This is a genomic window from Vibrio phycocola (genome assembly GCF_053850235.1).
On sequence record NZ_JBSQDJ010000001.1, the window covers coordinates 173,015 to 288,357 of the forward strand.

106 protein-coding genes (2 of these 106 running past the window's edge) are annotated in these 115,343 nt (G+C 41.3%); 43 read left to right on the forward strand and 63 right to left on the reverse strand.

Annotation, left to right across the window (positions count from 1 at the left end; genetic code table 11):
• Both ACWU4D_RS00805 and ACWU4D_RS00810 read right to left on the reverse strand, forming a co-directional pair.
• Positions 1-83 carry the 5' portion of a cupin domain-containing protein gene (locus ACWU4D_RS00805; protein ID WP_456049468.1) on the reverse strand. The gene continues 250 nt to the left of window position 1, outside the view, so only the first 83 of its 333 coding nucleotides appear in the window; it begins with the start codon at positions 81-83; its stop codon lies off the left edge, out of view.
• 218 nt (positions 84-301) lie between these two features.
• Positions 302-1,288, reverse strand: a complete 987-nt coding sequence (locus ACWU4D_RS00810) for a porin (protein ID WP_456049469.1) — start codon at positions 1,286-1,288, stop codon at positions 302-304.
• Between the two features lie 1,538 nt (positions 1,289-2,826).
• On the opposite strand from ACWU4D_RS00810, the gene ACWU4D_RS00815 reads away from it, so the two are divergent.
• Both ACWU4D_RS00815 and ACWU4D_RS00820 read left to right on the forward strand, forming a co-directional pair.
• Positions 2,827-3,546, forward strand: a complete 720-nt coding sequence (locus ACWU4D_RS00815) for a FadR/GntR family transcriptional regulator (protein ID WP_456049470.1) — start codon at positions 2,827-2,829, stop codon at positions 3,544-3,546.
• Between the two features lie 114 nt (positions 3,547-3,660).
• Positions 3,661-4,380, forward strand: a complete 720-nt coding sequence (locus ACWU4D_RS00820; protein ID WP_456049471.1) for a 3'-5' exonuclease — start codon at positions 3,661-3,663, stop codon at positions 4,378-4,380.
• A 30-nt stretch (positions 4,381-4,410) separates the two neighbouring features.
• Here the strand turns inward: ACWU4D_RS00820 and ACWU4D_RS00825 are convergent, their stop codons facing one another.
• On the reverse strand, positions 4,411-5,340 hold the full coding sequence (locus ACWU4D_RS00825; RefSeq protein ID WP_456049472.1) for a 1-aminocyclopropane-1-carboxylate deaminase/D-cysteine desulfhydrase: 930 nt from the start codon (positions 5,338-5,340) through the stop codon (positions 4,411-4,413).
• 382 nt (positions 5,341-5,722) lie between these two features.
• Here ACWU4D_RS00825 and fabV point away from each other — a divergent pair, with 382 nt between their 5' ends.
• On the forward strand, positions 5,723-6,925 hold the full coding sequence (gene fabV / locus ACWU4D_RS00830) for an enoyl-ACP reductase FabV (RefSeq protein ID WP_456049473.1): 1,203 nt from the start codon (positions 5,723-5,725) through the stop codon (positions 6,923-6,925).
• 68 nt (positions 6,926-6,993) lie between these two features.
• Here fabV and ACWU4D_RS00835 read toward each other — a convergent pair whose 3' ends face one another.
• The 6 genes from ACWU4D_RS00835 to ACWU4D_RS00860 all read right to left on the reverse strand — a co-directional run bounded on the left by ACWU4D_RS00835 (position 6,994) and on the right by ACWU4D_RS00860 (position 12,831).
• Positions 6,994-7,257, reverse strand: a complete 264-nt coding sequence (locus tag ACWU4D_RS00835) for a GrxA family glutaredoxin (protein WP_456049474.1) — start codon at positions 7,255-7,257, stop codon at positions 6,994-6,996.
• A gap of 228 nt (positions 7,258-7,485) precedes the next feature.
• Positions 7,486-8,343 carry a MurR/RpiR family transcriptional regulator gene (locus ACWU4D_RS00840; RefSeq protein WP_456049475.1) on the reverse strand — a complete coding sequence of 286 codons (858 nt, stop codon included), beginning with the start codon at positions 8,341-8,343 and terminating at the stop codon, positions 7,486-7,488.
• A 275-nt stretch (positions 8,344-8,618) separates the two neighbouring features.
• Positions 8,619-10,265 carry a pyridoxal-dependent aspartate 1-decarboxylase PanP gene (gene panP / locus ACWU4D_RS00845; RefSeq protein WP_456049476.1) on the reverse strand — a complete coding sequence of 549 codons (1,647 nt, stop codon included), beginning with the start codon at positions 10,263-10,265 and terminating at the stop codon, positions 8,619-8,621.
• 108 nt (positions 10,266-10,373) lie between these two features.
• Entirely contained in the window at positions 10,374-10,892 is a 519-nt protein-coding gene (locus ACWU4D_RS00850) for a hypothetical protein (protein ID WP_456049477.1), read from the reverse strand.
• A gap of 106 nt (positions 10,893-10,998) precedes the next feature.
• Entirely contained in the window at positions 10,999-11,904 is a 906-nt protein-coding gene (locus ACWU4D_RS00855; protein WP_456049478.1) for a lysine exporter LysO family protein, read from the reverse strand.
• Positions 11,905-11,910: 6 nt separating this feature from the next.
• Positions 11,911-12,831, reverse strand: a complete 921-nt coding sequence (locus tag ACWU4D_RS00860; RefSeq protein ID WP_456049479.1) for an HDOD domain-containing protein — start codon at positions 12,829-12,831, stop codon at positions 11,911-11,913.
• Between the two features lie 214 nt (positions 12,832-13,045).
• Between ACWU4D_RS00860 and ACWU4D_RS00865 the strand changes: the two genes are divergently transcribed.
• Positions 13,046-13,726 (forward strand): TfoX/Sxy family DNA transformation protein, encoded by a 681-nt coding sequence (locus tag ACWU4D_RS00865; protein WP_456049480.1) that lies wholly within the window; start codon positions 13,046-13,048, stop codon positions 13,724-13,726.
• 78 nt (positions 13,727-13,804) lie between these two features.
• Here ACWU4D_RS00865 and ACWU4D_RS00870 read toward each other — a convergent pair whose 3' ends face one another.
• The 3 genes from ACWU4D_RS00870 to ACWU4D_RS00880 form a co-directional block, all read right to left on the reverse strand.
• On the reverse strand, positions 13,805-14,368 hold the full coding sequence (locus tag ACWU4D_RS00870) for a hypothetical protein (protein ID WP_456049481.1): 564 nt from the start codon (positions 14,366-14,368) through the stop codon (positions 13,805-13,807).
• Between the two features lie 230 nt (positions 14,369-14,598).
• Positions 14,599-15,093 (reverse strand): response regulator, encoded by a 495-nt coding sequence (locus ACWU4D_RS00875; RefSeq protein WP_456049482.1) that lies wholly within the window; start codon positions 15,091-15,093, stop codon positions 14,599-14,601.
• A gap of 2 nt (positions 15,094-15,095) precedes the next feature.
• Positions 15,096-17,051, reverse strand: a complete 1,956-nt coding sequence (locus ACWU4D_RS00880) for an ATP-binding protein (protein ID WP_456049483.1) — start codon at positions 17,049-17,051, stop codon at positions 15,096-15,098.
• A gap of 169 nt (positions 17,052-17,220) precedes the next feature.
• Between ACWU4D_RS00880 and ACWU4D_RS00885 the strand changes: the two genes are divergently transcribed.
• Together ACWU4D_RS00885 and serC are read left to right on the forward strand one after the other, a co-directional pair.
• Entirely contained in the window at positions 17,221-18,504 is a 1,284-nt protein-coding gene (locus tag ACWU4D_RS00885; RefSeq protein ID WP_456049484.1) for a DUF945 family protein, read from the forward strand.
• Positions 18,505-18,602: 98 nt separating this feature from the next.
• Positions 18,603-19,697, forward strand: a complete 1,095-nt coding sequence (gene serC, locus ACWU4D_RS00890) for a 3-phosphoserine/phosphohydroxythreonine transaminase (protein ID WP_456049485.1) — start codon at positions 18,603-18,605, stop codon at positions 19,695-19,697.
• Between the two features lie 87 nt (positions 19,698-19,784).
• Here serC and ACWU4D_RS00895 read toward each other — a convergent pair whose 3' ends face one another.
• A complete protein-coding gene (locus tag ACWU4D_RS00895; protein ID WP_456049486.1) occupies positions 19,785-22,094 on the reverse strand; it encodes a YgiQ family radical SAM protein in 2,310 nt (769 codons plus the stop codon).
• Positions 22,095-22,484: 390 nt separating this feature from the next.
• Between ACWU4D_RS00895 and ACWU4D_RS00900 the strand changes: the two genes are divergently transcribed.
• Complete coding sequence (locus tag ACWU4D_RS00900; RefSeq protein WP_456049487.1) at positions 22,485-23,171, forward strand: hypothetical protein; 687 nt, start codon at positions 22,485-22,487, stop codon at positions 23,169-23,171.
• A gap of 69 nt (positions 23,172-23,240) precedes the next feature.
• Here the strand turns inward: ACWU4D_RS00900 and ACWU4D_RS00905 are convergent, their stop codons facing one another.
• Positions 23,241-23,825 (reverse strand): DUF938 domain-containing protein, encoded by a 585-nt coding sequence (locus tag ACWU4D_RS00905; protein ID WP_456049488.1) that lies wholly within the window; start codon positions 23,823-23,825, stop codon positions 23,241-23,243.
• Positions 23,826-23,865: 40 nt separating this feature from the next.
• The gene (locus ACWU4D_RS00910) at positions 23,866-24,282 is read right to left on the reverse strand and encodes a GFA family protein (protein WP_456049489.1); all 417 of its coding nucleotides are present in this window, start codon (positions 24,280-24,282) and stop codon (positions 23,866-23,868) included.
• 180 nt (positions 24,283-24,462) lie between these two features.
• Between ACWU4D_RS00910 and miaE the strand changes: the two genes are divergently transcribed.
• Entirely contained in the window at positions 24,463-25,224 is a 762-nt protein-coding gene (miaE, locus tag ACWU4D_RS00915) for a tRNA isopentenyl-2-thiomethyl-A-37 hydroxylase MiaE (RefSeq protein WP_456049490.1), read from the forward strand.
• Between the two features lie 10 nt (positions 25,225-25,234).
• Here miaE and ACWU4D_RS00920 read toward each other — a convergent pair whose 3' ends face one another.
• From ACWU4D_RS00920 to ACWU4D_RS00945, 6 genes are all read right to left on the reverse strand, one after another.
• Positions 25,235-26,146: a LysR substrate-binding domain-containing protein gene (locus tag ACWU4D_RS00920; protein WP_456049491.1), complete on the reverse strand. Its 912-nt coding sequence runs from the start codon at positions 26,144-26,146 to the stop codon at positions 25,235-25,237.
• 304 nt (positions 26,147-26,450) lie between these two features.
• On the reverse strand, positions 26,451-26,840 hold the full coding sequence (gene gspS2, locus ACWU4D_RS00925; protein WP_456049492.1) for a type II secretion system pilot lipoprotein GspS-beta: 390 nt from the start codon (positions 26,838-26,840) through the stop codon (positions 26,451-26,453).
• Between the two features lies 1 nt (position 26,841).
• Positions 26,842-27,138 (reverse strand): YciI family protein, encoded by a 297-nt coding sequence (locus ACWU4D_RS00930; RefSeq protein WP_456049493.1) that lies wholly within the window; start codon positions 27,136-27,138, stop codon positions 26,842-26,844.
• An 87-nt stretch (positions 27,139-27,225) separates the two neighbouring features.
• Complete coding sequence (gene yciA, locus ACWU4D_RS00935; RefSeq protein WP_456049494.1) at positions 27,226-27,627, reverse strand: acyl-CoA thioester hydrolase YciA; 402 nt, start codon at positions 27,625-27,627, stop codon at positions 27,226-27,228.
• Positions 27,624-28,166 (reverse strand): septation protein A, encoded by a 543-nt coding sequence (locus ACWU4D_RS00940; protein WP_456049495.1) that lies wholly within the window; start codon positions 28,164-28,166, stop codon positions 27,624-27,626. Before ACWU4D_RS00940 ends, yciA begins: the two co-directional genes overlap by 4 nt.
• A gap of 129 nt (positions 28,167-28,295) precedes the next feature.
• Positions 28,296-29,723: a sensor domain-containing diguanylate cyclase gene (locus ACWU4D_RS00945; protein ID WP_456049496.1), complete on the reverse strand. Its 1,428-nt coding sequence runs from the start codon at positions 29,721-29,723 to the stop codon at positions 28,296-28,298.
• 352 nt (positions 29,724-30,075) lie between these two features.
• Here ACWU4D_RS00945 and ACWU4D_RS00950 point away from each other — a divergent pair, with 352 nt between their 5' ends.
• From ACWU4D_RS00950 to ACWU4D_RS00960, 3 genes are all read left to right on the forward strand, one after another.
• On the forward strand, positions 30,076-31,986 hold the full coding sequence (locus ACWU4D_RS00950) for a RecQ family ATP-dependent DNA helicase (RefSeq protein ID WP_456049966.1): 1,911 nt from the start codon (positions 30,076-30,078) through the stop codon (positions 31,984-31,986).
• A 72-nt stretch (positions 31,987-32,058) separates the two neighbouring features.
• The gene (locus ACWU4D_RS00955; RefSeq protein WP_456049497.1) at positions 32,059-32,562 is read left to right on the forward strand and encodes an NlpC/P60 family protein; all 504 of its coding nucleotides are present in this window, start codon (positions 32,059-32,061) and stop codon (positions 32,560-32,562) included.
• A gap of 266 nt (positions 32,563-32,828) precedes the next feature.
• Positions 32,829-35,438, forward strand: coding sequence for an ABC transporter substrate binding protein (locus ACWU4D_RS00960; protein WP_456049498.1), 2,610 nt, complete (start codon positions 32,829-32,831; stop codon positions 35,436-35,438).
• Positions 35,439-35,591: 153 nt separating this feature from the next.
• On the opposite strand, the gene ACWU4D_RS00965 is transcribed toward ACWU4D_RS00960, so the two are convergent.
• From ACWU4D_RS00965 to ACWU4D_RS00995, 7 genes are all read right to left on the reverse strand, one after another.
• Positions 35,592-36,848, reverse strand: a complete 1,257-nt coding sequence (locus ACWU4D_RS00965) for a dicarboxylate/amino acid:cation symporter (protein WP_456049499.1) — start codon at positions 36,846-36,848, stop codon at positions 35,592-35,594.
• A 360-nt stretch (positions 36,849-37,208) separates the two neighbouring features.
• Positions 37,209-38,015: a tryptophan synthase subunit alpha gene (trpA, locus tag ACWU4D_RS00970; RefSeq protein ID WP_456049500.1), complete on the reverse strand. Its 807-nt coding sequence runs from the start codon at positions 38,013-38,015 to the stop codon at positions 37,209-37,211.
• A complete protein-coding gene (trpB, locus tag ACWU4D_RS00975) occupies positions 38,015-39,205 on the reverse strand; it encodes a tryptophan synthase subunit beta (protein WP_456049501.1) in 1,191 nt (396 codons plus the stop codon). Before trpB ends, trpA begins: the two co-directional genes overlap by 1 nt.
• 50 nt (positions 39,206-39,255) lie before the next feature.
• A complete protein-coding gene (trpCF, locus tag ACWU4D_RS00980; RefSeq protein WP_456049502.1) occupies positions 39,256-40,665 on the reverse strand; it encodes a bifunctional indole-3-glycerol-phosphate synthase TrpC/phosphoribosylanthranilate isomerase TrpF in 1,410 nt (469 codons plus the stop codon).
• Positions 40,666-40,670: 5 nt separating this feature from the next.
• Entirely contained in the window at positions 40,671-41,669 is a 999-nt protein-coding gene (gene trpD / locus ACWU4D_RS00985; protein WP_456049503.1) for an anthranilate phosphoribosyltransferase, read from the reverse strand.
• Between the two features lie 87 nt (positions 41,670-41,756).
• Positions 41,757-42,338, reverse strand: a complete 582-nt coding sequence (locus ACWU4D_RS00990; RefSeq protein ID WP_456049504.1) for an aminodeoxychorismate/anthranilate synthase component II — start codon at positions 42,336-42,338, stop codon at positions 41,757-41,759.
• Positions 42,339-42,350: 12 nt separating this feature from the next.
• Positions 42,351-43,925, reverse strand: a complete 1,575-nt coding sequence (locus ACWU4D_RS00995) for an anthranilate synthase component 1 (protein ID WP_456049505.1) — start codon at positions 43,923-43,925, stop codon at positions 42,351-42,353.
• Positions 43,926-44,226: 301 nt separating this feature from the next.
• Here ACWU4D_RS00995 and rnm point away from each other — a divergent pair, with 301 nt between their 5' ends.
• From rnm to ACWU4D_RS01010, 3 genes are all read left to right on the forward strand, one after another.
• The gene (rnm, locus tag ACWU4D_RS01000) at positions 44,227-45,084 is read left to right on the forward strand and encodes an RNase RNM (RefSeq protein ID WP_456049506.1); all 858 of its coding nucleotides are present in this window, start codon (positions 44,227-44,229) and stop codon (positions 45,082-45,084) included.
• Between the two features lie 20 nt (positions 45,085-45,104).
• On the forward strand, positions 45,105-45,725 hold the full coding sequence (locus tag ACWU4D_RS01005; RefSeq protein WP_456049507.1) for an L-threonylcarbamoyladenylate synthase: 621 nt from the start codon (positions 45,105-45,107) through the stop codon (positions 45,723-45,725).
• Positions 45,726-46,222: 497 nt separating this feature from the next.
• Positions 46,223-46,360 carry a hypothetical protein gene (locus ACWU4D_RS01010; protein WP_456049508.1) on the forward strand — a complete coding sequence of 46 codons (138 nt, stop codon included), beginning with the start codon at positions 46,223-46,225 and terminating at the stop codon, positions 46,358-46,360.
• A gap of 13 nt (positions 46,361-46,373) precedes the next feature.
• On the opposite strand, the gene ACWU4D_RS01015 is transcribed toward ACWU4D_RS01010, so the two are convergent.
• Together ACWU4D_RS01015 and ACWU4D_RS01020 are read right to left on the reverse strand one after the other, a co-directional pair.
• Positions 46,374-47,057: a DUF6796 family protein gene (locus ACWU4D_RS01015; RefSeq protein ID WP_456049509.1), complete on the reverse strand. Its 684-nt coding sequence runs from the start codon at positions 47,055-47,057 to the stop codon at positions 46,374-46,376.
• A gap of 29 nt (positions 47,058-47,086) precedes the next feature.
• Positions 47,087-48,685: a CRTAC1 family protein gene (locus tag ACWU4D_RS01020; protein ID WP_456049510.1), complete on the reverse strand. Its 1,599-nt coding sequence runs from the start codon at positions 48,683-48,685 to the stop codon at positions 47,087-47,089.
• 605 nt (positions 48,686-49,290) lie between these two features.
• Here ACWU4D_RS01020 and rluB point away from each other — a divergent pair.
• The gene (gene rluB, locus ACWU4D_RS01025) at positions 49,291-50,280 is read left to right on the forward strand and encodes a 23S rRNA pseudouridine(2605) synthase RluB (protein WP_456049511.1); all 990 of its coding nucleotides are present in this window, start codon (positions 49,291-49,293) and stop codon (positions 50,278-50,280) included.
• Between the two features lie 88 nt (positions 50,281-50,368).
• Here rluB and ACWU4D_RS01030 read toward each other — a convergent pair whose 3' ends face one another.
• From ACWU4D_RS01030 to ACWU4D_RS01060, 7 genes are all read right to left on the reverse strand, one after another.
• Entirely contained in the window at positions 50,369-50,854 is a 486-nt protein-coding gene (locus ACWU4D_RS01030) for a GNAT family N-acetyltransferase (protein ID WP_456049512.1), read from the reverse strand.
• 11 nt (positions 50,855-50,865) lie between these two features.
• Positions 50,866-52,587, reverse strand: coding sequence for a heme ABC transporter ATP-binding protein/permease CydC (gene cydC / locus ACWU4D_RS01035; RefSeq protein ID WP_456049513.1), 1,722 nt, complete (start codon positions 52,585-52,587; stop codon positions 50,866-50,868).
• Complete coding sequence (gene cydD, locus ACWU4D_RS01040; protein ID WP_456049514.1) at positions 52,580-54,367, reverse strand: heme ABC transporter permease/ATP-binding protein CydD; 1,788 nt, start codon at positions 54,365-54,367, stop codon at positions 52,580-52,582. The genes cydC and cydD overlap by 8 nt, the downstream gene beginning before the upstream one ends.
• A gap of 118 nt (positions 54,368-54,485) precedes the next feature.
• A complete protein-coding gene (trxB, locus tag ACWU4D_RS01045) occupies positions 54,486-55,442 on the reverse strand; it encodes a thioredoxin-disulfide reductase (protein WP_456049515.1) in 957 nt (318 codons plus the stop codon).
• A 135-nt stretch (positions 55,443-55,577) separates the two neighbouring features.
• A complete protein-coding gene (locus ACWU4D_RS01050; RefSeq protein WP_456049516.1) occupies positions 55,578-56,414 on the reverse strand; it encodes a DUF2797 domain-containing protein in 837 nt (278 codons plus the stop codon).
• Positions 56,415-56,552: 138 nt separating this feature from the next.
• The gene (locus tag ACWU4D_RS01055; protein WP_456049517.1) at positions 56,553-57,203 is read right to left on the reverse strand and encodes a SanA/YdcF family protein; all 651 of its coding nucleotides are present in this window, start codon (positions 57,201-57,203) and stop codon (positions 56,553-56,555) included.
• Between the two features lie 243 nt (positions 57,204-57,446).
• Positions 57,447-59,135 (reverse strand): NAD-dependent malic enzyme, encoded by a 1,689-nt coding sequence (locus ACWU4D_RS01060; protein ID WP_456049518.1) that lies wholly within the window; start codon positions 59,133-59,135, stop codon positions 57,447-57,449.
• A 356-nt stretch (positions 59,136-59,491) separates the two neighbouring features.
• Here ACWU4D_RS01060 and ACWU4D_RS01065 point away from each other — a divergent pair, with 356 nt between their 5' ends.
• The gene (locus tag ACWU4D_RS01065; RefSeq protein ID WP_456049519.1) at positions 59,492-59,866 is read left to right on the forward strand and encodes a hypothetical protein; all 375 of its coding nucleotides are present in this window, start codon (positions 59,492-59,494) and stop codon (positions 59,864-59,866) included.
• A 77-nt stretch (positions 59,867-59,943) separates the two neighbouring features.
• Here the strand turns inward: ACWU4D_RS01065 and ACWU4D_RS01070 are convergent, their stop codons facing one another.
• The 7 genes from ACWU4D_RS01070 to ACWU4D_RS01100 all read right to left on the reverse strand — a co-directional run bounded on the left by ACWU4D_RS01070 (position 59,944) and on the right by ACWU4D_RS01100 (position 65,905).
• The gene (locus ACWU4D_RS01070; RefSeq protein WP_456049520.1) at positions 59,944-61,047 is read right to left on the reverse strand and encodes a phosphoribosylaminoimidazolesuccinocarboxamide synthase; all 1,104 of its coding nucleotides are present in this window, start codon (positions 61,045-61,047) and stop codon (positions 59,944-59,946) included.
• Between the two features lie 236 nt (positions 61,048-61,283).
• On the reverse strand, positions 61,284-61,673 hold the full coding sequence (locus tag ACWU4D_RS01075; RefSeq protein WP_456049521.1) for a hypothetical protein: 390 nt from the start codon (positions 61,671-61,673) through the stop codon (positions 61,284-61,286).
• A 476-nt stretch (positions 61,674-62,149) separates the two neighbouring features.
• On the reverse strand, positions 62,150-62,350 hold the full coding sequence (locus ACWU4D_RS01080) for a hypothetical protein (protein WP_456049522.1): 201 nt from the start codon (positions 62,348-62,350) through the stop codon (positions 62,150-62,152).
• A 146-nt stretch (positions 62,351-62,496) separates the two neighbouring features.
• Positions 62,497-63,537: a hypothetical protein gene (locus tag ACWU4D_RS01085; RefSeq protein ID WP_456049523.1), complete on the reverse strand. Its 1,041-nt coding sequence runs from the start codon at positions 63,535-63,537 to the stop codon at positions 62,497-62,499.
• A 92-nt stretch (positions 63,538-63,629) separates the two neighbouring features.
• Positions 63,630-64,298 (reverse strand): OmpA family protein, encoded by a 669-nt coding sequence (locus ACWU4D_RS01090; protein ID WP_456049524.1) that lies wholly within the window; start codon positions 64,296-64,298, stop codon positions 63,630-63,632.
• A gap of 43 nt (positions 64,299-64,341) precedes the next feature.
• Positions 64,342-65,025 carry a DUF2786 domain-containing protein gene (locus ACWU4D_RS01095; RefSeq protein ID WP_456049525.1) on the reverse strand — a complete coding sequence of 228 codons (684 nt, stop codon included), beginning with the start codon at positions 65,023-65,025 and terminating at the stop codon, positions 64,342-64,344.
• 190 nt (positions 65,026-65,215) lie between these two features.
• Positions 65,216-65,905 (reverse strand): DUF3334 family protein, encoded by a 690-nt coding sequence (locus tag ACWU4D_RS01100; RefSeq protein ID WP_456049526.1) that lies wholly within the window; start codon positions 65,903-65,905, stop codon positions 65,216-65,218.
• A 199-nt stretch (positions 65,906-66,104) separates the two neighbouring features.
• Between ACWU4D_RS01100 and ydiJ the strand changes: the two genes are divergently transcribed.
• Positions 66,105-69,143 carry a D-2-hydroxyglutarate dehydrogenase YdiJ gene (ydiJ, locus tag ACWU4D_RS01105; protein ID WP_456049527.1) on the forward strand — a complete coding sequence of 1,013 codons (3,039 nt, stop codon included), beginning with the start codon at positions 66,105-66,107 and terminating at the stop codon, positions 69,141-69,143.
• Between the two features lie 84 nt (positions 69,144-69,227).
• Positions 69,228-69,689 (forward strand): methyltransferase family protein, encoded by a 462-nt coding sequence (locus ACWU4D_RS01110; RefSeq protein WP_456049528.1) that lies wholly within the window; start codon positions 69,228-69,230, stop codon positions 69,687-69,689.
• Positions 69,690-69,754: 65 nt separating this feature from the next.
• On the opposite strand, the gene ACWU4D_RS01115 is transcribed toward ACWU4D_RS01110, so the two are convergent.
• From ACWU4D_RS01115 to efpL, 3 genes are all read right to left on the reverse strand, one after another.
• On the reverse strand, positions 69,755-70,483 hold the full coding sequence (locus tag ACWU4D_RS01115; RefSeq protein WP_456049529.1) for a DUF3581 domain-containing protein: 729 nt from the start codon (positions 70,481-70,483) through the stop codon (positions 69,755-69,757).
• 112 nt (positions 70,484-70,595) lie between these two features.
• Positions 70,596-70,925, reverse strand: a complete 330-nt coding sequence (locus ACWU4D_RS01120) for an HI1450 family dsDNA-mimic protein (RefSeq protein ID WP_456049530.1) — start codon at positions 70,923-70,925, stop codon at positions 70,596-70,598.
• 4 nt (positions 70,926-70,929) lie between these two features.
• Positions 70,930-71,496 carry an elongation factor P-like protein EfpL gene (gene efpL / locus ACWU4D_RS01125; RefSeq protein WP_456049531.1) on the reverse strand — a complete coding sequence of 189 codons (567 nt, stop codon included), beginning with the start codon at positions 71,494-71,496 and terminating at the stop codon, positions 70,930-70,932.
• A 184-nt stretch (positions 71,497-71,680) separates the two neighbouring features.
• Between efpL and ACWU4D_RS01130 the strand changes: the two genes are divergently transcribed.
• Positions 71,681-72,448: a nucleotidyltransferase domain-containing protein gene (locus ACWU4D_RS01130; RefSeq protein ID WP_456049532.1), complete on the forward strand. Its 768-nt coding sequence runs from the start codon at positions 71,681-71,683 to the stop codon at positions 72,446-72,448.
• A gap of 16 nt (positions 72,449-72,464) precedes the next feature.
• Here the strand turns inward: ACWU4D_RS01130 and ACWU4D_RS01135 are convergent, their stop codons facing one another.
• Positions 72,465-74,837 carry a DNA polymerase II gene (locus ACWU4D_RS01135; protein WP_456049533.1) on the reverse strand — a complete coding sequence of 791 codons (2,373 nt, stop codon included), beginning with the start codon at positions 74,835-74,837 and terminating at the stop codon, positions 72,465-72,467.
• Between the two features lie 334 nt (positions 74,838-75,171).
• On the opposite strand from ACWU4D_RS01135, the gene uvrY reads away from it, so the two are divergent.
• The 4 genes from uvrY (at position 75,172) to ACWU4D_RS01155 (ending at position 80,200) form a co-directional block, all read left to right on the forward strand.
• Entirely contained in the window at positions 75,172-75,816 is a 645-nt protein-coding gene (uvrY, locus tag ACWU4D_RS01140; RefSeq protein ID WP_456049534.1) for a UvrY/SirA/GacA family response regulator transcription factor, read from the forward strand.
• Positions 75,816-77,645, forward strand: a complete 1,830-nt coding sequence (gene uvrC / locus ACWU4D_RS01145; RefSeq protein ID WP_456049535.1) for an excinuclease ABC subunit UvrC — start codon at positions 75,816-75,818, stop codon at positions 77,643-77,645. The genes uvrY and uvrC overlap by 1 nt, the downstream gene beginning before the upstream one ends.
• Positions 77,646-77,690: 45 nt before the next feature.
• Positions 77,691-78,248: a CDP-diacylglycerol--glycerol-3-phosphate 3-phosphatidyltransferase gene (gene pgsA, locus ACWU4D_RS01150; protein ID WP_456049536.1), complete on the forward strand. Its 558-nt coding sequence runs from the start codon at positions 77,691-77,693 to the stop codon at positions 78,246-78,248.
• A 290-nt stretch (positions 78,249-78,538) separates the two neighbouring features.
• Positions 78,539-80,200, forward strand: a complete 1,662-nt coding sequence (locus ACWU4D_RS01155) for a methyl-accepting chemotaxis protein (RefSeq protein ID WP_456049537.1) — start codon at positions 78,539-78,541, stop codon at positions 80,198-80,200.
• Positions 80,201-80,226: 26 nt separating this feature from the next.
• On the opposite strand, the gene ACWU4D_RS01160 is transcribed toward ACWU4D_RS01155, so the two are convergent.
• From ACWU4D_RS01160 to pspF, 8 genes are all read right to left on the reverse strand, one after another.
• The gene (locus ACWU4D_RS01160) at positions 80,227-81,321 is read right to left on the reverse strand and encodes a phosphatase PAP2 family protein (protein WP_456049538.1); all 1,095 of its coding nucleotides are present in this window, start codon (positions 81,319-81,321) and stop codon (positions 80,227-80,229) included.
• 13 nt (positions 81,322-81,334) lie between these two features.
• Positions 81,335-82,114, reverse strand: coding sequence for a DUF2927 domain-containing protein (locus tag ACWU4D_RS01165; protein ID WP_456049539.1), 780 nt, complete (start codon positions 82,112-82,114; stop codon positions 81,335-81,337).
• A gap of 10 nt (positions 82,115-82,124) precedes the next feature.
• Entirely contained in the window at positions 82,125-82,928 is an 804-nt protein-coding gene (locus ACWU4D_RS01170) for a peptide ABC transporter ATP-binding protein (protein ID WP_456049540.1), read from the reverse strand.
• Positions 82,925-83,926 carry a peptide ABC transporter ATP-binding protein gene (locus ACWU4D_RS01175; protein ID WP_456049541.1) on the reverse strand — a complete coding sequence of 334 codons (1,002 nt, stop codon included), beginning with the start codon at positions 83,924-83,926 and terminating at the stop codon, positions 82,925-82,927. Before ACWU4D_RS01175 ends, ACWU4D_RS01170 begins: the two co-directional genes overlap by 4 nt.
• A complete protein-coding gene (locus ACWU4D_RS01180; RefSeq protein WP_456049542.1) occupies positions 83,926-84,813 on the reverse strand; it encodes an ABC transporter permease subunit in 888 nt (295 codons plus the stop codon). Before ACWU4D_RS01180 ends, ACWU4D_RS01175 begins: the two co-directional genes overlap by 1 nt.
• A complete protein-coding gene (locus ACWU4D_RS01185; protein ID WP_456049543.1) occupies positions 84,800-85,762 on the reverse strand; it encodes an ABC transporter permease in 963 nt (320 codons plus the stop codon). The genes ACWU4D_RS01180 and ACWU4D_RS01185 overlap by 14 nt, the downstream gene beginning before the upstream one ends.
• Entirely contained in the window at positions 85,762-87,384 is a 1,623-nt protein-coding gene (locus ACWU4D_RS01190; RefSeq protein WP_456049544.1) for an ABC transporter substrate-binding protein, read from the reverse strand. The genes ACWU4D_RS01185 and ACWU4D_RS01190 overlap by 1 nt, the downstream gene beginning before the upstream one ends.
• 109 nt (positions 87,385-87,493) lie before the next feature.
• Entirely contained in the window at positions 87,494-88,531 is a 1,038-nt protein-coding gene (gene pspF / locus ACWU4D_RS01195; protein ID WP_456049545.1) for a phage shock protein operon transcriptional activator, read from the reverse strand.
• A gap of 231 nt (positions 88,532-88,762) precedes the next feature.
• On the opposite strand from pspF, the gene pspA reads away from it, so the two are divergent.
• The 4 genes from pspA to ACWU4D_RS01215 are packed head-to-tail and all read left to right on the forward strand — an operon-like array spanning position 88,763 to position 90,638.
• Positions 88,763-89,431 carry a phage shock protein PspA gene (gene pspA, locus ACWU4D_RS01200; RefSeq protein ID WP_456049546.1) on the forward strand — a complete coding sequence of 223 codons (669 nt, stop codon included), beginning with the start codon at positions 88,763-88,765 and terminating at the stop codon, positions 89,429-89,431.
• Positions 89,432-89,452: 21 nt separating this feature from the next.
• Positions 89,453-89,686, forward strand: coding sequence for an envelope stress response membrane protein PspB (gene pspB, locus ACWU4D_RS01205; protein WP_456049547.1), 234 nt, complete (start codon positions 89,453-89,455; stop codon positions 89,684-89,686).
• Positions 89,679-90,068: an envelope stress response membrane protein PspC gene (gene pspC, locus ACWU4D_RS01210; protein ID WP_456049548.1), complete on the forward strand. Its 390-nt coding sequence runs from the start codon at positions 89,679-89,681 to the stop codon at positions 90,066-90,068. The genes pspB and pspC overlap by 8 nt, the downstream gene beginning before the upstream one ends.
• 9 nt (positions 90,069-90,077) lie before the next feature.
• Positions 90,078-90,638 carry a DNA-3-methyladenine glycosylase I gene (locus ACWU4D_RS01215; RefSeq protein WP_456049549.1) on the forward strand — a complete coding sequence of 187 codons (561 nt, stop codon included), beginning with the start codon at positions 90,078-90,080 and terminating at the stop codon, positions 90,636-90,638.
• A 65-nt stretch (positions 90,639-90,703) separates the two neighbouring features.
• On the opposite strand, the gene ACWU4D_RS01220 is transcribed toward ACWU4D_RS01215, so the two are convergent.
• Positions 90,704-91,903 (reverse strand): cystathionine beta-lyase, encoded by a 1,200-nt coding sequence (locus ACWU4D_RS01220; protein ID WP_456049550.1) that lies wholly within the window; start codon positions 91,901-91,903, stop codon positions 90,704-90,706.
• A gap of 73 nt (positions 91,904-91,976) precedes the next feature.
• Positions 91,977-93,431: a cardiolipin synthase gene (cls, locus tag ACWU4D_RS01225; protein ID WP_456049551.1), complete on the reverse strand. Its 1,455-nt coding sequence runs from the start codon at positions 93,429-93,431 to the stop codon at positions 91,977-91,979.
• A 229-nt stretch (positions 93,432-93,660) separates the two neighbouring features.
• Here cls and ACWU4D_RS01230 point away from each other — a divergent pair, with 229 nt between their 5' ends.
• Both ACWU4D_RS01230 and ACWU4D_RS01235 read left to right on the forward strand, forming a co-directional pair.
• On the forward strand, positions 93,661-94,401 hold the full coding sequence (locus ACWU4D_RS01230; RefSeq protein WP_456049552.1) for a TIGR01621 family pseudouridine synthase: 741 nt from the start codon (positions 93,661-93,663) through the stop codon (positions 94,399-94,401).
• Entirely contained in the window at positions 94,398-95,339 is a 942-nt protein-coding gene (locus ACWU4D_RS01235; RefSeq protein ID WP_456049553.1) for a class I SAM-dependent methyltransferase, read from the forward strand. The genes ACWU4D_RS01230 and ACWU4D_RS01235 overlap by 4 nt, the downstream gene beginning before the upstream one ends.
• 74 nt (positions 95,340-95,413) lie before the next feature.
• Here ACWU4D_RS01235 and ACWU4D_RS01240 read toward each other — a convergent pair whose 3' ends face one another.
• Positions 95,414-95,839 (reverse strand): META domain-containing protein, encoded by a 426-nt coding sequence (locus ACWU4D_RS01240; protein WP_456049554.1) that lies wholly within the window; start codon positions 95,837-95,839, stop codon positions 95,414-95,416.
• Between the two features lie 200 nt (positions 95,840-96,039).
• On the opposite strand from ACWU4D_RS01240, the gene ACWU4D_RS01245 reads away from it, so the two are divergent.
• The 8 genes from ACWU4D_RS01245 (at position 96,040) to ACWU4D_RS01280 (ending at position 107,597) form a co-directional block, all read left to right on the forward strand.
• A complete protein-coding gene (locus ACWU4D_RS01245) occupies positions 96,040-96,288 on the forward strand; it encodes a DUF1289 domain-containing protein (protein WP_456049967.1) in 249 nt (82 codons plus the stop codon).
• Between the two features lie 201 nt (positions 96,289-96,489).
• On the forward strand, positions 96,490-97,584 hold the full coding sequence (locus ACWU4D_RS01250) for an ABC transporter substrate-binding protein (RefSeq protein WP_456049555.1): 1,095 nt from the start codon (positions 96,490-96,492) through the stop codon (positions 97,582-97,584).
• Position 97,585: 1 nt separating this feature from the next.
• Positions 97,586-100,780: an EAL domain-containing protein gene (locus ACWU4D_RS01255; RefSeq protein ID WP_456049556.1), complete on the forward strand. Its 3,195-nt coding sequence runs from the start codon at positions 97,586-97,588 to the stop codon at positions 100,778-100,780.
• 177 nt (positions 100,781-100,957) lie between these two features.
• The gene (locus ACWU4D_RS01260) at positions 100,958-102,835 is read left to right on the forward strand and encodes a hypothetical protein (RefSeq protein WP_456049557.1); all 1,878 of its coding nucleotides are present in this window, start codon (positions 100,958-100,960) and stop codon (positions 102,833-102,835) included.
• Between the two features lie 227 nt (positions 102,836-103,062).
• A complete protein-coding gene (locus tag ACWU4D_RS01265; protein ID WP_456049558.1) occupies positions 103,063-105,141 on the forward strand; it encodes a DUF4962 domain-containing protein in 2,079 nt (692 codons plus the stop codon).
• A 324-nt stretch (positions 105,142-105,465) separates the two neighbouring features.
• The gene (locus ACWU4D_RS01270) at positions 105,466-105,870 is read left to right on the forward strand and encodes a DUF1801 domain-containing protein (protein WP_456049559.1); all 405 of its coding nucleotides are present in this window, start codon (positions 105,466-105,468) and stop codon (positions 105,868-105,870) included.
• A gap of 103 nt (positions 105,871-105,973) precedes the next feature.
• Entirely contained in the window at positions 105,974-107,038 is a 1,065-nt protein-coding gene (locus tag ACWU4D_RS01275; RefSeq protein ID WP_456049560.1) for a hypothetical protein, read from the forward strand.
• 58 nt (positions 107,039-107,096) lie between these two features.
• Positions 107,097-107,597: a GNAT family N-acetyltransferase gene (locus tag ACWU4D_RS01280; RefSeq protein WP_456049561.1), complete on the forward strand. Its 501-nt coding sequence runs from the start codon at positions 107,097-107,099 to the stop codon at positions 107,595-107,597.
• A gap of 18 nt (positions 107,598-107,615) precedes the next feature.
• On the opposite strand, the gene ACWU4D_RS01285 is transcribed toward ACWU4D_RS01280, so the two are convergent.
• Positions 107,616-108,338: an NAD(P)-binding oxidoreductase gene (locus tag ACWU4D_RS01285; protein ID WP_456049562.1), complete on the reverse strand. Its 723-nt coding sequence runs from the start codon at positions 108,336-108,338 to the stop codon at positions 107,616-107,618.
• 96 nt (positions 108,339-108,434) lie between these two features.
• Here ACWU4D_RS01285 and ACWU4D_RS01290 point away from each other — a divergent pair, with 96 nt between their 5' ends.
• The 3 genes from ACWU4D_RS01290 to ACWU4D_RS01300 all read left to right on the forward strand — a co-directional run bounded on the left by ACWU4D_RS01290 (position 108,435) and on the right by ACWU4D_RS01300 (position 110,163).
• Complete coding sequence (locus ACWU4D_RS01290) at positions 108,435-109,349, forward strand: LysR family transcriptional regulator (RefSeq protein ID WP_456049563.1); 915 nt, start codon at positions 108,435-108,437, stop codon at positions 109,347-109,349.
• Positions 109,350-109,468: 119 nt separating this feature from the next.
• Complete coding sequence (locus ACWU4D_RS01295; RefSeq protein ID WP_456049564.1) at positions 109,469-109,843, forward strand: YidH family protein; 375 nt, start codon at positions 109,469-109,471, stop codon at positions 109,841-109,843.
• Positions 109,840-110,163, forward strand: coding sequence for a DUF202 domain-containing protein (locus tag ACWU4D_RS01300; protein ID WP_456049565.1), 324 nt, complete (start codon positions 109,840-109,842; stop codon positions 110,161-110,163). Before ACWU4D_RS01295 ends, ACWU4D_RS01300 begins: the two co-directional genes overlap by 4 nt.
• 13 nt (positions 110,164-110,176) lie before the next feature.
• Here the strand turns inward: ACWU4D_RS01300 and ACWU4D_RS01305 are convergent, their stop codons facing one another.
• A complete protein-coding gene (locus ACWU4D_RS01305) occupies positions 110,177-111,817 on the reverse strand; it encodes a sensor domain-containing diguanylate cyclase (protein WP_456049566.1) in 1,641 nt (546 codons plus the stop codon).
• A 243-nt stretch (positions 111,818-112,060) separates the two neighbouring features.
• Positions 112,061-112,921 carry a LysR substrate-binding domain-containing protein gene (locus ACWU4D_RS01310; protein WP_456049567.1) on the reverse strand — a complete coding sequence of 287 codons (861 nt, stop codon included), beginning with the start codon at positions 112,919-112,921 and terminating at the stop codon, positions 112,061-112,063.
• Positions 112,922-113,026: 105 nt separating this feature from the next.
• On the opposite strand from ACWU4D_RS01310, the gene ACWU4D_RS01315 reads away from it, so the two are divergent.
• A complete protein-coding gene (locus ACWU4D_RS01315; protein WP_456049568.1) occupies positions 113,027-113,230 on the forward strand; it encodes a hypothetical protein in 204 nt (67 codons plus the stop codon).
• Between the two features lie 3 nt (positions 113,231-113,233).
• Positions 113,234-113,479 (forward strand): DUF1127 domain-containing protein, encoded by a 246-nt coding sequence (locus ACWU4D_RS01320; protein ID WP_456049569.1) that lies wholly within the window; start codon positions 113,234-113,236, stop codon positions 113,477-113,479.
• Positions 113,480-113,550: 71 nt separating this feature from the next.
• Here ACWU4D_RS01320 and ACWU4D_RS01325 read toward each other — a convergent pair whose 3' ends face one another.
• On the reverse strand, positions 113,551-115,122 hold the full coding sequence (locus ACWU4D_RS01325; protein WP_456049570.1) for a phospholipase D family protein: 1,572 nt from the start codon (positions 115,120-115,122) through the stop codon (positions 113,551-113,553).
• A gap of 101 nt (positions 115,123-115,223) precedes the next feature.
• On the opposite strand from ACWU4D_RS01325, the gene gloA2 reads away from it, so the two are divergent.
• Positions 115,224-115,343, forward strand: partial view of an SMU1112c/YaeR family gloxylase I-like metalloprotein gene (gloA2, locus tag ACWU4D_RS01330; RefSeq protein ID WP_456049571.1) — the 5' portion only. The gene runs 264 nt beyond the window's last position; the window shows 120 of its 384 coding nt (coding positions 1-120); its start codon is at positions 115,224-115,226; its stop codon lies beyond the right edge, outside the window.

Genomic DNA, 115,343 nt, shown 5'->3' on the forward strand with positions numbered 1-115,343 from the left:
TTGGTATGGCCAATGATCTTACGTTTGATTCCGCCGCCAAGAACTTCCCATTCGTTTTCATCTATCATAAAAAAAGGGGACATAGCTATCTTCTCCAGTGTTCAGTTTATTAATTATATACAATGACGTCGATTATACGCATTAAGTTATATTATAATACAAAAGTAACACATGATTGTGATGCCGATCAAGAAGGGAATTATGATAGGAATAAAGGAAGAAAAAAAGCGTACCCAAAAGAGTTAGGTACGCCAAAATACTACGGAATTACTGTTCAAAAAAGAACAATGGGTCTAGCTAATTAGAAGTCGACAGACATACCAACAACGAAACCTAACTGGTCTTTGTCTTCGTCATAGACTTCTGCGTATGCATCTACGTTTTTAGTGAAGTTGTAGTTAGCGTTTACGTACGTCCAAGTAACGTCATCGTTAGCATCTTCGTCATAGTTAACTAAGCCAACACCAGCTGCTACTTTAATTTTTTTGCTTATCTTGTATTGTGCAGCAAGATCGATACCTGAAGCATCTTTATTATCATCATCTCTATCACCATAGACATATGATGCACCTAAATATAGGTCTTGAATACCAGTGTACTGGATCTGAGCACCGTACGAAGTTTGATCGTAAGCGTCATTACCGGTTCCACCATCATAATACTCTTGGAAAGAGTATACTGCGCCAATAGTTACATCGTCTGAAACATTAAATTTAGCGAAGATGTCATAGCTAGTTTCATCGCTAGCATCGTCTTTATCAAATCCAGGATCAAAAGAAGAAGCAACATAGAAACCATCACCTTTGTATTGCACTTCTAATACAGATTTTGAACCATCTGCGTCAGAATCATCAGGGTTACCAATGGAATCATTAGTTGTTTTTGCATCTAGATCTTTAGCGATACCAAATCGATCGACAGAATAATCGAAGTCACCATATTGAACAGTTAAGCTATCTTTTTTTACGATAATGTAGTGATCTTTCAATAAGTCTTTAGCGCTGCTTTGTTCTGCACTCCAACCTGCAAATTCAAATGCGTAGTAGCCTGCAACCTCAACGCCATTTTCTAGTTTATAGCCTGCTTTAACTTCTAAATCGACGTTGTCGGTTTTTGGTTCAGTTTTATCGCCGTCATCAACATCACGAATTAATTCAAATGCAACTTCACCAGTAAGGTTAAGGTACATTGCATCATCTTCATAAACTGTTTTTGCTTGAACGCCAGTTGCGAATACAGAAGCAATAGCAACTGACAGTGTTAGAGGAGAAAAAATTGTCTTTTTCATATTAATTAACCTTATTAAGTAACAACAAAAATATTGGATAAAAACTAATTTAAGAACATATTGTATTATTAAATTATCATATGCAGGCCAACCATAACACCATGGTATCGGGTGCGCAAATATCTTTTCTGCTAAATGTGATGTGAGTTAACTGATTGATATATAAGATTTAAATTATAATTTGCCCAATTTTATTGTGATCATAATCAAATAAAATGACGAAATTGAAGATATTGGGATATTAATGAATTGTTATCAGTGTGATATTTGTCACGCAATAGTATTAAATGATAATAATTAACAAATACGTAGATTAATGATATTTATTTCAATTTAGTTAAAAGTATTTTGCGGATATGTGAATTAATGAAAAGGTGATATTGTTAGTGATATAGCACCTTACTTCTTACAGTCGAAAAATTTATGACCCTAGCAGACAATTTGGAGTGTGGTGGGGAAAAAGTCTTAATGTTAGCTATTTCCATTGTTGATTCTCGAAGTGAATCAGTGATATTTAATACGAGCATTCTAATCGCTATTGTATGTTTTATGGTAACTTTTTGTTGCGGAAATAATAAGTGAGGTAATTAGGGGTTATGAATGTTTGACGAAAATTACAGTATTTAAAGTTATTCTCAGGACTAAATATTAGAAGACATTATTGTAAAAAATTAACCCCAAATTATTAAGATTAATAATCTTCTTAGTATCACCTTAATCTTTAGGGAAGGGCTAATGTAAAGGTAAGAGGTCGATTGGATTATACTAACGAGAGCTGAGTCATACTTAGAACGATGTATTTTAAGTCTCATCTCTGTGGTTTTTATATTATTTATATGAAACTAAGAGCGTCTTTTATCCATTATTATGATATTAAATAGCTAATAAGTTTAGGTCAATTACTCTATAAAATTGAAGATTTATCGTATTATTACTATCACATCGGAAACCTCATGTTTCTTACTATCTTATCAGGTTAATCAGAGTTTTCATTAGTGTATAAATTACTACTCTTATTGGTTCTACATAGGTCGAAAACTGTATAGTTGTTTGTTGTTTTTTATTTAACCATATGTTTTTAAAGTTATTTTATTTTTCACGCCGAGCTTTTTGGTGAGGTTTTGCCTTAATCTTGGTCTTAGTTGTGTGTTGGGGCTATATCAGTAGATACAATTAACTCAATTGATTGCGCTCGTTCTGTTGTGAAGTGTGACTAATAGAAGGTTATTCATTCTTCACTCGTTGCCTCTAAGTTTAGAGCCTTATATAGACGTTTAGTGGAATATAAGATTATAAAAAATTCTATTATCAACAACGTTAGATCTAATATTATTTTGATATTTAAGTGAATATCTATGAATGAATTAATTTTTAATTAGCTTTGACTCAGATCATAGAGTTGTTTAATTAATTATACTTATCCTATCCTATCCTAGATAGGAATAGATTTTTCATATATAAAGCTTGGTCGATATTTCCTCTGATGCTATATTGAATTTATTGCTTCATTTCAACTTCATTTATTATTAAGGCGTATCATGTCCAGTAAATTTTCCACGATTACAGAGTCGAAGCGTAGCTTACATGTTCAAGTCGCTCGTGAAATAGCACGCGGAATTCTATCTGGGCAGTTAGCTCAAGGAACTATTATTCCTGGAGAGATGGCTTTATGTGAGCAGTTTGGTGTGAGTAGAACGGCTCTGAGAGAAGCGGTAAAATTGCTTGCTTCGAAGGGATTGATAGAGTCGCGTCCTAAAATCGGTACTCGAGTGATGGAGCGTTCTAGCTGGAATTTCCTTGATTCACAGTTGATTGAATGGATGGATGGATTAATGGAGACCAAAGAATATTGTGAAAAGTTCTTAGGTCTTAGAAAAGCACTTGAGCCCGAAGCTTGCGCATTAGCAGCGATAAATGCGACGTCAGAACAACGGATCGAGTTATCTGAAACGTTTCAGAAGATGAGCGCATTGTCAGAATCTGAAGTGTTTAATCAACAGGAGTGGATTGACGTTGATATTCATTTCCACAGTCTTATTTTTAAATCAACGGGAAACCTCTTTTATTTACCGTTCGGAAATGTGTTTAGTACCATGTTTGTTAACTTTATTGCGCACTCTTCTGCAGGAGGAGAGTTGTGTTTTGGTGAGCATCGCCGTATTTATGAAGCAATCATGGCGGGAAATGCAGATAAAGCACGTGAAGCCTCTGCAAACCACCTTTCAACTGAAAATCATCGACTCCCTGTCATGCAATAAAGAGTAGAAAAACAGCTGGTTTTAATTGTCGTGCGTTGGGAAAGCTTGCTTAACAATATGGCTTTGATTGATAATAGTGCTAAGTAAATTTGGTTAGCTTAGGAATTAAAAGTCATGGCATGGACGACGTATTTTCATCCCTTACGCAAGCTACATAGAGCAAGACAAAAAGCGAGGAATAATGAAACGATTCCTGATTTTTTAAGCGCTAATATAAATTGGGATTGCCCTCATTTAGATGAAGATGCTAAAGATCTTGAATATATCTGTTTGGATCTGGAGACCACCGGGCTAGACCCTAATCATGACACGATAGTGAGTATTGGCTGGGTTGTGATTAAAAACTATCATATTGACCTCTCTAGCAGTGTGCAAATGTTGGTGAAAGACAGTGCTAAGGTATCGAAAGAATCGATCGTTATTCATCATTTAACACCAGAAATGTTATCTAATGGCTATACACTTGATGATGCAATGGAAGCCTTTTTTACTCAAGCGCAAGGAAGAGTGATTGTTGCTCACGCGTGCTTTGTTGAGCAAGGGTTTCTCGATCGATATATTAATCATAAATTTGGGTTACCTTCTTTGCCTATGGTTTGGCTTGATACGTTAGGGCTTGAAAAAAGGCTGTGTCAAAGTATTAATAAGGATTCAAATTTCGATCTTCGTTTATCTTCAATTCGAGAAAAATATGGACTTCCAGAATACAATGCTCATGGAGCTCTGATTGATTCCATATCCAGCGCTGAGCTATTGCTAGCTCAAATAAAACGAGTATTTGGTAATCGAAAACATTGCTTCGGTCGGTTATATAGAATCAGTCATGGCCACTAACGAGATATACATAGTAACTTGTCTCTAGGTTCAAGTTAAATTACCTAGGGCAGGGTATTTTCTTTGATAACGTTTTTCCATACTTTCGTTGCCCAATAAACCACCTTGATGAATGTAAATCAAGGTGTGACCTGAATGCTGCTCCAGCCATGGCGTTAGTGCTTGCCACATTAACGGGTCATAAAGTAAATCAAATTCCACTTCAGTTTCGTGTTTTAATTGCTCCCAAATTAGATAATCCTCAAGATACAGCTTACCAAAATGATGCTTCGGTTTGCCTGATAAAAGGGTCGGATAGTGTCCACCTTTTAATTCTCTAAATTGGTCTATTAGGTAATCGTTACCTCCGACACAGGCACAGGTGAGTACGTCGATATGATGAGGTTTTAAATACTGTTGCAAAAAGAGCGCTGTTGTACCTGTGCCTGAAGGTAGCGCAATCACAGGGTTTTTAATCGAGTTTTGAGTAATCCAATCTACAAGCTCTTTGCCCAACACCTCGACGCCCATTTTAGCCATGTGTGAACGACCACCTTCAGGGATACAAAGTTTGTTTTTGTCTTGAGAAAAATTATGTTCGATATATTCACTCGGGTGTTGCCGATTTGGGTTTAGGCTAGAATCGGAGAGATCAATAATCTTGGCGCCAAGTTTCAACGCAGCTGCATAGTTTCCAATCGGTGTTTGCTGCAACCACAATGGAATTCGGCTAACATAAAACTTTAGAGAAACGTGTTTGATATGGGCAAGCGCTGCCAATGAAAAGAAGGAATTCGCCTGGGGTGAACCGTAACCAATAATGCAATCTACTTGGCTAAAATCATAGGTAAGTAATTCACTGAACTTTCGGGCTTTATTTCCTGAAAATAGAGGATGAAGTAAATCATCTCGCTTGAGATAAAATTCTCTACCTTCAAATGAATGCTTAGTTACTGGGCTTTGGCTTAATTTAAGTGACATTCACAATGGATTACGTCATGGAGTGTATTTTAATGCTACTGGCAAATTAGCGAGATTTAAACAAAAAAATACCGAGGAAAATGTTCCTCGGCAGAATATAAGGTTAACAAGAAAAAGCAGCGTATACAGGGATTCAGTTATCAATCTTGCGAACATCTGACGACATCATTTCTGTTACAGAGATATAGACTGTGCTATTTACAAACAGTTCCAATCTTTTTGTATTTTTTCGCATATTTGCTCAAGTAATTTCGCGAAAACGAAAATGAATGGCATTCTAGAGATCCAACCACTCACAATTTTACGAAGATATTTAAGAAATAAGGTGAGATTTGCTAGGGAAACTTTTATTCTAGCTAAGATTTTTTAAAGGAAGTTGAATATGATAATCAAACCTAAAATTCGTGGTTTTATTTGTACAACGACTCATCCAGTTGGTTGTGACGCGAATGTAAAAGAACAAATTGAATATACTAAAGCTCAAGGCGAGATTAAAAACCCACCGAAACGTGTTTTAGTTGTCGGCTCTTCTAGCGGTTACGGTTTATCGTCACGAATCGCAGCAGCATTTGGTGGCGGCGCAGCCACTATTGGCGTTTTCTTTGAAAAAGCGGCAACGGAGAAAAAACCGGGCACTGCTGGGTTCTACAATACGGCAGCTTTTGATAAATACGCTAAAGCAGAAGGATTGTATTCTAAGAGCATCAATGGTGATGCATTTTCCAATGAAGCGAAACAGAAAGCTATTGAGTTGATTAAAGAAGATCTTGGTCAAATTGATATGGTTGTTTACTCGTTAGCTTCACCAGTGCGCAAAATGCCTGAAAGCGGAGAAGTCATCCGTTCGTCATTGAAGCCTATTGGAGAAACCTATACTGCAACTGCAGTGGATACTAATAAAGATGAAATCATCACGGCAAGTGTAGAACCAGCGACAGAGCAAGAAATCGCTGACACTATCACCGTTATGGGTGGCGAAGATTGGGAGCTTTGGATTAACGCTCTTGACGAAGCAGGTGTACTTGCTGACGGTTGTAAAACAGTCGCTTATAGCTATATTGGCACAGAGTTAACTTGGCCAATTTATTGGGATGGTGCTCTAGGGCGCGCTAAAATGGATCTCGATAGAGCCGCAGCCGAATTAAATGATAAATTATCTGACAAAGGTGGTTCAGCGAATGTTGCTGTATTGAAGTCAGTGGTGACTCAAGCAAGTTCTGCAATTCCGGTAATGCCGCTATATATTGCAATGGTATTTAAGAAAATGCGTGAAGAGAGCGTCCATGAAGGGTGTATGGAGCAAATTTACCGCATGTTTAGTCAGCGCTTGTATAAAGCGGATGGTACCAGTCCTGAGGTTGATGACAAAAATCGTTTACGCTTAGACGATTGGGAATTGCGCGATGATATTCAACAACATTGCCAAGATTTATGGCCTCAAGTGACGACTGAAAATCTTAAGTCGTTGACGGACTATGAAGCGTATAAAGAGGAATTTCTAAAATTATTCGGCTTTGGCGTTGAAGGTGTGGATTACGACGCAGATGTTGATATCGCGGCAAAATTTGACGTTATAGATTTATAGTCAGAAATTCTTGTAAGTTAAAAAATGCGCTCAATTTTGAGCGCATTTTTTTGGTTTTTATTCACTGATTAGTCGAATAGACCTAAATTTTCTTTAGCGTAGGCTTCAAACTCAGTACAGCCTCCAACATGGTCTTGATCAACAAAGATTTGTGGCACGGTATTCACAGGTTTGCCAACGGTTTTTTCTAGGTCAGCTTTACTAATACCTTCAGCCTGAATATCAACGTAGCGATAGTTAAAATCATCACGTTTTTCCTTTAGTGTTTCCGCGTGGTCTTTTGCACGAACACAGTATGGACAACCAGGGCGACCAAAAATCACTACAAACATATCTCTCTCCTTATTCTTTTGTTGCCGTAACTATGCCTTATCCCTCATAGAAATGAAAGTAAGTTTTATCTCTTGTTTTAATAGCTAAAAGCTATGAAAGAAAAAGTGTTGTTGTATATGGAAAAGTTAGAGTGAGGAGTGTTACTAATAAGATAGAGTTATGTATTTACGGCTGTGAAATGATAAGAGGAACGTAACAGGTCCCTCTTTCATCAAGAAGTTAGCTGATTATTCGTAATGGGATAATTTATCAAAACGAGATTCTTTCAACACATCTTTGACTCGTTTTAGGTTTTCTCTAAACCCAGAGCCACGACGTAATGTAAATCCTGTCGCTAATACATCAATCACAGTCATCTGAACCACACGACTTGCCATTGGCATGTATACATCAGTATCTTCTGGAACATCTAAGCATATTGAAAGTGAGCAAGCTTTATCAAGAGGTGAGTCTTTAGATGTTATGGCGATTACTGTAGCACCATTCTCTCGAGCAAGATCGGCTATTTCAACCAAGCTTTTGGTTCGTCCAGTGTGTGAAATCAAAACAATAACATCGTTGTCGCTGCAATTGATACAGCTCATACGTTGCATAACAATATCTTCAAAGCAAGAAATAGGGATGTTGAAACGGATAAATTTATTCTGGGCATCTCTAGCTACAGCTGAGGATGCTCCAAGGCCAAAGAATGATACTCGTTTAGCTTGCGTGAGTAGGTCAACAGCGCGGTTAACTTGAGCGTGATCCAAACTGTTTTTAGCGACATCTAAACATGCCATTGTCGACTCAAAAATCTTTTGAGTGTAGGCATCTGGGCCATCATCTTCTTCAACGTTACGGTTTACGTATGGTGTTCCATTAGCGAGGCTTTGGGCTAAATGCAATTTAAAGTCAGGAAAACCTTTTGTATCAAGACGACGACAAAAGCGGTTTACAGTAGGTTCACTAACATCCGCCATTTTAGCAAGTGTCGCAATACTCGAATGAATGGCTGTTTGCGGCGCACCCATAATTACTTCTGCAACTTTGCGTTCAGACTTACTGAAATTTTCTAAGTTTTTTTGAATTTTTTCTAAAGTATTCATCGTATTCACACAAGTAATTTGTCAATTTCGTAAGCAAAATGAGAGATAATTATCTCTTCTAACCGTTTCACTAATTTTGCCATGATCACTGAACAAGTATAAACCTAAGTCTCTTGGTTTCTGTAGTAATTAGAAATAGTAAATGATAAGAATATGACTATCATCAAACAAAATTTCACATAAATTTCAGTGATTAGTATAAAAGTCGCATCTTTGAGTAAAACCTTCAACCGTTTTGTTTATTTCATTACAAGAAAAAGAAAGTTACTTTCAAATTAACGTTGAATAATCGCATATGAAAGGTCAATTATCTTTCCTAATAATATAGGAGCGGCTTTGGCTATTTCTCTCTGCTCTTGCAAGATTGATGAAAGAACAGTGCGTGTCGTTAATGGGTTGGCCAATACGACGCGAAATACGACAGTATCGAGCTTTGTCCAGCGAATTGGGTTGAGTTGGGTACGCGAAACAAACGATTTACCTGACTCTCTCTGACGCTTTTGGATAAAGACACAAAGCTCATTGAGTAAATGGTTCAGGGTACGTTTGTCTTCAAGGAGAGCGATTGAGAGTGCCTGACAAGCGACCTCCGGCAGGTAGCGGTAAGTAAGGATGCATAACTCTGGTTTTGATACCAACTCGAAGTCTTGTTGTTGTTTGATTAACGATGAAAAATAGTGCGCTTTCTCGATGCTTTCGTCGATCAACAACTGATAACCTTGTCGACTAATGATGTGCATGCTGGCATAAACAAGCATCGCCATACCCGATCGAGAGCCTTCTAAAGTGCGGCTCCCTAAGTCTTTTGAACCTTCGCGCAAAATGTATTTTGCATGATGTTCGATAACATCCATCGCACTTGGGTCTTTAAATATGACCATTCCCGCACCCATTGGAATATACAGTTGCTTATGGGCATCAAGAGTTACAGAGTCGGCCAGTTCAATTCCATCTAATATCGCTCTGTGATGGTTCGACATTAATGTCGCTCCACCCCATGCCGCATCGACGTGGAAGTGGCACTGGTATTTTTGACAAAGCAATGCGATTTCTCGTAGAGGATCGACATTTCCTGTTTCGGTTGTACCGGCTACACCAATTACGGCAAAAGGCTTAATATTTTTTTCTTGTAGCTCGAGAATTTTTTCTTCCAGCGCACTAGGAATGATCTTGTTATTTTCATCGGTTTTAATCGCTATTATGCTTTCTTGACCCAAACCTAATAGGTCGACCGATTTTTTCAACGAGTAGTGACCACGCTCAGAGACTAAAATAGCGAGATCGTTATACCCATAATGCTTAATAGCTCGAAATAACCCTTCTTTTTCGACACCGGTAAACTCACCGTCTGGGCGTAGTGCGTTGTTACGTGCTACCCATAAAGCGGTAATGTTGGCAATCGTACCACCCGAGCAAAATGCTCCTAGTGAATGATTAGTGCTATGCATCGATGAAGAATAGAATGCATCATCCTGTTTATAAATCAGGCCATGAATCATTCCTAAAACTTGGCGTTCAAGTGGTGTGAATGCTTTTGATGTTTCGACTTTTACAAGGTTTTGATTTAGCGCAATCATAATTTTTGACAAGGGCATGAGGAAATAGGGCAATGCCGAGGTCATATGACCAATGAAGCTGGGTGACGAGGTATGAACGGAATGCGCAACTAGCTTTTCTAATAAATGTTGAGTGTGTTCAGAGACAAATTCAGGAATTTCAGGAATATGGGGGCTTGAAAAGTCTTGCTCTATTTCGGAAAGAGGCTTTTCTTCAGCTACAATATGTCCACGCAAGAAATCATTTAGATTTTGCGAAATCTCTTCTTCAATTTTTGTTAGGGTCGAATCGGGACCTTCAGGCACTGTAAAAATGCGCAGTAAACTCTGAAAGTTCGCTTCTGCTGTTTTATTATCTGAGACCATGGAATTTGTAACAGTATCTAATTCTTACTAGCGGGACAATCTAAACGAAAACGGGACGAATGTCCCGTATTAATTCTGTGTCTAAAAATCTACATATTTATAACATTTTTATTTGCATGGGCTCTGTTCAATGAGTTCCATTTTTTCATTGTATTGACTTAATGCAGTATCAATTTTTTTCGGGTGACTTAAGAGCTCAGCAAATGCAGAGCGTAAGTCATAATTTTTCTCGTGTGGTGTTGATTGACGATCATTAAACGTTTGTTTTGCCAAAGCTCCAATTTCATCATCACGCATTGAAAGTTCTTTGACGTCAGATTGTTCCAGCTGTAGCCACGATTCTATTGAACGAGAAGTCGAAATTGATTCAGGGTTATTATGTAATGCATCATGAACAACGGCGCGGCTTAATTCAAAGTGGTGTTTACGGCCTTCCAAAAACCATTCAGAAACGCCAGCAAGGTCTGGGTACTCACTAACAGTGATCGTGGTGAGATCTTGGTACCAACTCAGAGAAGCATCAATGTAAGTATCGTATTGTTGAATTTCACATTCTTCAATGCTTTGAGCACTAACGTTGGAAATCAGAATAAGAGGTAGCAGACTGATGAGGGAAAGACGTTTCATTATTCAACCTTTATGTAGCGAACGGTAATATTAGTATTTGTTAATTATCTTAAATGATCTAGCAGAATTACCAACAATTTCTTAACTAAAATGTTAATCGTGGGATCTAGGCTGCAAGGGAAAGAAACATTAGCATAAATAGCGGTACGCAGATACTGAGTAAAAAGCCGCTAACAATTGCGATAGGAACGCAGTTTATACCACCATTTAATTGAATGATAGGTAACGTAAAGTCCATAGCGGTCGCACCAGCATAGCCGACTCCAGTTAACGGACGACGACGGATGAGCACGGGCAAGAGTACTAGTGCGACCATTTCTCTACCTAGCTCTAACATGAAAGATGCAGCGCCCATTAGTGGGCCAAGCTCTTTGCCAATCAAAATACCAGAGAGGGAGTACCATCCAAATCCTGATGACATTGCAAGAGATTCATACAAAGGGATACCTAAGAAATAACCTGCAAAACTGCCCCCGATCCAAGACGAAAAAATGACAATAAGCGCAATTTTTAACCCATTAATATTGAGTAGAATCTCTCGTAGTGACAGGCCACTTGCTCTCAGCTGAATTCCGATTAGTACGAGCAATAGAAATAATGCCCACTCCATACCTGAGTTCACCCAATGCCAGTTAAACGGCAGGGTAAAGGCAATGATAGCACCAGAAACGACCGTCAAAATGAGAAAAATAGAATCCTTGAACATTGCCATTCTTGCGGATGTTTTACTTTTTCCATTGGTGACAATTTTTGTTGTTCGATCTAACCAAGGCAGAAACAACAGGTTGACGATAGAGATCGAAATAAAAAACGTAACACTAATGATCACGACTTGAGAAAACTGATGAGAAAAATCATCTAAAGTTGAAAAACTGACACCCAACAAGCCAAGCATTAGATAGATCAGAATCATAACTGCACGATTCACTATCTGATTAAAACTAGAAGAGCCTTTGGGAATTAAGTAGCCCCCTAATAAAGGCGCAAATATAAAGACGAGATCAAACAACATTTCGATTTAAAAACCAGTGCTATTTAGTATATCTCGAACTGCGATATCAAATTCAATGTCAGTTAAATTGCTTAACTCGTAGAGGACTTCCGCTCCTGCTGTATTGATTTCTACTTCATGTTGCTCATATTGCTCATCTTGATTACGAAACAACAAAAGGTGATAAGCAATTTTTGCAATGTCGAGATAAGAAACCGGTACATCGTTATTAGCAAGAGGCTTATTCCGAGCAACACTTAAAAAATCTTGATCAAATCCCCATGTATTTAACACCTGATAGCTTGCATTGGGGCAGGCTGTTTCGAAAATGCGAAGGGATAATTCGCTATCAATATAGTTCCCTTTTTCCAGGTAGAGATGATATTCACTAAGTATGCAAAATAAGCCGATATCTGCCAGAAGCCCGACAATTAAAGATTTATCATGTTCCAAATACGCGTATTTCTTAGGATCTATTTGTTGAAATTGGCGTGTCACTAAAACCATTACAGCACCAAGTTCTCGGGAATGAATCGCACTATCACGAAGTAGTTTGTCGCATTCAGCATCTAGCTGGATAGAGTACTTTATTTGTTCAATGGATTGAGCCGTGACAATGTCGCGTACTCGCATTATTCCAAGGCGTGAAACGGCAGTGTGGATATCTTTAAACTCAATTCCACGTCGATTAAAAATAACAGAATTCGCGATACGCAAGACAATTGCGGTAAGACTTGGGTCATCTATTAAACAGTCCGCAACGTCCTTAACCGTTGTTGTTTCAATTGTGCAGAGTCGCTGAATATCTAATACCACACTAGGAATAGGGGGCAGGATGAATTTCCCATTATTAATGGAGGTATTTAGAAAGTGAGAAAATTCATTCTCTACTGACTGATACACAGCTTGTTTATTTTCTGGAAGCCAAAAAAAAGATACGTGATTCATAGCATTATCGATTACAGATTCATAAATACAGTCTAGCAACGTCTGAAGCTATTCGGCAATGACTATTCAATAAATGTGACATTTTATCAATATATTCACTTGTGATGAGAAGATGTTCGCATTTGTTGTTTTTGGTTGCATAGATTTTAGGTGCGTATGCGCTTTATCTCATTTGGAAGACGAATGATTATAATTTTAAATGGTATAAGGATAAATGATAGCAGAGGCTGATGGTTTCGTTATTAATCCACTAAATCAACATGTTAATCTAACCGAGGTGTTTATGATAATAGACAGGTTCTTTCAATTACTCCTTGATGTTATTTCAGAATGTAGTACGAAGTCAGTATTTGGAAATATAGGTGTATTTTACCGTGGAGCAATGTTTGCTCAATTTGACAATGACAAAGTATATGTCCGTGGTGGTCCCACACTGGATCACAAATTCAAACGTATGGGGTGTTCGACTTACATTCACGTAAAGAAGCAATCGAAGTCGGCGATGAACTATTACGATATAAGCGATCATATCGAAAATGACACTTCTACCATTAAGGAGCTTGTGGTTGATTCATGTCATTGGGCGTATGAGGAACAAATTGAGCGTGATACTGGGAAAATGACTCAGTTGAGACATTTACCTAACTTAAACCATACTCTGGAGAAAAAATTAATAAGTTGTCAGATTAACACGGTAGAAGACTTACATAATTTGGGTGCGGTAAAATGTTATATACGGTTACAGGATCGTTACCCTTATGCTCGCGAAACCTATGATTGGCTTTGGAGGCTATATGGTGCGATACATCGTATGAATTGTGCACTTATTCCTGAAGAGGAAAAGAAGATTTTGGTTGAAGAGTGTAATAAAATCTTATGGGATAGAAATGATTAATGAATAAATAAATTCGGGAAATGCTATTGATGCATTTCCCGAATAGATATAACTAGAGAATATTTGCTCGTTTAACGCTTAGTATTTGAAACGAGCAGTGAATAAAATTGTGCTGTCGTCGATTCTATCGTAGCCGTTAAATTGAACACTTGCGCCAATCGAGAATAACTCTGTAGAGTGGAAGCGGCCATAGGCGCTTGCTACCCAGTCATCCTCATCATCAATAGTAATATAGCCAGCGTTACCACCCACTTCGAGTTGCGGACCTAACCATTGACGTACACCAAGGTTCAATTCCATACCGGTTTCTGAATCATTACTCGCAGAACCTTCGAAATCAAGAAAACGCAATTTCATTTCACCGGTAAAATCTGCCCAGTTATTGATTGGTGCGTGAAATGCGAGTCCAGCAGAAATATCGTAATCATCATCAAATTGAGAATCAATACTGGCAATAATATGAGCATTTGGGTGAACTGAACGACTGAGCCCCGCACCATATGTTGTTGGGCTTACACCAATACGAGCTTCGACATAATCGTAGCTAAAATTACTCATTACAGAGGGACTGCTGGGATCGATCGCAGCAAATGAAGAGCAAGAAAACAATGCTATTGAAGCCAGACTAAGAGTTTTGCGCATATTGAAACCTATTCACCTTAAATATTATTAAGTTGGAACTATTTAACGTTAACAACAAAAGATCACTATAATATATGTACTTAGCAGATCTATGCCAGAACAAAAGTGTCAGTATTTTGTCGAATACCTAGTATTTCACTGATATACGACATCATTCTTTTGCTTTTTCCTATAATTAAGCAATTTAGATGCCATGTTAATACGTAATTCAATTAGTCATTGTTCACTTTTTATTCTCCAAAGGAGGTGCGTTGGGAAGACATTGCATTTAACAGCGCCTGTTTGTCCAAAATTGGCAACCAAGGCATAAGGTCCGCTTCATGTTTAATTACATATTGTGTGAGTTGCTGTTTCACCACCTCTCTCAACTCATCTCCATTCCAAGGTTTACCAATATAAAAATCAATGCTTGCGTGATTGATGGCATCCACCGTGTCGTCGAGTCCAGCCTGCCCGGTTAATAGAAGTTTGCGACTATTTTCGTCGGCGACAGTTAATTCTATTAAAAATTGAATTCCATTTTTTTTGGGCATTATATGGTCACATAAAATCAGCGCCAATGGGACACCACGCTGCTGGTAGTCGTCAATAACGTGTTGTGCTTCAATAACCGATTCAGCAGATTCTAGATAGAAGAATGATTCGAAACACTCCAAGTCCTGGCTAACACTATCCAAGACTTCACGTTCATCATCGACACATAAAATAAGATGTTTGGTTTGCATAATCATTCCTCTTCCTGTTGTTTAGCAACCGAGTGATTAATCGGAAGGGTGACACTCACTTTTGTTCCGGTTCCCACACTTGAATCCACGTCAATCCAACCTTGATGCTGTCTAACAATTTGTTGGCATACAGAAAGCCCAATTCCGAGGCCGAAATTACCTTCTTTTTTGGTGGTAAAATTGAGATCGAAAATTTTCTCTTGTAACTCTTTTTCTATACCACATCCATTATCAGCGATAGAGATTTCAACGAAGTCGAGTTGATCATAATTAACCAATTGTGACGTTACGTGTATTTCCCCGTGAGTACCTCGAATTGCATCTAATGCGTTTGCGACCAAATTCGTCCAAACTTGCTGCAATGCATTTGGCTGTATTAAGAGGGTTGGAATGGGTTGATATTCCTTTGTCACGGCATGATGCTTTAACTGATTTTCAAAGATGGTTAAAGTATCTTCAACACCTTCAAGGATATCCGTTAGATAATATTTTTCGTCGTCTTCGCGCGCGTAGCCTTTTAAGCTCTTTACCATATTGGCAATACGTTGTGCGCAGACTAAAATTGAGCGTAACGAACTTCCTGTCATTGCAAAGCTTTCGAGCTGTTCCAACTGTTTTTTTGCCTGCTCAGGGCGTTTTTTCGCGAGTTCGATTATTGGTTTATTGTTCTCTAATCCAAGTCTCACCATTTTCTTGGCCGTTAACCGATCGTTGATTTGAGACTCTAGCAACTTTGTTTTTTCTCGAGCTACAGAAGTAGACACGGGCTGACTTTTTAAACAGTGATTTAACAGTTCTATGCCTTGTTGATGATGAGTTTCGTTGTAATCTGATTCTAAAATTGTATTCAGTTTCTCACTTAATGTATCTGCGCCACGTAAGATAGCTGAAACTGGGTTGTTAAGTTCATGAGCGACGCCGGCGACTAACTCACCGAGTATGGCCATTTTTTCATGATCGACCAGTTGTTGTTGAGCCTGTTCGAGCGACTCGAAGGTTTTTTGTAATTCGAGTTTGGTCGTTATGCTGCGTTGAAGACGGCGGTTAAAATGGCGTAAGAGTAAGTTGGTAAATAAAGGCAGTAGATGGGAGTTTGAATGCATGACTTTGCCAAAGACTTCCCGGTCGAGTTTAATCACATGAGTTTTTGTTAGCGTGACTCCGGTAGAGAAAGAGGCTTCGCCAGTGACAAACGACATGCCTCCCACGAGGTTTCCTTTTTGATGTCGGACGACTTCTCTTTGTTTTCCTGATTCATCTTTTTTGTATAACGCCACTTCACCGTTAGTTATAAACCAAAGAAACTGATTTTCCTCTCCTTCTTTGGTTAGAAGGTGGTTGGATGAATAAGTGCGACATGCGTGAGTATCGTCATCGACTCGAAAAAAATCGTACAGTGCGATAATGACATTTTCTGCGAGTTCATTATCACTCATCGTATGATAATCACTGATAAACCCTTGCCGGTAGTTATGCATCGACTTATCGATATGAGCTCTAAGTAAACGAGCTTGATCCAGGATATAGCTATAATCAAGAAGATCACTTGGTGCATGTTTAATAACAAAGGTTGTAAGTTCTTTTTGAACAGTGTTGTAGAGAGACTTTTCGGGAATCGGTGTGGTTAAACAGTGATCTAGGCGGCCTTCATTAACAATGTCGAGTATGGTTTGCAGATCTTGTCCACTGCTAATCAATAGTTTACGACTGCGTTGTGTATGAGAGTGTTTATCAAGTTGGATGAGGAAATCTGCACCATCCAATCCTTCATGGTGGCAAGCGATGACCAAAGCAACGGATTGTCCTTGGTCGTGAATGTAGCCTAGAGTTTGTGTAGCTTCGGATAATGAATCAACACAATATACGTCAAAACAGTTGGAGAAACGTGCCAAATCTTGTTGGTAGTTTTCTACATTTATTGGGTTATCATCAAGGCAGAGAATAGCGAACTTTCCCATCTGTTCCTCGCTTAACAAAAGTGATATCGAAAACTTTACCAACTATTAACACCCATGTATGAGAGCTAGGTTTTATAATAGTGTCTAAATTAGACATCTCACCTAAATATGCCTATTCTTCAACGCAATACAAAAGGTTAGGCTTGGCTAATACAAGGATTAAAAATTAATGAACGATGTAAAAAAATACACGGCGATAGCGGGTGGGGTTCTGCTGGTTGCTTGTTGGCCATTAGTTGTCGGTCAAATTGGCGAGAAATTGATACAAGATAATATTGCTCGTATCGATGACACGCGATTGAACGTTGAGTTAGTGTCCTATGATCGCGGTTATTTTTCGTCAAATGTGCTGACTAAAGTCGAACTGGTGGACCAAGATATCAAGAAGCAGTTTGAAATTGATAAATTGCCAACAGAATGGTATTTAGATTCGGCTATCGACCATAATTTGTTTACACTCGATGCGGTGACGAAATTTCGAGATTATCCAGATATTCCTTTCCAGATTACGACTCAATCTCAGTTGAGCGGAGATACACATATTGATGCCGAGTTAGATCAATTCGACTATGCCTTTAGTGATTCTAAAGATGCATGGACCCTCTCTGTTCAACCCGCCCATCTTTTGGCTGACGTAACACTCGATAAAGTGCTTTCAGCATCATTTAATATGTTAGAACTTAAAATGACCAATCAGTTTGGAGAGTTCTTTTCATTTTCTGATTTACAAAGCTCAGCTCAAGGTCAAATGCACGACAGTTTGTGGGTTGGTGATCAGTCAGCTTCGATTGCCAGCATTGAATTTGGCCGCCCAGATGAAGAAGCATTGTCAGTCACGGAAGGTATTCGTTATACATTGAATTCAAAACGTGTTGATGCGGTAGAGAACGAATCGACACCTACGCCAGCAATATATAGCAGTCATACAGTCGTTAATATCGATACCTTGATTAGCTCTGAGCAGCAATTTGATGACATTACCATCGATATTTCAGCAGGTAATATCGATGCAGAAAATCTAGGCGCTTTATTAGATATTGTCCAATCTGATAATCCTCAACAATCTGAGAAACAAGCGATCGTAGCGATTGATGCATTGGTTAATCATGGATTATTTATTAATGTAGATAAGCTGGGGTTGTCTTATCTCAATCAGCCAATCGATTCTTCAATTAAATTAAATATCGCGTCGGGTACAGAGCATATTTCACACGCACCAATGACATTACTTGGCATTTTAAATGGCGATATTTTTGTTCAAATACCCAAAGGCTTGGTCGAACAAGTACCTAATTTACAGTTGGGCATCGATCAACTGAAATCAAAAGAGTATATTGTGGAAACTGAAGCCAACTTCGAATTTACTGCCACTATCGAAGCGGGCAACATTGTATTTGCGAATGGGCAAAAGACGCCAATTCTTTCAGCCCTAATGCCTTTATTTTTGCGTTAAATATTCCCTTTATCTGAAATAGGCTGTCTTTGTCTATTTTGGGTGGTAAGTTGTATTTTAATACCCAGTTAATTTTGAATTTCAGGAGTAAGAAGTCAATGGAGCCAAAAGCTGACAACGTTTATAACTTTAGTGCCGGTCCCGCAGCATTACCGAAAGCGGTAATGGCAAAAGCTCAAGCCGAGTTTTTGAATTGGAATAATTTGGGCACGTCAGTAATGGAAATCAGCCACCGAAGTAAAGCGTTTATCAAGGTCGCTGATGATGCCGAACAAGATTTACGAGATTTACTTTCGATCCCTGATAACTACAAAGTATTGTTCTGTCAGGGTGGTGCTCGTGCGCAATTTGCGGCCGTACCACTGAATTTGTTGGGTAGCCAAACTAAGGCAACCTATATTGATGCTGGCTATTGGGCGCGTAGTGCGGTCGCTGAAGCGAAAAAATATTGTGAAATAGACTTAGTGGATGCGAAAACTGAGATTGATGGGAAAGCTGCGGTGGTTCCAGCGTCAGAATGGCCAATAGCAGCAGATTCTGCGTATGTTCACTTCTGCCCCAATGAAACCATTGATGGTGTAGAAATTACCGATATTCCTGTTACCGATAAGCCAATTGTTGCAGACATGTCATCCAATATTTTGTCACGTGAAATCGATGTGAGTAAGTTTGGCGTTATTTATGCCGGAGCACAGAAAAATATTGGTTCTGCTGGGATTGCAATTGCGATTGTACGCGATGATCTTCTAGGTTTAGCGAAAGATGTGCTACCTAGCATCTTGAACTACAAAGTCTTGTCAGAAACCGATTCTATGTTTAATACACCGCCAACTTATGCATGGTACCTTTCAGGTTTAGTGTTTAAATGGTTAAAAGAGCAGGGTGGCGTGAAAGCGATGGAAGCCATTAACAAAGAAAAAGCAGATACGCTTTATGGTGCCATTGATGGGTCCGATTTTTATCGAAATACGATCCACCCAGCAAACCGCTCACGAATGAATGTTCCCTTTCAACTGGCGAAACCAGAATTGGATGAAAAATTCCTTGAACTGGCGGAAGCTCGCGGTTTGGCCGCATTGAAAGGTCACCGAGCTGTTGGTGGGATGCGTGCGTCAATTTACAATGCAATGTCACTCGAAGGTGTTCAAGCATTAGTCAGCTTTATGAAAGAGTTTGAAGCGGAATACGCATAATTTTATTTTCAATTACATAACTTGAAATGATAAAGCGCAGTCAATTGACTGCGCTTTTTTATTGAGTATTTCCTATCAATAGACAGATTAACTCTGGCGAATGGAACGCTGGCGAACGGGCTTGCGTTTTTGGCCTCTATTTGAGTTGTCTCGACTGTCGTTACCTTGTCTGTTTCCGTTGGTATTGGCTTTACCATTGGATTTATTCTGGCTTTGACTGTTCGAAGTTGATTTGCCCTTTTTTCGTTTTGAATTGTGCGTGGACTCTCCACTTTTTTCTGCCAGTGGTTTAAATCCAGGTTGTGTCTTGGTGTGTTTCGTTGCAAAGCGATTGGCACCGTGACGACCCGATTGGCGACGTTGTGCTGGCGTGCGTTTGTTCAAATCTTCCGCAGGTACAAGGCAGTTGGGCTTATCACCAATCAAGTGGGCTTTCCCCATTGACGTCAGTGCTTCACGAATAATCGGCCAGTTTTGCGGATCATGATAACGTAATAAAGCCTTGTGCAACCGGCGCTGGCGCTCGCCTTTCGCGACCGTCACATCTTCACGCTTTTTGTATTTAACTCGTTTTAGAGGATTGGTTTCTGAATAATACATCGCGGTAGCATTACACATTGGCGATGGGTAGAAGTTTTGGACTTGGTCACATTCGAAGTTGTTACCTTTAAGCCACAAAGCGAGGTTGAGCATGTCTTCATCTTCTGTTCCAGGGTGAGCAGAGATAAAGTAAGGGATCAGATACTGCTTTTTACCTGCTTCAACACTGTACTTCTCAAACATCTCCTTGAAGCGATCATAAGTCCCCATTCCCGGTTTCATCATCAGATCAAGGGGTGATTTCTCAGTATGCTCTGGGGCTATTTTAAGGTATCCACCCACATGATGGGTTACCAGCTCTTTAACATACTCAGGTGATTCAATGGCAAGGTCATAACGCACACCTGATGCAATTAATACTTTCTTAACGCCTTTGACTTCTCGTGCTGCTCGGTACAGATCAATCGTATGTTTGTGATCGGTATTTAATTTGTGACAAATACCAGGGAACACACACGATGGACGACGACAGTTCATTTCGGCTTTTGGATCGGAACAACCTAGGCGGTACATATTGGCTGTTGGGCCACCAAGATCCGATATCGTGCCAGTAAATCCCGGAACTTTGTCGCGAATCTGTTCTAATTCATTAATGATCGATTCTTGAGATCGGTTTTGAATAATACGACCTTCATGTTCAGTGATCGAACAGAACGAACAACCGCCAAAGCAACCACGCATGATATTGACAGAGGTCTTAATCATTTCGTAAGCGGGAATCTTAGCTTTACCATAGCGAGGGTGAGGAACTCGGGCATATGGAAGATCGAAGACAAAGTCCATCTCTTCTGTGGAAAGAGGAATAGGCGCCTGATTGACCCAAAGCTCACGATCTCCGTGTTTTTGAACCAGTGCTCGTCCAGAATACGGGTTGGTTTCCAAATGAAGAATTCGACTGGCATGAGCATATAAGATTCTGTCATTTACCAGTTTTTCAAATGAAGGTATCCGTACCGCCGTATTCTCAGCATCATGTTTCGAAGGGCGAATGGTAATGGGTTGTGGTTTCGCTTCTTCCGCCTTTTTTGTTGTTTCGCACTGAGTTTCCACTTCATAAGGATTAACCGGAACATAAGCTTTGCCCGGCTTTTCAATACGAGATGAGTCGATAATACGCATCGTTTCAGGTGCTTGAGACAGCATCACTGCCGTACCCCGGATACGTGTCAGTGCTGAAATCTCTTCACCGTCAGCAAGGCGATGCGCAACTTCTACTAAGGCGCGTTCAGCGTTACCGAATAAGAGGATATCAGCTTTGGAATCTTGCAAGATAGAGCGACGTACTTTGTCTGACCAGTAATCATAGTGCGCGACTCGACGTAAACTGGCTTCAATGCCGCCGATCACAATTGGAACGCCTTTATAGGCTTCTCGACAGCGTTGAGAGTAGATTAATGTCGCACGATCTGGTCTTTTTCCACCTTCATTATGAGGGGTATAGGCGTCGTCATGGCGAAGCTTTTTGTCTGATGTGTAACGGTTGATCATTGAATCCATATTTCCGGCAGTGATACCGAAAAACAGATTGGGTTTTCCTAACGCCATAAAGCCATCTTTATTATTCCATTCTGGCTGGGGAATAATTCCGACACGAAAACCTTGGGACTCGAGCAAGCGACCAATTATGGCCATGCCAAAACTTGGATGATCGACATACGCATCACCTGTTACGATGATAATATCGCAACTGTCCCAACCGAGCTGTTCCATCTCCTTTTTGTTTGTTGGAAGAAATGGAGCGGTGCCGTAGCAACTAGCCCAGTACTGTCTGTATTCATTAATCTTCTTAATATTCATCAAAACGTCGTTTTTGCTCGCATGGCTAGAAAGTATTCAAAGCCTTATAGAATATAGGGTCTCATAAAGAGGTTCCCATCGACTGATTGTTATATAGTACAAAAATCAATCAATGAAAAAATAGCGATGGAGTTTATCACGAACTGAGTGGATTACACCAAATTCGTTTACCTTAAAGTGTGTTTTTCAGAAAATAAGTCAAGTATTCAGTAACAGTTTATGTCTAACCGCTTATGTTAAAAAAGAAGGGCGAAACAAGATAGGCAGGATATCAAACGTCGGATCGCAAAAAGGAAATATCGAATTTGAAGCCTCAGAATTGGCATCTTCGCTATTAAGGCTGCTATAGTTCGCTCCATTAATTTGGTTTGTGTTGGACGATTGATTTAGATGCTACAACTTGACGCTGTGTTTGCTCTTTTACCACCGATGCTATTTGGTACATTGATACTATTAACTCTGATTCTTGAAAAAGGCGATATTTGCCCCGGTCAGCGTGGGCGCATCCATAAGACGTTGCCGGTTATTGCAATTGGCTGGGGGATTTCAGGGATCACAATGCTTCCGTCGTTAGCGGTAGGAGCACTACTATTGGTTTATTTTAGCCAAGTGAAAACGGGAAAGACGCGCGGATCAGGGCCAATTAAATTGCTGTTCGGTGTCAACGTGCTAGCGGGTTTAATGTTTGTGATGCAGCTGGTTTCGTCAGGGCAGTGGTTGATGATGGTCTCCTTGGTGTTATTTGTAATCCTGCTAGGGGCATCTTTAGGGCACCTTCTATTGGTCATCGCGCGAACTCGCTTGCAAGCCTTTCATAAACTTCTTCCTTGTGCAGGCGTTGTCGCAGCAATGTGCCTCTCACTTTGCTTAATTCCGCTAGGTACAAGCCTATCTGAGCAAGAGCTTGAACAGGCGATTCCTACGATTTTATTTGCGTTCATCGTGATGATCATTTCAATCGTTGTGTGGATTTGGCCGATTATTCGTTCAACAACACCAACAAAATGGCCTCTCGTCGTCTCATTAGGGCTGCTTTTAACATCAACAAGCGCCATTATCACACTTATCTCCCATTAGAACGTGTTCTCGATGATTGCGCTTGAGAGAGAATAAAGTCCTAAGGGCATACCGGCTCGCCATGGTTCGTTATGCGGCTTTCCATACCAGTAAGAAGTTGTTCGCTGGCATTGATATGGTTTGGGTGAGGCTGAGGTTTGATGCCCACCCCGTTAATTCATCAATGTCCCGAATCCCACCATATCCATTTTTCTGTAAATGAATATCGAATTCGCGATTGCTGTCGCTGGTAAAGTCACCGTCTACTTTCATTGGCCCATACTGGCAAAATAGACCTCCAGCTTGTAGGTTTTCTCCAATCGTTTCCATCATTAGCTTGGCATCATGTCGCTGCATAATATGGGTTGTGTTTGCTGTAAAAATGCCATCAACCTGTAAGTCAGGCCAGTTGTTCTTTCCAAAATGGAAATCGAACGGAGGAGTCACATTCGGTAACTTTGAATCGGCGATCCACGCATTGATGCTGGCATGGTTTTCAAGCATATCACTTGTATTCCAGACGAGGTGGGGTAGGTGTTTGGCGAAAAATACCGCATGTTGGCCCGTTCCTGAACCGATCTCCAACACATGTTGAGTACGATTAAAATGGATCGCGATCTGTTCTAAAATAGGGTTTTGATTTCTCTCACATGAGTCGGAAAAACGTTTTGTCATTAAATGCTACCTAAAAGGTTTTGAATGAAATTTGGGGTTGCTAAGTTCGTGGACCATCTCTACCTTCCTTAAACTTAGGTAGGGTATCGTGTAGCTCACACCAATTTGCTTTGTATTGAGTATAAATATGCGCATCAGGCTGAGTCGGAATCGGTTCGTCGAAGGTGGCAATTGCGAGTTCTATGTGACTCAATGGTACGCCTTTAGTTCGGAAGCCGATACTTGAACCACATTCGCTGCAAAATGTTCTTATGGTGCCATTGGGAGCGACAAATTCTTTTAAATAGTCGCAACCAGAAAGCCAGGTTAAACCAGAGGCTCCCACTAGTGTTGCATAGGCGGCACCGTGAAATTTACGACACATTGAACAGTGACAATGCGCGACTCGTTCATCAAAACTCTCTACCGTAAATGTTACGACACCACACAAACAGCTCCCTTTGTATGTGTTACTCATATGCTCTCCCTAGCTTGCGTCTTGTGTATCATTAAACATACTGAGGCAATGTGGTGTTTCGGTCAATTGGAATGCAGAGGAGGAGTAGCTTGAAAACGATAAATGTGCGTATTCTTACCATCTAATGTCGTGCAGTCGTGATAATATATGCGCAATGTTATCTCCAAACTTCGACTCATTATGTACCAAGAATTATTACAACCGATTCATTCCTTCCTTAAATGCTCAACACCTGACTCTTGGATTGAAGAGGCTCGTAAACCCGAAAATCTATCGGTCATTTTGCGGGATCATTTACTCTGTGAATTGAAAGCGGCGCAGAGTGCAGTATTCCTTTTAAAACGTTACGTTCTAACGGACGAAGGCAAACAGCAAATCAATGAACTTGTTGAACCTTATGAGCTCTTCGCATACAAGCGCATTGGCAGTCTGGAGTCTCTTAAAGGCAAGAGTAATATATCTAAATCAATCAAACCAAAACAAAACTGTCCATACGGGCAAGAGATGATTGATAAAATGGTTTTGTTGATTCGTGAAGAGTTACATCACTTCTATCAAGTGTTGGAGATTATAGAAGCCCAAGGTTTAGAGTATCGCCCCATTCCGGCGAGCCGCTACGCTAAGGGAATGATTCAACACGTGCGCACTTTTGAGCCCGCAGCATTGATAGATAAACTGATCATTGGCGCTTTTATTGAAGCTCGCTCTTGTGAACGGTTTGCGAAACTGGCGCCGCATCTAGCTACTGATATTGGTAAATTCTATATTTCACTGCTGCGTTCCGAAGCAAGGCATTACCAAGATTATTTAGCACTTGCCGAGCAGATTGCTGGTGATGATATCTCTGAGCGAATTGAGCATTTTTCGAATGTCGAAGCAGAGTTAATGAGTTCCAATGATTCTGAGTTTCGCTTCCATTCAGGTGCCCCAGTTCTTACCTAGATGATTCGGCTTAGGCGATTTTAATGCCCTCGAGATGACTGCGACACTGCTGGCGCGCTGTAGTGAAAAAAGCTTGTAAGTAACGCTTTTCTTTTTCACTATTGCGCGTAGCAGCAAATAATCGACGCCACAATCCTGTTCCTAACGGTTTACTGCAGACCAACCCTTGGCGTGAAAACTCACTAATTGCCCAGTTAGGTAATGCCGCAACGCCAAGCCCTGCGGATACCATTTGCACAAGCATTAAGGTGTTGTCTGCCTGTTTCCAGTTCTTTGGCTCAATATTCGCGGGCATTAAGAAATGCTTCACCACATCCAATCTTTGTTTGGGGACGGGATAGCCAAGCATCGTTTGATCTTTAAGGTGATGAGGTTCGATTACGTCGACTTCAGCAAGCGGGTGTTGAGTTGATGTGATTAACCGCATTTCAAAATCAAATAGAGGTTCGTAATGAATTTCTGAACGCGGCTGAATGTCTGAGGTAATGAGTAGATCGAGTTCACCCGCTAGCAGAGCAGGTAGGGGATCGAAACCAAACCCAGATAAAAAATCGAGCTCTACACTTGGCCATGCAGTTTGGTACTCTTTTAATGCGGGCATTAACCACTGGAAGCAAGAATGGCAGTCGATGGCCATATGTAGGCGTCCATTCACATCTTCTTTTAGGCTGACAATATCATTCTCAGCCTTAGCGAGTTTGGGTAAAATATCTTCCGCTAACGTTAGTAATATCTCACCTTCCGAGGTAAACCGAACTGGTCTGGTTTTACGTAAAAATAGTTGCCCACCTAAGCGAGATTCTAAATCTTTTAACTGATGAGAGAGCGCTGATTGAGTGAGGTGAAGCGCATTTGCGGTCGCAGTGAGTGACCCGGTATCACGTAATGAAACCAATGTTCTTAAGTGTTTAATTTCAATCATTCGAATGGCTCTATTCAAAACAAGGCTTGTTTAACCTAACGGTTTGTCCTCAGCGTGTAAATATATAACTCTAATTAATTTTAATAAATTTAAAGATAAAAATTACAACATGAATTTTATTGATATACATGTTGAATGCTTGGACATTATACAGGTGATTAATATCTTTATATTTTAGCCATCCAGATTAAGGGCTAATCCCGATTGTGGACTCAAGATGTCAGGTTGGACGGAAACAGAAGTAGCGTTAGCTTAATGAGGAAGCCCAATCTCAAGTTAAGTCATTGAGGTTGGGCAAATCAGGTTATTGTGTGTCGATGCAATCGGCTTTGCTGATTATCTGGTCGGTCATCAATTGGCCGCGAGTATTTCGAACCTTGATGCGATAATTAATACCTGCATCGAGGTTTTCTAGTGTACTTGGGTCAGTACAATAGCTGTTGATACTGGTTGCGATGAGCTGATCGATAGTGGGAGCGCCAGGGGTATCCGTGTTATAAATCATCATTAATTCAATCACGTTTTTCTGTGCTAAAGCTCGTAGAATCGAGAGTGGGCCTCGTTCAATTGGAAGCTGAGAATTCAGTGTTTGAGCACGTTGAAGCGTTAGAATTTCCAACTTATCCGCATCGTTACTACTACACCCAGCCAACAATAATACTGCCATCAAAGGCAGGAAAATAAATTTTTTCATATTAAAATACTTGTTTAAATGGTTTTACAATCACGTTCGCATACACACCCGCATCAATATAAGGATCGGCGTCTGCCCATGCTTTTGCTTCTTCCAGTGAATCAAACTTTGCTATGACGGTTGAACCCGTGAAACCAGCTTCACCTGGATTTTCATTATCAATAGCAGGCATTGGACCGGCAGTGAGTAAGCGACCCTCATCGCGAAGGTTTTGTAAGCGCTCTAAATGAGCTGCACGAACACTCATTCGCTTTTCCAGCGAGTTTTCAATATCTTGAGAAAAAATGACGTACCACATTTCAAGTTCCTTAAAGAGTCGGTCAATTTGAATATCACTCACTATATCGTAAGTGAGTAAAGAGAGCGTAACAAAGAGAAAAAAGAGTTAGCACGATCGGGTTATTTTCCGAGGACGTCCTTCAGAATCGACCGCAACATAATTAAAGGTCGCTTCACAAACCATAAATCGAGCACCAATCCCATCTTCAAGAATCGGCTTCACCCATACTTCGAGTTCAATTGACATCGAAGAGTTCCCCACTTTTACACATTCACCATAGCAACAGACGACATCGCCCACAGTGACAGGTTTGCGGAAAGTAATACTCGAAACCGAAACCGTAACGATACGGCCACAGGATATCTCCTTGGCGAGAATCCCCCCAGCCAGATCGAGCTGTGACATGATCCACCCGCCAAAAATATCACCGTTCGCATTGGTGCTAGCGGGCATTGCAAGTGTGCGTGAAAGGAGTTGACCTTTAGGGTCTTGAGTATCATCAATCATTGATTTGGTTCTTCTTCTTTATCCATGTACTTGTAAATATAAACACCAGTAAGTACCGTAAAAATTAATGTCGCGATTAACAAACCGAAGACTTTAAAATTCACCCAAACTTCTAGCGGTAAATTAAATGCAACGTAGATATTCAATAATGAACAGGCGATAAAGAATATCACCCATGCCCAGCTAATTTTTCCCCACACTTGGTCTGGAAGAGTGAGCTCTTTTCCAAGCATGTTTTTGATTAGTGACTTACCCATCATATGGCTAACGCCGATCGCGAGAGCAAAGCAGAGGTAAACAATAGTGACTTTCCATTTTATAAAATTGTCATCATGCAAGAATATGGTTAAACCACCAAACACGGTGATAACTCCGAACATAATGACCTGCATTTTTTCGACTTTTTTAGTGATCGCATAAGTGATGACCAACTGGAGAAAGGTAGCGACGATCAGGGCACCAGTAGCGACATAAACATCGTAGAGTTTAAATAAAGCAAAAAAGACAAGTAGCGGTAGAAAGTCGAGTAGTTGTTTCATAACAATTCCATAAATACACGTAATGGTCGACAGTCTAACGGAGTTTTCATGTTTTCTGAATAGTTTGAATGGTTCACTTACATTTTACTTACCTTAGACTTTAATTACGATAAGTAAAATGCAAAGCCTCTATCGATCAGAGTACACCTGATTTCGCCCTTGCTCTTTAGCCAAGTACATTGCTTTGTCGGCACGACGTATAAGAGAAGGCACTGTTTCTTTTTCTTGTAGTTGCGAAACACCAATACTAACGGTGACCTTAGGGTCGAACGGCTGACGTTCAATTGACCGTGTTAATCGTTCCATGGCTCGAGTCGCGTCGTGAATATTTAAGCCAGGTAGAATGACAATAAATTCTTCGCCTCCCCAACGGCAGAAAGCATCTTCTTTACGCAATTCACTCTGACAGGTTTTTGCGACCTGTTGTAATACATTGTCACCGGTCAGGTGTCCGAACTTGTCATTTATCGATTTAAAGTGGTCAATGTCTAGCATCGCAATGGTCAAAGGTGAGTGTGTGTGTTTGGCGTTTTTCATCGATTTCGCGACTAAAGTATCAAACCCTTGGCGATTATATGCACCTGTTAACGTGTCGACGGTTGCCATCTGTTCCAATCTTGATTGATAACCTCTAAAGCTTAATTGAGCAACGAATATGACGAGCAAGGAAACCAGAACGCTGATACCAAAGTTATTAAAAAGAGAACGAAAGAAGGAGTTATTATCGAAGCGGTCGATTTGTTGAACAATAATGTGCCACTGGAATTCTTCTACCCATCGAGTGCTTATGTAGATTGTAGACCCATTTTCATCGATATAGCTTCCACTCATATTTGAGCTACTGAGAATTTCAGGAGCTAGCGTTTTTAAGCCTTCATTCTGTTGAATCGAGCTAAAACTGAGTGGTTTTGAACCTTGAAGCGTGACCATTCCAGTGTCGTCAATGAAGAAAATTTCACGTTCATAGCGCATTTTGTATTTTTCGATTAACTCAGCCACAGTGTTGGAGCTTAAGCCAACACCAATGACACCAATAAAATTATTTTCAAAGTCATAGACGCGATAATTAACGAAAACTACGACTTGGTCTGGGTTCGCGGTATCATGATCGATGTTGATTTCATACTCTTTATTAGCACCTAGGTTTTTCACTCGAAAATACCAAGAATCATGATCATTGTTTTCGTCGACTTTTTTCAAAATACTCGAATAGTGATAATAATTTTTGGTTAGGTCAGAGACGAAAAAAGCCGTAACGGTATTGTACTGTTTTTTTATTTCACCGAGGTATTGAATAATCTCGTTTGTGTCAGATTCACCCGATAGGGTCCAGTTACGTACAAATGTGTCTTGAGCCATCAAGGATGAAATGAAGATAGGACGGATTAAGTCCTGTTGAATCTCAGAGTAAATATTATCACTGGTGAGTGGCAATGAGTCGTTTTTGATTTGTACTTCGAGCGTGTCATGAGCGATTCGATAACTTACCAATCCAGTGATAAAAAAACCGATCATGATGAGGCTGACTAATAGCCAAGTAAATTTACTTTTTGTCATTATTAATGTATTCCATGCAATGCTCTGTGGCAAAGTCGATGATAAAGATGAAATCTAAACAAAAACTCACGCATATGCCAATATAAAATCGCGGTGACTCTATTGAGTTATAGCATACGAAACCTCCACGGTATCGCTTCAATGAGTATTTTATTTATTCTCACTAGCTTTTAGATAATTGAAGTGCGTATGTTGGCTTTGACAAAGTATGACTCTGGTAGCACTGCGAGCGACATCGTGATTTTTAAGACGTTCGTTTATTGGATTATTTTTATACTGTGTTTATCTGTAATCTTTATAATATTGAGTCATAAAACGACCCATTGGTGAGTTAATGAAGAATGGAACAATAATGATGGAACAAACGCTGCAACAATACTTTGGTTTCGACTATTTACGCCAGGGTCAATCTGAGGTTATTCAACATATTTTAGACGGACAATCAGCCGCGGCTATTTTTCCTACTGGTTCGGGGAAATCACTGTGTTATCAATTGCCAGCGGTAATGTTACCTCATTTAACGTTGGTGATTTCTCCACTGTTGGCCTTAATCAGTGATCAATTGGAGTTTCTACACAGTAAAGGAATCGCCGCAGCGAGCATCGATTCGACTCAAGACAGAGAAAGCACGCAAGCCATTATGCAGCAGGTAAAAAGTGGCGAGTTGAAAGTACTGATGATTTCTGTGGAGCGCTTGAAGAATGAGCGTTTTCGTCAATTTATTTCCCAAGTGCCCATCTCTTTGTTAGTGGTCGATGAAGCACACTGTATTTCGGAATGGGGCCATAATTTTCGGCCTGATTACCTAAAGCTTCCGTATTATCGTCAACAGCTCAATATTTCTCAGGTGTTATTGCTAACCGCTACAGCTACACCTCAAGTTATTACGGATATGAGCGAAAAGTTTGATATTGCGCCAGATGCCATCACAGTGACTGGGTTTTATCGGCCGAATTTGCATCTTTCGGTCATACCGTGTACCGAAGAAGAGAAATTTGACCAGTTAGCTAAGCTGTTAACTCAAAATTCTCATGCTCCAGCCATAGTGTATGTGACATTACAGAAAACAGCGGAAATCATTGCCAGTCGATTACAGCGTATCGGTGTAGACGCCACCCCGTATCACGCCGGATTAAAGCACGAAATACGGCAATCGATTCAACAAGAGTTTATGAATGGTTCTTCTAATTGCATCGTTGCTACGATTGCGTTTGGTATGGGCATCGACAAAGCGGATATTCGTCAGGTGATTCACTATGACTTACCTAAATCAATAGAGAATTATTCTCAGGAAATCGGTCGGGCAGGGCGAGATGGAAAGGTGTCGCAATGTACGATATTGGCCAATACCGATAGTCTAAATGTATTGGAAAACTTCATTTATGGTGATACTCCAGACAAAGCTTCGATTGAGTATGTCGTCGATGACATCATGGCATCAACAGGAAGCTGGGAAGTGATGATGACACGCCTGTCGAGCGAGAGTTATGTTCGCCAGTTGCCGCTGAAAACTCTGTTGGTTTATCTTGAACTTCGATCGATTATTCAATCCCAATTTAGTTACTTCGCGACGTATCGTTTTAAGTTAAATCAAAGCATCGACAGCATCACGAGCCACTTTGAAGGTGAGCGTCGTCAGTTTGTTGAATCACTTTTTGCGTGTTGTCCAAAAGCTAAAACTTGGTACAGCGTAGACTTCGATGCGTTATGGATAGGTTATCAAACGGAACGCAAGCGCGTTGTCGCGGCATTGGATTATTTTCATCAGCAAGGTTGGATCGATCTTGAGAGTAAGCAGATAACCGATGTGTATAAAGTTCTAGACCGTCAGCAGTCTAAGTCACAATTGGTGGATGATCTGTATCAGTTATTTGAGAAGAAAGAGCAGAGCGAAATTAATCGAATTCAGATGATGCTCGACTTCTTTCAAAGTAGAGCATGTTTGAGTTCAACGTTAGCGAGCTACTTTGCTGATACTCAAGCACCGCAACGTTGTGGCCACTGCTCGGTATGCCAAGGAGAGATTGCGACATTGAGCGGAAGAACGTTGCCCGATCTTGATGTTCAACAAATTGAAGGTTGGATCAAGCCGTATATTCAAGCCAGTACACAGCCATTAACAGAAAAAGCGTTAACGCGATTTTTATGTGGAATCACCACGCCACTGAGCACAAAATTGAAAGGCAGTAAGATGGAAGGCTTTGGAACCTTGGAGTTTTATCCCTTTGCGCAAGTCAGCGAAGTGGTGAAGACACTGCTATAACTTAGTGTATGCTTAACTCTAATATCATCACGGAGAGAGAATCATGCAACCCTATTTAAAGGTACAGAAATAATGGAAATTCGACAAAATGGCGTCATCCTTATTTTTTCCATGTTTCTATTGGTAGGTTGTAGCATGGGCCCTGAACGAGAAGGTTTCCATACTGCTACCTCTAGCCCTAAACGTGAAATTCTTGGTGATTCTGAGTCGGTCAAACAACGTTTGTTGGGCCATTATGGCGAATGGAAAGGAACGCCGTACGTCTATGGTGGACTGAGCAGCCGAGGTGTTGATTGTTCGGGTTTCGTTTATTTGACCTTTTTGGAGCGTTTGGGGCTGACACTACCGCGAACCACGTCATCTCAAGTAAAAGTCGGTATTAAAGTCTCACCACGGAAGATGAAAGTTGGGGATTTGGTGTTCTTTAAAACAGGGTTTAATACTCGCCATGTTGGAATTTACTTAGGTGATAATCAGTTTCTTCATGCGTCAGAATCGAAAGGTGTGATCATTTCATTTTTGACGAACCCATATTGGCAGAGCCATTTTTGGCAGGTTAGAAGAGTGATGGCTTAATTTATAATGCTGTCTTTGTTGTTCCAGTTTCCCAGAAGTATCACGTGGTAGTAATGCATTACTCTACGCAACCGGTACTAACATTACACCAATGTAGTGACCAACTATGAAAAACGCATAAATCTTTTGCGGGAGTGTTCTATAATAAAGAAAAAGCGATCCGTTTCTTCGACGTATTTCGGGTCTGATGTTAAACGGAATTAAACCACTGACTTCTAAGTTTACTGTCTTGTTTTCAGAAAAAGTGGCTCTTAACAGGACGAAATATGAAACGTCAATATGTCCAAACTATTCAAGTTAATTCAGTGAGACATTTAAGATTCTTAGCTATAACCTTTATTCTGTTGATCGGGGTAATGCTTTCAGTATCTCCGCTCTATGCTGCACTCAATGACAATAAAATAAACTTGGCGAATAAACATGTTCTGTATCTAAGCTCTTATTCGCCTTCCTTTGAGACCTTTTCCCCACAAGTCGATGGTATTAAATCGATTTTCTCTGAAAATCAGATCAAGCTTGATATCGAATTTATGGATAGTAAGCGCCTCAATAGAGAAGCAAATGTTACCCATTTCGACCAACTTTTTTCTTATAAACTTAGCCAGCTAGATGATTATGATGCGGTTATTGTTGCCGATGACAATGCCACAAACTACCTGATGGAGAAACGCTCGACATACTTTCCAGACACTCCCATTGTATTTCTGGGTGTCAACAACCTCGAGAACGCGAGGCAATACAGTAAAAACCCTATGGTTACGGGTGTCGTTGAGGAAATATCTATGGCTGATACATTAGCCATGGCTAAACAGCTCAACCCAAATGCTAAAAGAATTGTTGCCTTGGCTGATAAGACGACTTCAGGTGTTCAAGATTTAGCCATATTCTATGAACAAAGTGACTTGTTCTCTGATATGGAAATGACTCATATCGACCTTTCAGAAATGACATTTGCCAATTTTGCTGATGCTATTTCTAAACTTGGTCCAGAAGATATTATCATTCGCCTAACAGCCTATAGAGATATAACGGGCACAACGATATCCTTCAGTGAAGGACTTAAATTAGTTTTGGACAATGTCAATCAACCTGTATATCACACCTATTACTGGGGGATTCCTGATGGACTTATTGGTGGTAAAATTGTTAGCCACTTTGAACAGGGCGTAACCGCAGCGAAGTTAGTTACCGACATCCTTAAAGGTGCCGACATTAGTCAGATCCCTTTGGTGGAGAACAGTCCAAATAAATATATGGTTAATTACAATGTATTAAAGGCCTATGGTTACGATGAAAGCCTCCTTCCAAAAGGAACAGAGCTGCTAGGCAAGGAAATGGGATTCTTCCAACAATATCGGCAATACATATTAGCGACGATATTCATTCTTTTGATCCAAGGTGTGATTATTTTCTATTTGGTTCTTAATGTAAGAAAAAGAAAAAAAATTGAATTTACTCTACTAAAAAATAAACAACAACTTGTACAGGCCAATAATGAACTCTCGGCAAATAATAAGGATCTTACTACTGCCTTTGACAACATCAGAGAACAGGAAGAGCACATTTATCGACTGATCAATATCGACAATCTAACTGGTCTTAAAAATCGTTTTTCTATATCTGAAACCATAGACAACGCTATAAAGAAAGCCCATAGTCAAGAGAAGCTCGCGATTCTATTTCTCGATGTGGATAATTTCAAAAATATCAATGATACCCATGGCCATGATATGGGCGATCGAATTATTAAAGCCACAGGTGACCTGCTCAACAAATATGTGTCCGATAAAGTTCATATTGGACGATTTGGTGGCGATGAATTTATCTTCTGTGTTCACTATGATGATAGTGAAAAGGAGTTAGATCCATTAATCCAAGAGATCCAAAGCCTATTTTTAAATCCGATCACCATTGATCAAAATTCCTTCTATTTTACGGTCAGTATTGGAGTTGCACTCTTTCCTGAACATGCTCCAGAACAGAGGGAACTGATCCAACTCGCAGATCTTGCTCTCTATGAAGCTAAGGATCGAGGAAGAAATACAATTGTCTACTTTAATGATTCAATGAATAACACTTTGTCTGAAAAAATGGATTTCCAAAATGCTGTCAGAGACGGTTTCAGCAAAGGTGAATTTCGAATGAATTATCAGCCGTATATCGATTTAGGTACTGGCAAAGTAACGGGCCTTGAAGCGCTTATTCGTTGGAACAGTCCGATATTGGGCCAGGTTTCGCCATATCGCTTGATCAGCGCGGCTGAGGAAATGGGGTTTATTGTTGAACTGGGTCAGTGGATATTTCAAGAAGCCTGTAAATTTGCAAAAATGATCAACGAGAGTGCCGATGCCCCCATCATGGTTTCCATCAATGTATCTCCGCTTCAAGTTATGGATCAGTATTTCAGCGACACTATCTTTAACATCATTAGTGAAGTAGGAATTGCTCCTAAACATATTTGCTTGGAGGTGACGGAGACCGTACTACTGTCTTCGATGGAAAACAGCCGAAAAGTTTTTGAGCAACTCCAAGAGTATGGCATTAGGATTGCGTTGGATGATTTTGGTACGGGTTACTCTTCTTTAAGTTATTTTAAAGAGCTGTCATTCGATATCTTGAAAATTGACAAGTCTTTTGTCGATAACATTACATCTACCGACTACGAAGCCTATTTATCTAGGGTAATGATAACTTTGGCACATATGAAGTCTTTGAGAGTAGTTGCAGAAGGTGTTGAAGAACAAAGTCAACAAGAAGCATTGAGTTCGTTTAACTGCGATATGGTTCAGGGTTACTATTATTCAGTGCCTTTGGAATCGAAGGATGTTAAAAGCTTTATTGATAAATACCACACGGATAAGCTTCAGGCTATGTAAAAAGGTAACTTTTAGCCTTCGAGCTTAATAATCATTTTTGGTAAGTACACCACGTTGTTCCGTCGTTAAAATTATCGTTACTCAGAAACTGAAAAAACCACTGTATACTCCTTAACAGTGGCTTTTATCGTTTATTTTACCTATAAATACGGTTTAGGCCTGTTGATTGGTGTACTCGACGTTTTTTGCTTCTTCATCGTTAATTAATGAATCAACAATAACGGCACAAGCTGCATCACCAGTGATGTTCAATGCAGTACGGATCATGTCGAACACGCGATCTAGAGCAAACAGAAGAGGAAGCCCTTCGATTGGAATACCCGCAGACAGAAGTACCGCAACCACTAGGAATGAAGGTCCTGGAACACCCGCTTGACCCACCGCGCCCAACGTCGCCGTTAGAATAATCGCAATGTACGATCCCATGCTCAAATCAATGTGGAACAGTTGAGCGAAGAATATTGCAACAAGTCCGTAATAAATTGCGTTACCAGACATATTGATGGTCGCACCTAATGGCAATACAAACGAGGCTGTTGAATTACGCACACCTAAGTCATGCTCCACAGCGTCCATCGTTACTGGCAATGTCGCCATTGAAGAAGCAGTAGACAGTGCAACCGCTTGAGGTTTCTTCATTACAGATAGGAATTTACGCGCTGATGTTTTGGTGAAAATTTGAATCATCAGTGGATAAGCGATAAACCCGAAGATCAAGATAGCGGCAACGTAAACCGCGAATAGCTTGGCGACAACAGCAAGAGCACCGAAACCAAAGGTGCCAACGGCTTCTGCCATGAGACCGAATACACCAAGTGGTGCGATAAGCATGACTTTGTTAATCATCCATACCATTGCATCGACGATGGTGTTCACGCCATTAATGATAGGTGTGCGCTTTTCAACACTTTGCTTCGAGATAGCGATACCAAAGAAGAGACAAAAGACTAAGATCTGGAGAATGTTCGCTTCATTCAAGGATTGGAAAACATTGGTCGGGATCATCCCAACAATCGTGTCCCAAAATGTTGGTAATGCACCTTTAGACGCGTATTCAGCCGAGAACATGCTCTCAATACTCGATACATCAATACCTACACCCGGTTGGAAAATCATGCCCATCACTAACGCTAAAGCAACGGCAGCAGCTGATGTGAACGCAAAGTAACCCAATGTCACCGCACCAACTTTACCGGCTGAGTGGCTATTTCCTAGTCCTGCAGCGCCTGAGATAAGAGCTACAGCGACCAATGGGATGACTAACATTTTGATTAAATTAATAAAAATAGCACCAAGTGGCGCAAACATAGCTGCTTGGGGCCCCATTAGAGCGCCGACTGCGGTACCCACGATCATAGCAATAACGACTTGAACGCCGATATTGGTTAGTAAACTTTTTTGTTTTGACACAGTGTAACCTCTGATAAAGTTGATTGTTCTCGTTGAAGAATTAATAACCAAATATTGTTATTAAATTAAACTTTTTAACTACAAATTTTATTATGAGTTTTATCGCCGAATTGAGCATTGTTTGTATTAATATGCAAAATTATGGCGTTAATATTATGAATTGTTAGAGTATCGTCTGAGGATTTGGTTTGATTGACTAAAATCAAGAGAGTGGGAGAGAGATTAAGTGTTAATCGATAATTCTGATATTTATTTGATATAAAGATGAATATATAACGTAAATATAAAAAATCGATCGCTACCATAAGATAGACGATCGATTTAAGAATGGCTTAACGGTTAGCGAAAACGTTGTACAAATTACTTGTGTGTTGCCGCTTTCATTAAGCTGATGAAATCACTCATTTCACTAAGTAGTGCTTCTGGTTGAAATTGATGTTGCTCGATAATTTTAACCACAGCAGAGCCTGAAATTGCACCCGCTGCACCACTTACAATCGCTTGTTTTACTTGCGCTGGCTGAGAAATGCCGAATCCAAGTAATGCGGGTGGAGCATCGAAGCGCTTTAGAGCATCAAGCAGTTTATCGACGGGCATGTTTGCTTTGGTTTCTGCGCCAGTAACACCAGCACGAGAAAGCAAATAGGTATAGCCTTGGCCCAATTGTGCTACTTTCTTCAATGTCTCGTCATCCGCTGTCGGTGGGGCAATAAAGATAGGTTTGATATTGTGCGCATTGGCTTTCTCAATAAACATGGCACTTTCACCGGTTGGGACATCGGCAATCAATACTGAGTCAACTCCTGCGTTTTCACATTTCGCGTAAAACTCATCCACCCCATTTGAATACACCAAATTGGCGTACATTAGCAAACCAATCGGCAAATCGGGATAGAGTGCTCGGATTCGACTAATGATGTCAAAGCAGTGATCGGGTGTGGTTCCTGAATCCAAAGCTCGGATATTTGCGCCTTGAATGGTTGGGCCATCGGCAGAAGGATCAGAAAACGGGAAACCAAGTTCAAGAGCATCGGCACCAGATTCAACCAAGGTTTTTATGATTTCAAATGAAAGTTCTGGGCTCGGATCACCAATGGTAACGAATGGAACGAACGCGCCTTCGTTATTAGCTGCAAGCTTGGTAAAGAGTGATTGATAGCGATCCATTATAGAACTCCTTTGTCTTCAAGGATTTTATGTACGGTGAAGATATCTTTATCGCCACGCCCAGATAGGTTTACTACCAATGTTTGTTCTTTTTCTGGCTCAGAACGCGCCATTTTTAATGCGTGAGCTAAAGCGTGAGAAGATTCTAACGCAGGGATAATACCTTCATTTCGTGCTAACTCTTGGAATGCATCCAACGCTTCATCATCGGTAGCATCAACATATTCAGCACGACCAATTGCGTTCAAGTGGGCGTGTTGTGGACCAACAGATGGAAAATCCAAACCCGCAGAAATAGAGTAAGACTCTTCTACTTGACCATGTGGGTCTTGCATGAGAGGCGCTTTCATACCAAAGAAAATCCCGGTTTTGGCGTGCTTAAGTGGTGCGCCATGCTTTTCAGTATCAACACCAAGACCACCGGGTTCGACACCGATCAAACGCACGGACTCTTCTTCGATAAAATCAGCAAACATACCGATGGCATTTGAACCGCCACCGACACAAGCAATGACTGCATCAGGAAGTTTTCCTTCACGTGCAAGTATCTGGTTTTTGGTCTCTTCACCAATCATGCGTTGAAATTCGCGAACGATGGTTGGGAATGGATGTGGCCCTGCCGCAGTACCAAGTAGATAATGCGCTTTTTCATAGCTGGCAGACCAATCACGAAGTGCTTCGTTACATGCGTCTTTTAGTGTCGATGAACCAGAGTGAACAGGAATTACTTCAGCGCCCATTAGTCGCATGCGAAAAACGTTAGGGCTTTGACGTTCAACATCTTTCGCACCCATATACACTTTGCATTTTAAATCGAGTAGAGCACAAGCAAGTGCAGTTGCAACGCCATGTTGACCTGCGCCTGTTTCAGCGATGATCTCTTTTTTACCCATGCGTTTAGCCAATAATGCTTGACCTAATACTTGGTTGGTTTTATGCGCGCCGCCATGGAGCAAATCTTCACGTTTAAGGTAAAGTTTGGTTTTCGTTCCCTTGGTCAAGTTGCGCGTGAGTGTCAACGCTGTTGGACGTCCAGCGTACTCTTGTAAAAGCGTCATAAACTCGGCTTGAAATTCAGGGTCTTCTTGGGCGTCGATGAACGCTTGCTCTAATTGGTCGAGAGCTGGAACCAGAATTTGCGGTACAAATTGGCCACCGTATTCGCCAAAGTAGGCATCTAATTTAGACATGTATTCTTATCCTTAAAAATGGGTATTCGCACTTATCTGCAATCGTTCGCCTAGTAGGCTCTAATTTTTGCAAATGCTTGCTCTAATTTCTCGTTGTCTTTTTGCCCTGGTGAAGATTCCACACCTGAATTTAAATCCAAACCAAGACAACCAAGTGACGCGGCTTGTTGGGCATTGTTGGGGTTTATACCGCCAGCGAGCATAATATCGCTGGTATCGGTTAACGCTCGCCAATCGAACGTCGTGCCTGTTCCCCCAAGTTGTTCGCCGACTTTCGCATCAAACAAATGACGCTCTATATCCGCTCCAAGTTTCGCCGGCATCTCATCGCTTACACCATAGGCTTTCCAAATTGCGATTGATTCGGGTAGTTGTTTGCGTAAACGGCTCACATAGTCTTGGTCTTCAGTTCCATGAAGCTGAACGGCATTAAGGGAAAGTTGACTTGCTATTGTGACAATGTCACTCAAATCATGATTTTGGAAGACCCCAACATAGAGAAGTGGTGCACCTTCAATTACTTGAGATGCTTGCTCTGGAGTCACATAACGAGGTGACTTCTCAACAAAGATCAGCCCGCCATAAACGCTACCTGCCTGATGAACGGCTTGCGCATCTTCGGCGCGAGTCAAACCACATACTTTGTTGTCACCGAGAATCATTCGGCGAGCAGCACGATCGATATTGTCTTGTGCCATCAGTGAACTGCCAATTAAAAAGCCGTTGGCATGGGTCGCAAGATCTCGTACTTGCTGGTGAGTGTAGATGCCCGATTCAGAAATAATAATTCGGTCTTGTGGTAGCTTAGGTGCGAGTTCTTTGGTGCGGTTAAGGTCTGTAGTGAGGTCACGTAAATTGCGATTATTAATACCGATAACTTTCGCATCTAAATTGACTGCACGTACTAGCTCTTCATCGTTGCTTACTTCTGTTAGTACACCCATCTTGAAGCGATGCGCAAGTTCGGCTAACTCGCGATATTCGTTATCATCGAGAACCGAAAGCATAAGCAAAATAGCATCTGCTCCGTAATGACGAGCGAGATACACCTGATATGGGTCGATCATAAAGTCTTTACACAGTACTGGCTGATGAACTGAGTTTCTTACTTGAGGCAAGAAATCAAAGCTTCCTTGGAAGTACTTCTCATCGGTTAATACCGAGATCGCGTTGGCGTATGGCTTGTACGCGGTGGCTATCTCTTCTGGATTGAAAATAGGGCGAATCAACCCCTTTGATGGTGACGCTTTTTTACATTCCAGAATAAAAACAGCATGTTCAGACGTTAGCGCTTGGTAGAAACTACGATCTGATAGTGTAATTTCAGATTCAAAGTTTGCGAGAGGTTGCTGCTGTTTGCGTTCTTCAACCCAAATCGCCTTGTCTTTGACAATCTTGACCAGCACTTCCGCCATTTCAGTATGCAGAGTCGAAATATGTTCTGAGAGTTGTTGCGTCATTTCCCTTAGCCTCGTTGTGCCAATTGTTGAACTAATTCGTATGGTTTACCTGTTGCCATTGCGTCTAGTGCTTGTTGTGCATTGGCTTTAAGATCTTCTTGGCCAAATAAACGTAATAGCATTGCCACATTGATTGCCACCGCTGACATTTGTGCTTCGGTGCCTTTCCCCGTTAATATTTGGGTGATGATCTCACGGTTCTCTTCCGGTTCGCCACCTTTTATTGATTCAAGCGGGAAGGTTTTTAGGCCAAAATCATCTGGAGTAACGGTGTATTCTTCAATTTTCCCGTCACGAATTTCGGCAACGGTAGTTTCACCATGAATCGCCACTTCATCCAATCCTGAACCATGAATAACCGCCGCACGTTTCATTCCCATTTGCAGCATGGTTTCTGCGATTGGGCGAATGAGTTCTTTGCTGTAAACCCCCATCAATTCGATATTTGGGCGAGCAGGGTTAACCAAGGGGCCGAGAATGTTGAACATAGTCCGGGTTTTCATTACTTGGCGAACCGGTGCTGCGTGACGCATTCCAGCGTGATATTGCGGAGCAAACAGAAAGGCGACACCAAGATCATCAACGGCTTTACGAGCGACTTCTGGGCTCATTGCTAAGTCAATACCGAACGCGTTGAGTAGATCAGAAGAACCGGATTTGCTCGATACGCCACGGTTACCGTGTTTGGCGACTTTCACTCCACATGCAGCAGCAACAAAAGCAGAAGCGGTGGATATGTTAATTGTGTTGTGACCATCGCCACCAGTACCGACTATATCAGCGAAGTCGTAATCTGGGCTAGGGAAGGGCTTTGCATTGGCTAGAAGAGCTTTTGCTGCACCGGAAATCTCTTCAGGTGTTTCACCTTTGATTTTCAAGCAGGTCAATAGTGTTCCCAATAGCACTGGGTCCATTTCACCTTTTACGATCTGGTCAAACAGATGTTGGCTTTCTTCTTGAGTTAATGACTGCTGTGCGTACAGTTTGTCTATAATCGCTTGCATGGTTTCGTCCTTAAATTCTGTCGCTAATTCGGTTACTCATTTAATAGCTAAATGCGTTGTCTTTGTCGATTTGAATGTATCGTAAGTCTAGCCTGCAAGAGACCAATCAATCGCATTGGATAATAGTGTTGCGCCATAGGTGGTCATAATTGATTCAGGGTGAAACTGAAATCCACATACCTTGTCTTGTTCTTGGACAACAGACATCACTAAACCATTGACTTCTGCTGTCACCGTTAATGCATCCGGAATGTCGGTGGCCACTAACGAATGATAACGCGCAATGGCTAATGGTGAAGGTAAATTCTGGTATATCTCGTGATTTTGGTGTTCCATCATTGATATTTTGCCATGAATAATTTCACCCGCTCCAGCGACAACACCGCCGTATGCCTCGACGATGGCTTGGTGCCCCAGACAAATACCAATCATTGGCACTTTGCCTTTTAAGCTTTGAATAAGTTCTGGCATACAGCCCGCTTCAGAGGGAGCTCCAGGACCGGGAGATAAGACTACAACAGGGTTGTCGAGTTGTGCTAACTCTGCATTAATTTGCTCAACCGTTAGATTATTCCGATAAATAGTGACGTTGTGACCAAGTGAGCGGAACTGATCAACGAGGTTGTAGGTAAATGAGTCAAAGTTGTCGATAAATAATAAATTAGCCATGATGAGTTCTCCTTATGCTTCCTGCTTTTGATGAGCCATTTGGATCGCAGAGATCACGGCTTGAGCTTTGGTTCGAGTTTCGTCAGCTTCGGATTGTGGGTCGGAATCATACACCACACCTGCACCGGCTTGAACACGAGCGACGTCATTTTCAACATACGCAGAACGAATCACAATACAGGTGTCGAGATCGCCTTCACCAGTCAGGTAACCGACCGCACCGCCATAGCCACCGCGGCGCTCTTGTTCAACTTCTCGAATTAACTGCATTGCACGAATTTTAGGTGCGCCGGTTAAGGTTCCCATATTCATACAGGCTTGATAGGCATGAAGTGCATCCAGATCGCCTCTAAGTTGTCCGACAACACGAGAGACTAGATGCATTACATGACTGTATCTGTCGACAGCCAGTAGATTTGCCACGTGTCGAGTACCCGCTTCGGAGATACGAGCAACATCATTACGGGCTAAATCCACTAACATCATATGCTCGGCATTTTCTTTTCGATCGCCTCGCAATTCGAGTTCGATGCGACCATCAAGATCGAGGTTAATTGAACCATCAGGGTTTTTACCACGACGACGAGTGCCAGCAATAGGGTAGATTTCTATTTGATTGGTTTCTTGAGAATATTTCAGAGCACTTTCTGGTGATGCGCCGAACAGTGTAAACAGCTCGTCTTGCATATAGAACATATAAGGGCTTGGGTTACTCTCTTTGAGCTTTTTATAAGCGGCCAACGGTGAAGGGCACGGTAAATTGAAACTGCGAGATGGGACAACTTGGAAAATATCGCCTTGTACAATGTGATGTTTTAAGTCATCAACTATCTGACAAAAATCATTATCACTTACAGAAACGTCGACATTGACTTGGTCTAACTGCTGCGCTTCTGGTAGTTCCGCTGGCTCTTTACATTGTTCAATGATGCTATCGATACGCTGCGTTAGTTGAGCGACGTGCACTGGGTCAGGGTTAAACAAGCTTCCCTGAATATCACAACATCCACGCTGGTGGTCGATCACCAATAATGTTTCCGATACGTAAAACACATAATCGGGACATTGGTTGGTTTGCGCCGCATCACCAAGTGGTTCAAAGTTCGCCACCATATCGTACGCAAACAGTCCACCGAGGAAAATGGCAAAACGATCATGTCCCTCACGGTTAAAGCTATGCTGAACTAAGCGTAAAGGATCGAAAGAAGAAGATTGCTGGAGTCGAGAATCTTCATCTAATGTATCTGAAGGGTTTTCAAACTCGAGTTCTAAACGATCGTTGGTTAAGTGATGTTTGATACTTGGCTTGATATTTAGTGCTAGGTGCTCAATTAAATTTTGACCGTTTTCAGTTAGCGCTTGAAACTCAACTTTATGTCCGTTGCATACGATTCGCGCTGCGGCGTCAACCAACAATAAGCTTTTTAGGTCTTGCTTTGATTCAATTTCAGAAGACTCAAGCAATAAACTATCGGTCTTATGTTCACATAAGGTATGAAATAATTTTGTTGGGTCAGCGTGGTAAGCGACGGTTTTTTTTATGACCTCTAACTTACCCAGTTGATTGATACCTATTGTATTGTTCATGAGGTAATCCTATAAAAATAATGTAAAAAAGCCCGCATCAATTGCGGGCTCTTAAATTCGATTTGCTATCAGTCTAGACCCGCTGGAATAAATATGTCACGCGCCAGCAATTCCAACCATTGTTGGTTGTTACTAAATTCTTTTTCTGCATGGTAGTAAATTCTTGTAACATAGCGGGAAGACTCTCTTAAACTCTTCTAAGTAATTGCGTACTAGTTTGCTAGTGCGCACGGTGAAAGTCAAGCCTTTTTCCTTAGAAATTGCCCTATATTGCCTTATGAAGTAGGAACCAATAGAAACAATGCCAAGAATAGACTTACACAGTCACACCATCGCTTCTGATGGGCGTTTTACCCCGACTGATGTTATTAATCGAGCACTTGAATTTAATATAGATGTGCTCGCGATAACCGATCACGATACGACTGCGGGATTGGCTGAAGCATTTCATCATATCGAATCTAATCAATTACCGATTCGTTTAATTTCGGGTATTGAGATTTCAACATTGTGGCAGAATAAAGATATTCACATTGTTGGGTTGAATATTGACGTAGAAAATTTACAGTTGTGCGAATTAATTGCACAACAAAAACAGCTCCGGGTTGAACGCTCTGAACTCATGGCAAGCCGGTTAGAGAAAGTGACACGTGAAGGTGTACTTGAAGAAGTAAAAGCAATTGCGGGAGAGGCGTATATTACCCGTGCTCATTTTGCTAAGTGGTTGGTTGAAAACGGGTATGCAAAATCGATGCAGCACGTATTTAAGAAATTTTTGACTCGCAATAATCCCGGTTATGTCCCTCCAATGTGGTGCTCTATGACTGAAGCCGTGAGCGCAATTCATGCCGCTGGAGGCCAGGCCGTTCTTGCTCACCCTGGGCGTTATGACCTTACCGCAAAATGGTTAAAGCGCTTATTAACTGCATTTTGTGACGCTGGTGGTGACGCCATGGAAGTTGCCCAACCGCAACAAGGACCGAATGAACGACGCAACTTGGCAGATTATGCGTTACAATACAATTTATTAGCATCGCAAGGCAGCGACTTCCATTATCCTTCTCCGTGGATGGAGTTAGGAAGAAATTTGTGGTTGCCAGCTGGTGTAGAACCTGTTTGGAAAGACTGGGGAATTGAACCCCAGAAAGTTGAGTCTTAGGCTCGATGTGAGGAAGTAGAATGAGTCAATATTTTTATGTTCACCCCGACAACCCTCAAACACGTCTTATTAACCAAGCTGTCGCGATTATTCGTAACGGCGGAGTGGTGGTTTACCCAACCGATTCTGGTTATGCGTTAGGTTGTCAGTTAGAAAATAAGCAAGCACTAGAACGAATTTGTCAGATTAGACGTCTGGACGATAAACACAACTTTACCCTTTTATGTCGCGATCTTTCAGAGTTGTCGTTTTACGCCCGTGTTGATAATACCGCATTTCGTTTATTGAAAAACAATACCCCTGGCCCTTATACCTTTATTTTCAAGGGAACTAAGGAAGTGCCCCGTCGTTTGATGAACAGTAAACGTAAGACTATTGGTATCCGTGTTCCGGATAACAAAATAGCATTGGATTTACTTGAAGCATTGGGTGAGCCGATGATGTCGACGTCACTCATTTTACCTAACAAAGAAACGACCGAATCAGATCCTGAAGAAATTCGTGATTCGTTAGAGCATGCCGTTGATGTAATTCTCAACGGTGGTTATCTTGGTGAGCAGCCTACAACGGTCATTGATTTTAGTGATGATGAAGTGAAAGTGTTACGACAAGGTGCTGGTGATAGTACGCCTTTCGAATAGTAAGTGACTATCTTCATGTAATCACAGTAACAAAACCCCCATCGCCCTGCTAGTCGGGGCGATGATCGTTATCGAATGAAATCTTCTAATATTTACACTTAATACGACATTGAGGCTGTAGCGTTTCTCTATTTTTTGTGATTGTTTTCAGTTGTGCATAATGATTGCACATTGGGTTTGAATTGACCGTGAGTGTTGCCTACGGCTTCCTATATTCAATGCCTTGTACAGCAGGTTGGGAGCTGTATTAACCATTATTTATCTTTAACTTAGCTAAAAAAAGATAAGACATTGCAATAATGATCGTAAATATTAAAGAGACATAACATAGAGCTAAACCAGAACTACTTTTTGGGCAGGTCGAACCATTACTTATTTCAAATATACTACCTATAAACGCAAGTAAGAAAACAGGTACCCAACCGATTAAAAATAATTTGTTCAATGGCCGTCGGGATATCATAAGTATTGTAGCAATCAACATGAATAAATAACCTATGAAGACCACAAAGCAAGCTGGAATAAAACCGACAGTTGGGCATGGTGCTACGCCAGTAATGGTTGTATACGATACCGACGCTGCGCCATACAATCCAGTTGCAAGCAAAGCAAACAAAATAAATTTTACAAAATAAACCGCTATATTCCTCATGATTTGTTTACTTTATAAAGTGCATACAAAGATAAAGAAAAAACAATCAAATGAACGACATTCATTGCAGCAGGTAACAGCCACACTCCAACACTCATTCCGGTAAAATAGGTGGTAAAAATCAAACCGAGCAATAATGCAGGGCTAAATATCGCCATCCACTTAGGGTATAAGGTTTTTCCGATTGCAATACGCCAAACCCAAAATATGGACACAACAACAATGGCTAAGCGTAAAGCATTGACCAAAGGTTCATTATGAGCACCAAAATCCATTAATAAGCTATGTAATTGTGCAATTATTGTTGGGTCACTTGTATCAGCAATTTCATGAGCTGTCAGTGCTAAATAAATACGCCCACCTAACCAAGCATTTCCGACCATAAAAGCGTAACCACCGAGCAAGGTAATAATCCACCCATAAAGTTTGCTACCTCCACGGATAAACATTTGTCCAATATGCCAATAGCCTAATAGGTACAATGGAGCAGCCAATGTGCTAAAAAAGTGCCCGATTGTTAGTTTTTCTTTGGCGACATTTGCAAAGTAGATATAACCTTCTTTTTCGTAACCTCCAAGAGGAGAATATTGCAAAGTAAATTCGCCGATACCAACAAAAAGGGCAGCGAAGAAGCCAGCAAGTCCAGTCAAAAATAAAACCTTTTGGGTTTGTGTATCCATTATTTAAGTCTCATTATTATTGAAGAATTTTATTCATTAGATAAATCAATGATGGTATTCACTGCTGGCGAGTCCACGGTGATAGCTTTGCCATTTTGGAATTTCACAAGTACAGAAGCTATGTTTGTTTGATCTCCTAAACCAAAGAAAACATCGGTTGTTTGATCCGATCCTAAACCTTCACTGGTATAAAACTGGTTGTGGTATGTTGTGCCATTTTCCATGATGACGGTAACTAATGCACCAATCGATGCCGCTTCATCATTAAAGTTAACCTTTAACCAATGACGCTCACCACCGTTATTAATAAATGCGCGTAATGGACCATTAAGATTACCTATAACCGCATCTGGCCAACCATCATCGTTAAAATCAGAAACAACCGTTGTAACACCAAACATTGGATTAGAGATACCTGATACTTTTTCTACTGGCTTAAACACATTGCCATCGTACTGTTGCAATAAGTTGCCAGGATACAAATCTAGAAGTTCAACCGCAGGGAAACGAATGTAGTTTTGTGTGATCAAATAATCCGCCATGGTGTCGTTATTGAAGTCATATGAAACCAAGCCCCAACCAAAACCATATTTAGCAGCATTGTTTTTTAAAGCGGTATCTTCAAACGTAAAGTTGCCTTGGTTTTCGAGTAAAATATAATTTTTATTTAGTGTCTGATCTTCGGTTAAATCGCCTCGCACTAAAACGTCTGGCAAGGTCGTTCCTACATTACTGAAATATAAGTCCATAAAACCATCATTGTTATAGTCACTCACTGCAATCCCCATTGGGTAGCTATAAGTTACCGGTAATTCAACGCGATCAAAGGTCGTATCCCCGTTATTTTTAAAGACGCGAACAAACCCTGTATCTTGAGCAACAACGAGATCACTTAGTCCATTATTATTAAGGTCTACAAAGACAGCAGTAAAGGTATTATGTTGTTCATATACACCTGAAGATTGGGTAATATCAGTAAATGTATTGTCACCATTGTTTAATAATAAGTTGCTGATTCCACCGTATTCTTGATTGAAAATGGTTTCGCCTTCAACAAATTCGGGACGAATGTAATTAGAAACATAAAGATCTACCGCACCATCGTTATTAATATCACCAAAGGACACTGATAGTGGCATAGATGTCGGGTCTAATGGAAAGTCGACTTTGTTACCATTAAAACCATTCGTAGTATTTTCGTAGAAATATAGGCCACTATCTCGAACAACAAATAAGTCAACACGACCATCATTGTTAGCATCAATCGAAGAGGCACCGTAGGTTGGGTCATCAACATCTTTTGTAAACCAACCTGTTGATGAGAGGCTAATAAATTGGTTATTCTCATACTTCTGCAAGCTATCTTGCTGGCCAACCCCTCCGCCAACAAAAATCTCATCGGTACCATCCCCATCGACATCAATCGTTGCTAAGGCCATAAATGGTAATGCTGCGACAAAGTCTGATTTATGAGTGAATTGAGTTGTTACTTCAGTGAATTGTAGGTCTGTTTCACCTTGCTCCTGTTGGGGGCCTTGCACTACATATTCAATCACTTTAGGCGCTGATAATATAATGACAACGCTTATCGCAATAATAATTAAAAGTATTTTTAACCACTTATTCATTTTGATCCTCCATAACAATATTTTTATACCCAACAACGACATATTTACGATATCAATGTAAGACTACAAATTTTTCATAGAGTTGTATTATTGAATATATCAATTTGGAATAACTTAATTGATATATGGAATATATATTCTTGCTAAAACTGTATCTTTCAAAACAGCCATGACACATCGAAATTATCCACTTAACTTGAATCAATCGCTGCTACGTCACTATCATTAATACAACATGTAGATGGTGGTAATTTCATCGCTCGTGAATACGAGAGAGTTTCCTTATTTGTTTAACAGCTAAGACGTTGTATTAACATATGGAATTTAAAGTTCGATCTTTTCTAGAAGAGAGGCATAACATTAAACATTGAAGTTTCAGGATTAATCACATCACACAAGATCAGTTTGGATTTGCTTTGAGCCACGACATCGATTTCCTTACGTTGGGTAAACACAAAGCATAAACATGGTATTAACCAGATAGTGTCTCATGTATAATGCCCGTCCAGAATAGATATCCTTTGAGTTATATAGCTGTAACTTATTGATATTTTTTGAAAATACAAATGCCGACGTCTGTGAAGACGACACAACAAGGTAATGAAATGAACGAAAAGTTACAAAAAGTTTTAGCACGAGCAGGGCACGGTTCACGTCGTGAGTTAGAATCTCTGATTAAAGCCGGGCGTGTTAGTGTTAATGGTAAAGTAGCTATTCTTGGTGAGCGTCTTGATGATCCAAGTGCGATCATTCGTGTCGATGGGCACGTAGTATCAATTAAAGCGGAAGAAGAAGTTGTATGCCGCGTATTGGCGTATTACAAACCAGAAGGTGAGTTATGTACTCGTAGCGATCCAGAAGGTCGCCGCACGGTATTTGACCGTTTACCTAAAATTCGTGGTTCACGCTGGGTTTCTGTTGGCCGCTTAGATGCGAATACATCGGGATTGTTGCTGTTTACAACGGATGGTGAACTTGCTAACCGTTTAATGCACCCAAGCCGCCAAGTTGAACGTGAATATTTAGTTCGCGTCTTTGGTGAAGTGACAGAACAAAATATTCGCAATCTAGTTCGCGGTGTCGAACTTGAAGATGGCGAAGCGCGTTTCGAAGATATTGTTTATACCGGTGGAGAAGGGATGAACCATACCTTCTATGTCGTGATTAATGAAGGCCGAAACCGAGAAGTGCGCCGTTTGTGGGAATCACAAGATACAACGGTAAGCCGCCTAAAGCGTGTTCGTTACGGTGAGATTTATCTCGATAAAGCGTTGCCTCGTGGTGGTTGGGTTGAACTAGACCTCAAAGATGTTAACTATCTACGTACCATGGTAGAACTCCCACCAGAGAAAGAAACCATGCTGGATTTGTCGAAAGACAACACATCGCGTAAACGCGAGCGTGCTCGTGGTCATAAAATTCGTCGTGCGATTAAGCGCCATGAAGAACGCGTTACGACACCAGCAGGCAAACGTGGTAAACCGAGCGCCAAACCAGCGTCTAATTCTGGTAAAAAACCAACGAGTGGTAAACCGACGAATGGTAAGAAACCATCAACTCGTCGCACACCCGCGAAAAAGCGTACTCGTATTTAGTTAGTATGCTCAGTGAGTGAAAGTATAATGAAAAAATCCCCAAGCGAATAAAAATTCACTTGGGGATTTTTTAATCTAAGCGATTCGATTAAAAACTCAGCAGCATGTCATTCCAATTCGCGCCACCATGGCTCGATGCTGAAACTCCTTGGCAGACAAACCCATTGCTTTGGTAGAAATTGATTAACTTGTCTTTGCAGGTTAATACGATTCCAAGATGATTTCGTTGTCTACTGACTTCGATTAAATGTTCGGTTAAGCGAGAGGCGTAGCCATTTCGTTGAAAGTCTGGGTGGACAACCAAACCAAATACAGTTTGGTATTTTCCATCAGGACAGTGCATCGAAGGGTTGGCATACAGTTCGTCAGGTAGCTCAGGGCTGTGATAGACACATCCGTTGATGTGACCAACAATGACACCATCGACTTCTAATACGAAAAAACATTCAGGAAAAACGGCAAATCGATCAATGAACGATTGCAAAGAAGCCGCTTCACTTTCTGGAAAACAAAGCTGCTCGATCTCCGACATGCGATTGATATCGGCTTCGGTCGCAGGACGAATGTGATGCATACCTATATTCCTTATAATGTTTGGTTTAGTTGGAAATAACGGCCTTGTTTTTCCATGAGTTCGTTATGTGGGCCAAACTCAACGATCTGACCTTTTTCAACAAGACATATCGAATCCATCTTATCCATATCAACCAAACGGTGAGTGATGAATAATACAGTTTTATCGGTAAAGTGCCGTTGCAACAGTGCCATAATTTGTTGTTCGGTCTGCTTGTCGAGACCTTCTGTTGGCTCATCTAATAACAGAACCTCACCATTATGGAGAATCGCCCGTGCGATACCGATGCGACGGCGTTCACCACCAGAAAGTTGACGGCCGCCATCACCTAGCCATGTGTCTAGACCACCATCGTGAGTGAGTTTGTTCAATCCAACAGACGAAAGTGCCTTAAATAGATCTTCATCACTTGCTTCGGGGGCGGCAATTAATAGGTTGTCACGTAAAGAGCCATTCAGAATATCAACGCGTTGACTTACGATACTTAATGACTGGCGCAGCTGGGTTTCGTTCCACTCTCGTAAATCGACACCGGCAAGGGAGACTGAGCCCGATTGAGGATCCCAATAGCGCGATAACAGTTGCATAATCGTAGATTTTCCTGAACCCGTTTGACCGACAATCGCCACTTTATTGCCTGCTGGAATCGTAAAATCAACATCGTGCAGCACTTGCTGAGTATCGTCGCTATAGCGAAAATCGACATGGGAAAATACAATATCAAACTGTTGTGAATGTTCAGTAGATTGCGACGAGAAAGTGACTTCTGGCTGCGCTTGCAGTATTTCATTCAGACGTCTTGCTGAGGTGAGAGTTTGACCTAGATGTTGAAACGCACCAGCGATGGGGACTAAGAGCTCAAAGCTTGCCATTGTCGCAAAGACAACCATGGCGATCATTGGGTCTTGCCCTCGACCACCAACACCATCAGCAACAACCCAAAGCATAAGTACAAGCATCCACCCGTTAGCAAGCATTAGTAATGCTTGAGCTAGACCGGTAAAGCGTGCGTTCACTTTCTGGCGTGCTAGCAATTCAGATTGTTGTTGTTCGATTTGTTCGCGGTATCTCGACTCGGCTCCAAATAGACTTAACTCTCCAAAACCTTGAACCCAATCGAGTAGCGTAATACGAAAATCAGCACGGAAAAGGGTAAGCTCTCGACCATTATTTTTACCCAGTTTGTAAAATAGGATAGGCCAAGTCAAAAGAAGGAATAGCAACATACCACCGAGCAGCAGTGCAACATCGAGATCAAACCAAGCGATAAATCCGGTAAGGAAAATAATACCTAAAGTACCAATGGTCATAGGGCTGATAAGACGCAAATACACATGATCCATCGCGTCGATATCGGCAACTAAACGGTTGAGTAAATCAGCATCGCGTAAATTCGCCACTCGACCTGGAATCAAGGGGACAAGTTTATCAAAAAAGAAGATACGCAGATCAGCAAGTACTTTAAACGTGACACTGTGACTTACAGCGCGTTCACCCCATCGCCCAGCCGTACGACCCATTGCCATACCTCGAACAAAAGCACCGGGCAACATGTAGTTGAACGTTTCTCTTGCAATGGTAAGCCCCGCAACCGCTGCTGCTGTCAGGAACCAACCTGATAATGTAAGTAAGCCAATGGATGCGGCAAGGGTAATAAATGCCAGCAGCATGCCAATAAACAAGCCAAACCAATGTTTTTTATACAGGGCTAGAAAAGGCAGTAAATCACGCATCAAGGTTGCCCTCCATTTGAGATTGAAGAGTGTCATTGGCACTGAGCATTTGACTAAACATCCCGTTGGCGAGCGAGAGTTCATCGTAGTGTCCCGTTTGTGTGATTTTACCGTGTTCCATCACGATAATATGATCGACCTGTTTAAGCTGAGCAAGCTGATGGGTAACAAAAAGCGTGGTGTTATTGCGCGTCATTGATTCAATACTCTTCATCACCAATTGCTCACTGCGGGCATCTAAGCTCGCAGTGGGTTCGTCGAGGAGCCAGAAATTGCCATCTTGCAATATTGCACGAGCTAATGCTAAGCGCTGTGCTTGGCCAACCGATAAACCACCTGAACGATCGCTAACCGGATAGTCGAGTCCTAATTCTGAAACAAATTCATCGGCGAAGGCGTGTTGTAACGCGGATTCAACCTCGTTATTGCTAAGTTGAGGGCTTGATAGTGTGACATTGTCACGAATGGTTCCGTGTAACAATAATGGATTTTGTCCTATCCAACTAATTTGTTTACGCCATGCAGGATGCGAGAGTTCTCGAAGCTCGATACCATTTATGGTTAACGAGCCGCGGTAAGGCATAAATCCGAGTATTGCGTTGATTAATGTGGTCTTGCCTGCACCACTTGGGCCAACGATAGCGGTGGTTCTTTCACTTGCGATGGTAAAGGATATTGGGCCAACAAGTTGTGCGCCATCTGGACTGATAACTTCTAGGCCATCTGCTTTAATTTCAATTGGTTGATTTGCGTTAAGAGTTTGGTCACCACTTACGATTTCTTCAACATCGAGTTCGAGAAATTCGACAATGCTTTCAGCCGCTCCGACAGCTTGCTGTTTAGCGTGATAAAAAGTGCCTAAGTCTCTTAGAGGTTGATAAAACTCTGGCGCCAATATCAGGATAAATAAACCAGAGAAAAGAGTTACGCCAGCGCCGTAGTAACCAAAGTTAAGTTCACCGATAAAGCTAAAGCCAAAGTACACCGCAGTAATCGCAATGGAAATTGAGGTAAAGAACTCTAAAACTGCCGATGAGAGAAAGGCAATTTTAAGGACATCCATCGTTCTAACCCGGAATACATCAGACGCCGCACGTAAGTGGTCTGATTCAGCTTGTGCGCGGTTAAACATGCGAATGGTGGTCATCGATTGTAAACGATCGTAAAAGTGCCCAGAAAGGCGTTGAAGCGCTTTAAAGTTTTTACGGTTTGCATCGGCTGCTTTCATGCCAACTAATGCCATAAAGAAGGGAACCAATGGCGCGGTAATTAGGAAAATAAGCCCCGCAGCCCAGTTGGTTGGAAATACCACAATCAAAATAATGAATGGAATCATCACCGCGAGAGACATTTGTGGCAGATAGCGAGCGAAGAAATCGTGCATATTTTCGACTTGCTCTAATGTGAGAGTAGCCCATGCGCCTGCAGGCTTGCCTTTGATATAGGCCGGCCCCATTTCTGTCAACTTATCGAGAATCAGTTGTCGGATATAGATTCGTATCGTTTGCCCAGCATGAAACCCTGCCATTTCACGCGCCCAAGCACACGCCGCTCGCCCTGCGATAAGAGCAAGCAAGCCAAGAAAGTGGGGAATAAGCGTGCTTTTATCAGCATGGTCGATGATGAGCTGAGATAGAATCGTAGCAATTAATGCGGCTTGTCCGAGTAAAAGCAGGGTCGAGAGTATACCCAAGCTAACGGCGAGCAATAACCAACGCTTCGCTTTTTTACTCTGGAGGCGAAGCCAGGCATTCAGGTTCTTCTGTTTATGTTTATCCATTTGATGAGGCTTATTTAGAGTTTTTATTATGGAATTGAACAAGGAAGTATACAAAATAAAACCCGGAGGGGACACCACCGGGTTGGGTCAATTCAGTTTTCTTCAAAAGCGAGAAAGACTATTTTTCTAGGCTATCTAAATAACGTTCAGCATCAAGCGCAGCCATACATCCAGTCCCTGCAGAAGTAATTGCTTGGCGGTAGTTGTGATCCATCACGTCTCCAGCAGCGAAGATCCCTTCAACACTGGTTTGGGTTGCATTACCATCGAGCCCTGATTGAACGACGATATAACCATTTTTCATCTCTAGTTGGTCGCTAAAAATATCAGTATTCGGTTTGTGGCCGATGGCAATAAATACACCCATAACATCAAGATTTTCAGTGTCGTCTGATTGAGTATCTTTCAGACGAACACCGGTTACACCCATTTCGTCACCGATAACTTCTTCTAAAGTTCGGTCTGTGTGAAGGATAATATTTCCGTTGGCGACTTTGTCCATTAGGCGGTCGATGAGAATTTTCTCAGAACGAAATGTATCGCGACGATGAATTAGGTGAACCTCTGAGGCGATATTCGATAGATAGAGCGCTTCTTCAACTGCGGTGTTGCCACCACCAACAACGGCGACTTTTTGATTGCGGTAGAAGAAACCATCACACGTGGCACAAGCAGATACTCCGCGTCCTTGAAAAGCTTCTTCAGATGGCAAACCGAGATACTTTGCCGAAGCGCCAGTCGAAATGATTAGGGCATCACACGTGAATTCACCATTGTCTCCTTTTAGGTGGAAGGGACGCTGGGAGAAATCGACTTCGTTAATATGGTCGAAAATAATCTCGGTGTTGAAACGCTCGGCGTGCTCTTTCATGCGATCCATCAGCGCTGGTCCAGTGAGCCCTTCTGGATCGCCTGGCCAGTTTTCTACTTCTGTCGTCGTGGTTAGCTGACCACCTTGCTGAAGCCCGGTTATCATTACTGGATCTAGGTTTGCTCGGGCAGCGTACACTGCGGCGGTGTAGCCAGCGGGTCCAGAACCAAGAATGAGTAATTTAGAATGTTTATTGTTGCTCATTTGTGCTCCAACTTTTTTGTTCGTTGAGTTATTGGCCTGATTGTAGGTGATTCTCTAAATCAATTAAAGCCAATGACAATAATGACATGGTACCAATTTGTTATAGGCTATTCTTTTTGCAGTTATTTCGCATAATTAATAGTCTATCGTGACTTCGTAGGAAGAAAATTTTCGTACGTTGATCACCCCAGTATCGAAGATGAGGTACTGACCTTTAATTCCTTGTAACAATCCAGTGACAACAGGCTCTTTATCAAAGTTATGAGAGGTTATTTTTACTGGATGTTGAGTTACGGGGTAACTAATTTGTGTGATTTGAGTATTATCTATCAGCGGTAATAGCTCAATTGCGTCGTCGCCATATTGCTGCTTGAGATCGGCAATATGATCGCTAACTAGTTCAAGCAGTACTTTTGCTTTCGCCACTAAATCCATTGGTTCACCATCACCTTTTAACAAAGTACGCCAATTGGTTTTATCGGCAATATGTTTTGCTAATTCGATCTCAACTAAACCTGAAAGTTTACGATTAGTAACTTTGATGATCGGTAACCCTTGAGTGGCGCCTTGGTCAATCCAGCGAGTGGGAATTTGAGTATGACGAGTAATACCAACTTTCAGGCTTGAAGTATTTGACAGGTAAACGTAGTGATCGACCATGCAATTATCTTGCGCCCATTCCGGTTCACGACATGTGCCTGCGTCAAAGTGGCAAGTTTCTGGCTTCATAATACACATATCACAGCTTGCGAGCTTTTTCATACAGACAAAACAATGACCTTGGGAATAGCTCTTTTTGGTTTTCTTTCCGCAGTTACTGCACAAGATCTTACCTGTGTGAGTGAGACTGATTTGTTTACCAATTAGGGGGGTGAGTGCAATTTCCTGTTCCCCAATCGGCAAGAAATATTCTGTAGTTTCAGAGAGGTTTGCGCGCATTTTACTTAATACGCCAGTTGCTTGATTCGACATGACATTACTCTAATTATTATCTATTTTCGCTAGACGTTATCATCCTAATGGAAGGTTGTCATCTTCATGGGCATAAGCAAATAATGAATACTTCAAGAAAATGGAAAGATATTGAATCGTTGGCTCAGGAATTCAGGGTTAATTAGACGTTTTATCGAGCACAATTGGTTCTTTCGGTCCTAAGAACTTAGGTTCAGACTTGAGGACGTAGAGATCGAGAACGGCTTTAACTCGAGCTAATACTTCTCGCATCCGAACATACCGACCTGAATAGCCTTCAGGGCCGGGTACCGCGAGACAAGTAGCATCGATTTGATGATATTGAGCAATGAACAACGCACGCTCGCAATGAAAACCTTGAGTGATAATGAGGAAATGGTCGCTATCGAAAATACGGCGCGCTCTTACAATGGAATCTAAAGTACTAAATCCAGCGTAATCGAGATAAATATGTTCTTCCGGGACGCCCGCTCGAAGCAAATCCCGTTTCATTGTCCAAGGTTCATTGTAGGACCGATGGGCATTATCGCCACTCAAGAGAAAGTTACTGACTTTGTGTTGATTATAGAGCCTGATCGCTGCATCAATACGATGTGTGTAGTAGGAATTGAGCGTTTTCCCTAAGTACTTACTAGTACCAAGCACAACTGCAACGTCGTAATGTGGAGTGTGAATTTCAGATGTAAGAATATTGGATTGGGTTTTATAGCTTACCCAACGGTCGATTCCAATGATCAAGGCTAGCGTTATCAATAAAGCCATAATAGTCATAGATAACCACTGCTTCATTCGATATACATTAATCTTAATTCCCATCTACTGGCAAAACTTCCGGTCTAATAAATTAATATGAGTCTATTAGATATTACAATAGCAAACATCATATCTCGATTCAGTTGTTTTGGCGTTCGGAATTAATAAGGTACACATTTCTATGATATTGCTCAAAGCACAGCGACCTCTTGTTGAGAGGTCGCAGAGATATCGCTCAGGACAGCGATGGTTAGAATAGGTTAAGAGAGTTAGATCTAATTAATAGGCTGTTCGTTTGTAGCTCCGATATTCTGGCTTCCAAAAGTTAACCTCAATAGCTCGTTCCAGTGCTTCTTCACTAATTTCTGGTGCGACTTGCTGTTCAATCGCTTTTAAGCCTACGGCAAGTGCTATTTTCTTTGATACTGAGTGAATCTCTTCTAGAGGTGGTAGTAATGAACCATCGCCGGTAATAGCTAGCGGTGAACATTCTGCAAGCGCTCGACTGGATTCCATTAGCATTTCAGTTGTGACACGCGTGGCGTTAGACGCCAAAACACCCAAACCGATTCCAGGGAAAATATAGCTGTTATTACATTGAGCAATTTCAAAAGTTTTATCGCCAACTTGTACTGGAGAAAAAGGACTTCCTGTTGCAACCAGAGCTTCGCCATGGGTCCAGTTGAGAATATTGTTCGGCGTACCTTCAACTCGGCTAGTTGGGTTCGATAATGGGAACACAATGGGTCTGGAACAGTGTTTGTGCATCTCTTTGATTACATCTTCGCTAAACAGTCCCGGGGCTCCAGAAACGCCGATTAGGACAGTCGGTTTTGCTTCTCTAACGACGTCGAGTAATGAAAAACCATTCCCTTCAGTGTGCCAGTTTTGAGTGCTTTCTTTTTTCTGGACTAAGCGTTGTTGGAAATCCAGTAAGTTTGGCATTCCCTCTTGGAGTAAACCCCAACGGTCGACCATATAAACTTGAGAGCGCGCTTGTTCATCGCTAATTCCTTCAGATACCATCTGTGCAATAATTGCTTCAGCGATACCACAACCAGCAGAGCCCGCACCGAGAAAGGTAATTCTTTGCTTTGACAGTTGGCTTCCGGCAGCTTTACATGCCGCCATTAAAGATCCGACTGTGATCGCGGCTGTTCCCTGAATGTCATCATTGAAGCAACAAATTCTATCTTTATAGCGCTCAAGCAAGGGCATCGCATTGATTTGAGCAAAATCTTCAAACTGTATTAGAACGTCAGGCCAGCGGCGCAATACTGCTTGGATAAATTCTTCGACGAATTCGTTGTACTCTTCTCCGGTGATCCGAGTGTTTCGCCACCCCATATACATAGGGTCATCTAAACGCTGTGGGTTATTGGTACCAACATCTAATACGATAGGCAAAGTATAAGCAGGGCTGATACCTCCACAGGCGGTGTAGAGTGACAACTTGCCTATTGGGATACCCATACCACCGATGCCTTGATCGCCAAGCCCTAGGATACGTTCACCATCGGTTACCACAATAATTTTTACGTTTTGGTTAGAGGCATTATTTAATAAATCATCAATTCTATCTCGGTTACGGTAGGAGATAAAAACGCCACGCCCGCGACGGTAAATATTGGAGAAGTTCTCACATGCTGCGCCCACAGTTGGTGTGTAGATGATAGGCATCATTTCAGTAACATGGTTTTGTACTAACCGGTAATAGAGCGTTTCATTAGTATCTTGAATATTACGTAAGTAGATATGCTTATCCATGTCACTATCAAAGCTGCAATATTGACGGTATGCGCGGTCAACTTGCTCTTCAATTGTTTCGGTAATTTCGGGTAACAGTCCTTCGAGGTTGAACGAACGGCGCTCATCAGTAGTGAATGCGGCCCCTTTATTAAGAAGTGGCGTACTGAGTAGTGCCGTTCCGGCATAGGGGATATAGAGCGGGCGTTTGTCGTGATTCATGTTAAACCTATTAGTCGATATTTGAAGGATACGAACAAAGTGTAATTGGCGGCTTATGTTATGTAAATAGAAAGGAAAGGTATAAGTTGTTGGAACCGAGTTACATTTGCATAACAAATGTTTTAGTTTTTTAAATTGACTGATGATTAAACAGGACTTAATTCATGGTTGAAAATATTAATCAACTAGACACCGATGATGAATGAGATGTTCGATAACTGTTGCGATTTTGTTTTTTATATAGCCATTTAATATATCTCGAGGCTATAAAAGACCGTTTTTTTATATTCCATTGCTATATTAACTTGGTTCATTAATAGTCAGATCATCATGGTATGACATGACAGGGAGGCGAGATGAATAATTCAGCAGCAATGAATATCGAATTTGATTACACCAACTTTCTTGGAGAAAGTAGCAATCATCATTGGACCTTTGTTGAACTCTTTGGATTTAAGTGGCCATCAGTCGGGAATAACCCAAATCAGGAGTTGGATAAAACCGCTGAACAAAAGCTTTGGGATGCCGCGATGAATCGCTTGTCATCTCAGCATAGCGATGAGTCGAATATCATAGTGCTGGTGGAGCTGGCTAGGGTGCAGGGTATTAGTTGTTTTCGTTTGAAAATGCCGTATCAGATACCTATGGAACAGCGAACATTGATCGAACAGCAAGCAAATGCGAATTTGATCATTATTGCTCCAGAAGAATTTTTGGTGATGTTGTTATAGAAGCTTTCTTGCTTTTTCTGGGCTAAAATTGCAAAAGGGACTTCAAATGAAGTCCCTTTTTGATGTGATAATTCTGATTAGTCGATCAAACCATATTGGGTTTTGAGTACATCAATAATTTCCTGTTTAGGGTTTTCACTCAGATGTAATGGTTTTCCTATCACTTTTTCAGCAATTTCAATGTAGGTTTTAGATACATTCATCATTGCTTCAAGTGGTAGTTCATTGTCTTTAGCAAGCGCTTCGCGTTCAGGCATACGCTCTTTATTAAGCAAAATATCTGGGTCTGGGAAATGGTTCAATAAGAATTGGCGGAAGCCTTCTTTTGAATTCTCCACTATTTCGCCTTTGTTGTAGGCTGCTTCGTCCCATAAGCGTGATGAATCTGGCGTACCAACTTCGTCCATGTAAATCAGTTTTTCTTGGCCTTTAGCATTAGTGACATAACCAAATTCGAATTTCGTATCAACAAAGATTTGTCCGATTTGCGCTAATGCGTTGCTAATCACGTCAAAACCTTGCGAAAGCAGTACTTCATATTGAGCAATGTCGTCTTTGGTGCTGAAATTAAATGCGGCGAAATTCTCTTCAATGTTGGCTTTAGTGATGTTGACATCATCCGCTTCCGGAACCCCAGGAATTCCTTTTAATATTCCTTTTGTGGAAGGCGTCATAATAAGTTCAGGTAGTTCTTTGTCTTTTCCTAACCCTTCCGGTAATTGAATACCACAAAATTCACGTTCGCCTTTCTCATACGCACGCCACATTGAGCCAGTAATGTACTTACGACAAATTGCTTCAATCATTACAGGTTTGGCTTTCTGTACGATCCAGACAAATGGGTGAGGGATATCTAAGATATGACTATCTGCTAGCCCGTTATCTTTAAATAATTGGAACCAATGATTGGAAATGGCGTTAAGCGCCGCTCCTTTACCTGGAACACCTTTAAGGCCGCCTTCAGCATGCCATACACAATCGAAAGCCGAAAGGCGATCACTGATCACCATAATAGCCAAAGGTGCATCCGACGCAACATCGTAACCTTTTTCGAGAATCAGACGCTTACTATCTTCTTCGGTAAGCCAATAAACAGAACGGACTTTACCGCTATGTACTGGGAGGTGAGTTCGAATTGGGAGGTCATCGTTGACGGCAAGAACTTGATCTGCAAGGCTCATTAAGACATTCCTATCATTTATAAAACGCCACATAGAGATGGGTTATTGGATAAAAAATTGCTGAGCGAATAATACCAGAACTTGAGTGATACGCCATCTAAAAAGCAAACGATTGCTTAATTTTATTTGGCCGAGATTTTAGATTAGAGAATAAGAAAAACGTAGAGTACTAAAAAAGAGAAAATTTAAGCGAAAACAAGGATGTTTTCGCTAACAACAGTACAACGAGGCATCAATTAGTGAAGTAGGGTGCTTCTCGTATTGACGAAAAATAATTGACAGTCATGGATTTCGGCCAGGATATATAAACGAGATTGTTGTTCTACAGGAATTTGGTTTGAGGCAACGATAGCACTGGCATTACCGGAATAGATGGCTTTTTCAACGACATCTGATTCGGAAAACTGGCGAGAAGGCATTAAATGAATCACTTTGCTACTCCAAGATTGATCAGTCGATACTTCGACAATGTGATGACGTGGGCATTGCGATGTAAACATAATCCATTGTGGAAGGTGCGCCAGTTCGCTTAATTGATCATTGACACCATATAAGTTAACTCGGCTTTCTGAAGAGAGAAATAGATGGTCATTGTTTTCAATAGAATTTACTGTGTTAAAAATCATAATACTGTTTCCTTGCACATGCTGTATGTCTATACAGTATTATTTTCCGCAGTACTGATCAAGTAAAAATTGTTCATTTTGCAAACATAAATGCGATTGAGTTCTATATATGTGCTACAAAAATAGTCAAATTAAGAAAATGAGATGTGATATAGGATGGAACTTAAGGAGAACATAGGGGTATATATTTATGATAATACAGACGTTTTTAGGATTCGGTATCCATAGCGGAATATTCATAGCCAACGAAACTGGATCTACGATAGGAGTGTTGAGAGGTCAGCAGGGATGTCTGTAGGAATAGGACTATTACGTTCTATGACAAGTCGTTTGTGCAATCGAGCAAAGCTTCAACTACAGCAAAACAGATGAATTATCGTTGGATTGGACACAGTAATCTGTTTTGCGAGTTCTTGCATTAAATCGATGAGTAGGGAGCTCATTCGATTGCATACTATTGATGAGGATTAATTGTATTAGGCATGACGCGCTAAATTGTTTTCGTTGGGAAAGCGTTGCAATGCTGCAAGTTCAGCTAGATTAAATTGGCGGACATCCAAGCGAGCAAGTTCATTACAATCTTCACATGAGTGGTGACACTTTCCATCTACATAATGATGCTTTGTTAAATAGTTAGGTTGATTGCACCAGTCGCAAACACCTTCGATAGTAAACATTAAATTTCTCCCAAATATTACTAGTTATATTGTAAGACATATTAATGCAGTTAATTATTACACAGATGTTAACAATTGGTTAAATCTAGCCCATTAAGTGTGACTAATGTCTATTTATATAGTGGACTGACTCAATTTAATTCTGTTTATTGAATTCTAGACTTGCGTGCTTGTTGTGCTTTTTTAAGCGTAACGAGCAGTTTAAGGGAGTGGTTTAGATTCGTCATTGCTGAATCGGTTCCGCCTGCGTCGGGATGATAGATTTTACTTAACTGGCGATAACGCAGTTTTAATTGCTTTTCATCGGGGATAGCTTTGGAGCTGCATCCAAATAGAACACAGGCATGTTCCAATTGCTGTTGATTAGCTGACGGTTTTTTATCTTGGCTTTGTTGTAGCTTTTTGTATTGCTTAACTATCTTAGACATTTGTTGTTTTTGTCTTTCAACAGTACGTTGGCTTGATTTTAGCTGTTTTGATAGATCATCTTGTTTTTGTCTTTGCTGACCCGTTTGTTTAATTCGTTTTTTTCTACTGCGAACCTTTAGTGAACCAGTTATAAGAGCGAATATCGCAATTGCACTAATGGTTATGATATCAGTATGGGCGATACCATTTGTTTGATTAATAGGATCGCCAGTTTTCTTATCCGTTTCTTCTGAGTTCAGCGATAGCGTTTCAGACAATTGTTCAAGCTGTTGGACTCGCTGCAGTCTCTTTCCATCGAATTTTGCCTGTAATAGCGCATTGTATTGTTCTTCTGCTGCTTCTGAGTCTATCGCTGCAATTCGATACCAGGCAATACTTTGATCGATAGACGCAATCCTATCGCCATATTGAGAGTAAAATTCTCCAAGCCTTATAGCATCGTCATGGTTTCCTTTAACGGCGTGTAAGCTAAGCCAATACAGAGCTTCTTGTAGTTCTTGAGATGATGGGGTGTCGGTAAGATAGAGTTTGATTAACTCCTTTTGCGCCGGGATGCTTCCCAATTCCGAGGCTTGTTCAAACCAGTATTGTGCTTTTTGTATCGAAGGTTCAACACCCGTTCCTTGTTGATAAGTAACGGCTAATTGATATTGAGCGAGTGGATCACGCTGTGCAGCGAGGCGTTGTAATTCATTGATATCACTAGCATGTGATTGCCATGCGATTAAACTAATTAGTAACGTCGATGCAAGCTTCAAATGCCTTATTCTCTCTTTCCATTGAAATAAAGGATATCAATAAAGATACAAGATGACGGAAATTATCTTCGTATCTTTATCGGTCTAATACTTTATTGTAGTGGAAGAATTTGAATTTCGACACGTCGATTACATGCACGTCCCGCAGCAGTATCATTGCTACATAACGCAACACGTTCTCCGTAACCTCGAGAAATAGCACGTCCAGCAGTAACGCCTTGTGATACCAAATAGGCTCTGACTGATTCAGCACGTTGTTCGGAAAGAACTTGGTTAGTTTGATCACTACCGGTACTGTCGGTATGACCTTCAATAACTAAGCTTGTGTTTGGGTATTCAACCAATATAGTGGCGACACCCGATAAAGTATTGTGGATTGAAGACGTGAGTTGGTAAGAATTAGTATCAAAACCAATACCATTTTCCATGCGAAGTAGAAGTTCATTTTCACCGACTCGCTCTACTTGTACTCCTGAGTTGACCAACTCTTGACGAAGCGCTTCTTCCTGTTGATCGAAATAGTAACCAACGCCTCCTCCAATTGCTCCACCACCGACTGCACCAATAAGCACATTTTGGCGGCGTTCTTTGGCACTGTCTCCAGTTGCGAGTCCAATCGCTACTCCTGAAAGAGCACCGATAATCGCCCCTTTCGTCGCAGAATTAGTTTCACTTTCCCCGGTTGTCGCATTTTGTCGTTGAGTCGTTTCACATCCAGCGAGAAGTGCAACAACAGATAAAGCAATCGTCAATTTTTTCACTTACATCTCTCCAATTATTGGTGATTCAGTTCTATGACAACAATTATTTCAATTGTTTCGGTCGTTGTGCTCCGTCAATCGGTTTATTGACAGAAACTCGGCGACCTTTTTTCAATCCTACTTCGTAGTCGGCGGTTATTGCTTTCATTGCTTCGTTTAATTGCTTCTTAAACGTTTCACGGTCGATGTTCTCGAATTCTTTATCAATATAGTTGTTTATTTTATTATTTGACTCATCGTCAGGAGTAATAATGGGGAGCTTTTCGAGTGCGCCTTCGATCCAACCCGAAACAAATGAGCTTACACGGCGAGTGACTTCGGTGGTTGGGGTCCCACTACCAGAAAAACTGTTGCGGAATTGTCCGGTTTGCTCATTGAGTTCACGGTAAATAATATCAAAGGCAAATGCGGCAAAAATGGCCCGATCTGCTTCACCAATAAACTCAACTCGTTTTAACCCTTTATGATTGAGTAGCACTGCCTCAACACCAAATTTGGTATTGATCCCTCTGATGATTCTTAGAATATTGTGGCTAATACTTGCAGGCAGTAGATGCGACGATTGCGTTTTCCCCATCTTAATGAACTCAATATCGTCTTTATCAAGACCATACTTAAGCATAAGACGGTGAGCCATTTTTATGGCATTCGCGGCTTCATTCACGTTGGCTGAGTTACCTAGTTCTAGGCACTTGGCGATTTTTTTTAGCGCTTTTTGCTTATCCATCAAGCTGCAATTACTTTCTCGAAAAAATTGGGTCGGTTATTTTAGCCTGTGTCGCTAAAAATATAAAGGGCAGTACCGAGGCTAATTTGAGTAGTGTGAACCGACTTAAACTAACACTAGTAATAAAAATACACCAACAGCATAGCGACTATACCGCTATGCTATTTGGGTATATTTATGATTAAGCCCGTTATATGCCTAATTCGGCGAGTAGGTCATCACTCCCATCGCTAGCAGTGTCATTTTTGGCTTGTTTGTCTTTTTTGTTTTCCATGCGACTCAATTCAGCTTCGAGAATAGAATCGGCAGTTTCTTCAACACTAGATTCAAATTCTTCCAATTGGATAAATTCGGTTTTATCCATTGCCAACTCAAGATAGAAAATATTGTTGGCTTCGGTAGAGAATGTCACGCGACGAGCTTGAGGGCGATCCAAATTGGTATCAACTGAAAGGTTTACCTGTTTATTTAATGCGAGCATTTTAGGTTGGTTCTGAGTGATATTGGTTTGAAGGTCCTTGCGAATTTTATTTGTAAAATCGCCTACTAACTGGTTCATTAATTCCCCGAGTACATCACCCACTTCATCTGAGGTATGGGCTATTGCTAGCTCTTCCTCCGGCATGCCCATATTACGCATATAGTTGGTATAAAGCTCTAGCGCTGCTTTGGCGGTGAAATTAATAACAACTAGCCCTGAAAACCCTCCATCGAAGAGCACAAAGCAACCAAAATCAGGTTTTAACGTTGTTTTATGTATTTTTTGGACCATAGCTGAGTAGGTGACTTTAGATTCTGTTGCAACACTCAGTACACCAGTAACCGACTGACATAATTTGAGTAAGATATCTTCTGTAGTTATAACGTGATTTTTTTTCATTGTATTGTCCGTTAATGCAAATGATCGAATTCTCTATGTGAGAAATAAAATTCGTTAAGTGTTTTGGCTTAGAAGCCTAGATTTTCCGTTTTGAACACTGTCACAAATGTTGTAAAGTGACGCCTCTAAATCATAATAATAAAAATCTTAATTAATCACCCAACCCAATGGGATATCGCCTAGCAGGGGCAGGAAGCAAATGTTACCAAGACTATCTAAACAATCAGACATCGATCCTGTTGTCTTAAGCTTTTTACAAGAACTCAAGAATTCCGGATTTCATGGTGATATTGAAACGACTTATGCAAGTCGACTTTCCGTATCTACTGACAATAGTGTGTACCAACAGTTGCCTCAAGCTTTGGTTCTGCCGAAAACCACCGCAGATGTTTCACTTATAGGTAAAGTTAGCACAAATCCAGAATATCGCGCGGTTACCTTTTCTCCTCGTGGAGGTGGTACTGGCACCAATGGTCAGTCATTAACCAAAGGAATTGTGGTTGATCTGTCACGTTATATGAACCAAGTTCTCGAGATAAATGAGCAAGAGGGCTGGGTTCGAGTACAAGCTGGCGTGATTAAAGATCAGTTAAATGATGCAATTCGTCCTTTTGGTTATTTCTTCTCTCCTGATTTATCGACCAGTAACCGTGCAACTTTAGGCGGGATGATAAACACCGATGCTTCGGGTCAAGGATCGTTGAAATACGGTAAAACCTCAGACCATGTTTTATCGTTACAAGCGGTGTTCGCCGATGGTTCCATTTTTGAATCGGACATGTCTCAGGGCGAGCCTGAAGCAAACAGTATCGCCGCTCGAGCATTCCAAGTGACAGAGTCTGTGTGTCGAGAGAAACGCGCTGAAATTGTTGCGAAATTTCCACCACTAAACCGATTTCTAACCGGATATGATTTACACAACGCGATCAGTGATGAAACTAATGCGTTTGATCTGACTCGAGTACTTTGCGGCTCTGAGGGCTCTTTGGCATTCATCACCGAAGCCAAATTAAATATCACGCCTATTCCAAAAGCACGTACGCTGGTAAACGTTAAATACAACTCTTTCGATGCGGCACTTCGAAGTGCTCCGGTTATGGTTAAGGCGAACGCGTTATCTGTTGAAACAATCGATTCAAAAGTGCTCAACTTAGCTAAGCAAGACATCGTTTGGCATACGGTGAGCGATCTATTGTCCGATGTTCCTAATGTCGAAATGTTGGGGATTAACATTGTTGAATTTGCTGGTCAGAATCACGACGAAATTGAAAGCCAAGTTAGTGAACTTACCGTGCGCCTTGATGAGATGCTTAAGACCCAAGAAGGCGGAATTATTGGTTACCAAATTTGTTCCGATTTAGCTGGGATTAATCGAATCTACAATATGCGCAAGAAAGCAGTAGGTTTGCTAGGTGCGGCTAAAGGGGCGGCAAAACCGGTTGCATTTGCCGAAGATACCTGTGTGCCACCAGAAAACTTAGCCGATTATATTGCAGAATTCCGTGAGTTGCTTGATTCTAAAAGCCTTGCTTATGGCATGTTTGGGCACGTTGATGCTGGAGTGCTTCATGTCCGTCCTGCTTTGGATATGTGTGACCCAAAACAAGAGAAGCTGATGCATGAAGTCTCTGATGAAGTGGTCAAATTAGTCGCTAAATATGGTGGCTTAATGTGGGGAGAGCACGGAAAAGGTTACCGTTCAGAATATGGTCCAGAGTTTTTTGGTGAGGAATTGTTTACTGAACTCCGCCGAGTAAAAGCCGCGTTTGACCCAGATAATAAGATGAACCCGGGCAAAGTTTGTACACCGCTTGATTCAGACGCAGAACTGGTCAAAGTTTCGGACGTAAAACGAGGCTTTTATGATCGCCAGATTGATGTAGAAGTTCGAGATAGTTTTAAGCAGGCTATGGAATGTAATGGGAATGGGCTGTGCTTTAATTACGATACCAGTTCCCCAATGTGTCCTTCGATGAAAGTGACTGCCGATCGTCGTCATTCACCGAAAGGACGGGCCGGATTGGTAAGAGAGTGGTTACGTCAGCTCAGTGATCAAGGAATTGATATTCTTGATCTCGAAAAACAAACATTAAATAGTTCGCTAAGTGTAAAAACACTGCTTGATCGTGTTCGTAATTCTATTAAGAAAGATAAAGAGTACGATTTTTCTCATGAAGTTTATGAGGCAATGAACGGATGTTTAGCCTGTAAAGCGTGTGCGACTCAGTGTCCGATTAAAGTCGATGTTCCTAGCTTTAGATCGCGTTTCTTAAATATCTACCACTCACGCTATCAACGCCCTGCGAAAGATTATCTTGTTGCTAATATTGAAACCATGTTGCCGTTAATGGCGAAGGTTCCGACCCTAGTTAATGGCGTTTTAGAGCAAAAATGGGTGCAGTCATTAACCGAAAAAACAGTTGGTTACCGTGATACGCCATTGCTTACGGTGCCAACCTTAGCAAAGCGGGTGAAACAGCAACCTGTTGTGAGTTTTAATATCGAGGCGCTACGCCACATTCCCGAGGCGAATCGCGATAATTATGTGATTATTGTTCAGGATCCGTTTACCAGCTATTACGATGCAGACGTCGTCGATGACTTTATTTCTTTGGTGGTTAAGTTAGGTAAACAGCCTATTTTGTTGCCGTTTAAACCAAATGGTAAAGCTCAGCACATTAAAGGTTTTCTAGAGCAATTTAGTAAAACCGCAAAAAATACTGCTGAGTTTTTAAATCAAGTCGCTCAACTTGGTATCCCACTTGTCGGTGTCGACCCTGCTTTAGTGCTCTGTTATCGAGACGAGTATAATGAAGTGTTAGCTGAGCAACGTGGCGAATTTGAAGTGCTCACATCTCACGAGTGGTTGTTGCCTCGTTTGGCGCAATTTGAGCTTAAAGATAGTGATGATAAACCTTGGCATCTATTTGCTCACTGTACCGAAAAAACCAAACTGCCAAACGCTGAACAACAATGGGTGACGATCTTTGCTCATTTCGGGGCAAATTTAGAACCTATAGCAGTGGGGTGTTGTGGTATGGCTGGGACTTTTGGCCATGAATCGGATAAATTTCAAATGTCTCGTGATATCTACAATTTGAGTTGGAAAGGGCAGTTTGAGGCATTACCTCATGAACGCTGTTTGGTTACGGGGTATTCATGTCGTAGTCAGGTTAAACGATTTGAACACATTAAACCGAAGCACCCAATTCAAGCATTATTGACTCATTTATCATAGAGTACTCAACGAAAAGGTAACGGAAATCGTTACCTTTTTTGTGTTATCGTTGCTCGAGGTTACTGACGGTTGTGAGGAGAAAGTATGCATCGATTAGAGCTAAAAATAGTACCTGTTGTTCTTGTGTTGATTGCGGTTGGCTTTATTTGGGCTCTAGATTGGCTATTGCCGACTTTTCGGCTAATGTTTCCTGGTCAAATGATATGTGCAGCTATTTTATTTGTCGCAGCGGGTTATCTAGGCTTAAAAGGGATTTGGGATTTTCGCCAAGCAAAAACAACGGTTCATCCGCACATACCTCATGAAGCAAGCACGGTCGTCTCTAATGGCATCTATCAGTACTCACGTAATCCTATGTACTTGGGTTTAGTGTGTTTGTTATTAGTGGAAGGTTTGGTGCTTAAAAACTGGACGATGATTTTGGTGGTGTGGGGGTTTATTGCGTACTTAAATCGTTTTCAAATCTTGCCTGAAGAACGCGCATTGGAAGCAAAGTTTGGCAAAGAATATCTTGATTACAAAGAGAAAGTTAGACGCTGGATATAGTAACGCCCTATCACAGTTGATAAGGCGTTACGTTACAATTTACAAATGTAGTAGAAGGTCAGGGCTTACGCCGCTTGTTCTTCAAAAAGTGCCAAGAAGTAAGCTTTACGCTGATTAAAATGATCAACCAAATCATCGACAGCGTCACTGCAATAAGGTTTGAGACCACTAACAACTAAGCGCTTTAAACCTTTACCAATCACCACGCCATCTTCTTTAAAATCGAAGTTCATCGTCACGACGCCACGTTTACCTGTTACTTCAAATTTTGACCCTGTGTAGTCTACTTCAGGGTGCTTGAGGTCAAGGCGATCGAATTCAACTTCCATGCTTTCATAAATCACTAGCGGGCGATCACAGTTGATCATTACCTGTTGTTCTTCCATAAGAGGAACCATGATATGAGGGAAGTTCATCGCTGAAAACTTCACGTAACTGGTTACAACGTGCTCAATGAAATCAAGATCATGGCTGATTTCACCTTCACGATTCATATGAAGATATTCTTTGCCATTTTTATCGACCACAGCGCTTTCTTTATCGCATTTGTTCTCGATATGAAGCTCGATTCCATCGGACACCATACCAGAGAAATTAAAGCGCATTTTTTGGCTTACGCCTTCTTTTTGCAAAAGAACAGCAAACAATAAGTCTCCCGGAACACAGAAGCGTTTATTGTCTTCGTCGTGAATTGGGTTAAAGTCTCCAGCCACTTTTTTAGCAAAATGACTTGCTTGTTGGCGAGTGAATTGAAATGTTTCGCTGTTGCTTGAAAAATAAGGAGTCAGATACATAGGTGATTCATTTATGGCCTAAATTGGCTCGGATTATATATGAGTATTGAAAATGAATGGTCTATCCAGTTACAAATAGCTGAATTAGACCTTTCATTTCCATCTTTTGGGGTTAATTTGATGAATCTCGTTGCCATAAGATATGACAAAACTTCTCGTCATCTATTCGACTAATGAGAATGCGAGCAAAGATAACGCCCAGCTTCTGCTGACTTTCATCAACTAAGCCTATGTGGATTTCGGCATAGTTATTTTCGTCGATGTTAAACCCAACGTGAGATTCCCAATCGTTTCCAAGTTCGATAGCAATCGCAGCACCTTGTTGGTCAAAGTCTTGCTCAAATTGACCAAGTTGAGGCTGCTCTAAATTATCGGGTGCCATTTCAAGAAAAATATCGTAGGCAGTATCGATAACATCGTCGTAGCTTAGTAATTGACTCATTTATTTATGCTCGACCCATAAATTTACGTTCAGCGATATTGATAACGATGCGTTCACCGGATGCAATGTATTCAGGAACTTGAACCACTAAGCCGGTTGTTAAACGAGCGGGTTTGGTACGTGCGGATGCCGACGCGCCTTTTATCGAAGGGTCTGTTTCTTCAATAACCAATTCGACTGATGATGGAAGCTCAATAGCGGCTGGTTGGTCGTTGACAAGAATAACGAATAAGCCTTGAACGTCTTCATTGATGAACGCTAGATCTTCTTCAATATCGGACTTTTTGAATGGATATTGAGTATAGTCTTCGTTATCCATGAAAATGTAGTCATCGCCATCTATGTAGGAGAATGATGAGGCACGTTTATACATATCGACGGTTTCTAGCATCTCGTCACTTTTAAATGACTCTTCAACTTTTCCGCCAGTCGCAAGGTCTTTAAAACGGAACTTGAAAATTTTTGCACCGCCACGGCCACCAGGAGTAGTGATATCAAAATCTTTAACGAGCAGAATTTTTCCATTTAGGCTAACTGCAGAGCCTTTTTTAATGTCGCTTGCCTTTGGCATTGTGGTATTTCCTTCACTATAATTTGGCGTCATTATACCTAACCAAGGCTAAAAGGAATAACCTAAATAAGGCTATTTTGATGAACAAAGCGCTCAAGGTGTCTATGATTGCCGTAATTAATGTTTAATTGCGTATAATATATGTCTTCAAATATCGATTTTATATAGGATTTTTATCACGACCATGGTTCTAGATGTCATTGATAGTACCGCACCGTTACAAGTGGAATACCAGCCTGCGGTGAACGAGATCGTTCGTGCTCTTAAGCAAGGGTTGGGGGATAACTTACATAGTCTATATCTTTACGGGAGCATCGCTAGAGGAAGTGCTCGACCCAATCGGTCGAATGTCGACGTTGTTGTTGTAACGCATCGAGAGTTAGGATCGAATAAAGCAACGATATTCAATACGATACGTTGGCGCTTTCAAACAAAATATTCATTTATTACTGATGTGAATATAAAAACGGCATTGGTGAGCGAGGTAGCTTCACTCGAGAGCCTGTTTTCCTGGGGATTCTTATTACACCATTGCTCAATTTGTTTGTATGGTGATGACTTAGGTGAATGTTTTGGTGATTACGAACCGAGTTGGGAAATTGCTAAATATTGGAATATGGATATTGCTGAACGCCTTGAGTGGTATCGTGACAAGGTCGCAAAGGCTTCCAGTGCCGAACAACAGATTGAAGCCCAACAACAAGCTGCGAAAAAACTTCTCAGAGCTGCGTATGGAGTGGTGATGCATCGTGATAAAAATTGGTTCGATGATCCTCAACAATGTGGTCACGAATTTTTGCGCTATTACCCAGATAAGGCGATTGAAATACAGCGTCTTTCGATTTTACTGGAAACGAAATTGATTCCTAAACGATCGGTGGTCGGTTTGTTAGATAGCTTTGGCCAGTGGCTGGTAAAAGAATATAAAAAAACCGAGTTTCGTATTGGTTAGTCAATAGTACCGGCGGTTAGAATAGCCCTAATTGTGGCTTGATTAAATTATCAAATTCTAAGCCAATAAAAGGTAATATTGCGTTCGCAACTGGTTTAAGTTGCTTCTCGATATAATGGTCATAATCAATAATGCCATTTAGGTATTCTTTGGGCGCTGGTCCTTCAACTGTAATGACATATTCAATCGTACCTTTATTTTGATATTGAAGTTGCCGTCCTAATTGCAAATTTATTTCGTCGGCTTTTCGCGCGGCTCGTACTTGAGGAGGAATATTTTTTTGATACTCTGAAAGTTTGCGCCTTAAGCGTTTTCGGTAGACTAATTGTGCGTCAAATTCACCATTTAAGGTGCGCTCGACCATGGAGCGTACGTAAGACTCAACAGGTTGTTGATTAAACACACGTTGATATAACTCACGTTGAAAAGTTTGAGAAAGCTCAGTCCAGTCAGTTCTTACACTTTCAAGCCCTTTAAATACCATTTCATCTGAGTCATCAGCGTGTTTAATTAGGCCAGCATAGCGTTTCTTCGAGCCGGTTTCGGAACCACGAATCGTTGGCATTAAAAAGCGACTAAAATGTGTTTCAAATTCAATTTCAAGATGACTTGTTAGTGAAAACTCTGTATCCAAATAGGATTTCCACCATTGATTGATGCTTTCGGCTAACTGTTTGCCAATGATGTTTGCCTGTTGTGGACAGTGCTCGTTTCCAAGTGCCACAAACGTCGAATCAGTATCACCGTAAATCACCTCGTAACCTTGTTGTTCAATTAAAGTTCGAGTTTTCTGCATGACTTCTTGCCCTCGCATTGTAATGCTGGAAGCCAGTCGTACATCAAAGAAACGGCACCCAGATGAACCTAACACTCCGTAGAACGAGTTCATGATAATTTTTATAGCTTGGGATAGCGGTTTATCTTGATTGCGTTTGGCCAGATCACGTGCTTGCCAAAGTTGTTGAATTAATTCAGGTAAAATATGATTTTGACGGTGGAATTGGCCGCCACAGAATCCCAACACAGCTTGATCTGGTGCTTTGCCTATCTCTTGTCGCAAACCTTTGATAAGTCCCAACGGGTCAATAAGAAAGGACAGAATCAAAGAAGGGTAGAGGCTCTTATAATCGAGAACCAAAACCGATTCGTAAAGCCCGGGCTTAGAATCCATCACGTAACCGCCAGGACTTGCTTGCCAGTTTTCACTTTGTAGGTTTGGTGCTACATAACCAGCACGGTGTAACCGAGGAAGATAGAGGTTGGTAAATGCAGCGACGGAACCCCCCATTTTATCCAATTCAAGTCCAGTTAATCTTGAACGCTGAATGGCGAAATCGAGCAGGTGAGTATGGTGAAAGATTCGAGTAACTAATCGGCAATCTTGGAGGTTGTAATGGGCAAGCTGGGGTTTATCTTTACGGAACATATGATTGATCTCAGCCATACGATCATGAACGTTGTGGATGGCTTTACCTTCACCTAAAAGTTGCTGAGATACGGCCTCGAGTGACCAAGACGGGAAGTGATAGGTCGCGGTCTTTAATGTATCGATTCCGTCAAGCACTACTCGTCCGGGGATCGATATGAAGCCTTGATTAGAAATTGACGACTGTCGAAAATAGCTGCTGCTGTTTCCCCGCCCTATATTCAATTTGAGTTGGTGGTGCTGCGCGCGTTTGTGAAGCAGGCGAAAATCAAAATCTATAATGTTCCACCCAACAATGATATCTGGGTCATACTGTCGAAACCATTCAATTAACTGTAAGAGAAGCTCTTTTTCATTGTTGACCCATTGAATGTGGCATGAATAGTTATGAACTTGAGGAGCCCCAATCATAATAACGCGTGAATCCAGTTCACTTTCAAGTCCAACCGAATAAAGAATGCCTTTCTCTGAGCATTCGATGTCCAATGAAACCATGGTTAACTCAGGAACAAATTCGGCCGATTTACATTTAGTACCACGTATTAGGTGAAAACTATTTTTGTTATGTGCTTCACCGGTAAACTCAACACTGCCTTGGATGAACCGTTCCATCAGGTATCGGTCGACGAGGCGAATATCACCTTCCCAGACTCCAAGTTCAGCAGCACTTAAGAGTTGAACAAAATGCTGGCTTTGTTTGATGGTGTTGAGGTAGCAACCAAGTACAGGACTCTCTCCAAAGGTTTGTAGGTCAAGGGGCTTGAACTCAACATCGATTTTGTTTTCATGCGCTATCTTTTGGGCATCATCGAGGTTCATCTGTTTTATAAAGCAGATGACTTTTTCTCCGTGAATTTGAAGTAATTTTATGCCCGACGAGGTCTTTACCCAAAGTTCAATTTGAGTTTGTTGGTGTATATCTCTGGCATGACGGCTAAGAATGAAGCCTTGGTCTCGAAACAAATTGTTTGCTCTGTCGATAATGAGGTAGTGATTGTATCAAAGCTTGGAAGGTGAAATAACCTCAGATTTTATCGATATTGAATGATAATGAGATTTCCCTTTATGATCTTTTCTACGAGATTGATATAATGTCTCAAATTAAAGAGTCGTTGAGAATTATAGTGACGTTTAACTCTTTGAATTGGTGTTGTATACAATGACTTGAAGATTATGAGCTTGATTCTCAATTGATTTAGGCTCATAGTCGACAGTTAAAATTGCACTCTGAATCACCGTTGATAACAGCGGTGACTCAGAGTGTTGTGTTGAGCCAAATGATTTTGGAGAGACAAGTTTGATTAGTGTTTTCCTGGTTGATGATCACGAACTGGTTCGCACAGGGATAAGACGTATTATTGAAGACGTCCGTGGAATAAGTGTCGCAGGGGAAGCAGACAGTGGTGAGCAGGCGGTTAAGTGGTGCCGCAATAATAATGCTGATGTGCTATTAATGGACATGAATATGCCCGGTATTGGTGGCCTAGAAGCAACAAAAAAAATCATACGTTATAATCCGGATGTTCGAATTATTGTGCTAACCGTGCACACAGAAAATCCGTTTCCGACAAAAGTAATGCAAGCAGGAGCAGCGGGCTACCTTACTAAAGGAGCGGCTCCTGATGAAATGGTGAATGCTATTCGTGTGGTCAATAGCGGACAGCGTTATATTTCACCAGAAATTGCGCAACAAATGGCATTAAGCCAGTTTTCACCAGCGGCGGAGAATCCGTTTTCTGAACTCTCTGAACGTGAGCTTCAGATTATGATGATGATAACCAAAGGCGAAAAAGTTACGGATATTTCAGAACAACTGAATTTAAGTCCAAAAACCGTCAACAGCTACCGTTATCGACTTTTTGCCAAGTTAGATATTAGTGGGGATGTCGAGTTGACTCATTTAGCAATACGACATGGAATACTCGATACCGAGAGCCTATAGTGTCTGAACGATTTGATTCTGCTTCTTTTCTAAAAGATGTTACCAGTCAGCCCGGCGTTTATCGCATGTATAACGCCGAGTCTGAAGTTATCTATGTTGGTAAAGCGAAAAATTTAAAGAATCGTTTATCGAGTTATTTTCGTAAAAAAGTCGATCGTGAAAAGACGCGAGCTTTGGTTTCCCATATCACCAAAATTGATGTGACGGTCACCCACACTGAGACCGAGGCTCTGATTCTTGAGCACAATTATATTAAGCAATACTTGCCAAAATATAATGTGTTACTTCGAGACGATAAATCCTATCCATATATTTTTATTAGTCAGCATCGTCATCCTAGGCTGTCGATTCATCGTGGAGCGAAAAGAAAAAAGGGCGAGTACTTTGGCCCTTATCCAGATTCTGGAGCCGTGCGACAAACTCTCCATTTGATGCAAAAAATTTTCCCGGTTCGCCAGTGTGAAGACACCGTGTATGCGAACCGGACTCGCCCTTGTTTAATGTATCAAATTGGTCGTTGTGCTGGTCCTTGTGTTAGTGCGCTGATCAGTGACGACGATTACGATGAGCTTCTTGAACACCTGAGGCTTTTCCTGAAAGGTAAAGATAACCAAGTTTTACAGACTCTAGTAGGCAGAATGGAAAAAGCCAGCTCTGATCTAGAGTTTGAGATGGCTGCAAAGTACCGAGACCAAATTCAAGCCATTCGCCGAGTTCAAGAGCAGCAATTTGTCTCCGAAGATAGCTTAGACGATATTGATGTTGTTGGTTTTGCACATGAATTTGGTTTGGCGTGTGTTCACTTATTGATGATTCGTCAGGGAAAAATTTTAGGTAGTAGAAGTTATTACCCTAAGATCCCTGCCAATACCCCGACGGATGAAGTATTCGATAGTTTTATTAATCAATACTATCTATCGCAAACAGAAGGGCGGACATTACCTGCCAAGATAATTGTAAATAAAGGGTTAATTGCCGATGAAAGTTTGTCAGCAGTACTGACAGAGATGGCAGGGCGAAAAATACGATTCTTAATTAACCCAGGTTCTGCTAGAGGACGTTATTTAAAGCTTGCGAACACCAACGCTTTAACCGCTATCACGACCAAGCATAATTCCAAGCTAACAATACATCAAAGGTTTATAGAACTGCAGCAGGCGCTAAAGTTGGATACGATTCAACGTATGGAGTGCTTTGATATTTCTCACACGATGGGAGAAAGCACGATTGCCTCATGCGTGGTATTTAACTCTGAAGGCCCAGTGAAGAGTGAATATCGTCGTTTTAACATCAGCGGTATTACTGGTGGAGATGATTATGCTGCGATGGAAAAGGGGTTGTTGAAACGTTATCAGAGACAAATTGATGTCGAGAACATTCCTGATATTGTTTTTATTGATGGTGGCAAAGGGCAGCTTTCTCGGGCTTATGAAACCATACAGGCTTGTTGGCAAGATTGGCCTAAACACCCATTATTGATTGGGATCGCTAAAGGGGTCACGCGCAAACCGGGCCTTGAAACATTAATCACGGTAGCTGGAGAAGAATTTCATTTACCCAGTGATTCACCAGCGTTGCATTTGATTCAACATATTCGAGATGAAAGTCATAATCATGCGATTAGTGGTCATCGAGCGAAGCGTGGAAAAACTCGTCGTACGAGCTCACTTGAGGGAATCGAAGGAATCGGACCCAAGCGACGACAAGCATTACTCAAGTATATGGGTGGATTGCAGGAGTTAAAGCGAGCAAGCGTTGAAGAAATAAGCAAAGTGCCCGGTATTAGTCGCACTCTGGCAGAAAATATCCATCAGGCATTGAAACAATAGTAAAAATCCATCACCATAACCACGTTTCCCATTAGAGCGATAGATATGCGTCTTACAATTCCAAATATGTTATCTCTTGTACGGCTTGGATTAATTCCTGTTTTCGTGGTCGTATTTTATTTGCCTTATGAATGGGCGCATTTTGCTGCGGCTTTGATATTTGCCGTTGCAAGTATCACAGACTGGCTTGATGGAATGCTGGCCCGAAAGCTTGGGCAAACAACGCGTTTTGGGGCATTTATTGACCCAGTTGCTGACAAGGTGTTAGTCGCTACCGCTTTAATTTTGATCACCGAAGATTTCCATACGTTTTGGATAACGGTTCCTGCAATGACGATGATTGCACGTGAGATTATTATTTCAGCGCTTAGGGAATGGATGGCGGAGATCGGAAAGCGAGCCAATGTTGCTGTTTCATGGGTTGGCAAGGTTAAAACGGGAACACAAATGACCGCGTTACTGGCTTTAATTTGGAGCTATAACGAATGGATGGTTTGGCTTGGTTATGCGGCAGTGTATGCAGCAATGTTCCTTACTTATTGGTCTATGGTTCAATATTTGAGTGCAGCTAAAGCCGATTTGTTACATCCCGATGCTCAGTAACATCAATAACTTTTTTATTCTAAGCTGAATAGTATTATTCAGCTTTTTTTTGCTCCCTCCTTTTTTATTTATAGATCACATTTTGACATAGTGTACCTCACGTTCCCAATCGGGTGTTTTTCCTTTTTTAATTATCATCTTAGCTAGAGCTACTCTTTTATTTATGCTCGTTTATCTTGCGGTAAAGGAATTCAGGGGCTTTTTTGTTAAAGATTTGTAAGCGACTGGTGTGGCTATGACTATACTTTAAGTAATCTAGGTTTCAGTAAGCCCATTAGGTGATGATCAAAATGAAATTTACAATAAAAAGTCGACTTATTATTCTTACTTCTCTTCCTGTTTTATTAATAGCTGTCGCTATGTTTACCTTGAACTATTTTGAGGCGAAGAAGTTAAGTAAAGCGCAAAGTGAATTAAGCTATAACTATGCAATCGAAATGAAAAAGGAAGAACTAAAGTCTTACGTTGAAATTGCAACCAATACAGTTGTCACTTTAATTAAGTCTGGTGGTTCAAAAGAAGATGCGATTGTTTATTTGAAAAATATGCAATCTGGACCAACTTCATTTTTTGGTTATAGCCCATCAGGGGTTAGGCTATTTTCCGGTACAAATAAGGGGATTGGAAAAAACTTCTGGGACTCTAAAGATGCGTTAGGCAAAAATCATGTACAGGCATTAATTAATAACGCTAAAGAAGGAGCTGGTAAACATACCGCGTATCACTTCCCAAAGCCAAATTCAGATGTTCCTTTACCTAAACTAAGTTATTCAAGTTATATACCTGAACTTGATATGGTGATTGCAACTGGGTTCTATATTGATGATGTCGATCTTCTCGTTGCCAACATGGTTGAGCAAACCAATGCTCAATTAGTCGAAAGTAGCATTAATACCTTAATTATACTTGCGGTACTGATCGCCGTTGTCTATGGATTTAGTTATGCCGTCAGCAGAAGTATACTGAACCCCCTAAAAGTATTTGGTGACTCTATTGAACGTTTTGCTCAAGGAGATGCCGATTTAACGGCGAGGATTGACAAGTTTAACGTGCCAGAATTTGAAAAACTACGCAATAATTTCAATCTGTTTGTTGGCAATTTACATGATTTAGTCAGCAATGTTACTAGGGTTACAAATGATGTTGAGCATGAAACAAATGAAATGACGCAACGTGCACAGTTAGTGAATCAACTTAGTGCTGATCAACGTGTTGAAACCGACCAAGTGGCAACAGCAATGACCGAACTGACCAGTTCAGCCCATGAAATCTCTCAAAATGCTGCTGAAGCGGCCCAGTCTGCAGAAGTAGTGGAAAGTAGCTCCGACAATGCATTGAAGACAGTGAATTCCGCGGTCGATTCTGTTGCGAGCCTAGCTGATGAAATTGCAGAGGCAAGTAATGTTATATCGCAGCTTGAGCATGATGTTCAAAATATCTCAACTGCGCTTGAGGTCATTCAAAGTATCGCCGAACAAACGAACTTGTTAGCTCTTAATGCTGCGATTGAAGCAGCGCGGGCTGGAGAGCAAGGTCGTGGGTTCGCAGTGGTTGCGGACGAAGTAAGAAACTTAGCAAGTCGTACTCAGGACAGTACTGGTGAAATCAATGAGATGATCTGCAAGTTGAAACACGCTTCAGATGCGTCTGTTAAGGCGATGCAATCCAGCCAAGAAAGAGGGCTGTCGACTGTTGAGGAAGCGAATGTTGCTCGTGAGTCAATAGAGCAAATTCGTCAAGCTATCGGCAATATTATGGATATGAATTCTCTTATCGCAACCGCAACTCAAGAGCAAAGCGTCGTCGGCCAAGAAATATCTGAGCGCATTGTTGTTATTTCAGAGAAGAGCAGCGAATCATCGGAATACGCGAAGACGAACAGCGGAGCGAGCCACACATTGAAGGTCAAAGCATCAGAGCTCGGCGATTTGGTTAACCGATTCCAATTGTAAACTGTGTCAAAAAAGCCAATGAGAGTTCATGCTACATGAGCTCTCATTTTTGTTTGTTGAGTCATAGCTGGGCTGGGTAATCGAGCTAGAATCGCTTTAACTGACCACCAGATAATCGTCATAAATATAAGCCCCAGATACCCATCAATCGCATAGTGCCATGCTAGGTGTACCGATCCTATTTCAATGATACCCGCATAGACCCAAGCCAGTACGCCAAGTTTTCGATTTATATTAAACAGTGACATGGCCATTAATGATGCAATTGTGACGTGCATACTAGGCGCGGCCGATATGCCTGCTCCCATACTATTAGTATTAGATTGATAGCTTTCCCATAGTAAGTCCTGAGTATCCAGTGCCCACACATCAGGTAAATAGCTTATAGTTTTTAACCAATCATTTTGCTGATGTAACCTTTCCATTAATTGGAAAAATAAATCGGTATCGGGAAAAAAGTGACCATAATAACAAGGTCCGACAGATGAAAATAATAGTCCGCCGATGTTGCCATTAATAACCCAAGCCAGACAGAAAGAGATAATCACTTGTTGGCGTAAACCTGGTTTATTCACTAATAACATGAATGAAATAAAAAAGATCGAAAAGATAAAAAACCACAGGTTATACATTAGGTTAATAATTGATGTGGCGATTGGGTGTGAAAACCAAGAGTGAGTCAAAACCCATGGCGTATGGCCAAAATGCAGCCATTGATCTGCATTGGCTAACCAGGTATCGAGATAGTATGGTACCACTGCGGGGATTGAATATTTTGTATTAGTGTATACCGAAAACACGATCGATATCATGAGTGCTAGCAGAGCGAAGTTGATGGCTTCTCGCCAATAAACGAAAGGAAGGGCGACTAATTTACCATAGGCTTTTAGTGGGTGAGGGTCGCGCTTACCAATCAGGTAAAAAAAATAGCCACAAAATCCAACGGCAGCAGTAACTCCAATAGCATTCATAATGGCTTTCAGATAGAGCCATAAATCGTAAGCTTGATCACGAATATAAATATGATGATATATCGAATAGCAACATAAGATGATGAGGCCTGTAAAGTAGATATATCTGTCTCGCACGATAGGTTGAACTAAATGCTTTATAAATGGCATTACTACAGTCTCTTTATTTATATTGTTTAACCAGAGGAGCGCTATTTGCTTGATTTACGGCATCTGACAACACCCCAAAACGGCGATATTCATCGATCATTTCTCTTAAAAGTGGTGTGATTTCCGTTTCTGTTATCCCAGATTCGACGATAGGTTCATACATTAGCTGAATCAATACGACGTCTAATGGCGATAAGTAATTTTCTGGTGAAGCATCGTTAAACACCGAGGGGTATGCTTGCTCGGTATCGTTTCTTAGCCCTAGCGCTTGAGTTGTTTCCTCGATGACGCAAGAGACTAGCTTTCCATGTTGCCTAGCCCGATCTACGGGGATAACAACAATCGACCGAGCAATAGAATAATCCTGCTGGCTAATCGCACTACCAAATAAGCATAGTGCATTATCAGTATGTTTCCCGGATTCTTTTCCCATCGTTTTGTTAACTAAAGCTTTCCATCGTGACTGCGTTGTAAAGTAAATAACAAAATTTGCGCGTTGCTCTGACGATGCTTTCGAAATCGAGAGATCGGTCAGTTCTCTAAGTTGTTCAAAATGGAGTTCGACCAGTTCTTGATGAAACACTTTGTCGTTTGTATCATGATGGACCCAATAGTGGATTGGCTTCTCCCATTTTGACAGTGGGTACGTACCACGTCGGAATTCATCATTGAAGACGACTTGTTTAAATGCTCTTTCGACAAAAAAGGTATCTAACCAAGTATTGGTTGTGTTAGCGGATGAATAAAGCGAGAACAATAGGCAGAAACAGAGTAGGGAGATTGCTCGCATCATTAAAATCTCTTTATGATTTGGTCGACGTGTATAAGGGTGACTTACTAAAATGACTGTCGATCATACGTCGAGTGACATTATGTTTCGGAGCTGTCAGTACATCCTGAGTTGGACCGGACTCGACAATTTCACCTTGATGCATAACCACAATCTTGTCGGTGATGTGTTTGACTATGCCAATATGTTGGGACACATAGATAAATGAAACTCCCATCTCTTCTTGGAGTTCTAGAAACAAATTAATAATCTGCGAGCGCATTGCCATATCTAGGCCGTTTAGTGCTTCATCGGCTATGATGATAGAAGGCTGGAGAATTAAAGCTCGTGCTAAACAGACTCGCTGTTTTTGTCCGGTTGCGAGCATTTGAGGATAGAAGTAGGCATGCTCTGGTAGAAGACCCACTTTTGTTAGCGTTGTTTTTACACGCTGTGACCTTGCTTCTGCTGTCATATCTGTATTTCGTTTTAAAGGTCCTTCCAATATACGCCCAATTTGAATTTTCGGGTTCAGCGATGTATTAGGATCTTGGAAAATCATCCGAACGAGCCTACATCGATTGGCGTAGTCACCGTATTTCAATGGCTCACCATTGACCAATATTTCCCCACCACTTGGTTCGACAACACCGGCAATCATTCGAGCAATGGTCGATTTCCCTGAACCATTTTGACCGATGAAACCAATAGTTTGACCTGCCTCTAAGCTGAAACTAACGGGTTTAACCGCTTGCTCTATTTTTTTACGAAAGAACAGCCGTGAGCGAGTTTCAAAGTTTTTTGAAAGGTTTCTAACCTCTAATAGTGATTCTGTCATGGCTGTTTTTCTTCATTAGTATTGAGTGGAAAATGACATGAAAACTTATGGCCTTTTATCTTTTTAGAACGAGGCATTTCCACACATTGACGACGAGCATAAGGACAGCGAGGTCCTAAACGACATCCGATTGGTAAGTGTTTTAATGGTGGAATTGAACCTGGAAGTGATTCGAGCTTTTGCTTATGTGGAATCACCTCACTGAAATCTGGCATCGCAGTTAGCAGTGCAGATGTGTATGGATGTTTGGGTTTCGCTAAAATCGCTTTCGTCTCAGCCGATTCTACAGATTGTCCACAGTACATTACTGTAATTCTATTGGCCCACTGTGTGATCGAGGTTAAGTCGTGTCCGATAAGCAAAATTGTCGTGTTATTGACTTGATTCATACGGCTAAGTAAACGCAATATTTGTTTTTGTGTTACTGGATCCAAATCGTTCGTTGGCTCATCAGCAATCAGCAGTTTGGGTTTTGCTGCAATCGCCATCGCGATCATCACTTTTTGGCATTCACCAACAGTAAGCTCATAGGGGTAAGAGCTTAATACTCGGCTGTGTTCTTTGATTCCGACTTTATGGAGCAGTGCAATGGCCTGCTTTTTTCGCCACGTGAATCGCTGCCACCATCGGCCTTCAAAGGCGCGGTCGGGTATCGCTTCCATCAACTGCTTACCAATTTCATCGGATGGATCGAGGCACGAATGAGGCTCCTGAAAAATCATTGCAATGTCACGTGCGATGACTTTGCGACGCTCTCGAGGGGTTAACTGTAACAGATCGATATTGCCTAGACGCATTCTATCGGCGGTGATACGCCAATGCTCTTTTCCAACACCGACAATTGCTTTCGCGACTAAACTTTTCCCTGAACCGGACTCACCTACTAGCCCGCGAATTTCGCCTTCTGGCATAGTTAAGCTCATGCGATCAACCGCTTTGACAAGTCCTTGAGGGGTATCAATTTCGATCGTTAAGTGACGAATATCTAATAATGCCATTATTCGACACCTGAATTGAGCGCTTGACGAGCACCTTCGCCGACAAGGTTAACGACAACAATAGTAAACATAATCATAAGGCCAGGCAGAATAACTGTCCAAGGAGCAAGGTAGAGCAATTCAACAGAGCTACCTAACATTGCTCCCCATTCAGTTGTAGGCGCTTGGGCACCTAAGTTTAAGAAACCAAGCGCGGTGATATCAAGAATTGCAATCGTAATGGCAAGAGTGGTTTCTAAGGCGATTACGGTCAAAATATTTGGCAAAATTGAGTTGAGTAAAAGATAGATGTCACTCGCTCCATCAAGGCGAGCCGCCATAATATAATCTTTTGCCATTTCCGTATTAATTGCGGTATACAGGCTACGAATAAACCGAGGCGTTAGTGCTAACCCTATGGCAAGTAGCACATTCGTTTCGCCTGGGCCTAAAACGGCAACAAAAATAACCGCAAGCAACAGCGAAGGAATCGACATCACGGTATCAAATAAGTGATTGAGAACGCTCGATAGTAAGCCAGATGTCATTCCGGCCAATATACCAATGAACCCACCGATACATAATGCAACAAGTGTGACTAATAAAGCATAACCAAACGAATGACGAGTCCCAGCAATAAGGCGAGATAAAATGTCTCTCCCTAAATCATCTGTACCTAAAAAGTAATCTATGGAACCGGTTGGATCCCATGATGGTGGCAATAAAAGATATTCCGATGGTGCAATCGGGTTATGAGGTGTAATCCACGGTGAAACTGCAATGATAATAAGCAATAAAATCATACACCATAAGCCAAACATGGCGAGATTATTATGTTTAAAGCTTCGCCAGAAACGTTCGAACTGAGTTGGGATATGTTCTTCCTGATAAATACTATTTGTTAGCATACCAAGCCTTCCTAACCAAAGGGTTAATCATTGTACCTATTAAATCTGAGACAATATTGGTGGTTAAAACGAGTGACGCAACGACGATTACTCCAGCTTGAATTGAGACATAGTCACGCTCTGATAAAGCATCCAGTAACCAACGCCCAATCCCTGGCCAATTGAAAATAGACTCCGCAATAATTGCAAAGGTAAACATGGTTGAAAGTTGTACACCGAACTTTGACACCAACGAAGGTACTGCGTTACGTAATACGTGTTCGATGACGATGCGATAGTGAGATAACCCGCGAATACGAGCAACACGAATGTAGTTCTGCTGCATGATGTCAGCGACCGCTGCTTTCATTATTCGTATGACCTGTGTCGTCGGTGCGAGCGCCAAAACCATACAAGGAAGAATCATATGTTCGATTACGCTTTGTAGTAATTCAACCCGATTGGGGCTTTTAGACAGCGCAGCATCTATTAGAGCAAAGCCAGTCATATGATCAAGCTTATACAGTAAATCGTAGCGCCCCGACACGGGAAACCATTCATAGTTAAGAGAAAAAATGAATATCATAGATAGTGCGACCCAAAAAACGGGAGCGGAATAGCCACACATTGCGATAAAGGATATGACTTTCTCAGTAAATTTTCCTTGCTTCATTCCTGCGATTGTTCCCAAAGGGATTCCGATCGAAAGAGAGAGTACAAATGCAACAAAACAGAGTTCTAGAGTTGCAGGGAAAACGAGAAACAATTCGTTTTTTATCGGATTTCCATCGTGACTGACGCCGAAATCCAATTGCGCTAAATTACTGACGTATTGTGTCCAGCCGTGCCAGAAATCCAGGTCATGTGACCACGAGTTAGGCTCAAGTCGAGATAAATGAAACCCAACAAACGTGAGAATAAGTAAGGTAATTACGAATAAGTTGAGTTTTCTAATTGTATAAAAAAACATTATTTCAACCTCTCAACGTGATTGAAGGGTTGGACATGGAAAGGGTTAACGGCGAAACCCGTCAATGAATTATTATAGGCTTTAAATTGTCGACCATGCGCGATTGGAATAACAGGTACATTTTGGTTGATGATATTTTGTATCTGTTTGTAGAGGTTTAGGCGAAAACGAGGAGCGTTGATTTCCAAAGCCAAGTTAAGCAGAGAATCGAAACTGTCATTACACCAATGGGTTAAATCAGCGCCTTGATTATGTGATTGGCAACTCAGTACTGGGCGTAGAAAACCATCAGGGTTCGCTGAACGTCCAACAATCCCAGTTAAATATAAGTCGACATTGTTATCAAATTGGACTTGGTTATCTCGGCTAACGCTTTGAGGTACGAGTTTTAATCTAATCCCAATATCGGAAAAGTAACTTTGGATTAAAGCAGCCGATTTTTGTGGGCTTGGGTTATAGCTGGTGGACTCCGTAGGAACGGACATTGTTAATGTTAATCCATCAACGTAACCTGCATCTTTTAATAAACCAAGAGCAAATCGTCTATCATACCGAATTTGAGTGGTGTTTTTAGAGTAAGCCCACGACACTGGCGGAAGTATATTATAGGCAATGGAACCTCGTCCGTAATAGACGGAGTCAATGATCTTTTGTCGGTCTATTGCATAGGAAAGAGCTCGTCGTACTCGTTGGTCATTCATAGCTTGGCGTTTAGTGTTGACAGCAATGTATGCGGTATTCATAGCTAGAGAGCTAAGTAAACTAATATGAGATTGATCTTGAATTACAGGAATTTGACTTGATATTGATGAGTTAAGAACATCGCATTCATTGAGTAATAGTTTTGCCAAAGAGCCCGTTCCGCGTTGCTCAATATCAAATACGACTTGCTCCATTTTTGCTCGACCATTCCAGTAATCGTCATGACGTTTCAGGCGTACATAGTCACCGACAAGGTATTCGTCTAATAAGAAAGGCCCTGTTCCTACAGGTTGGCTATCTATCAACGATTTTTCATTTCTCTCAATAAGTTGTTCAGCGTACTCTTTCGAATGAATGACGGCATAAGGGGTCGACAATAAAGATAAAAAGGTATTATCAGCATGGTTCAAATGAAATTTGACTGTATGCGAGTTCGGGGTCTCAATAGATTTAATCAGTTGCTGAAAATTGTTGCCTCTAAACCAAGGATAGGCACTGTTGCCGACGGTATGAAATGGGTTTGAAGAGAGCAGGATACGCTCAAAACTAAAACGAATATCATCAGCACTAAGTGGTCTTGTTGGTGTAAACCATGATGTTGTTTGAAACTCGATATCGGATCTAAGTTCAAATTGATAAACGAGACCGTCGTTGCTGACATGCCAAGAATGTGCGAGATTTGGTTGTGGCAGATGAGTACTGTTATTTAAAGTCAGTAATGTATCAAACAACTGTGGAGAGAGTGCATCTACGGTAACGCCGCCATCAACGAGCTGCGGATTAAACGTCGTCGGCTTACCTTGTCCACAATAGACAAAGCCGGTTTCTCTAATTTTACTATGATCGATATTTTGTTGATCGCATCCTGCCAAGAGGATTGTGCTGATTAACGCCGTCGCGAATGTTAAGTATTTTTGCATATGAAATCAAAGAAGAGAAACGAGGACCATTATTAATATAAATGCCTCAAAGATTCGGATAATTTACCATTATTACACTATCGAACCAATCAAAAACCGCGTGCAGGAATTACTCTGCATCAAATTTATTGGTGATTGCGTACTTTCGGATTAACCCGCGCAATTGATGATACGACAATCCTAACAACTGAGCAGCTTGCTGTTGATGAAACTTAGCTTGATTTAAAGCATGCTCAATAAGCTGTTTTTCGTGATTTTGACAATGATCCTTAAAGTCGATAGGGAAGGACAATGACTTGATTTCCGTGACACCTTGAAGCTCATTTTGTTGGATTACGTTTTGGTGCTCATCCTCATCGTTTTGTTCGCTCTGCTCTTGCCATTGTGGTACGAAGGGATTGGTTTGTAGAGTTGTAATCGGTTGAGTGAAATCAATATTTTGATAGACAGCGCGTTCAACGACATTTTTTAGCTCACGTATGTTGCCAGGCCAAGAGTAGTCCAGAAGTTGAGTTTGGATTTCTGAAGAGAACCCGACAAAATGCGAAAGGTGTAGCTCATGACACATCTTGACGGCGAAATGGTTTGCCAGTGGCAAGATATCTTCCCGGCGCTTACGTAATGGTGGAAGGTGGATAACGTCAAAGGCTAAACGGTCGAGTAAATCGTGACGAAAGTGATTTTGATCGGCCATTTCGACGAGATTAGCATTGGTCGCAGCGATAACTCTTACATTTGCATTAAGCACGGTACTTCCGCCGATGCGCTCATATTGACCATATTCAATGACTCGCAGGAGTTTTTCTTGGACAGAAAGTGGGGCATTGCCCAGTTCATCTAGGAATAAACTGCCACCTTCAGCCCGTTCAAAACGTCCCATATGTTTTGCTTTGGCTCCGGTAAATGCTCCTGATTCGTGGCCAAATAACTCAGAGTCAATTAACCCTTCAGAAAGCGCAGCACAATTTAGTGTAATTAAAGGTTCATCCCAGCGTTTAGATAAATAGTGCAGTCGTTGAGCGATCAACTCTTTTCCCGTACCACGCTCACCCATGATGAGGACCGGTCGCTCAATAGGTGCGAGGCGAGATACAGTATCAAGTAGTGCGAGAAATAAGGGTGATTCACCAATGAGAGGATTATTCATCACGTTAACCTTTTATATTGAGATGGTTAAATAAACCAATTTTTGGCTAAATTGGCAAATATATCTTTTTTGTTTGTGAAGTGAAATTTGTAAGCCATTGATTATAAAGAGTTATGAAATTGGCACGGAAATAGCTATATACATTGGGAAGCTTGAATTTGGTTTGATGAGATTATTGATAGAAGCGTTTTAGGCTCACAGACTGACTAACATATTATTAGGAGAAAGATCATGGGTATATTTTCACGTTTTGCTGATATCGTTAATTCGAACATTAGTTCATTGCTTGATAAAGCGGAAGATCCAGAAAAACTTATTCGCCTTATTATCCAAGAAATGGAAGATACATTGGTTGAAGTAAGAAGTAATTCAGCAAAAGCTATGGCGGACAAAAAGGAAGTCGTACGCAAAATTGAATCTCTTGAGCAACAAGTATCGGATTGGAGCAATAAAGCCACTTTAGCATTGGCCAAGCAAAGAGAAGATCTCGCTCGAGCTGCATTAATTGAAAAAAGAAAGCTAGGGCACAATTTAGACGGTCTTAAAAAAGAGCTTGTGTTAGTTGAAGAGACGGTTGATAAATTAACTGACGAAATCGCCAAATTGGAAGCGAAAATTACAGAAACCAGAGCAAAACAGCAAGCGCTGATCATTCGCAGCCAAGCGGCAGGTGATCGTCGCGATATTCAACGTCAGCTACATCAAGGAAAGTCGGCGGCGACCATGGCTAAATTTGAACAATTCAGTCGTAAAATCGATGAACTTGAAGCTGAAGCTGACCTGTTCAATCAATCAGGGAGCAACCAAACCCTAGACCAGCAGTTTGCTGAACTGCAAGCGCAAGAAGAGATTGAACAAGAGCTGGAAAAAATGAAACAGCAAATTCATCAGAGTCAATAATTGATATAAGGATGCAAAATTATGTCAGGAGCATTTTTTACGGCACCGTTGATTGTTTTTATGGTCTTTGTCGCGCCGCTTTGGTTAGTTTTGCACTATCGAAGCAAGCGAAAAGCGACGAATGGAATTAGCGATGAAGAATTACAAACATTAAATACTTTGTCTCAAAAAGCAGATCGTCTTAGTAGTCGTGTAGATACGTTGGAAAAAATCTTAGATTCGGAAACCCCTGGTTGGAGGAACAAGTATGACTAGCCGAGGATTGTATCGTGATCCTGTAAATTCGAAACTGACGGGTGTGTGTGCGGGACTTGCTAACTATTTTGAGATGGAAATTTGGTTAGTTAGAATTTTGTTTATCTCCGCCGCACTATTAGGTGGTACATTCTTGGTGGTATTGGCGTACTTTGCGCTCACATTGATGCTAGAAAAGCCACCAAAGCAGTATCGTGACCAACAGCAAAAGCAACAAGGTCACAAATTAAAAAGTCGCCATTGGAAACAAGGTGAATCCGCGTCACAAGTGATTCATAATTTGCAATCTGAATTCGATGAAATTGAACAGAATGTGAGAAACATTGAAGCGTATGTTACGTCAAACGCCTACAAGGTTAATAAAGAATTCAAGACGTTATAAGGAGATATCATGGAAAGCGATCACGGTGTATGCGAATGGGCAACGAAAAATTCCTTAGAACGTGAGTATCATGATAATGAATGGGGCAAGCCAGTCTATGACGATCAGAAACTGTTTGAGTTCATTACCTTGGAAGGCGCCCAAGCTGGGCTGAGCTGGCTCGTAATATTAAAAAAGCGAGCGGGCTATTACCAAGCATTTGACGGTTACGACTTAGAAACGTTAGCCCAATATGATGAACGTCGTACCGAAGCCATTATTGAACAGTTCGATGTCGTGAAACATCGCGGTAAAATTAATTCAGTGTTTAGCAATGCTCAGGCAGCACTAAAACTTCAACAAGAGTATGGGTCATTAAAAGCGGCGCTATGGCAGTTTGTCGATCATGAGCCGATCATAAATCATTGGACCTCAATGTCTGACGTGCCCACATCGACGGATTTATCTAAGGAAATGAGTAAATTTCTGAAGAAAAAAGGATTTAAGTTTGTCGGTGAAACGATCTGCTATTCATTTATGCAAGCGGTCGGCATGGTTAACGATCATCTCGTTGATTGTCCAGCACGATAGAAAAGGGTCAGATGTCGTTCTTAACAACATCTGACCCTATTTATTATTGCGTTAGAGATAGAAGGCTACTGAGGTTGTTCCGCCAACACTCGATTGTACTCAGCAAATCCTTGTTCTAGATCGGCGATCAAGTCCTGAACATCTTCCAAACCAATGTGTACCCGAACAAGCGTGCCACTAAAATTTGGATTCGCAATCGTACGTAGTGCATTAAAACTTTTTGGCTCATTGGCGAGGATTAAACTCTCATAGCCGCCCCATGAATACCCCATACTGAAGTGTTTCATGCTGTCCAACAGTGCGGTAGTTGCTCGAGGGTAACTGCTGTTTAGAACAAATGAAAATAGCCCGTTGCCACCCGTAAAATCACGTTCAAAGAACTCATGCCCTGGGCATGTTGCCAATGCTGGGTGACGAACATGATCCACTTCTGGTCGATTAGCAAGCCAGTTTGCGACTTCTAAGCTATTTTTCTCATGTTGTCTTAGTCTGACATCTAAAGTTCGAATTCCGCGTAATCCAAGGTAGGCATCATCAGGAGAAACACACTGTCCTAACAAGTAGCTATTTTCGCGCAACTGATCCCAATACTTTTCTGAAGCTACTGCGGTACCTAGCATGACATCTGAGTGGCCAACGATGTATTTGGTTGCTGCTTGAATTGAAATGTCGACGCCAAATTCAAACGGAGAAAAGTTAACGCCAGCTCCCCATGTGTTATCCAGCATGACAATCACATCAGACTCGTGCGCAATACGTGAAAGTGTCGGAATATCCTGTACTTCCATCGTGATAGAACCTGGGGATTCGGTAAATAAAATTCGTGTGTTCTCTTGAATAAGGTCGCGAATTCCTTCACCAATTAATGGATCGTAATAGGTGGTTTCTACGCCCATTTTCTTTAACATCACATTACAGAAATCACGCGTTGGTTCGTAACAAGTATCAACCATTAAGATATGATCACCCGCTGAGACAAACGATAGAATGGCTCCTGTTATTGCCGCGGTGCCACAAGGATAGAGAGCACACCCAGCGCCACCTTCAAGCGTCACCATTGCATCTTGAAGAGCAAAGTGAGTATTGGTACCACGACGGCCATAAAATAGCGTTTGTTTTTGTCGATTGATTGTCGCCTGATTTTTTTCGGCTACGGTATCAAATACGATAGTTGATGCTCTTTGGACCGGGGGATTTACCGTACCATTGGTCCATTTCTTACTTCGACCAGCGCCAATTAATTGGGTTTTTTTCTCTTCTGACATGGTAGTTCCTTGTAAAAACGTATTGTCTATTTAAAACATGTCAACGTTAGGGATTCAACCTTAGATTGAAAACTTATAATAAAGGGTTGAACAGGTAATAAATGCGTTCTAGAAAACGGTTAAATAATGGCCGAGATTGCCACTGTTGTTTTTCGATTAAATAAGATTGATCGATATATTCTTGTTGTAGTTCAAAAAGCTGTTTTGTGAACACTTCATCGTCAACGGCGAGTGTTACTTCAAAATTCAGCCATAGACTGCGCATATCCATGTTGACGGTACCGATTAAACAAAATCGTTCATCAATTACGACAGATTTTGTATGAAGTAGGCCACCATAAAATTCATAGATATTGATTCCTACCTCTAATAGTTCCCCATAGAAAGAGCGAGAAGCCCATTTCACCATAGTTGAATCATTTTTATGGGGGATAATAATATCTATGTTTATACCACGTTGTGCGGTCATTTTTAGTGTCGCAAGCAGATCACGGCTTGGTACAAAGTAGGGCGAGGTAATTCTGATTGAATGATTTGCCTGGTGAATTGCAATGATCAGTGCTTGAATAATGAGTTGCTCAGGCATTGCAGGGCCTGAAGGGACGACTTGAACTGGGTGCAGAGAAACTGGATTATCTAGTTGGCATTCCGGTAATTGAGGAAATGAACGCTCACCCGTTTCAATTTCCCAGTCCCAACTGTGAATCGCGGATAAGATATTTACTGTCGGTCCGGTTACGCGCACCATAATATCGACCCACTGGCCCACATCGGCATCGAGCTTAAAGAATTCAGGGTCAACCATGTTCATTGAGCCGGTGTAGGCGATTTGATCATCGATAACCACGATTTTTCTATGCTGGCGCAGATCCAATCGACTTAAAAATATTCGCCATGGTTTTACGGGCAATGCTTGTACCACTTCAATGCCAGCACTGCGCATTGTTTTTGCCCAGCCACTGTTAAAGAATCGGTGGCTGCCTGCTGAATCGAGCAGTATTTGTACTTTTACTCCTCGCTTAGCGGCGTGGATAAGTGCTGATGCAACAGTATCGGTTTTTCCCCCAGGGTGCCAAATGTAGAACACCATTCGAATACGATCATTTGCTTGCTGAATATCTTCGACCATCGCATCGATGATTTCATTTGGTGTTTTCTTTAGATCGAGATGGTTACCACTGAGTGCGGGAATACTCATCCTTTGGTTGCACAACTCGTCAATCTTATAAATATGTGTTCCCAATGTTTCAGTGACATGCGCCTGACAATCATTAAGGCTGGAAAACCAATCGCGAAATGGTGTGAACATTTCTCGTGCACGTTCGGCTCGGCGACGACCTAAATTAAGTTCGCCAAAAAGAAAATAGGCAATGACACCAATAAAGGGGAGAACATAGATCATTAAAAGCCATGCCAATGAGACACTTATGGCATTCTTCTTAACCACAACGCGAATCGTCACCGAGGCAACTAATAACCAATAAACAACAAAGCTTAAAAGTACGATGAATTGATAAATTTTGTCCATTGGGCGATCAAACAAACCTAAAGAAAGAAACAATATGATAGTAATCGCATTGGTTTAGGATTGAAAGCGAGATTTGAACAGGGGTGTTGAAAGCTTGAACGTTACATCGATTGGTGAGGTTTTGGATGCTTTTTGCTCGAAATGTGGCTTGGTGAATAATGTGTCGTGTTAATTCGTTGGATTGTATCTATGGTCTAGTTATACTCGTGCTTCACGCTAAGAGGTAACTATGTTCGACATTCTTTATCGTCACGATGATTTTATTGTCATTAATAAACATTTTAACGTTTCAGTACATAAAGATGATGGTGAAACCATGTTGGTGTCAGACGTTGCTCGTGCGTTGAATTTGCCAAAGCTCTATTTGGTCCATCGTTTGGATAAGATGACATCCGGTATTTTATTGCTTGCGACAATCTCTGAAAGTGCTCGCCAATTGTCGGCTAACTTCTCGAATAGAGATGTTGAAAAATTCTACTTGGCGATTGGGTGTAAGAAGCCGAAAAAAAAACAAGGTTTGATTAAGGGTGATATGACCCGCTCTCGTCGTTCAAGTTGGAAGTTACTTACCAGTCAAAATAATCCAGCAATCACTCAGTTTTTTTCGCTTTCAAGTGACAACGGGCAGCGAGCTTTTCTGTGTAAACCCTACACTGGAAAAACCCATCAAATTCGTGTTGCGTTGAAATCTGTAGGCTCGGCAATTGTCGGTGACCGAATTTATAACAGTGCAGATAGTGAGAGTGACCGAGGCTATTTACATGCTTTTGCGATTCGATTTAAATATGATAATCAAAGATTTGAGTTTATCTGTGATCCTCGATGCTACGAAGGGTTTGGGTGCTTATGGTCTCAACCCATAATGTCGAATGCTATTGACCAATGGTTGACCCCTTGGGACTTATCTTGGCCCAGTGTGAATCCTCCTTCTGTAAGTAAACTGTCTATTAGTAAAAAAGTGAATCCATGAATATACAACAATTGCCAATATTCTTTGGCGAGTTAGAAAAACAGCTTATTGAAATACCTAATGAAGCAAGGCGTTTATTTCATGGCCGGGGTCAGTATTGGGAAGGATTAGAACAACTGACCGCTGACTGGCTTCAAGGTCAATTAATTGTCTGTGTTTATAAACTTCAAGATGAAGACTTTATTGCCGCTCTCCAACAAGGCTTAAGTCAATTTTGCCAATCAAGTGCGTGGCGTGATAAAGCTGGCTCTTCAATTGTATTGCAGCATCGTTATCGTGATGGTGCGCCAGCGGAAGTGATTGTGGGTGAATTGAATTCAAACCCGATTGTTGAAGAAAATGGTTTGAAATATCAGTTGAAGTTAGGTCGAAATCAGAACATGGGTTTGTTTCTCGATATGCGTTATGGGCGACAGTGGGTCAAAGACAACTCAGCTGGTAAGCGAGTTCTCAATCTATTTGCATACACATGTGGTTTTTCTGTCACGGCGATGGAGGGCGGCGCGGAGAGTGTCGTCAATGTCGATATGGCTCGAGGAGCGTTAGATACTGGAAAAACAAACCATAAGCTTAACCTGCACGATCTTTCAACGGTGCACTTTTTTGCTCATGATATTTTTCGATCATGGGGCAAAATCAATCGCTATGGGCCTTATGATTTAATCATTATCGACCCGCCATCATTTCAAAAGGGCAGTTTCGCGCTAACAAAAGATTACCGCAAAATTTTACGTCGGCTACCAGATATGCTTAGCGAGGAAGGTCAAGTATTTGCGTGCGTCAATTCACCAGTCGTAAAACAAGATTTTTTGACCAACAGTATGGCGGAAGAAGCGCCTATGCTGCAGTTTGAAAGACGTTTAGACAACCCTCCTGAGTTTGTTGATATCGACCAAGATGCCAACCTCAAAGTCTTGCTATTTAACAAACAAGATTAAAGCTTGCCACGTAAAATAACCCGCTTTATGCGGGTTATTTTATAAATTATGAAATCAAAGGGTTAGCGTTACTTTTACTTTGATTTAAACGTCAGGGAGTGATCTCGATTTATTAACACCATTTCATCATTTTTTACGCTAAAGGAGCTCCATTCAGTTAACACTTTTCTTAACTTATTATCTAATCGATTTTGAGCTTTATTACACAATTTCATTGTCGAGCCCATTTTCGGTAGACTGAATTGGTCACCTTGAATATTCGCCTCACCAAAGAAGGTATTACACCCAGCATAACCTTTCGCTTGCATCTGTTGATCGACACTTAACCATGGTGCTTTTTGATTTGGTCCAAGTGATAAGGCTTGGCCATCAATTTCGACTAGAACCCACTGAGATGCGGCTAAGTTATCAGTCGTAGCTTGACCACCATTACTTGAACAGGCTGACAGCGTCGCTACTAGAGCAACAGAAAAACATAAAGACTTTACAGTGAATTGCATGATACCAACCAATAATTATCGAATCTTGATAATAAAAATAAGCACAAAAATAGGATAAATCAAACTGTTTGAAGCGAAGATGTGCAATGGTAAATATGAGATTTGAGTCATTGATTGATGAAGGTATGGTTTAAACTTGTTGAAGATTGAATTAAGGTAAATATGAAAGGTATTTATTATTGAAACGAGAGTCACACCCTATGGAGCAATTAGATTTTTTTGATGTTAAGAGCCCATGTATTCGAGTTTGTACGGTCGATGATAAAGGTTACTGTATTGGTTGTATGCGCAATCGTAAAGAGCGTTTTGGCTGGCTTTCAATGTCTACTGCAGAAAAACTGCATGTGATTAAATTGTGTCGATTACGGTATTACCGCAAAAAAGCACGACCTAAGATTGATGAGTCTGCAATAGATGAAGTGAGTCCACAAAAGGATCTATTTAGTTAGCCTTCAGTTTGTTTAAATACCCCTTCCAATTTCTCCCCTGAATGAATCTTAAAGTAAAAATTTCCCGGTTAGTGATACATATATAATTAATATGGGTATTTAATTGTTTATAATCACTATTTTAATCATGAGTAAACTAGATAACTCAAAAATCTAGTCTATAGTTTATTAATAAACTATGCAGGTTATAAGGATCGTATTTTGCAGACTAAAAACGTGGTGAAACCGCTGTTAATTTTCACTTTGTGTTTTTATTCAATGTTTGGGTGGGCGGCTTCTGGTCCTAGTGTTGTTTTTCTTAATCCAGGCGAACCGACCGACCGCGGTAAAGGGATGTTCTGGGTTTACACTGCTCAAGTCATGGAGGTTGCAGCAAATAATTTTGGTTTTGATCTCGAAATACTCTATTCCGAACGAGATCATCTATTGATGTTAAGCCAAGCGAAAAGTGTGGCAAAACGAGCGACTCTTCCTGATTATGTAATTCTTACTAATGCAAAATTGCTTGGCCCTAGATTAATGGAAGTCTTCGCCAACACCTCGGTTAAAATACTCTTAATTCATAACGATCTCACGACCGAACAGCGTCGAAAATACGGTAACGAACGTGAACACTTTTCGAATTGGATAGGAACAATAACAACCAATGAGGAAAGTGGTGTTTCTCGTATGATGGATGAGTTGTATCGACAGCTCGGTGATCGTGAACCCCAGATCATTGGTATTACGGGTGACCGAAGTGCTCCTGTCGCTCTCGAGAGAGCTCTAGGTGTTGAGGATTTTGTTTCAAAGTCAGAGCGAGGGGAGATACTCCAGTTAACTTATAGCAACTGGGCGGTTGAAGAAGCGAGAAAAAAAACCGAAGTATTACTCTCACGATACCCGCAAACCAATATTATTTGGGCTGCCAATTATGCAATGGCACAAGGAGCGTTACAGGCTGTTAAGGAGCGTGGTGTCAATGTATTAATTGGTTGTGTTTCTGTTGCACCCTATTTAAAAACCAAGATGGAAAACCAGGGCATATCTGTCAGTATGGGAAGTCACTTTTTTATAGGGGCGTGGGGGATGGTTTTACTCCATGATTTTCATAATGGCGAAGATTTTTCTCAGCATGGTGGTATCAGATTAAAATCGGATTATTTGCACGTTATCAACTCTGATAATGCGCCAACTTATTTCCATACGATTAACGATAATATCGATAAACTCGATTTTAGTCCTTATTCTCAATTTATATCTCCTAATCCTCATGGCTACTCCTTTTCCTTAGCGCCTTTTTTGGGAACTAATTAGTATGTTTAAATCAAAGTTAAAGCGTTACTCATCAACTCGATTGCATACTAAGTTAATGTTAGGGTTGGCAATTCTAGTTTGTATTGCAATGGTCTCGTTTACTTTTGTATTTATTGAACAAGAAAGAGAAACCCGTCTAGCGGAGTTGGAGCGTCGAGCTGACCGTGTCACAACGTTAGTCAGTCGTTCAATTGCATATGCAGTATGGAATATCGATTTTGTTGCAATTGATGAACAACTTGCATCACTTATCTCAGATCCAGAAATCGTTCATGTGAGTATATCTGCAACGGGATATGGGGAGTTAAAAGCGGCGACTAAGCCCTACGAAATTTTGGTTGATCCTATAGAGCGTGAGCAGCCGATATTCTTCTCAAACGAAGGCTCGAACATGCAACAGATCGGTACTGTTCATGTCGTTCTAACTCGCGAAGTGGTTGAGAACGCCATTGCTCTTGGTTATCGAGTCGCGATGATATTTGTGTTAGTCATTTTGTCCGTCGTTACTGGGGCTACGTACATTCTTCTTAGAATGATGGTAGGGCGTCCCGTTAATCATTTGCAAAATGTCGTCGAACAAATCTCTGAGGGAGATTTCGAGGCGCGTTGCATGGTGGAGTCAGGTGACGAGCTTGGTAGCTTGGCGACGCGAGTAAATTTAATGGCAGACAGGCTCCGAAATTCAGACCGAAGGATGAGAGATAGCCAAGAAAACCTAGCCATCACACTTGATTCGATAGGTGATGGTGTCATTGTTACCGATGAACAAGGTTTAATTACTCGAATGAATCCAACAGCAGAATCGATGACTGGTTGGGCTCAATTTGACGCTCTTGGATTACCGTTAACCGATGTCTTTCATGTTATAGATTCAGAGACTCGTGAAAAGTCGGTTAGCCCGGTACAACAGGTTATCGAGCATGGTCAAGTCATGGGGCTGACTACCCACACTATTTTGATTTCACAAGACGGTCATGAGTATCAAATTGCTGATAATGCAGCACCGATTCGTAAAATCGACGGTGAAATAGTCGGTGTGGTTCTTGTGTTTAGTGACGTCAGTGAACAATATGAGATGCACAGTGAACTCAGTGCTACTCAAGCCCACTTGCAAGCCGTTTTGGATGCTATTCCTGATCTCTTATTCGAAGTCGATATCGAAGGGAGATTACTTCTTTGTCATGCCCATGATAGTAACTTGCTCGTGGTTTCAGCTGAGCAACTTATTGGAAAACTGATTGGTGAAATATTGCCACCAGAAGCGACGCAAATATGTATGGAAGCCATCGCAGAAGCGGCTAAAAATGGCTCGTCGTCTGGTGCCATCTATTCATTAGACTTAATAGAGGGAGAAATGTGGTTTGAATTGTCGATCGCGGCAATGCAAAAAAGCGAAGATAAAAGCCAACATTTCATTATGCTCTCTAGAAATATTACCGAAAGGAAAGAAGCTGAGGCTAAGCTTCAACAAGCGGCAAGTGTATTTGTTAATGCTGGTGAAGGGATAATTGTAACCGATACCCAAGGTATAATATTGGATGTGAACCAAGCATTCACTCGTATTACAGGCTTCGAGCGAGAAGATGCGATTGGGAAGAAGACCAATATTCTTCGTTCAGACCGCCACGATGACAGTTTCTATAAAATGATATGGAGCGAATTACATCGAGTCGGTTCATGGAGTGGTGAAATATGGAATCAAAGGAAAAATGGTGAAGTCTTTATTGAGCTATTAAGCATAAACTCTGTGCGCGACACTAAAGGAAAAGTATTGCAGTATGTCGCTCTTTTCTCTGATATCACGTCAATTAAGGTTCATCAACACCAATTGGAATACATCGCTCACTTTGACGCACTCACCAATTTACCTAACCGAGTACTGCTCGCTGAACGTTTACTTCAAGCGATGGAGTTATCGAAAGAACATGGCAAGCAGTTGGCGGTGGCATTTTTAGATTTAGATGGCTTTAAAGAAATTAACGATGTTCATTCTCATCAGATGGGTGACAATGTTTTGGTCACTCTTACTCAACGTATGACAGAAACATTGCGTGAAGGTGATACTCTAGCTCGTATCGGTGGCGATGAATTTGTTGCCGTGTTTAATGGCCTTGATAGTCTTTCAGATAGCTTACCGTTAGTGGGTCGTTTACTTACTGCTGCTGCACAACCGATGCAAATTGGCTCTTTAAATTTACAGGTATCGGCAAGTATTGGACTTACCTATTATCCTCAAGACCAAAACATCGATGCCGATCAATTGCTACGTCAGGCCGATCAAGCCATGTATCAGGCGAAAGTTTCAGGCAAAAACCGCTACCACATATTTGATGCCGACCATGACAGTAATCTGCGTTGGTTCCATGAGAGTTTGGATCGCATTCGTTTGGCATTGGAGAACGACGAATTTGTTCTGTTCTATCAACCGAAAGTAAATATGCGCAGCGGAAAAGTTGTCGGAGTAGAGGCTTTGATTCGCTGGATGCACCCAGAAAAAGGATTAATGGAGCCAATCTCTTTCTTACCAATCATCGAAGATCATCCTTTAGCGGTCGACATCGGTGAATGGGTTATCGAAACGGCGTTAGCTCAATTGGATGAATGGCAACGCGCTGGTTTAGATCAATTAGAAATGAGTGTAAATGTTGGCGCTCGTCAGTTACAGCAAGAAAGCTTTGTCTCTAGCCTAACTTCAATATTGAACAAGTACCCTAACGTTGACCCTAGCCAATTGCAGATTGAAGTACTTGAAACCAGTGCATTAGCAGACATGGATCTGGTATCGAAAGTGATTGGTGAGTGTGCTGGGATTGGCGTGTCGTTTGCTCTCGATGACTTCGGTACAGGATACTCATCGCTGACATACCTTAAGCGCTTGAATGTTGCCATGCTTAAGATCGATAGAAGCTTTGTGAGAGACATGCTTGATGATGCCGATGACTTAGCGATCTTACAGGGCGTGATTGGGTTAGCAATGGCATTTAAACGTCAAGTTATTGCTGAAGGCGTTGAAACGATTGAACATGGCGACGCTTTGTTACAGCTTGGTTGTGAATTAGCGCAAGGCTTTGGTATCTCTCGTCCAATGCTTGGAAAAGACATTCCTGATTGGATTGGAGAATGGCTACAGAGCGAAACGTGGAACAAGCTCAATCCAAATAAATGGGGCACTCAAGCGGATATTATATTCGATTAACGACAGAAAATAGGTACCACACAACAAATTAGTCTATATTCAATGAACACAGTAACATACTGATAATTTGGTATTTTATTGCTTGGTCTTAATCTAAAAATCTTTGACTAATATTGAGAATAATTAGTTGGGCGATTTGAGATTATAGATACTCATTTAGAATATGAAGGCTTGTGAATGATTTTGTGTGATAAAAACTATAGTGTTGTTTTACTAGCCTTCTTATTATCAGGTTGTGATGATACTGATCTCGTTGAAGCGGGTACTGATTATCTTTCTGATAATGTTGAAACTGAGTTCACCGCAGATACTGAATACACTTCCGAGCACATCGACACTACTGAATCTTCTATCACACTGGAAGCATTCAATCTTACCGATATCATTGCGTCGTCACTTGACGCCAAAGCGATTACCGTTAGTTGGACTTCAGCCTCCGAGGAACTAGGGGTAACTTACACAGTGTGTAAGAAAGATGCTGACCATCCCGAGAACTGCAATACGCTTGCTTCAGTAATCGATGTGTTAACCACCACAGCAACCGTAGATAGTTTGGCGGAGGCATTGGTGGCTGATTATTTCGTACTCGCCAGTGCTGGTGACAGTTCAGTTTTTTCTTCTGAGGATAACCTTACCTCAGAATCTATTACCGAAATGATCGGTTACTTCAAAGCGTCAAATTCGGGAGCGAATGATTATTTTGGTTATAAAGTTGCGCTTAGTGGGGATGGAAACACCTTAGCCGTTTCGGCGCGTGACGAGGAGAATGATGAACAAGGCGTAACCATGGGACTCGGCTTTACAGATACCAATACCGCTGGCGATTCTGGCGCGGTATATCTTTTTAGTCAAAGCAATGGAAGTTGGGAACAAACGGCTTACATCAAAGCGTCAAATTCCGATGCGAGTGACCGTTTTGGAGAAAGTATTGCTCTAAATCTTGATGGGACAATATTAGCTGTCGGTGCTCCTCTTGAGGATAATGTGGGCGCAACAGATTCGAGTTCTGGCGCAGTTTATGTATTTAACTACGAGAATGACATCTGGGACGAAGTGGCTTACCTCAAGGCGTCCAATCTAGGTAGTGGTGATGAGTTTGGCAACAGTATTGCGTTAAATGACTCCGGAAATATTTTAGCAGTTGGTGCTTACAAAGAAGACAGTAGCCAAGGGGGTATTGATGCCACTTATAATGAAGCCGCTGCAGAATCTGGCGCGGTCTACTTATTTAGTGATATCGGTGGAACCTGGGGACAGACGGACTATATTAAAGCCTCCGCACCAATTGCTGGTGATAATTTTGGCTATAGCATCTCACTTGATAGTGATGGCGTAACGTTAGCAGTTGGCACTTATAAATATGGTGCTGATGATGCCGGAGCGGTTTATTTGTTTAGTGATAGTGACGGTAGTGGTTGGCAGCAGGTTGACCTGCTTCAAGCGTCGAATGCGCAAGGATTAGATTATTTTGGGAATAGTGTTTCACTCAATGGTGATGGAACACTGCTAGCTGTGGGAGCCTATTGGGAAGACAATAATTTTAATAGTATTAGTTCCACTATCCATTTTTCTGATTCGAGTACCATAAATTATTCAGGAGCCGTGTATTTGTTTGAAAACAGTGGTGGCACCTGGGATCAAACGACTTACATTAAAGCTTCGAATGTTGGTTCTGGCGACAACTTTGGAAACGATGTCATGTTGAGCCGAGATGGCAGTACGCTCGCCGTTGGTGCGTATATGGAAGACAATGGTGGAGTTGGTATCATTAATGATGTCAACATTAGTGATGACTATTATTCACAAAATGCAGGCGCGGTGTACATGTTTAGTAACGGCATATCGGGGTGGGAGCAAACTGCTTATATAAAGGCATCTAATACAGGTTCGCGCGATAACTTTGGAAACAGTCTTGCATTAAGTGAAGATGGGAATACGTTAGCGGTTGGGGCACATCAAGAAAGTAACAGTGTATCTGAAATCTTGACCGATGGTTCAGAGATAATCCGTTCTAATGATGACGCTTCAAAATCTGGAGCTGTATATTTATATTAAGTCGAATAAGTGGATGTCCACATAGTAATACGATCACCTTTATAAATTCCAATTCTCTAATTCATCAGTATGCATGTGATCCACCTCTCACCTTGTGTTCAATTTATATTCAATTCAATAAAATTACCGCTGTGATGTTTTACACATCATGCCATTTAATAATACAATAGCATAATTGCCTATATCCACGACTTACCACCCCTTTTTATTTGAAGAAGAGAATCAGTATGAGCGATCAAAAATCTCTTGATGCCATCAGGAAGATAAAGCTAGAAAATGACACGTCAGCAGGAAACCTTGTTGATATTATGCCAATCGAAGTTCAGAAAAGAGACTTCGACCTTTCATTTTTAGACAACCTTGCAGTAGAGCGCCCACGCTTACTTATCCAAGCTAATGATCTTGCAGAGTTTAAAGCGAAAGTAAAAGCAGACCCAAGCTACTGCATGTACGATGACTTTATCAATAATTCGACTAAGAAGTTTTTCGATACCGAACCGTATGACGAGCCTCAGGCTTATCCTGAAGAGACTGTAGGTAAGGCGTCATTGTGGCGTCCATACTGGCGTCAGATGTACGTTGATTGTCAAATGGCGATGAACGCAACGCGTAATCTTACTATTGCAGGTATCGTAAATGAAGATGAAGCGCTGATCGCAAAAGCAAAAGCGTGGACATTGAAACTGGCAACGTACGATCCAGAAGGTGTGACATCTCGTGGTTATAACGATGAAGCGGCATTCCGTGTTATCGCGGCGATGGCTTGGGGTTATGACTGGCTAAACGCGCACTTCACCGATGAAGAACGTGAAACGGTTAAAAATGCCCTGATTGTTCGTTTAGATGAAATCATGCATCATCTAAAAGTAACGGTCGATCTTTTGAATAACCCGCTAAACAGTCACGGTGTTCGTTCAATTTCTTCTGCAATTATTCCTACGTGTATCGCGCTTTATCATGACCACCCGAAAGCGGGCGAGTACATTGCATACGCACTAGAATACTACGCAGTTCATTACCCACCATGGGGCGGCGAAGATGGCGGTTGGGCTGAAGGTCCTGACTACTGGAACACACAAACCGCATTCTTAGGCGAAGCGTTCGATCTACTAAAAGCGTACTGTGGCGTAGATATGTTCAACAAAACATTCTACGAAAACACTGGTGATTTCCCGCTTTACTGCATGCCTGTGCATTCACAACGTGCAAGTTTCTGCGACCAATCGTCGATCGGTGATTTCCCAGGTTTGAAACTGGCGTATAACATCAAGCACTACGCAGGTGTGAACCAGAAACCGGAATACGTGTGGTATTACAACCAGCTTAAAGGTCGTGATACTGAAGCGCACACTAAATTCTACAATTTCGGTTGGTGGGACTTTGGTTACGATGATCTTCGCTTTAATATTCTTTGGGATGCCCCAGAAGAGCAGGCGCCATCGAACGATCCTTTGTTGAAAGTCTTCCCAATCACAGGCTGGGCGGCGTTCCACAACAAGATGACAGAGCGTGATAACCATATTCACATGGTGTTTAAGTGTTCTCCATTTGGTTCTATCAGCCACTCACACGGCGACCAAAACGCATTTACTCTTCATGCATTTGGTGAAACGCTTGCGGCAATCACGGGTTATTACGGTGGTTTCGGTGTGGATATGCACACTAAATGGCGTCGTCAAACGTTCTCGAAAAACTTGCCATTGTTTGGTGGTAAAGGTCAGTACGGCGAGAACAAAAACACCGGTTATGAAAATCACCAAGATCGTTTCTGTATTGAAGCGGGCGGCAACATTTCAGACTACGATACCGAGTCTGACGTGAAGATGGTTGAAGGTGATGCAACGGCTTCTTATAAGTACTTCGTACCGGAAATCGAATCTTACAAGCGTAAAATTTGGTTTGTAAAAGGTAAAGTGTTTGTGATGCAAGACAAAGCAACGCTGTCTGAAGAGAAAGATATGACGTGGCTAATGCACACGACGTTTACCAACGAAGTTGCGGAAAAATCATTCGCGATTCGTGGTGAGAAAGCACACTTAGACGTTAACTTTATCAATGATTCTGTCGACGGTATTGTGTCAATTAAGAACGTTGAAGGGTTTGGTGACGTTGACCCATATGAGTATCAAGACCTTGAGATTCACCGCCATGTGGAAGTTGAATTCAAAGCGTCTAAAGAGCACAACATCTTAACTTTATTGGTTCCTAACAAGAACGCTGGCGCTCAAGTTGAAGTGTCTCAAAAACTTGTTGGTAATACTCTAGAACTAACAGTTGATGGTGAAACAGTAGTTATCGAGCTGTAAGTTCAGCGTTACATTTACAATAATAAGAGAAACCACCGCATCGTCGGTGGTTTTTTTATGCCACAAAGGTTTGAGCGAGTCTCTTTTTTCTAGAGACAATATGAGAGACATGTTACATATTATTAGGTTAAGGACAAGTATCATTGGGATAACATGCCAAAATTGAAAGGCGTTTTGAGTTGGTCGTTTTTCTGGTAGTAAATTGGGTGGAAGTTTAATGTTTATCCAATATAAAACAGTTGGTTGGCGGTTTTTGGAGCTATAAAGTTAGCCTGTGAATACGAGCCGGCATATTATTAAAGATGTCACTTATCCGGAGACTGCGTGAAGCCTCAAATAGAATCTAAATTTGCCTCCTATCCGATAGAGGCTCAAAGGCAACTTGAAAATGTTCGTCAACTAATTCTTACCGTCGCCGAAGAAAACGGTTTAGGTGCAGTTGAAGAAACTCTCAAGTGGGGTGAAGCCAGTTACCTTGTGAAAAGCGGCAGCACGATTCGAATGGACTGGAAGCCAAAAGACCCAGATGTCATTAAGGTATATTTTCATTGCCAGACTATCTTGATCGAGACTTTCAAGGAGATTTACCCAGATGAATTCGAGTATGAGGGAAAAAGAGCTATTGTTATTCCCTTAAGTGCGTCTACTGGGGGCGGGCCATTAAGCCACTGCCTGGAAATGGCGCTGTTATATCATAGTTTAAAACACCTCCCTTTGCTCGGAGCTTGAGGTAATGGAAACACGTAACAAAGCCATTAAATTCGCTCCCTACGGTCGCCGGACGCTCGTTCCTCGCGCCGTTTATGGCGGGCGTTATAACTAAGGAGTAAATATGGCACTTTCGATGCCTAGAAAAGACATTACAAAGCTTTTGATTTCAACTCCATCTCACTTTATTGGTCATTACGAACATGATGCATTTAGAGCTGTCGTTGTTAATGAAAATTTAGGTGTGAAATCGGCGAGAAAAGATGAAAGGACTTACAAGCAGTACATCGAGGTGACAGTCGAAACTCCGGAGTATAAAAATGACACTGTAGTAATTCCTGACTATAGCCAAATTGGAGAGAACTTCTGCATTGCATTATCAGTACTTTTTGGGAAAGTATTCGACTCTCATGGTCTTTTGCAACAGCATGGATGGGCTTACCTTCCGGATCTTAATTCAAACAATAAAATACATAACAAGAGTCTTACTATAAACAGTTCTAAGCCTAGAGTTGATTATGAAATAGAATTAAACCTTGAGAACATAAATCTAATACAAGACGTTTTATTTCAAAATGATGAGGAAACTGTTGATGCTCAGTCGACTTTTTGGTACGCAGGGCGCTTTTATGTTCAGTCTCTTCGTATAGTCGAAGAAAACCCTGAGCTTGCATTTCTTAGCTTAATTACAGCTGGTGAAATATTAGCTTCATTTTTTAAATACGACACTGACGATCTCCTCGATGAGGATAGCAAGCAACTACTAGAAAAGCTCAAAAAACTAGGTGAAGATGGCAAGCAACTTCATAAGAAAGTAAGCAAGAAATTAATGGGCATTTCTGAGTCATTCTGCAAATTTTTAATCGACTGTTTAGATGATGAGTTTTTCGAGAGAACTGAGTCGAAGCATGATTTTGAAAAGTTAACTAAACCTGATATCAAACAACGATTGAAAGCTGCTTATAATTTACGAAGTAAATATGTGCATGCAGGAAAAACGCCCTCTGGCTGGATGTCTGTTGACTATTTAAATAATAATGAAGAAGTGCACCATGGAACACCAGTACTGGAAGATAAAGACATGAAAAGAGCTATCAAGCGGTCACCTACATTTATTGGTATGGAAAGGATCATTCGATACTCACTTCTTAAATTTATAATGAAAACAAATGTGATCCACGAAATTTAGTTATAACAAGATAATTGGACTCCCGCTCTAATACGAAGCTAACCTTAAAGGCGAGCAAATGAGTCTGGGAGAAGACGATGAATACGACAATTATTGGCGTTACAAATCATTTGATATATCTAAAGGCAGTAACACGTTCAAAGGAATGATGATGAAGTACATAAGCGAGTTAACGGAGGGGCATCTACAACAGCTTCTGACATTATATCAAAACGAATGGTGGTCGAGAGATCGAAACATAGAAGGGACAAGAACGTGTGTTGAGAACTCCACTGTTATTATCGGAATTGTTGATAAGTCGAACAACCTTATTGGCTTTACTCGGGTACTTAGTGATGGGGTCTACAAAGCAATAATTTTTGATGTCATTGTAGACCCAAAATATCGTGGTAAAAACCTTGGGCAATCGCTAATTATGAAAGTGAAAGACCACGAATTGTTGAAGAATGTTCAACAATTCGAATTGTACTGCCTTCCGGTAATGGTCCCATTTTATGAAGCGCATGGATTCACCACTGATATCGGCGACATTCAGTTGATGAAATGTGTTTGTGGTTAGTCAGCGCGATTGATCCCTCTAAACTTTATTATAAAGAACGGGTGTTTTACTTTTCCAACGATTCCATAGTTCGGCGTCGTTTAGCAAATCCACCATAAACCTAGCGACGTTAATTCGACTCGTTTGTTGGCTCTGAAATATTGGGTCAGACAGCGGAGAAGGATAAACCTCATAAGCCGATGCGCTTTCCTGATCAACCAAGCTATCCGGCCTTACCGCGACCCATTCAACTGGAATTGTAGATTGAGTAACGCTATGTAACAGATAATTGGCGGCTTTTTCATTATCGACATGCGGTGGAAGCAGGCAGCGAAGCAGTGCGATGACGGCTTGGTGCTTGAGGCTGACTTGCTCATTTTGTAAATGGTTTTGATATCCTGTGGTACTCATTAATATGAACTTTATCGGTAAACTCGGATTCAGTTTCTTAATCGCTTGGCAAACGGTGGTGGTGACATCGGAAACCAGACACCGAGGATGACCGTAGATTCCACGAAATGTTAAGTTATGCCCGAGACAAGACACTACAGCGGTACAGTCATGCAGTTGCTCCTTCATGTCATTTTCGGAAAGCTGGTGCACATTAGCGAGCGTAACGATTACCTTGTCATGATTCACAAACTCCGGCATCAGTCGGTCGAGTGAACGTACGATAACCTTCACGGTTTCCCCTTTATTTAGCAGTGATTTAACCACCTGTTTTCCTGTCGCGCCTGTTGCCCCCAGAACTAAAACGGCCATTATGTTTTCCTTGTGTTGAATAGATTAAGGGGTACTATATCTATACATATTTGTAATTTAAATTGGCTAAAATAGTATATAGGTATGCGTATTTGTATGAATTGGTCTTCGATATGTTTTGATTGGAATCGCACTAGAGCCTTTTTAGTAACCGCTGAAGAAGGAACGTTATCTGCGGCCGCTAAGGCTCTGGGCATGACTCAACCGACGTTAAGCCGGCAAATATTGGCGTTAGAAAGTGAAATTGGCGTGTCACTATTCGAGCGCTCGGGACATCGATTGGTACTCACGTCGAGTGGGGTTGAGTTACTCAATGTAGCCCGTGATATGGGGGAAGCAGCGAGTCGATTTTCAATGATTGCGAAAGGGCATTCAGAGGATATTGAAGGAACCGTTGTTATTTCGGTATGTGAACTGGATGCAACGTATCGGATGCCACCGATTCTAGCGAAGTTAAGAGTAGCAGAGCCCAAAATCACCATCGAAGTGCTCGTGACCAATGATGTCAGTGATTTAAAGCGTCGTGAAGCCGATATCGCGATACGCAATGTGAAGCCAACTCAGCCCAACCTTATCGCGCGAAAACTTGGGGAAGAACGCGTTAACTTGTACGGTACTCATCAGTACTTGTCGGCCTTTGCGGACTGTCGTTCTACGAAGGACATCCAAGACGATCTACAAATTATTGGTTTTGGCCAAAATCATCAAATTATCGAACAACTTAATCACCATGGCTGGCAGCTACATGATGGTAACTTTAAGCTTTCGACGTCATTTCAACCGATGCAAATTGAATTATGCCGAGCACATTTAGGCTTAGTATACTTAACAGAAGATGTTGGTGCTCGGGACACTCAAATACAAAGGGCGTTTGAAACTTTAGTACCACCGATACATTTATCTGTTTGGCTCGTATGCCATGAGGAACTGCGTACAAATTTACACATTCGAAGAGTGTTCGACTTGCTTGCAACTGAGTATCAACATCTTCTAGATTGCGAAAAGTCATGAATACAATCAGAACATTACAGCTAAATGTAAAAACTGATAGCCTTTTATCTAATTGTTGGTCACGATAGAGTTATTATTAATGATTCCTGGATTAATAAACCATATTGATAGAGTAGGCGATGGCATTAAGTAGACTAAAACGCTCCCGTAAAAATAATTGGCGAAATGAGGGCTGTGCGCCGGATTATCGCTTCTCCCTAGCAAACGAACGAACCTATCTCGCCTGGATTCGAACCGCTTTAGCCTTACTTGCGGGCGCGATCGGCATTGATCAACTTACTCCTGAATTGGCGAGCCCAAGTATTCGTATCATGCTTTCGGCATTTTTATGCTTATGCTCTGGATTATTAGCGGTATTTGCCTACCGTCGATGGTCTGCAAACGAGAAAGCAATCCGCAACAATAGTCAGCTTGGTTATACCAGTTTCTTGAAGTTAATCAGCGGTGTTATGCTCGTTCTAACCTTGTTTGTTATCTGCGTGATTGCTCTATGAACCGAGATCCCGGACTTCAACCAGAACGCACTTCGATGGCGTGGCTAAGAACTCAATTGATCATTATTGGGGTCGGTATTATGCAGTTTAAAGTCGGTGAACAACATGGGTTTATTGGACTGGAAATTACGGGCATAGCGATGATTCTGTGCTCAATCTTGAGTGTGATTTATACACAAAAGCGCTTTTCGAAAGAATTTGGATGTGATGAGAGTGTGTCGACGGCTGAATATCGGATAAAACTGCTGACGTCGGCTCTAGTTATTGTTAGTTCGATTATCTTTGCGTTGTTTATGGTGAGCGACTTTATTTCTAATTAAGAAATTCCAACCCTTAGGACTCAATGCGATTTCTACCATTATCTTTCGCTTGGTAGAGCATTTTATCAGTTCGGCGCAAGGCGGATTCGATATTTTCATCTGGTGAAACTTCGATCAAACCAATACTAACAGTCATTGGTGGAATTACATCGTGGTTGTTAGATTCTTGAGCCAAAGAGCATTGAATGCGTTCACCAATGATTTTTGCTTCTTCAAGACAGGTATCAGGCAGCATGAGAGCAAACTCTTCGCCGCCAAGCCTTCCCAGTAAATCGGGCGGGCGAACAAAACGTTTGCAGATTTCCGCAAAGAGTTGCAGTGCGAGGTCACCCGTGAAGTGACCTTTGGTGTCATTGATCGCTTTAAAGTGATCAATATCGAGCATCATAAGTGACAGCTCTATTTGTTGCTGCTTTATGACTTTGATTTTATTAGTGGCACTTTCGAGAAAAAATCGACGATTGCTCACTTGAGTAAGATCATCGGTGCGAGAAAGTGCGATTAACTCTCTCTCCATCTTTTTCCGAGTACTGATGTCTCTGATAACCCAAATCACACCTTTGTTTAGATCCGAAGGAATATTCTTATCAATGGCTCTACCAGAGATGGATACCCATATCGACTTACCACTTTTATCTTTGATTTGAAACTCAGCTTCCGATACTTCTTGAGTCGTCAGGCTGGCATAAAACCGTTTACCAAACTCCTCAAAGGCTTCTTCGCCAAGATGAAAACCTTTGGTTGACTGACCAATCCATTTATCCGCTGTGCCACCAATCATATCGGCAAACGTTTGGTTCATCCGATGAATACAACGTCCATCTTTAAGGACAAGTATTCCCACAAGCGCATTGTTAAATATGACTTCAAGTTCGTTATACGCTTCGTTTAAATCGATTTCAGCTTGCTTTAGCCTTGTAACATCGTTAATAACCCAAACAACACCCTGGTCGAGTGAGGGTGGGCTTTGTTGAGAGACGAGGCAGCCAGACGCACTTATCCATATAATAGAGCCGTCTTTCTTTTTAAATTGAACTTCTGATGTGACGATTTTTCTCTCTAAGATTGTCTCGGTATAGAGCTTGGTAAACGCATTGGCGATCTCTTGTGATATATGGAATTCTTGCAGGTTTTTTCCTATCACCTGTTCGGCGCAATCATAACCAAGAATATTTGCTCCGGTGTGGTTTGCAATGATGATATTACGATGCTTATCGACCAGCGCGATACCGACTAGAGAGTTATTGAACATCGAATGAAACTCGTCGTTTTTTCGTTCAAGTTGTCTCTGTATTTCCTTAATATCGCTGATATCGCGGCAGGTGGTTATTCGATGTTTTTTTCCACCGATTTCAACAGTTTCTCCTTGAAGCAACCCAATAAACTTTGAGCCATCTTTACGCACCAATTTAAGTTCATAGGACGAGGTGTATTCGTGTTCTAATCGCTCCATAACAATGGGTAAATCATCGGTGTCGATTAAAAAAAACGGCTGCTTTCCGATTACTTCATCAGGAGAATATTGAAAGATTCGAGTAAATGCTGGATTGATATCGACACAATACTGGAGATCGTCATAGATAGCGATTGCTTCAAACGACTTATCTTCAAACAATTGTTTGTTGGATTGATATGTATTAATTGTCGATTCCATTGATACCACGTAATTCGATGTTATTGCTTGTCATTTTTCAATCGGTGTCTCTATCGCAACATTTGGATAAAGATAGCAGGCCTTTTCAATGCAGCCTAAGCATAATATACCTTGAGTCGGTAGCAGTAAGAAAGCGTTTGGTCAATAAAGGAGTAACTAATATACATTGTTGAATTAGGTTGTATATAGCGGATACTATCAGCCTCACGGAGAGGTGACTAATGTCTCAAAATGTTCATTTAGTTAACTCATTTCCACCTTAATTTCCTCACGTATATGACTTATCAACTCTCGTGCTGCGGGAGAAAGCAGTGTGGGTTTTGTGACTAAACCAATCGAGGTTTGAGGCAGCGCAGGAAAACCATCGGCTTCTCTTAGGATCCGAAGATCGGGTGTGACTGTGATTTGAGACATCACCGCAACCGCAAGGCCCGAATGAACAAACGCCGATACACCATCGTGGCTGGGCGATGAATAGGCGAGACGATAGTTAATACCCGCATCATCAAGAGCTTGCTGAGCCCATTTTCCCCAACGACAAGCCCCTTCTAATGCTAACGGAAGCGGTGACTGCTCATGCGTAAGTTTGTTAACCGAACTCACCCAAACAAGCGGGCAGGTCACTAAAACTTCGTAGTTTGCCTCGTTGGCGAATAAGTTCACTAATGAGAAGTCAAACTCGCCTTGCAGGGTATGTTCAATTAATTGGCTACTGCTGAGTGAGTGAAGCTTGATGTGAACATTTGGGTACTTCTCCGCAAAGCTCACCAATATAGGCGGAATAAGGCTTGTCACGTAGTCATCACACACACCAAAGCGTACTTCGCCTTGTATTTCAGGGTTTGCCAAAGTCGACATGACCTCATCTTGTAATTTGACAATACGTCTTGCATAGAGCAATAGATTTTCACCTTGTGAGGTAAGCACTGAACGCCGTCCTTGTTTTTCAAAGATGGGCTGCTTTACCACCTCTTCTAAGCGTTTGACCTGCATGCTGATCGCCGATTGAGAGCGATGTACCGTGGTTGCTGCGCCGGCATAACTTCCTGTGTCGGCGATGGCGATCAGTGTGCGCAGTAATTCGGTATCGAGATTATCCGCCATTTTGTTACCTCAACAAAATTGATGTATAAGTTTAAATTTATTCGTTTGTTTAATGTTTGTCAAAGGCCTAGATTAATAATTATTCAATCAAGGGAGAATAGAAACATGAAAACACTCTTCGCCGCCATCGTATTTACCACCGTTTTAGCGCCTGCTTATCTATCTCAACAGACCGATCAGACACAGGTAAATCATGCGGATTGTTTATCGAAAAACGACATCATCTGGTACCAAAATCGGAGCAAATCTGGCATTGCTCGCACGTGTACTGAACAGGTATTGGCCAACAACCTCAGCAAGGGGGAATGAAGAATGAGAACATTAAACCTAAATAGAAATAGTGTGCTCTTCGCTGAAAGGCAGTCTCAATTGAACCTCTCCAATTTGATGACAATTGAAGGAGGTAAAACGGGTGGACGTGTTCAGCTTTGGTTTGAACGAGCAAAACAGAGAAGAACATTAAAGCAACTTGCCCTGAATCCTCAGTTTCTTGAAGACATTGGTGTGTCGTATCAAGAGGCCATCATTGAATCACGTAAACCGTTTTGGAGAAAATAGGTGGGTTGGTACAAAACAGAAGAGAGAGTGATAAGCTCTCTTCTGTAATATCCGATATAAAGTATCGAGCTTTACAAAATACTCTTCGGGACCACAATTCGCGATTTCACTTTCAATCGCTTACCTAAATTGACTTCAGAATCAGGATTCCATTGCAGGGTAGTTTCCCATGCGTTTTCGGGTTGCATCTCAACTAACATGGACGCTTTCACTTTCGTTGCTATCGCTTGTGAAGGGATCACTGTAATGCTCTCGGTGTTTAGATTTGCGCTACGCGGGTCCATATTAAAGGTGCCGATAACGGTGATATGGTCATCAATCACCATCGACTTGGCATGTAAACCAAAAATAGGCGTCGTGGTCAACTGGGTCTGCATCTCTTTTGACATCACCTTTTTTCGAATATGGGCATCGGGCTTAAATTCAAAAATGCGCACCCCAATTTCGAGCAAGGCTTTACGTTCTCTTTGATAACCGCTAAAGGCTTCTAAGTTATCGTTAGACGCCAAGCTATTGGTTAGGATTTTTACCTCAATCCCTTTTTCTATTAGCGCCTTTAATATCGACTTTCCGACATCGGTCACCACCAAGTAGGGCGTTTGTATGGTTACGGAGTCTTCGGCATGCTCAAGTAGCTCGATCAACCTCTGTGTCGAAAGCCCACTGCCGCCGAGAAAGGTTTTGCCATCATTTTTTCCCGGCACGTCGGAGACATATTCGACATTATCCAGCCAATGTAAATCGCCATCTTGTACCGCTTTTTTAAACGCCAGTGGCATCGCATTAATTTGCTCTCTAATTTCAGGAAGAAAGTTCTCAGGGTTACAGGCGTATTGATGCAAGCGCTCAAAGTTGGGTGGTGATTGTTGAGAATCTTCAACTTCTAACAGCTCGGGAACGGGAACGCTTAAACTGTCTTGCCAAAACTCTTCAAATGAATGCTCGATGGTCTTTGCAGTTTGGCCAAGAACCAACACATCTCGATCTCTGAAATTGTACTCATGGTCATAGCCGAAATATTCATCGGCAACATTCCGTCCACCGGTAATGGAAACAAGGCTATCGACGGTAAAGGTTTTATTGTGCATCCTTTGGTTAAACGCATGAAAGTGAAGCGCTAGGTTCGTCAGCTTTTGGACGATATTTTTCCCTACATTGGCGAGTGGGTTGTAGATCTTAATCGAAATATTAGGATGAGCGTTGAGTGTTAATAGCTCGTCACCGCTCGCTTCTAGCATTATGTCATCGACCAATATACGGACCTTAACGCCACGTTCAGCCGCTCTAACCAAGTAGTCGATGGCCAATAATCCAATATTATCGGTAGAAAAAATAAAGTACTGCACATCGATAGTGTTTTGAGCGTGTTCAGTTAACCATGCTCGGGTGAACATGGCCTCAGTTCCTTGCTCTAATACATAGACGCCAGTTTTGTTATCCTCAAGTTGGGACGAATACGGGGTCAGCAGTTCGGTAAAAGCGTTATTATTATCGAACGTAACTTCCTGACAAAAGTCCTCAGTGGTTTGTTCAATTCGTTCCGTTGGGGGAGAGCACGCTGAAATTAACAAAACGCTTGTGATGATAGTCAGTATTTTAATGCTGTGTCGTTTCAAACTTAGAAAACCTTGTCTTGTATGCATAACGAAAACCAAACTCACTATTTTTATAATGATGACAATGCAAATATACTCGTTATCATCTTCATGTCTATGTCTATGTCTATGTCTAGAAGGAGCACAAATTGTTAAACTCAATTCATCATGTCGCGATAATTTGTTCGGATTATGAAAAGTCTAAGCACTTTTATACGTCGATTCTAGGGCTTAATGTTATTGCCGAGAACTATCGGGAAGCACGACAA

Bases quoted from the DNA above. Each gene is read 5' to 3' on its own strand.
- ACWU4D_RS00810 (WP_456049469.1), bottom strand. From the start codon at position 1,288: ATGAAAAAGACAATTTTTTCTCCTCTAACACTGTCAGTTGCTATTGCT.
- ACWU4D_RS00815 (WP_456049470.1), top strand. From the start codon at position 2,827: ATGTCCAGTAAATTTTCCACGATTACAGAGTCGAAGCGTAGCTTACAT.
- ACWU4D_RS00820 (WP_456049471.1), top strand. From the start codon at position 3,661: ATGGCATGGACGACGTATTTTCATCCCTTACGCAAGCTACATAGAGCA.
- ACWU4D_RS00825 (WP_456049472.1), bottom strand. From the start codon at position 5,340: ATGTCACTTAAATTAAGCCAAAGCCCAGTAACTAAGCATTCATTTGAA.
- fabV (WP_456049473.1), top strand. From the start codon at position 5,723: ATGATAATCAAACCTAAAATTCGTGGTTTTATTTGTACAACGACTCAT.
- ACWU4D_RS00835 (WP_456049474.1), bottom strand. From the start codon at position 7,257: ATGTTTGTAGTGATTTTTGGTCGCCCTGGTTGTCCATACTGTGTTCGT.
- ACWU4D_RS00840 (WP_456049475.1), bottom strand. From the start codon at position 8,343: ATGAATACTTTAGAAAAAATTCAAAAAAACTTAGAAAATTTCAGTAAG.
- panP (WP_456049476.1), bottom strand. From the start codon at position 10,265: ATGGTCTCAGATAATAAAACAGCAGAAGCGAACTTTCAGAGTTTACTG.
- ACWU4D_RS00850 (WP_456049477.1), bottom strand. From the start codon at position 10,892: ATGAAACGTCTTTCCCTCATCAGTCTGCTACCTCTTATTCTGATTTCC.
- ACWU4D_RS00855 (WP_456049478.1), bottom strand. From the start codon at position 11,904: ATGTTGTTTGATCTCGTCTTTATATTTGCGCCTTTATTAGGGGGCTAC.
- ACWU4D_RS00860 (WP_456049479.1), bottom strand. From the start codon at position 12,831: ATGAATCACGTATCTTTTTTTTGGCTTCCAGAAAATAAACAAGCTGTG.
- ACWU4D_RS00865 (WP_456049480.1), top strand. From the start codon at position 13,046: ATGATAGCAGAGGCTGATGGTTTCGTTATTAATCCACTAAATCAACAT.
- ACWU4D_RS00870 (WP_456049481.1), bottom strand. From the start codon at position 14,368: ATGCGCAAAACTCTTAGTCTGGCTTCAATAGCATTGTTTTCTTGCTCT.
- ACWU4D_RS00875 (WP_456049482.1), bottom strand. From the start codon at position 15,093: ATGCAAACCAAACATCTTATTTTATGTGTCGATGATGAACGTGAAGTC.
- ACWU4D_RS00880 (WP_456049483.1), bottom strand. From the start codon at position 17,051: ATGGGAAAGTTCGCTATTCTCTGCCTTGATGATAACCCAATAAATGTA.
- ACWU4D_RS00885 (WP_456049484.1), top strand. From the start codon at position 17,221: ATGAACGATGTAAAAAAATACACGGCGATAGCGGGTGGGGTTCTGCTG.
- serC (WP_456049485.1), top strand. From the start codon at position 18,603: ATGGAGCCAAAAGCTGACAACGTTTATAACTTTAGTGCCGGTCCCGCA.
- ACWU4D_RS00895 (WP_456049486.1), bottom strand. From the start codon at position 22,094: ATGAATATTAAGAAGATTAATGAATACAGACAGTACTGGGCTAGTTGC.
- ACWU4D_RS00900 (WP_456049487.1), top strand. From the start codon at position 22,485: ATGCTACAACTTGACGCTGTGTTTGCTCTTTTACCACCGATGCTATTT.
- ACWU4D_RS00905 (WP_456049488.1), bottom strand. From the start codon at position 23,825: ATGACAAAACGTTTTTCCGACTCATGTGAGAGAAATCAAAACCCTATT.
- ACWU4D_RS00910 (WP_456049489.1), bottom strand. From the start codon at position 24,282: ATGAGTAACACATACAAAGGGAGCTGTTTGTGTGGTGTCGTAACATTT.
- miaE (WP_456049490.1), top strand. From the start codon at position 24,463: ATGTACCAAGAATTATTACAACCGATTCATTCCTTCCTTAAATGCTCA.
- ACWU4D_RS00920 (WP_456049491.1), bottom strand. From the start codon at position 26,146: ATGATTGAAATTAAACACTTAAGAACATTGGTTTCATTACGTGATACC.
- gspS2 (WP_456049492.1), bottom strand. From the start codon at position 26,840: ATGAAAAAATTTATTTTCCTGCCTTTGATGGCAGTATTATTGTTGGCT.
- ACWU4D_RS00930 (WP_456049493.1), bottom strand. From the start codon at position 27,138: ATGTGGTACGTCATTTTTTCTCAAGATATTGAAAACTCGCTGGAAAAG.
- yciA (WP_456049494.1), bottom strand. From the start codon at position 27,627: ATGATTGATGATACTCAAGACCCTAAAGGTCAACTCCTTTCACGCACA.
- ACWU4D_RS00940 (WP_456049495.1), bottom strand. From the start codon at position 28,166: ATGAAACAACTACTCGACTTTCTACCGCTACTTGTCTTTTTTGCTTTA.
- ACWU4D_RS00945 (WP_456049496.1), bottom strand. From the start codon at position 29,723: ATGACAAAAAGTAAATTTACTTGGCTATTAGTCAGCCTCATCATGATC.
- ACWU4D_RS00950 (WP_456049966.1), top strand. From the start codon at position 30,076: ATGATGGAACAAACGCTGCAACAATACTTTGGTTTCGACTATTTACGC.
- ACWU4D_RS00955 (WP_456049497.1), top strand. From the start codon at position 32,059: ATGGAAATTCGACAAAATGGCGTCATCCTTATTTTTTCCATGTTTCTA.
- ACWU4D_RS00960 (WP_456049498.1), top strand. From the start codon at position 32,829: ATGAAACGTCAATATGTCCAAACTATTCAAGTTAATTCAGTGAGACAT.
- trpA (WP_456049500.1), bottom strand. From the start codon at position 38,015: ATGGATCGCTATCAATCACTCTTTACCAAGCTTGCAGCTAATAACGAA.
- trpB (WP_456049501.1), bottom strand. From the start codon at position 39,205: ATGTCTAAATTAGATGCCTACTTTGGCGAATACGGTGGCCAATTTGTA.
- trpCF (WP_456049502.1), bottom strand. From the start codon at position 40,665: ATGACGCAACAACTCTCAGAACATATTTCGACTCTGCATACTGAAATG.
- trpD (WP_456049503.1), bottom strand. From the start codon at position 41,669: ATGCAAGCGATTATAGACAAACTGTACGCACAGCAGTCATTAACTCAA.
- ACWU4D_RS00990 (WP_456049504.1), bottom strand. From the start codon at position 42,338: ATGGCTAATTTATTATTTATCGACAACTTTGACTCATTTACCTACAAC.
- ACWU4D_RS00995 (WP_456049505.1), bottom strand. From the start codon at position 43,925: ATGAACAATACAATAGGTATCAATCAACTGGGTAAGTTAGAGGTCATA.
- rnm (WP_456049506.1), top strand. From the start codon at position 44,227: ATGCCAAGAATAGACTTACACAGTCACACCATCGCTTCTGATGGGCGT.
- ACWU4D_RS01005 (WP_456049507.1), top strand. From the start codon at position 45,105: ATGAGTCAATATTTTTATGTTCACCCCGACAACCCTCAAACACGTCTT.
- ACWU4D_RS01010 (WP_456049508.1), top strand. From the start codon at position 46,223: ATGAAGACCACAAAGCAAGCTGGAATAAAACCGACAGTTGGGCATGGT.
- ACWU4D_RS01015 (WP_456049509.1), bottom strand. From the start codon at position 47,057: ATGGATACACAAACCCAAAAGGTTTTATTTTTGACTGGACTTGCTGGC.
- ACWU4D_RS01020 (WP_456049510.1), bottom strand. From the start codon at position 48,685: ATGAATAAGTGGTTAAAAATACTTTTAATTATTATTGCGATAAGCGTT.
- rluB (WP_456049511.1), top strand. From the start codon at position 49,291: ATGAACGAAAAGTTACAAAAAGTTTTAGCACGAGCAGGGCACGGTTCA.
- ACWU4D_RS01030 (WP_456049512.1), bottom strand. From the start codon at position 50,854: ATGCATCACATTCGTCCTGCGACCGAAGCCGATATCAATCGCATGTCG.
- cydC (WP_456049513.1), bottom strand. From the start codon at position 52,587: ATGCGTGATTTACTGCCTTTTCTAGCCCTGTATAAAAAACATTGGTTT.
- cydD (WP_456049514.1), bottom strand. From the start codon at position 54,367: ATGGATAAACATAAACAGAAGAACCTGAATGCCTGGCTTCGCCTCCAG.
- trxB (WP_456049515.1), bottom strand. From the start codon at position 55,442: ATGAGCAACAATAAACATTCTAAATTACTCATTCTTGGTTCTGGACCC.
- ACWU4D_RS01050 (WP_456049516.1), bottom strand. From the start codon at position 56,414: ATGTCGAATCAAGCAACTGGCGTATTAAGTAAAATGCGCGCAAACCTC.
- ACWU4D_RS01055 (WP_456049517.1), bottom strand. From the start codon at position 57,203: ATGAAGCAGTGGTTATCTATGACTATTATGGCTTTATTGATAACGCTA.
- ACWU4D_RS01060 (WP_456049518.1), bottom strand. From the start codon at position 59,135: ATGAATCACGACAAACGCCCGCTCTATATCCCCTATGCCGGAACGGCA.
- ACWU4D_RS01065 (WP_456049519.1), top strand. From the start codon at position 59,492: ATGAATAATTCAGCAGCAATGAATATCGAATTTGATTACACCAACTTT.
- ACWU4D_RS01070 (WP_456049520.1), bottom strand. From the start codon at position 61,047: ATGAGCCTTGCAGATCAAGTTCTTGCCGTCAACGATGACCTCCCAATT.
- ACWU4D_RS01075 (WP_456049521.1), bottom strand. From the start codon at position 61,673: ATGATTTTTAACACAGTAAATTCTATTGAAAACAATGACCATCTATTT.
- ACWU4D_RS01080 (WP_456049522.1), bottom strand. From the start codon at position 62,350: ATGTTTACTATCGAAGGTGTTTGCGACTGGTGCAATCAACCTAACTAT.
- ACWU4D_RS01095 (WP_456049525.1), bottom strand. From the start codon at position 65,025: ATGGATAAGCAAAAAGCGCTAAAAAAAATCGCCAAGTGCCTAGAACTA.
- ACWU4D_RS01100 (WP_456049526.1), bottom strand. From the start codon at position 65,905: ATGAAAAAAAATCACGTTATAACTACAGAAGATATCTTACTCAAATTA.
- ydiJ (WP_456049527.1), top strand. From the start codon at position 66,105: ATGTTACCAAGACTATCTAAACAATCAGACATCGATCCTGTTGTCTTA.
- ACWU4D_RS01110 (WP_456049528.1), top strand. From the start codon at position 69,228: ATGCATCGATTAGAGCTAAAAATAGTACCTGTTGTTCTTGTGTTGATT.
- ACWU4D_RS01115 (WP_456049529.1), bottom strand. From the start codon at position 70,483: ATGTATCTGACTCCTTATTTTTCAAGCAACAGCGAAACATTTCAATTC.
- ACWU4D_RS01120 (WP_456049530.1), bottom strand. From the start codon at position 70,925: ATGAGTCAATTACTAAGCTACGACGATGTTATCGATACTGCCTACGAT.
- efpL (WP_456049531.1), bottom strand. From the start codon at position 71,496: ATGCCAAAGGCAAGCGACATTAAAAAAGGCTCTGCAGTTAGCCTAAAT.
- ACWU4D_RS01130 (WP_456049532.1), top strand. From the start codon at position 71,681: ATGGTTCTAGATGTCATTGATAGTACCGCACCGTTACAAGTGGAATAC.
- pgsA (WP_456049536.1), top strand. From the start codon at position 77,691: ATGCGTCTTACAATTCCAAATATGTTATCTCTTGTACGGCTTGGATTA.
- ACWU4D_RS01155 (WP_456049537.1), top strand. From the start codon at position 78,539: ATGAAATTTACAATAAAAAGTCGACTTATTATTCTTACTTCTCTTCCT.
- ACWU4D_RS01160 (WP_456049538.1), bottom strand. From the start codon at position 81,321: ATGCCATTTATAAAGCATTTAGTTCAACCTATCGTGCGAGACAGATAT.
- ACWU4D_RS01165 (WP_456049539.1), bottom strand. From the start codon at position 82,114: ATGATGCGAGCAATCTCCCTACTCTGTTTCTGCCTATTGTTCTCGCTT.
- ACWU4D_RS01170 (WP_456049540.1), bottom strand. From the start codon at position 82,928: ATGACAGAATCACTATTAGAGGTTAGAAACCTTTCAAAAAACTTTGAA.
- ACWU4D_RS01175 (WP_456049541.1), bottom strand. From the start codon at position 83,926: ATGGCATTATTAGATATTCGTCACTTAACGATCGAAATTGATACCCCT.
- ACWU4D_RS01180 (WP_456049542.1), bottom strand. From the start codon at position 84,813: ATGCTAACAAATAGTATTTATCAGGAAGAACATATCCCAACTCAGTTC.
- ACWU4D_RS01185 (WP_456049543.1), bottom strand. From the start codon at position 85,762: ATGTTTTTTTATACAATTAGAAAACTCAACTTATTCGTAATTACCTTA.
- ACWU4D_RS01190 (WP_456049544.1), bottom strand. From the start codon at position 87,384: ATGCAAAAATACTTAACATTCGCGACGGCGTTAATCAGCACAATCCTC.
- pspF (WP_456049545.1), bottom strand. From the start codon at position 88,531: ATGAATAATCCTCTCATTGGTGAATCACCCTTATTTCTCGCACTACTT.
- pspA (WP_456049546.1), top strand. From the start codon at position 88,763: ATGGGTATATTTTCACGTTTTGCTGATATCGTTAATTCGAACATTAGT.
- pspB (WP_456049547.1), top strand. From the start codon at position 89,453: ATGTCAGGAGCATTTTTTACGGCACCGTTGATTGTTTTTATGGTCTTT.
- pspC (WP_456049548.1), top strand. From the start codon at position 89,679: ATGACTAGCCGAGGATTGTATCGTGATCCTGTAAATTCGAAACTGACG.
- ACWU4D_RS01215 (WP_456049549.1), top strand. From the start codon at position 90,078: ATGGAAAGCGATCACGGTGTATGCGAATGGGCAACGAAAAATTCCTTA.
- ACWU4D_RS01220 (WP_456049550.1), bottom strand. From the start codon at position 91,903: ATGTCAGAAGAGAAAAAAACCCAATTAATTGGCGCTGGTCGAAGTAAG.
- cls (WP_456049551.1), bottom strand. From the start codon at position 93,431: ATGGACAAAATTTATCAATTCATCGTACTTTTAAGCTTTGTTGTTTAT.
- ACWU4D_RS01230 (WP_456049552.1), top strand. From the start codon at position 93,661: ATGTTCGACATTCTTTATCGTCACGATGATTTTATTGTCATTAATAAA.
- ACWU4D_RS01235 (WP_456049553.1), top strand. From the start codon at position 94,398: ATGAATATACAACAATTGCCAATATTCTTTGGCGAGTTAGAAAAACAG.
- ACWU4D_RS01240 (WP_456049554.1), bottom strand. From the start codon at position 95,839: ATGCAATTCACTGTAAAGTCTTTATGTTTTTCTGTTGCTCTAGTAGCG.
- ACWU4D_RS01245 (WP_456049967.1), top strand. From the start codon at position 96,040: ATGGAGCAATTAGATTTTTTTGATGTTAAGAGCCCATGTATTCGAGTT.
- ACWU4D_RS01255 (WP_456049556.1), top strand. From the start codon at position 97,586: ATGTTTAAATCAAAGTTAAAGCGTTACTCATCAACTCGATTGCATACT.
- ACWU4D_RS01260 (WP_456049557.1), top strand. From the start codon at position 100,958: ATGATTTTGTGTGATAAAAACTATAGTGTTGTTTTACTAGCCTTCTTA.
- ACWU4D_RS01265 (WP_456049558.1), top strand. From the start codon at position 103,063: ATGAGCGATCAAAAATCTCTTGATGCCATCAGGAAGATAAAGCTAGAA.
- ACWU4D_RS01275 (WP_456049560.1), top strand. From the start codon at position 105,974: ATGGCACTTTCGATGCCTAGAAAAGACATTACAAAGCTTTTGATTTCA.
- ACWU4D_RS01280 (WP_456049561.1), top strand. From the start codon at position 107,097: ATGAGTCTGGGAGAAGACGATGAATACGACAATTATTGGCGTTACAAA.
- ACWU4D_RS01285 (WP_456049562.1), bottom strand. From the start codon at position 108,338: ATGGCCGTTTTAGTTCTGGGGGCAACAGGCGCGACAGGAAAACAGGTG.
- ACWU4D_RS01290 (WP_456049563.1), top strand. From the start codon at position 108,435: ATGAATTGGTCTTCGATATGTTTTGATTGGAATCGCACTAGAGCCTTT.
- ACWU4D_RS01295 (WP_456049564.1), top strand. From the start codon at position 109,469: ATGGCATTAAGTAGACTAAAACGCTCCCGTAAAAATAATTGGCGAAAT.
- ACWU4D_RS01300 (WP_456049565.1), top strand. From the start codon at position 109,840: ATGAACCGAGATCCCGGACTTCAACCAGAACGCACTTCGATGGCGTGG.
- ACWU4D_RS01305 (WP_456049566.1), bottom strand. From the start codon at position 111,817: ATGGAATCGACAATTAATACATATCAATCCAACAAACAATTGTTTGAA.
- ACWU4D_RS01310 (WP_456049567.1), bottom strand. From the start codon at position 112,921: ATGGCGGATAATCTCGATACCGAATTACTGCGCACACTGATCGCCATC.
- ACWU4D_RS01315 (WP_456049568.1), top strand. From the start codon at position 113,027: ATGAAAACACTCTTCGCCGCCATCGTATTTACCACCGTTTTAGCGCCT.
- ACWU4D_RS01320 (WP_456049569.1), top strand. From the start codon at position 113,234: ATGAGAACATTAAACCTAAATAGAAATAGTGTGCTCTTCGCTGAAAGG.
- ACWU4D_RS01325 (WP_456049570.1), bottom strand. From the start codon at position 115,122: ATGCATACAAGACAAGGTTTTCTAAGTTTGAAACGACACAGCATTAAA.